Here is a 115,343-nt window from a genome sequence, read left to right on the forward strand (position 1 = left end):
CGGTTCCCGCGCCGACCATGTCGTAGTCGTCGACCAGCACGAACAGGCGTGGTCCCGACCACCAGTCGGCCAGCCTCATCCGTGCGGGGGTGATGGCGCCCCCTCCCGCGAGGGGGCGCGCCGCTGTCGTCGTGTCAGGGCCTACGTGCCACGGCTCACCGGGAGCCCTGGAACCCGTCGCCCTCCACGATCAGCCCGGCGACCAGGGCGCCCGACATCCCCGCGTGCGCCAGGCCGCCGCCCGGGTGCGACCAGCCGCCCGCCAGGTAGAGCCCCGGCAGCCGGGTGCGGTTGGCCGCGTGCAGCCGGGCCCCCGCCGCCCCCGCCAGCGCGGGCGGCGGCACCGAACCGCCGGGCGCCCCCGTCTGCGCCTCCGTCTCGGCGGGGGTGCGCACCTCGGTGTCGACGACCCGCTCGCGCAGGCCCGGGACCGCCTTTCCGGCGGCGGTGACCACCGCCCCGGCGCACCGCTCGCGCAGCGCGGGGTCGTTCCAGTCCACCGGGCCGTGCGGGGCGACCGTGGCCACCAGCGTCACCGCCTCGTGGTCCTCGTCCGGCCGGGTCGCCGGGTCGTCCGGCCGCAGCACGGTGACCGTGGGCACCTCGGCGAGCCGCCCCGCGAAGAGCGCCGCCTGCTCCGCCGCACCGTCCGGAGCGTGCACCACCGTCCGGTGCGGGGCACCGGCCTCCCGGCCGCCGCGCAGCGAGAGCATCACCACGAAACGGCCCGGCAGCGGACCCGCCCCGGGGCGCGGCTGCACCGGCACGTCCCCGTCGGCCGACGCCCCCGGCACCAGGCCGGGCCTGGGCCGTACGCCCAGCACCACGTGGTCGGCCCCGGCCGGCGTGCCGTCCGCCAGTTCCACCCCGGCCGCCCGGCCGTCCTTCTCCACGACCCGGACCACCTCCGCGCCGAACACGAACTCCACCCGCCGCGCCAGGCACCGTTCGTACAGCGCGTCGGCCAGCGCCCGCATCCCGCCCGCCACGTACCAGGTACCGAAGGTCTCCTCCATGTACGGCAGCAGCGCGGCGCTCGCCGGGGCCTCGCGCGGGTCGAGGCCGTACGCCAGGGCGTATCCGTCCAGCAGCGCGGCCAGCCGGGGATCGGCCAGCTCCCACGCGCCGACCTCGGCCAGGGTGGCGGCCTGCCGCGCACCGCGCAGCAGCCGGCGGGTCCGCACGGCCGGGTACGGGTCACGGCCGAGCACCTGCCAGTCGGGCCGCAGCGGCTCCTCCAGCAGCGGCCGGCGCGAGCGGTCCCAGGCATCCCGGGCCCGGTCGAGGAACGCGCCCCACCGGGCCCCCGCACCCCCGCCGAGCGCCCCCTCCAGGGCGGCGACCACCCCGGCCCGGGAGGCGTTGGGCAGCGAGACCCGGGTGCCGTCCGCGAAGACGTGACGGCTCGCCGGATCGACCTGCGTCAGCGTCACCCGCTGCTCCAGGGACTCCTTGCCGGTCTTGACGAAGAGGTCGCGCTGCACGGCCGGCAGATGCAGCAGGGCCGGACCGGTGTCGAAGACGAAGCCGTCCCGCTCGTGCCGCCCGAGGGAGCCGCCGTACGTGTCCGACCGCTCGTACACCGTCACCCGGTGGCCTGCCACCGCGAGCCGGGCAGCCGCCGCCATGGCGCCCGTCCCGGCGCCGATCACCGCAATTCGTGCCATGCCGGTGACTTTATCGACCCCTCCCGCGAGGGAACCCACCCCCTGCGGGCCGGACGGCCCGTCAGCCCTGGGCCGTCAGCCGTACGGCCAGTGCCGGCCGGCCCCGGCCATCGCCCGCTCTTCGCGCCGCTGCGCCCGGCGGCGGCGGAAGCGGCGGATGCGGGAGGCGAGCAGCCAGAGCGCCAGCAGGCCGAGCACCAGCAGCACCGCCGCGACGGAGGCCGCCGCCACCGGATGGAACATCGCGAACGTGATGATCCCGGCCACCCCCAGGTCCTCCGCCGTGCTGACCGCGACGTTGGAGAACGGCTCGGGGGAGGAGTTGACCGCCATCCGCGTACCGGCCTTGACCAGGTGGCTCACCAGCGCCGTCGAACCACCGAGCGCGCCCGCCGCCAGCTCGGGCAGCGAACCGGAGCCGCCCGCGAGCAGCGCGGCGACGACCGCCCCGGAGACCGGCCTGACCACCGTGTGCACCGTGTCCCAGGCGGTGTCCAGGTACGGGATCTTGTCCGCCACCGCCTCCAGGAGGAAGAACAGCGCGGCCACCACGATCACGTCGGTGCGCTGGAGGGGCGCGGGGACCTCGTCGGAGAGGCCGGTCGCGCCGAAGACGCCGAGGAGCAGGACCACCGCGTAGGCGTTGATCCCGCTCGCCCAGCCACTGGTGAAGACCAAGGGGAGTACGGACACGGAGGCGATCGTAGCCAGCCCACGGCGGCGGCGGATGGGCTCTCGCACACAGACCTGAGTACGTGTACCTAGTGCCGCGGATGAGTAGGTACGCGGATGGGCTGCCACCTGCCCGGACGGAAGAGTGGGGGCACGGAAGGGGCACGGTGCCCGGATCGCCGGCACGGGGCGGCGGACGGTCCGTGCCTCCGACGCAACGGGGGCGCACGACGGAGGAGCCAGGGGCCACGGGGGACCGGGGCCACGGGGGAGGGCTCCTCCGGCAGTACGCGGGACGCCGGTCCGGCGGGGTTCGAGGGGGATCGAACTCCACCGGACCGGCGTCTTTTTCCGTGGCGGCCGACGCGCTGGAACCGCGGCCCGTCAGCGCCCGCTGACCCGGCCGTGCAGCAGCAGCGAAAGCGCCGAGTGCACCTCGTCGAGCGACCGCTCGGGCTGGAACGCCTGCCAGTCCAGCGCCGCCACCAGCACCATCCCGACCAGCGCGGCGGCGGTCAGCGGGATGTCGATCTCCGAGCTCAGCTCGCCGTTCTCCACCCCCGCCCGCAGCTCGTCCTCCACCACGGCGACCGCCTCCTGGCGCACCACCAGGAGGGTCGACTGCCAGGCCCGGTTGGTGCGCCAGAGCTCGGCCACGTACAGCTGGGTGAAGGCCGGATAGCGGTCGATGAAGGCCAGACCGGCCCGGATCATCGCGTCCAGCGCGCCCACCCGGGTCCCGCCGCGTGCGGCGGTCTCCTCGGCCGCCGACCGCAGCGCCGCCGTCAGCAGGCCGACGCCGTGCCGCAGCAGCTCCTCGAAGAGCTCGGTCTTGCTCTTGAAGTTGTAGTACACCGTGCCCTTGGCCACGCCGGCCCGCTCGGCGATCTCGTCCACCGTGGTCGCCGAGAAACCCTTCTCGGCGATGAGGGTCACGGCCGCCTCGTAGAGCTTCTGCCGGGTCGCCTGGCGGCGCGTGGTGCCACTGCTTTCCATGGGACCGATTCTCACAGGTCCCCCGGTGCTCCGAGCCCGTTCGCCCCGGGCCCGCTCACAGGCTCAGCTCCGGGTGGAGCCGTTCGAGGGTCCACACCTGCCTGCGCCGGGCGGCGACGGCGGTCAGCGCGAGGGCCCCCGCCGTGAAGACCGCCAGGACCGCGCAGCCCTGCCAGACGGGCCCGGACCCGCCGCCGGTGATCAGCCGGCGCAGCGCCTCGACGACCCAGCTCATCGGCAGCCAGGGGTGGACCGCCTCGAAGAAGCCGGGGCTGGTCCGCACGGGGTAGGTACCGCCGGCCGAGGTCAGCTGGAGCATCAGCAGCGCCAGCACCAGGATCCGTCCCGCCGCGCCGAAGCGGGCGTTCAGCCACTGCACGATCGCCGCGAAGCAGCAGGTCACCAGAGCGAGGAAGCCGACCGTGGCCACCGGGTGCGCCATCTCCAGGCCCAGACCCCAGTGCAGTACGGACATCAGCGCGGCGACCTGCACCAGGCCGGTCGCGGCCACCGGCAGCCAGCCCGCGAACGCGGTCCTGCGGGCGGAGGCACCGGCCGCGAGGGCGCGCCGGTTCAGCGGCTGCATCAGCATGTACGCCACCATCGCGCCGACCCAGAGGGAGAGCGGGATGAAGTACGGGGCGAAGCCGGTGCCGTAGTTCGGAGCCGCGTGCAGCGACGAGGAGGCGAGGCGGACCGGGTCGGCCATGACCCCGGTCCGCGCGTCGCGGTCGTCCTCGTCGTAGTCCGGGATCTCGCCGACGCCGTCGTTCAGCCCGTCCGCCAGGGTGGTGGACCCGTCGCTCAGGCGGTGCAGCCCGCTGTCCAGGCCCAGGGCGCCCGTCTTCAGCTCGCCGACACCGGTGTCCAGCGCCGAGGCCCCGGACTTCGCCGTGGACAGCCCGGAGTGCAGGGTCCCGGCGCCCTCGGCGACCTGCTGCGCGCCCGCGTTGAGGGCGTCGACCTTCGCCACGGCCGACTCCAGGTCGTCGTCGAGCGCCGGCGCGTGCTCCGCGAGATCCTCCGCCCGCTGCTGCAGGACCGTCAGCCGGGTGCGCAGCACGGCGAGATCGCCGTCCTCGTCCTTCACCAGGGCGCTGACGTCGTCGGCGACGGCAGCGACTCCGGCCGCCGCCGTCACCGCCTTCGCCAGCGGATCGCAGACGGCCGGGTCGGGCAGCGGCGCCTCCTCGCACCGCTGCGCGTGGACGGCGGCGAGGTCGTCGGAGGCGGTGTGCGCGGCGGTGGCCGCGACGGGTGCGGCCTTCACCAGCTCACCGAGGTTCTCCCGCACGGTCCGCGAGGCGTCGGCGACCAGCCGGGCGGTGTCGCCGATGGACTTGCCGTCGTCCTCCAGGAACGGCCGGAGTCCGTTCGCGATCCGGTCGACCTGGTCGGCGAGGAGCTGGGTGCCGTCCGCCACCTGCCGCGATCCGGTCCGCAGGTCGGCGGAGCCCCGGTCGAGCGCGGTGATGCCGTCGGAGAGCCGTTCGCTGCCGGACTTGCTCTCCTTGAGCCCCTCGGCGAGATCCTTCGACCCGTGCTCGGCCTTGGTGATGCCGCTGTGCAGGTCGTCGGCGCCGGCGGCGGCCTTCGCCGTCGCGTCGTGGATGTCGGAGAAGCCGATGAAGATCCGGTCGAGGAAGCCGCGCGAGGCCTCGGCCGAGGCCGCCGCGCGGATCTCGGAGAACACCGTCTTCGAGATCTGGCCGACGATGTAGTTGTTGGCGTCGTTGGTGCGCACCTGGAGCGCGCCCGTCTCGGGGGAGTCGCCGCCGCTCGACGCGATCCGCCGGCTGAGGTCGGCGGGCAGGGTGAGCGAGAGGTAGTACGTACCGTTCTCGACGCCCCGCCGGGCCTCGGCGGCGTCCACCCGGTGCCACTCGAAGGTCTTGGAGTCCAGCAGCTTCCCGGTGAGCTCGTCGCCGACGGCGAGCCGGTCCCCGGCCGCCGTCTCGCCCTTGCCCTTCCCCTCCGCGGCCTTGCCTTCTCCGTCCGGGACCGCCGCCCCCTTGTCCTCGTTGACCAGGGCGACGGGAATCCGGTCCAGATGCCCGTACGGGTCCCAGAAGGACCAGAGGTAGAGGGCCCCGTACAGCAGGGGCAGCAGCAGGAGGGCGGCGAGCGCGGCGCGCGGAAGCTTCCCCCTGCCGAAGCGCTTCAGCTCAAGCCTGGCCAGACCCGTCGCGCGCATCGCCGGCCTCCTTCTCGTCGGTGTCGCCTTCGGCGGTGGTGGTGGCGCCGGCGGTGGCAGCGCTCAGGCCGGTACCGGGACCCGGGCCGGTGGCGGGTCCGGCGGCGGTCCCGCCCGTCACCGGGTCGGTGCGTACGGCCGGTACGCCCTCGGGGGCCTCGGCGCACACCGCGAGCACGGTCGTACCCCGGGCGGCGACGGTGCGCAGCAGCTCCCAGGCCGCCGCCAGGTCCGCCGCGTCGAGCCCGAGGCCGGTGTCGTCGACCGCGAGCAGCCGGGGTTCGTCCAGCAGGGCGAGGGCCACGGAGAGCCTCAGGGCGTCCAGCCGTCCCAGGTCCCGGGCCTGGGTCCGCCCGGCCTTCGGCAGGGCGGTGAGATCGAGCCCGGCGGTCTCCACCGCCTCGGCGATCCGCTCGCCCACCGCCGCGCGCTCCCGGCGCGGACGGAGCAGCGCCCTGACGGGGCCGGTGTACCGGCTCCGGAGCAGGGCGCGCTCCCGCAGGTGTTCGGCGACGGTCAGGGCGCCTTCGAGCTCGCTGACGCCGGGGACCGGCCCGAGCGCGGTGATCCGGCGGACCGCCGCGAGTCTGCCCGGGAGCGGGTAACCGCCGGTGCTCGCCCGGCCCTCCGTCGTCCGCATCCGGCCGGTGAGCGCCAGCAGCAGCGAGGTGCGGCCCGAGCCCGATGGGCCGGCCAGGGCGGTGAGGGTGCCGGGCGCGGCATCGAACTCCACACCCCGGAACGCCCACCCGCGCGGACCCCGCAGCCCGAGGCCCCGCACCTCCACGGCGGCGCCGCGCGGTGTACCCGCCGGCTCTTCGTCTGCCATCGCTCCCCCTCTTCGCACTGTTTCGCGCCGCCTGGGGCTCTTCGAGCCGCCCGGCACAGCTTTTGAACTGACTGGTCAGTGCAAAAACGTAGCCGGAACGCGCACCGGAAGCAAAAGGCCGTAGGAACCTCGTGCGGCCGGGCGGCACCGTCGCGCTGATCGACAACGTGTGTGATCCGTGTCCGACGCCGCCGCGCAAGGCCTGCACCCGCCCCCGCCAGGCCGGAGGAGAACCAACTGACCAGGTCAACGGGGGCTTGAACCGGATTGTCAGTGGTACCCGCCACCATGGACACATACGGCCACCGAGCCGTCACGGACGACAGGAGGATCGTCATGGTCAGCTCGTCCGCAGCTGCCGCCCCGGGGCGCCGCGCAGGCAGCCCTGCCCCCTCACCCACCGGTCCGCCCGACGACGTCCACCCCGTGTCGCGCCGCGCCGGGGCCCCGCCTGCCGCCCTCGACCTCCTCGCCAAGGCCCACGCGGGCCTGACCGAGGCCGCCGTCCTCGACGTCCCCAACGAGCGGTATGCCACCGCGCATCTCGCCGCCCTGCGCGCCGCCGCCGCGGTACTCGCCGCCCGCGGCCGCCCCGAGACCAGCAAGCGCCATCGCGAGCGCATCCGCAGCGCGTGGGAGGTGCTCCCGGAGACAGCGCCGGAGCTCACCGAGTGGAGCGCCCTCTTCGCCTCCGGGGCCGGGCGCCGGGCCCGTGCCGAGGCGGGCCTCCCCGGCGCGGCGAGCCGGCGCGACGCCGACGACCTGCTGCGTGACGTGGCGATGTTCCTGCGGCTGGTGGAGCGGCTGCTCAGCCTCCACCCCACCCTCCCGCAGCCGAGGAAGGGCCGCCCCGGCGCGGGGTGACGGCGCTCCCGGCGGACGGTGCGCGGGGCGGCGGAGCGGAAGGGGGAGGTGGGAAGCGGGAGGCAATAGGGTAGGAGCGCACCCGCACCACCTGCACCGTTCACGCTCCGCCGCCCGCAGCGGCATTGTGCCGAGGAGTCATCTGCCGTGTCGGACCAGCCGCGCCCCCGCGCCTCCCTCCGTACCGCCGTGGTCTGGGAGGTCCTCAAAGGCGCCCTCGACCGCCAGGTGAAGGCGACCGGCAGCGACACCCTGGAAGTTCTGGACACCGGGGGCGGCACCGGCAACTTCGCCGTGCCCGTCGCCCGGCTGGGCCATCGCGTCACCGTGGTCGACCCCAGCCCCGACGCCCTCTTCGCCCTGAAGCGCCGGGCCGACGAGGCGGGCGTCGCCGACCGGGTCCGCGGGGTCCAGGGGGACATCCTCGGGCTGTTCGACGTGGTGGAGCGCGCCACCTTCGACGCGGTGCTCTGCCACGGCGTCCTGGAGTACGTGGACGACCCGGCCGAAGGCGTACGGAGCGCGGTCGGGGCGCTCCGCCCGTCCGGCGCGCTCAGCCTGCTCACCGCGGGTTCGGGCGGCGCCGTACTGGCCCGCGCCCTCGCCGGTCACTTCGTGGAGGCCCGCCGGGCGCTCACCGACCCGGCGGGCCGCTGGGGGGACGCCGACCCGGTGCCCCGCAGGTTCACCGCCGACCAGCTCTCCGGCCTGATCCATGACGCGGGGCTCGACGTCGCCTCGGTGCACGGTGTGCGGGTCTTCGCCGACCTGGTCCCCGGTGTGCTGGTGGACACCGAACCGGGCGCGATGGAGGCCCTGCTGAAGCTGGAGGCGGCCGCCGCCGAGCTCCCGGCCTTCCACTCCGTCGCCACCCAGCTGCACGTCCTGGGCGAGCGCCGGGCCTGACGGCGGCCCGCCGGGGAACACCGGGTGACGGCGGAGCGGCCGGCGGCTCCGCGAAGGCGGGCGCACTCGGCGCATCCCCTCCCGCTCCGGGCCCCCGATCCGGGCCCGGGCCCCGTATGATCGGGTGACAGGATCCGGCATGACGGATCGGCCGCCGGGGAATCAACGCCTCAAGGGCCGAACCGACATGGCGGTACGGACTGGCTGGCTGGTGGGCGCGGGTTTCCCGGGGGCGAATCCCTGCCTATCCTGGAAGGGCCGCATACCGGTCGCCCCCGCGGCCGACGACGAGGAGGACTCCGTGCCGCTCTCGGAGCACGAGCAGCGCATGCTCGAGCAGATGGAGCGAGCGCTGTACGCCGAAGATCCCAAGTTCGCGACAGCGCTTGAGGGAAGCGGGCTGCGTACGTACACCCGGCGACGGGTCTACCAGGCGGTCGCTGGGTTTCTGGTGGGTATCGCGCTCCTCATGGCCGGAATGGTCGCCCAGCAGATCTGGATCAGTGTGGTCGGGTTCCTCGTCATGCTCGGCTGCGCCGTTCTCGCGGTCACCGGCTGGCGCAGGGCGCCCAAGCCCGGAGAACAGCCGCAGCGCGGCACCCCGGCCGCCGGGCGTGGGCCCAGGCAGCGCCGGTCCGTGATGAACCGCATCGAGCAACGGTGGCAGCGCCGCCGCGACGAACAGGGCCAGTGAGTCTTCCCCCGCCGGTGGGCCGGGTGGGGCCGGTACGACGTAGGGCCGGTACGACGTACGAACGTACGACGTAAGAACGTACGACGGAGGGGCGGGACGCGCACGACGCGTCCCGCCCCTCCGCCATGTGCACCCGCACCGCCGGCGGCCGACGTGAGGCGACGGGTACGGCAGGGCGGGCCGTGCGCCAGGGGTGCACGGCCCGCCCGGTCCTCCCCGGGATCAGCCCCGGGAGCGGGACGGGCGGAGGGAGCGGCCGGCCGCCGCCACCCGCTCCGCGAACCGTCCCGCCAGTGCCGTCCGGCCTTCCGAGACCGCCCACACCACCCGGACGGCCGAGCGGGGAGCGAACGCCGCCCGGAGCCGGGCGAACCGGCCCGCGTGGCCGGCCAGTCCGGCACGTACCAGCGCCGCGTCGTCGGACAGCCCGGCCGGCTGCTGCGCCCGGGGCGCGTACAGCACCTGCTCCACGGCTCCCGCCACCCGGTGCAGGGCGGCCGCCGCCTCACCCTCCAGCCCGCCCAGCCGTACGACGCGGTCGGCTGCCCGGCGCGGGGTCAGCGCCTCGTCCGGGACGATCCCGTGGTCCCAGGCCGTGTCCGTGATCTCCCGCCACACCGCCAGCGTTCTCGCCGCCGCGTCCGCCGGTGTCCGCCCGCCCGACCCGTACAGCCGGCGACGCCGTTGCCGGGTCCGCCACAGCAACGGCGACAGCGGGACCAGTACGACCAGCACCACGCCGAGCGCCACCAGGGCCACCGTGCCGAGCGGGAACCCCGGCCCGGCCGTGTCCGCGGCGACCGGAGCCGCCGAGGGCCCGCAGGCACCCTCCTTGCGCATCAGCGCCGAGCAGCTCTCCGAGGCCGACGGGGCGGCCGAGGGCTGCGCCGAGGCCGAAGCGGTCGGAGCGGCCGACGCGTCGGAGGAACCGGTGGGTGCCTGGGGCACCGTGTACGAGGGCACCGAGCCCCGTGTGGGTGTCGGCTCGAACCGGGTCCAACCCACGCCCTCGAAGTACAGCTCCGGCCAGGCGTGGGCGTCCCGCAGCCCCACCGAGACCGACCCGTCCGCCTGCGCCGTCCCCGGCGCGAAGCCCACCGCGACCCGGGCCGGGATGCCCAGCGTCCGGGCCATCGCAGCCATGGCGAACGAGAAGTGCACGCAGAAGCCGCGCCGGTTCTTGAGGAACCGCCCGATCGCCGCCGTGCCGGTGCCCGAGTTCACCGAGGTGTCGTACGTGAATCCGCCGTTCTGCGCGAACCAGTCCTGCAGCGCCACGGCCTGCTCGTAGTGGTTGGCCGAGCCCTGCGTGACCTGCGCGGCGGTCTCCGCCACCACGTCCGGCAGGGACGCCGGCACCTCGGTGTACTCCAGGGTCAGGTCCGCCGGGGGCAGCCCGGCCGAGGCGAGCTGCGCCGCCGTCGGCTCCACCACCAGGCTGCTGACCTGGTACTGCGCTCCGCGCGTCGTCTGGCCGCCGTCGCCGATGAGGGTGCGCCCCACCGGCTCGTACCGCCAGCGGCCGTCGATGCGGACCCTGGTCGCCGGATACGGCATCGGCAGATAGTCCTGCCGGTAGTCGTCGGAGGTGGTGATCCGGGAGGTGACCTCGGTGGCGAGGACGTCCTGCCCGAGACCCGCAGGCCGCGGGAACCGGTCCGGTACGTTCCGCAGCGCCCGCTTGGACGGCAGCCACTCGGCCCCGGTGAACCGGTCGAGGGAGAGGATGCGCAGATAGGAGCCCTGCGCGGCGCCGTCCTCGGAGCGGTACCTCAGCACCTCCCGGTTCTCCGACTGGTTGAGGTTGTCCTGGAGGGAGACCAGCGGGTTCACCGCCGAGATCGTGCCCCCGCCGCCACCCCGCCCGTTGCCGGCGCCCAGGCCGCCCAGCAGACCGCCGCCGAGCGCCGGCAGCGCGGCCGGAACCACCAGCGCGACGCCCAGCGCCAGCGCGCCGATCCGCCGCCCGGTCCGCACCGGGGACTTCACCCGGGCCCCGGGCGGCGGCCCGCCGCGCGCGGGGCCGGCGAAGAGCCGCCCCCACTGGGCGGTACGGTCCCGGCCCTCGGCCAGCAGGAGCAGCAGATAGCCCGAGGCCGCCAGCACGAACCACAGCCGGCTAGCCCCGCCGTCGGAGAGCCCCGCCGCCACCGAGTAGAGGGCCAGCAACGGGAGCCCGGCCGGTGCGGCGGCGCGCAGCGACACCGCCAGCACGTCGACCAGCAGCCCGATCAGCAGGACCCCGCCGACCAGCAGCAGCTTGATGCCGTCCGTCATGGGCGCGGGGATCGCGTACCTGCCGACGTCGTCCGTGCCCGCCGTCAGCAGGTCGCCCAGCCACTGGACGGCCTGCGGGCCGGGCAGCACCCCGAGCAGCGCCCGGTCACCGGCGAACGCCGCCGTCAGCAGCACCAGCGCGACCACCACCTGCACCCCGACGGCCACCGCGCGCGCCGGCGCGAACCGGCGCGCCAGTGCCCCCGCCGTACTCTGCACGGCGAGCAGCAGCGCGGCCTCGAGGATCCACGTCCAGGGGTCCACCAGGGGCAGCAGCGCCCCCGCCGCCAGCAGCGTCGCCGCGTAGGCGCACAGGGCGAGCCGGACGGGACCGCTCATGACCATCCTCCGGAGAAACCTGTCGCAGCTCCGCCACCGGCGGGCTGGGTGTCACCGGGCTGCCCGGCCCGCTGCCACACCTGGGCGAGGTCCGCCCCGGGCGGCACCGGAACCGCGGTCCAGCCCGCCTCGCGCAGCAGCCGCAGCCGCTCCGTGAACGGGGTCGCCGACGCCCAGCCCGCGCCGGGCGCCCACTCCTCGCCGTCCAGTACGAACGCGACGGCCGCGCCGCTGCGCCGCCGCATGGCCGCCGCGACGGCCACCTGCGCCTCGTCCAGGTCGCCCAGGAAGGCGAGCAGCAGGCCCTCGTGGCCGCCGCGCAGCACCTCGTGCGCGCCGTCCAGGCCGCTCGCGTCGGAGTGCTCGACGACCGCGAGGGTGTCCAGCATCAGTCCGGCCGCCTCGGCGGACGCGTGCTCGGAACCGGAGGAACCAGAAGCACCCGAGGAACCAAAAGATCCGGAAGAACTGGACGTATTGGAGGAGCCGGAGAAGCCGCCCTTGCCGTCACCGGGCATCGCACCACCCTCGTCCGTCAGCAGCCGCACCGCGAAGCCCCGCTCCACCAGGTGCGCCAGCGCGGAGGCCGCCGCGGCCACCGCCCACTCGAACGCCGACTCCGGCCCGGAGCCCCGGAAGGCGTTCCGCCGGGTGTCCAGCAGCACCGAGGCCCGTGCCCGCTGGGGCTGCTCCTCCCGGCGCACCATCAGCTCGCCGTAGCGCGCGGTGGAGCGCCAGTGGACCCGGCGGAGGTCGTCGCCGTGCCGGTAACCGCGCGGCAGCACGTCGTCCTCGCCCGCCTGGGCGAGCGAGCGCTGACGCCCGTCGCCGTAGCCGGAGGCCGCGCCGGTGAGCCGGAGCGGGGGGAGCGCCTGGGTGCGGGGGATCACCACGAGGGTGTCGTGGGCGTTGAAGGAGCGGGTCAGTTCGCACATCCCGAACGGGTCGGCGAGCCGCATCTGGAGCGGCCCCAGCGGGTACCGGCCGCGCAGGTCGGAGCGGACCCGGTAGGAGACCTCCCGCCGCCCGCCCGGCTCCACCCGGTCCAGCACGAAGCGGGGCCTCGGCCCGAGCACGTACGGAACCCGGTCCTGCAGCATCAGCAGCCCGGAGGGGAGCCGGGCGGCGTTGTCCACCCGCAGGTGCACCCGCGCCTCCGAACCGGCGGGCACCCGCGAGGGCGACAGCCGCCGCGTGCCGACGACCCGGTAGCGGGTGCGGTGGAGCGCGGCGACGCAGACGAGCGGCAGCACGGCGAGCAGCAGGCCGACCCGGAGCAGGTCGGCCTGGCCCAGTACGTAGGCGCAGACCGCGGCGGCGATGCCGGCGGCCAGGAAGGAGCGCCCCCGGGTGGTCAGCCCGCCCAGGGCCGCCCGCAGGGTTCCTCCGTCACCGTCCGCCTCGTCGCCGGCCACGCCGCCTCGGGGGGCCGGCCCCCGGTGCGCGTCCGCCATCACGGCCGCCGCGTGCCGGGCGCGTACGCCGGACCGCCCTGCGGGTACGGGGGTACGCGCCGGGCGGCGGTCCGGTCGTCCGGCGAGGTGGGTACGGGCGTGCGCTGCAGGATCTCCGCCACCACCTGCTCCGCCGTGCGGCGGTTCAGCTGGGCCTGCGCAGTGGGCAGCAGACGGTGGGCGAGGACCGGCACCGCGAGCGCCTGGACGTCGTCGGGGAGTGCGTAGTCCCGGCCGCCGAGGGCCGCCGACGCCTTCGCCGCGCGCAGCAGGTGGAGGCTTGCCCGGGGAGAGGCACCGAGCCGGAGGTCGGGGTGGCTGCGGGTGGCCTGGACCAGCTCGACGGTGTACCGCCGCACCGACTCGGCCACGTACACCGAGCGGACCGCGTCGATCAGCTTCACGATGTCCTGGGCGTGGGCCACCGGCTGGAGGTCGTCCAGCGGCGGGACCCCGCCGTGCACGTCGAGCATCCGCAGCTCGGCTTCGAGGCTGGGGTAGCCCATCGACACCCGGGCCATGAACCGGTCGCGCTGGGCCTCCGGCAGCGGGTAGGTGCCCTCCATCTCGACCGGGTTCTGGGTCGCGACGACCATGAAGGGGTCGGGCAGCGCGTAGGTCTGCCCGTCGGTCGTGACCTGCCGCTCCTCCATCGATTCGAGGAGGGCGGACTGCGTCTTGGGCGACGCGCGGTTGATCTCGTCGCCGATCACGATCTGGGCGAAGATGGCGCCCGGCTTGAACTCGAAGTCCTTGCGCTGCTGGTCGAAGACGGAGACCCCGGTGATGTCCGAGGGCAGCAGGTCCGGGGTGAACTGGATGCGGCGCACCGAGCAGTCGATGGACCGGGCCAGCGCCTTGGCCAGCATGGTCTTGCCGACTCCGGGTACGTCCTCGATCAGCAGGTGACCCTCGGCGAGCAGCACGGTCAGCGCGATCCGCACGACCTCGGGCTTGCCCTCGATCACGCGCTCCACCGACCCGCGCACCCGCTCCGTCGTGGTGGTCAGATCAGTGAGGTTCGTTCGCTCGTCATAGGTGGTCACCCGGTCCTCCTCGGCCCTTCACGCACGGGCCCGCGCCGACGAACGGCCTGGCCCACCCCGATTGCGGACGCCCCTCCGGAAGCCCCGGAGCGCGTCACCCCCGCATTCTTGTTGCCGTTACCGCTTCGTGTCACTCGCGTCCGGACAACCCAGGCCGATATGTCGGGTGTTGTCGATATTCGGATGCCGGTACGAGGCGGAAAAGGTGGGGCGGGCCGTGTGGAGGGCGGATCAAGGATGCTGGTGAAAGGGGGTCCGGAGGGTACCCCGCGACAACGACGGCGACCCCGCGGCGCGGTGCGCGGGGTCGCCGGGGAGCTGGGGCGGGTCTTCGGACCGCTGTCTCCCGGCCTCCGGCCGGACGACGGCACTTCGACGACCTGCCCAGCGGGTCAGGAGGCCGGCGAGATCTCGCGCAGCAGACCGGTCGTGACGTCGAAGACGAAGCCCCGGACGTCGTCCGTGTGCAGGAGGAACGGCGAGGTGCGGACCCGCTGGATCGACTGGCGCACATCCTGGTCGACGTCGGAGAAGGACTCGACCGCCCACACCGGCCGCTGGCCGACCTCCAGCTCCAGCTCGTGGCGGAAGCCCTCGGTCAGCGACTCGAGACCGCAGTTGGTGTGGTGGATGAGTATGACGCTGCGGGTGCCCAGCGCCCGCTGGCTGATGGTGAGCGACCGGATCACGTCGTCGGTGACCACGCCGCCCGCGTTGCGGATGGTGTGGCAGTCGCCGAGCTCCAGGCCCAGGGCGGCGTGCAGGTCGATGCGGGCGTCCATGCAGGCGACCACGGCCACCTTCCGGACCGGGCGGGCGTCCATGCCCGGGTCCGTGAACGCGCTCGCGTACTGGGCGTTCGCCGCCACCAGGAGGTCCGTGACGGTGTCGCCCGGGCGGGGCGCGTCCGGGGTGGCGGGGGCGGCGGCGGAAGGAGACTGTGCGGAAGTCGACATGGCTACGACGTTAGCCGCCCCACCCGCCCGGAGCTGCTCGGGGAAAAGGACAAAGAACGTCAACGAGGCTTGTTGTGAGCTAACCCACAGGACTTGCCCGGGCTCACCCGTCCGGGTGAGGACCGGGGGCCACCGGAGCGGGGCGACGCGCTGAGCGGTTCGTTGATCCGGAATCGATCGAATGGCAGGGTGGACTAAAGTGACGCGAAGTTACCGACCGGCCGCAAGGCCGGTTCCGTTCCTCGGCTCCACGCGTTCGTACCGCACGTTCCGGTCACTTCCGCAACTCGTGCGGTTCCGGTGGCTCCCGCGGTCCTCGTTGGGCCCAGCGGTTTTCAGCGGTGAGCGGCAGTTCCGGCAATGCACCGCGGAAGTCCGTACAACTCCATACATTTCTCCACCCCCGTATTTCTCCGCATTTCCGATGTCCCCGTGATGTGCGGCGAACGTGCGGCCCGGCCCTCTCCCGCTCATGGCAGGCCGGCGCCTCTTCCCCGGCGCCGGCAGGCCTCCCCTTCTGAGCGGGCGGGGACCAGGCCGCACGTCCCGCCTCACGGACCTGAGCCTGAGAGGGCGCATTGAGCCAGACCCGACACGTCCCGGTGATGCTCCAGCGATGCCTGGACCTGTTGGCCCCGGCTCTGGAGCGGGCGGGCGGCACCCCACCGGTGGTCGTCGACTGCACCCTCGGCCTCGGCGGACACAGCGAGGCACTGCTCACCGCCTTCCCCGAGGTGCGGCTCATCGCCCTCGACCGGGACAAGGAGGCGCTCCGGCTCTCCGGCGAGCGCCTCGCCCCGTACGGCGACCGCGCCACCCTGGTGCACGCGGTCTACGACGAACTGCCCGAGGTGCTGGACCGGCTCGGCGTCCCCAAGGTCCAGGGCATCCTCTTCGACCTCGGCGTCTCCTCCATGCAGCTGGACGAGGCCGACCGGGGATTCGCCTACGCCCAGGACGCGCCGCTCGACATGCGCATGGACCAGACGACCGGGATCGGCGCGGCCGAGGTCCTCAACACCTACCCGCCGGGCGAACTGGTCCGCATCCTGCGCGCGTACGGCGAGGAGAAGCAGGCCAAGCGGATCGTCTCGGCCGTCGTGCGCGAGCGCGAGAAGGAACCGTTCACCAACAGCGCCCGGCTGGTCGAGCTGATCCGTGACTCCCTGCCGCAGGCCGCCAAGCGCACCGGCGGCAACCCGGCCAAGCGCACCTTCCAGGCGCTGCGCATCGAGGTGAACGGCGAACTCACCGTCCTGGAGAACGCCATCCCCGCCGCCGTCGCCTCCCTCGCGGTCGGCGGGCGGATCGCCGTGCTGTCCTACCACTCGCTGGAGGACCGGCTGGTCAAGCAGGTGTTCGCGGCCGGCGCGGCGAACACCGCGCCGCCGGGACTGCCCGTCGTCCCCGAGCGCTACCAGCCCCGCCTCAAGCTCCTCACCCGGGGCGCGGAGCTGCCCACCGAGGAAGAGGTCGCCGAGAACCGGCGGGCCGCCCCGGCCCGGCTGCGCGGCGCCGAACGCATCCGCGAGGACGAGCGGTGACCGCGCTCCGGGGGCGTACGCCCGGTGACCGCACCGGGGAGCGGGAGGCGACGCGGTGAACCGGCCGGCCGCGCCGCTGAAGGGACGCGCCGCCCGCCTCGCCCGGCTGATGCCGTCGGGGCCGAGCAACGCGGCCCGCACCCCCTTCATGCTGCTGGTCGTGGTCCTTCTCGGCGGCGGTCTGATCAGCCTCCTGCTGCTGAACTCCGCGCTCAACGAGGGCTCGTTCCGCCTCAGTGAGCTGCGCAAGCAGACGACCGACCTCACCGACGAGGAGCAGGCCCTCCAGCGGGACGTGGACGGCTACTCGCAGCCCGACGCGCTGGAGCGGCGGGCCAGGGAGCTGGGGATGGTCCCCGGCGGAAGCCCCGCCTTCCTCAACCCGGACGGCACGGTCCGGGGCGTCCCCGCCGAGGTCACCGCCGAGCCCGACCCGGAGCCCGTGCCCACCCCGGCCGCGACGGACGGCACCGCGCCCGACGAAGAACCCCGGGCCGCCGGTGCCGAGGAGTCCGCGAGTCCCGCGGAGAGCGCCCCGCCCGCCCCCGTAGCCATCCCCGCACCGTCCGCCGCGTCCTCCTCGCCGGCCGCTTCCGCGGAACCGCCGGAGCCCACCGCGGCAACCACGACCCCGACGAGCCCCGGCAGGTGACGCAGTGCCGTCCAAGGAACCGCCGCGCCGCCGTGTGCCCGGCCCCGCCCGCCCCCGGGGGGCCGCCGGCGGTACGGGACGCCCCCGGTCCGCCGCCCGCCCCGAAGCCGGACGCCCCTCGTCCGGCCGGCCGGGCCGCCCCGCGCCGCGCTCCCTGCGCCTGGGCAACCCGCGCCCCCGGCTGCGCCTGGTCAGCCTCGGGCTGACGCTCGTCATGCTGGTGTTCACGGCCCGGCTCCTCCAGGTCCAGGCCGTCGACGCGCACGCGTACTCGGCGAAGGCCAAGGAGAACCGGTACCTCGAGTACACCGTCGCCGCCGAGCGCGGCGAGATCACCGACCGCAACGGGATCGCGCTGGCCACCAGCGTCGACGCGTACGACATCACGGCCGACCCCAAGATGTTCACCCCGGCCGAGAGCAAGGTCCCGGACGCCCCCGAGCAGGCGGCGGCCCTCCTCGCCCCCATCCTCGGCAAGGACGCGGCCACCCTCACCGCGCAGCTCTCGAAGGCCGGGAGCCGCTACACCGTGCTGGCCCGCCGGCAGACCCCGCAGGTCTGGAAGCAGATCAAGGACCTGAAGTCGGTCCTCGCGGACAAGGCGGCCGAGGACGGCGGGGAGGCGACCGGTGTGCTGGCGGGCGTCTTCCAGGAGCCGACGACCAAGCGCGTCTACCCGAACGGCGATCTCGCCGCCGGGATACTGGGCTTCGTCAACGCCGACGGCAAGGGCGGCGGCGGCCTGGAGTCCCAGCTGAACGAGGAGCTCTCCGGTCAGGACGGGAAGATCCGGTACGCCCAGTCGGGCGGCCGCCGGGTGCCGACCGCCGGCGCCAAGGAGATCCCGGCCGTCGAGGGCACGGACGTCGAGCTCACCATCGACCGGGACATCCAGTGGGCCGCCCAGCGTGCCATCAGCGACCAGGTCGAGGAGTCCAAGGCGGACGGCGGGTACGTCGTCGTGCAGAACACCCGGACCGGCGAGCTGCTGGCCCTGGCCAACGCCCCTGGCTTCGACCCGAACGACCTCTCCACCGCCGGAGCGGGCTCGCTGGGCAACGCGGCGCTCCAGGACGTCTACGAACCCGGCTCCACCGCCAAGGTCATGTCCATGGCCGCAGTGCTGGAGGAGGGCGCGGCCACCCCCCTCACGCACGTCACCGTGCCCAACCGGCTGCACCGCGGGGACCGGCTCTTCAAGGACGACATCGACCACAAGACCTGGTACCTCACGCTCAACGGCGTCCTCGCCAAGTCCAGCAACATCGGCACCATCCTGGCGACCGGTCAGCTCGGGAAGACCCAGCCCGAGGCGAACAAGGTCCTCTACTCCTACCTCCACAAGTTCGGCATCGGCAGCCCCACCGGCCTCGGCTACCCCGGCGAGTCGCCGGGAATCCTCGCCAAGCCCCAGGACTGGTCGACCTCCCAGCAGTACACGATCCCCTTCGGCCAGGGCCTCTCGCTCAACGCCGTCCAGGCGGCCTCGGTCTACTCGACGATCGCCAACGGCGGGGTACGGATCGCCCCCACGCTCGTACGCGGCACCAAGGGCCCCGACGGCCGCTACACGGACGCCACCAAGCCCGAGGAGACCCGGGTGGTCAGCGAGAAGACCGCCAAGGAGGTCTCCACCATGCTGGAGTCCGTCGTCAGCGACGAGGAGGGCACCGGCACCAAGGCGCGCATCCCCGGCTACCGCGTTGCGGGCAAGACCGGTACCGCCAACCGGGTGGACCCGGTCAGCGGCGTGTACGACGGCTACACCGCCTCCTTCGCCGGCTTCGCACCGGCCGACGATCCGCAGATCACCGTCTACTGCGCGATCCAGAACCCCACCAAGGGCAACTACTTCGGCGGCCAGATCTGCGGGCCGATCTACAAGAAGGTCATGGAGTTCGCCCTCAAGACCCTCCAGACCCCGCCGAGCGGCAGCAAGGCGCCCGCACTGCCGGTCTCCTTCGGACCGGGCGGCTGACCGGACAGGCTCCGCACGACCGCGGTGCGCGCCGGGCGGACGGAGACGTTCCTGCCGAGCGCACCGAGGGGCGGGCCGCACCACGCGCCGGACCAGGCCGTGACCTCGTACGTTCCCAGGGGAGCACCAGTGACAACCATCACCCCCGATCCGGGGAACCGGAACGACAACTTCCGCAACCCCGGCCCCTCGCTTCGCGGGAGGCCGGGTCAGCCCGGTACGCTCACCGCCGTGCCCCACGCTGATCAGTACCGAATCACCCCGAAGGACGCGCCCGTGAACTACCCGGGAGCGCCCCGACCGGAACGGCTCCGGCCGACACCCCTCGGCGAGCAGGCCGCCCGCCTCGGCCTCGAACTGCCCGCGGCGGTGGAGGTAACCGGCATCACCCACGACTCCCGGGCGGTCCGCCCGGGAGACGTGTACGCGGCCCTGCCGGGCGCCAGGCTGCACGGCGCCGACTTCGCGGCCCAGGCGGCCGGCCTGGGCGCCGCCGCGGTCCTCACCGACCCCGCGGGCGCGGATCGCGCTGCCGCCACCGGCCTCCCGGTGCTGGTCGCCGAGGACCCGCGGGCCGTCATGGGCGACCTCGCCGCCGAGATCTACGGCCGCCCCGGCACCGACCTGCTCCAGATCGGCATCACCGGGACCTCCGGCAAGACCACCACCGCCTACCTCGTCGAAGGCGGGCTGCGCGGCGCCGGCCACGCCACCGGGCTCATCGGCACGGTCGAGACCCGCATCGGCGACGAGCGCATCAAGTCCGAGCGCACCACCCCCGAGGCCACCGACCTCCAGGCCCTCTTCGCGGTCATGCGCGAACGCGGCGTCGAGTCGGTCGCCATGGAGGTCTCCAGCCACGCGCTGGTGCTGGGCCGGGTCGACGGCTGCGTCTTCGACGTCGCCGTCTTCAACAACCTCAGCCCGGAGCACATGGAGTTCCACTCCGGCATGGAGGACTACTTCCAGGCCAAGGCGCAGCTCTTCACCCCGGAGCGCAGCAGGCGAGGGGTCGTCAACTACGACGACAGCTACGGCCGCAGGCTCGTCACCGAGGCCGGCGTCCCCGTCACCACCTTCTCCGCCGAGGGCCACCCCGACGCCGACTGGCGTGCCGAGGACGTCGAAGTCGGGCCGCAGGACAGCACGTTCACCGTCGTCGGCCCCGACGGCGAGCGCATCGCCGCCCGGGCCCCGCTGCCCGGCCCGTTCAACGTGGCCAACAGCCTCGCCGCGATCGTCACCCTGGCCGTCGCCGGGATCGACCCGCAGACCGCCGCCGACGGCGTCGCGGCCGTCCCCGGTGTCCCCGGCCGGCTGGAGCGCGTCGACGCGGGACAGCCGTACCTCGCCGTCGTCGACTACGCGCACAAGACGGACGCCGTCGAATCGGTGCTCCGCTCCCTGCGCAAGGTCACCCAGGGCCGGGTGCACATCGTGCTCGGCTGCGGCGGCGACCGCGACACCACCAAGCGGGGCCCGATGGGCGCCGCCGCGGCGCGTCTCGCCGACACCGCCGTACTGACCTCCGACAACCCACGCTCCGAGGACCCGCTGCGGATTCTCTCCGCGATGCTCGCGGGGGCCGCCGAAGTGCCCGTCCACGAACGCGGCGACGTCCTGGTCGACGCGGACCGGGCCGCGGCCGTCGCGGCGGCCGTCGCCCGCGCGCGGCCCGGCGACACCGTCCTCGTCGCCGGCAAGGGCCACGAGCAGGGCCAGGACGTCCACGGGGTGGTACGCCCCTTCGACGACCGCCAGGTCCTCCGCGCGGCCATCGCACGGTCCCTGGGGCGCCCCGGCGCCGCACCCGTCCAGCAGTACGAAGCCCACCACGAGAACAACAGTCAGGGATGACCAAGTGATCGCCCTTTCCCTCGCCGAGATCGCCGAAATCGTCGGCGGGCAGCCGCACGACATACCGGACACCTCGGCCGTCGTCGACGGCCCGGTCGTCATCGACTCCCGGAAGGTGGAGCGGGGCAGCCTGTTCGCCGCCTTCGTCGGTGAACAGGTCGACGGCCACGACTACGCCACCGGCGCCGTGGCGGCCGGAGCCGCCGCGGTGCTGGCCACCCGCCCCGTCGGGGTGCCCGCGATCGTCGTCGACGACGTGGTGGCGGCGCTCGGCGCCCTCGCCCGCCACGTCGTCGTCGATCGCCTCGGGCTGCCCGTCGTCGCCCTCACCGGCTCCGCGGGCAAGACCTCCACCAAGGACCTCATCGCCCAGCTCATGGAGCGCATGGGGCCGACCGTCTACCCGGTGGGCAACCTCAACAACGAGATCGGCCTGCCGGTCACGGCACTCCGCGCCACCGAGGGGACCCAGCACCTCGTGCTGGAGATGGGTGCCCGCTACATCGGCGACATCCGCTACCTCACCGGACTCGTCCCGCCCCGGATCGGACTCGTCCTGAACGTCGGCACCGCCCACATCGGCGAGTTCGGCGGCCGGGAGCAGATCGCCCAGGCCAAGGGCGAGATGGTCGAGTCGCTCCCCGAGGACGGCGTGGCCGTCCTCAACGCCGACGATCCGCTCGTGCGCGCCATGTCCTCCCGTACGAAAGCACGGGTCCTTCTCTTCGGAGAGTCGCCCGAATCGGACGTACGCGGAGAGAACGTCCGTCTCACAGCGGACGGACACCCCGCTTTCAGCCTCCACACACCCACCGGGTGCAGCGAGGTGACCATGCGCCTGTACGGTGAGCACCACGTGTCGAACGCGCTCGCCGCAGCCGCCGTCGCCCATGAGTTGGGCATGCCCGTACACGAGATCGCCGAGGCGCTCTCCGAGGCGGGCACCCTCTCCCGCTGGCGCATGGAGGTCACCGAGCGTCCGGACGGTGTGACGGTCGTCAACGACGCCTACAACGCGAACCCCGAATCCATGAGAGCCGCACTCCGTGCGCTGGCCGCCATGGGCAGGGGCCGGCGGACCTGGGCGGTGCTCGGTCAGATGGCCGAGCTCGGTGACGAGTCGCTCTCCGAGCACGACGCGGTCGGACGGCTTGCCGTCCGGCTCAACGTCAGCAAGCTCGTCGCGGTCGGGGGGATTGAAGCCTCCTGGCTGCAACTGGGCGCTTACAACGAGGGTTCGTGGGGTGAGGAGTCGGTGCACGTGTCCGACGCACAGGCGGCCGTCGACCTGTTGCGCAGTGAACTGCGCCCGGGAGACGTCGTGCTGGTGAAGGCGTCCCGGTCGGTCGGCCTGGAGATGGTTGCCCAGGCACTGCTGGAGAACTCGACCGAGGGCGAGGTCACCGGCCGATGAGGCAGATCCTCTTCGCGGGGGCCATCGGGCTCTTCCTGACCCTGGTCGGTACCCCGCTGCTCATCAAGCTGCTGGCCCGCAAGGGATACGGGCAGTTCATCCGGGACGACGGCCCGCGCACGCACGGCAGCAAGAAGGGCACGCCCACCATGGGCGGCATCGCCTTCATCCTGGCGACGATCATCGCGTACGTCCTGGCGAAGGTGATCACCGGCGAGGAGATGCGGTTCTCCGGCGTCCTCGTGCTCTTCCTGATGGCGGGGATGGGGCTCGTCGGCTTCCTGGACGACTACATCAAGATCGTCAAGCAGCGTTCGCTCGGCCTGCGGGCCAAGGCGAAGATGGCCGGCCAGCTGATCGTCGGCATCGCGTTCGCGGTGCTCTCGCTCCAGTTCGCCGACATCCACGGCAACACCCCGGCGTCCACCCGGCTCTCGTTCGTCGAGGACTTCGGGTGGTCGATCGGACCGGTGCTGTTCGTCGTCTGGGCCCTGTTCATGATTCTCGCCATGTCCAACGGCGTGAACCTGACGGACGGTCTGGACGGCCTGGCCACCGGCGCGTCGGTGATGGTCTTCGGCGCGTACACCTTCATCGGCCTCTGGCAGTTCCAGGAGTCGTGCGCCAACGCGATGGAACTCACCAACCCGAGTGCCTGTTTCGAGGTCCGCGACCCACTCGACCTGGCGGTCGTCGCCTCCGCGCTGATGGGTTCCTGCTTCGGCTTCCTCTGGTGGAACACCTCGCCGGCCAAGATCTTCATGGGTGACACCGGTTCGCTCGCGCTCGGCGGCGCCCTCGCGGGCCTCGCCATCTGCTCGCGCACCGAGTTCCTGATGGCCGTCCTCGGCGGCCTCTTCGTGATGATCACCATGTCCGTGGTCATCCAGGTCGGTTCCTTCAAGATGACCGGCAAGCGGGTCTTCCGGATGGCGCCGCTCCAGCACCACTTCGAACTCAAGGGGTGGTCGGAGGTCCTCGTGGTGGTCCGGTTCTGGATCATCCAGGGCATGTGCGTGATCGTCGGTCTCGGACTCTTCTACGCGGGATGGGCAGCCAAGAAGTGAGCACCACCAACTCGGCGGACCGGGCGGACTGGCGGGGGAAGCACGTCACGGTCGCCGGACTCGGGGTCAGCGGAATTCCCGCTGCCCGGGCCCTGCACGGACTCGGGGCGCTGGTGACCGTCGTCAACGACGGCGACGACGAGCGCTCCCGCACCCAGGCCGCCGGCCTGGAGGCGGAGGGGATCACCGTGCGCCTCGGCGACGGCGACACCCTGCCCGATTCCACCGAACTGATCGTCACCGCCCCGGGCTGGAAGCCCGACAAGCCGCTCTTCCTCGCGGCCGCGGCGGCCGGCGTCCCCGTCTGGGGCGACGTCGAACTCGCCTGGCGGCTGCGGGGGGCCAAGGGCGGCGAACCCGCCCCCTGGCTCGCGGTGACCGGCACCAACGGCAAGACCACCACCGTACGGATGCTCGCCTCCATCCTGGAGGCCGCCGGGCTGCGCACCGCGGCCGTCGGCAACATCGGCGTCTCCCTGCTGGACGCCGTGCTCGGCGAGGAGACGTACGACGTGCTCGCCGTCGAGCTCTCCAGCTACCAGCTGCACTGGGCGCCCTCGGTGCGCGCCCACTCCGCCTCGGTGCTCAACCTGGCCCCGGACCACCTCGACTGGCACGGCTCCATGGAGGCGTACGCCGCCGACAAGGGCCGGATCTACGAGGGCAACACCGTGGCCTGCGTGTACAACGCGGCCGACCCCGCCACCGAGGAACTGGTGCGCGAGGCCGACGTGGAGGAGGGCTGCCGGGCGATCGGCTTCACCCTCGGCACTCCCGGCCCCTCCCAGCTCGGCGTCGTCGACGGCATCCTGGTGGACCGGGCCTTCGTCACCAACCGCCAGAAGCAGGCCCAGGAGCTGGCCGAGGTCGCGGACGTCGACCCGCCCGCCCCGCACAACATCGCCAACGCCCTCGCCGCCGCCGCACTGGCCCGCGCCTTCGGCGTGAAGCCCGCCGCGGTCCGCGACGGACTGCGCGCCTTCCGCCCCGACCCGCACCGCATCGAGCACGTGGCGGACGTCGACGGGGTCCGGTACGTGGACGACTCCAAGGCCACCAACACCCACGCCGCCGAAGCCTCCCTCGCCGCCTATGAGCCGATCGTCTGGATCGCCGGCGGCCTCGCCAAGGGAGCGACCTTCGACGAACTGGTGAGCGGCGCCGCGAAGCGCCTGCGGGGCGTGGTGCTCATCGGCCGCGACCGGGCCCTCATCCGCGAAGCCCTGACGCGACACGCCCCCGAGGTACCCGTGGTCGACCTGGACCGGACCGACACTGGGGCCATGTCCGAGGCGGTCGCCGAGGCCGCACGTCTCGCCCGCCCGGGCGACACCGTGCTGCTGGCCCCGGCCTGCGCCTCGATGGACATGTTCGCCAACTACAACGTACGGGGCGAGGCGTTCGCGGACGCGGTCCGCGCACGCGCCGACGACAGCGCCTGACAGGCCCGGCCCCCGGGCCGTACCGTCCCTGGAGAGAATGTGACCCGGGGACGAGTACGGCCCGGTCCGGGCCGCCGGGCCGTCGCCGCCCCGGGACGACCAGCGGAGGGGACAGCGACTATGCCGGCCGATGAGGGTCCCGACGCCCGGGGACGGGTCCGCGCGCGGGCGCACGCGACGAGGACCGGTGCCTTCCGTACCCGGCCGTTCGCCCCGGCCGGCCCGTACGGCCCGCCCGGAGACGGTGTGCCGACCCACCCCGGCCTGGCCCTGCGCGGACGGCTCGCCGCGGGGACCGGACGCGGCCCCCGGCCCGCCCGCCCCCCGGCCCGTTCCGCTCCCGCCCCCCGCAGCCCGCGCGGCGGCGGGGTGCGCCGCGCCTACGAACAGGCACGGCGGGCCTGGGACCGCCCCCTGACGGCGTACTACGTCATCCTCGGCTCCAGCCTGCTGATCATCGTGCTGGGCCTCGTGATGGTCTACAGCGCCTCCATGATCAAGGCGCTGGAACTCGCCAAGCCGAGCACCTACTTCTTCCGCAAGCAGTTCCTGGCCGCCGTCATCGGAGCCGGACTGATGCTGCTGGCCGCCCGCATGCCGGTCAAACTCCACCGCGGGCTCGCCTACCCGATGCTGCTCGGCACGGTCTTCCTGATGGCCCTGGTCCAGGTCCCCGGCATAGGGATGTCGGTCAACGGCAACCGGAACTGGCTCTACGTCGGCGGACCGTTCCAGCTCCAGCCCAGCGAGTTCGGCAAACTGGCCCTCGTGCTGTGGGGGGCCGACCTGCTCGCCCGCAAACAGGACAAGCGGCTGCTCACCCAGTGGAAGCACATGCTGGTCCCGATGGTGCCCGTCGCCTTCATGCTGCTCGGTCTGATCATGCTCGGCGGCGACATGGGCACCGCGATCATCCTCACCGCGATCCTCTTCGGCCTGCTCTGGCTCGCCGGGGCGCCCACCCGGCTCTTCGTGGGGGTGCTCGGCTTCGCCGGGGCCATCGCCGTCCTGCTGATCAAGACCAACCCGAACCGCATGTCCCGGCTCGCCTGCGTCGGTGTCAGCGAGCCGGACGCCGCGGGCGGCTGCTGGCAGGCCGCGCACGGAATCTACGCCCTCGCGTCCGGCGGCTGGTTCGGATCGGGGCTCGGTGCGAGCGTGGAAAAATGGGGACAACTGCCCGAACCCCACACCGACTTCATCTTCGCCATCACCGGCGAGGAACTGGGGCTGGCGGGGACTCTGTCGGTGCTCGCCCTCTTCGCGGCTCTAGGCTATGCGGGTATCCGCGTGGCCGGACGCACGGAGGACCCCTTCGTGAGGTACGCCGCGGGAGGTGTGACGACCTGGATCACCGCGCAGGCTGTGATCAACATCGGTGCGGTGCTCGGCCTGCTGCCGATCGCCGGAGTCCCGCTCCCGCTGTTCTCCTACGGGGGGTCGGCCCTGCTGCCGACCATGTTCGCGGTCGGGCTGATGATCGCCTTCGCGCGTGAGCAGCCCGGTGCGCAAGCGGCCCTGGCCATGCGGAGGCCCGGGGTGAGATGGAAGACGATGAGACGGCGCGTCAAGAAGCGTCCGTCCGGAGAGCGGTGAATTTCGGTGCATGTCGTACTCGCCGGCGGGGGGACCGCCGGCCACATCGAGCCCGCGCTTGCCCTCGCAGACGCCCTGCGCAGGCAGGACCCGACCGTGGGCATCACCGCCCTCGGCACGGAACGCGGCCTGGAGACCAGGCTCGTACCCGAGCGGGGGTACGACCTGGCGCTCATCCCGGCCGTACCGCTGCCCCGTAAGCCCACACCGGAGCTGATCACCGTCCCGGGCCGGCTGCGCGGCACCATCAAGGCCGCCGAGCAGATCCTGGAGCGCACCAAGGCCGACTGCGTGGTCGGCTTCGGCGGTTACGTCGCGCTGCCCGGCTACCTCGCCGCCAAGCGCGCCGGAGTACCGATCGTCGTCCACGAGGCCAACGCGCGTCCCGGCCTGGCCAACAAGATCGGCTCCCGGTACGCCCACGGCGTCGCCGTCTCCACCCCCGACAGCAAGCTGCGCGGCGCCCGCTACATCGGCATCCCGCTGCGCCGCACCATCGCCACCCTGGACCGGGCCCGGGTCCGCCCGGAGGCGCGCGCCGCCTTCCAGCTCGACCCGAACCTGCCCACGCTGCTGGTCTCCGGCGGTTCGCAGGGCGCCCGCCACCTCAACGAGGTGGTCCAGCGGGTCGCGCCGCTGCTCCAGCGCTCAGGCATCCAGATCCTGCACGTCGTCGGCCCGAAGAACGAATTGCCGCGTATCGACAACATGCCCGGTATGCCGCCCTACATCCCGGTACCGTACGTGGACCGGATGGACCTCGCGTACGCGGCGGCCGACATGATGCTCTGCCGCGCGGGCGCGATGACCGTGGCCGAACTCTCCGCCGTCGGGCTGCCCGCCGCGTACGTCCCGCTGCCGATCGGCAACGGCGAACAGCGGCTCAACGCTCAGCCGGTGGTCAACGCCGGCGGCGGCCTGCTGGTCGACGACGCGGCCCTCACCCCCGAGTGGGTACAGGCCAACGTCCTTCCGGTGCTGTCCGATCCGCACCGACTGTACGAAATGTCGCGTGCTGCCGCCGAGTTCGGCCGCCGCGACGCCGACGACCTGCTCGTCGGCATGGTGTACGAGGCGATTGCCGCACGCCGCCAGGCGTGAGGCGGGGCGGGCCCGGGGCGTGCGCCCCGGGCCCGGCGAAGGAGCGAGCGTGGCCGGACCGACGACCGCCCAGCGCGGTTCAGGGCAGCAGGCGGACACTCCGGCGCGCGCGCCGCACGCCGGACCTGGAAGAGGCGGGTCCGCCCGCCGCCGGAACCTGGTCCTCGGCGCGGCCGGGGCCGCCCTGCTCGCCGGTGGCCTGGCATGGGCGCTCTGGGGCTCCTCCTGGCTCCGGCTGGAGCAGGTCGGGGTCGGCGGGACCGAGGTCCTCTCCCCGGCGGAGGTGGAAGCGGCGGCGGCGGCTCCGGTCGGCTCGCCGCTGATCGGTGTGGACACCGATGCCCTGGAGCGGCGGTTGCGGCAGAAGCTCCCCCGTATCGACACCGTGAACGTCACGCGTTCCTGGCCGCACGGAATCGAAATCGAGGTGACCGAGCGAAAGCCGGTCCTCCTGGTGAAAAAGGGCGCAAAGTTCACCGAAGTGGACTCCGGGGGTGTGCGGTTCGCAATCGTGGGCAAAGCACCCAAGGGTGTTCCGTTGCTGGAATTGAAACCCGATCGCTCCGCCAGTCTGCGCCGTTTCGGCGGTGACCGTCTGTTGCGGGAGGCGGTCGGCGTCGCCGGCGACCTCCCCGCCGCCGTCGCCCGGGACACCGAGGTCGTGCGGGTGACCTCGTACGATGCGATCTCGCTGGAGCTGACGGGGGGGCGGGAAGTGGTCTGGGGCAGTGGTGAACAGGGCGCGGTGAAGGCGAAAGTCCTCACCGCCCTGATGAAAGCGGCACCCAAAGCAGGACACTTCGACGTGAGTGCGCCCACCGCTCCTGCGGCTTTGGACAGTTGACGAGTATTTGGCCTGACCAGCACCCTGGTTGGTCATCGCTACGGGTGATCACATAGGGTGAAAAGAAAAACGGGAGGTTCGGCGTGTTCGTTGAACGTGCGCCACTTGTCGACTTAGTGTCCTGTTCGGAAGAGTCCAAGAAGCAGACACACTGGTAACCCTAAACTTCAGCGTTAGGGTTTGGGTCGGCGTTCGGACCGTCCCCATCGACATCCGTCGTCGCGGCGGGCCACCGCAGAGCGACGACACGTAAATCGAGGCGAGAGGCCTTCGACGTGGCAGCACCGCAGAACTACCTCGCAGTCATCAAGGTCATCGGTGTCGGCGGCGGTGGTGTCAATGCCATCAACCGAATGATCGAGGTCGGTCTCAAAGGCGTCGAGTTCATCGCGATCAACACGGACGCGCAAGCCCTGTTGATGAGCGACGCCGACGTCAAGCTCGACGTCGGCCGTGAACTCACCCGGGGACTCGGCGCCGGGGCCAACCCGGCAGTCGGTCGCAAGGCGGCAGAGGACCACCGTGAAGAGATCGAGGAGGTCCTCAAGGGGGCCGACATGGTCTTCGTCACCGCAGGAGAGGGCGGCGGCACCGGCACCGGCGGCGCACCCGTCGTCGCCAACATCGCCCGCTCGCTGGGTGCCCTGACGATCGGTGTGGTCACCCGCCCGTTCACCTTCGAGGGCCGCCGGCGCGCGAATCAGGCGGAGGACGGCATCGCCGAGCTCCGCGAAGAGGTCGACACCCTCATCGTCATTCCCAACGACCGGCTGCTGTCCATCTCGGACCGCCAGGTGAGCGTGCTCGACGCGTTCAAGTCGGCCGACCAGGTACTGCTCTCGGGTGTCCAGGGCATCACCGACCTCATCACCACCCCCGGGCTCATCAACCTCGACTTCGCCGACGTCAAGTCGGTCATGTCCGAGGCGGGTTCGGCGCTCATGGGCATCGGTTCGGCCCGCGGCGACGACCGCGCGGTGGCGGCGGCCGAGATGGCGATCTCCTCGCCGCTCCTGGAGGCGTCCATCGACGGCGCCCGCGGCGTGCTGCTCTCCATCTCCGGCGGCAGCGACCTCGGTCTCTTCGAGATCAACGAGGCCGCCCAGCTGGTGAGCGAGGCGGCGCACCCGGAGGCGAACATCATCTTCGGCGCGGTCATCGACGACGCGCTCGGCGACGAGGTGCGGGTCACCGTGATCGCCGCGGGCTTCGACGGCGGCCAGCCGCCGGCCCGTCGCGAGAACGTGATCGGCGCCGGCGCCTCCAAGCGCGAGGAGCCCGCCCCGCCGGCCCGGCCCGAGCCGGTCCGCCACTCGGCCGGACTGGGTTCCGTCCCGCCGCGTGAGGAAGCCCCGGCCCCGGTCGAGGCCGTGCCGGCCGCGAACGACATCTCGCTGCCGCCGGTCTCCCCGCCGCACGTGCCCCCGGCCCGTCCCTACCAGGACACCCAGGCCGAAGAGCTGGACGTACCGGACTTCCTGAAGTGATAGACCGGCACGACGTGGTCCCCGCGCACCTCGCGGGGACCACTAAGACAGCAGGACCCGCAGCGGACATGTCCGGCGGCGCCGGCGCTCACTTCGCCTTCACCGACCGGTGGGGCGGAGTGAGCGCCGCCCCGTACGCGTCCCTGAACCTCGGCGGCGCGGTCGGAGACGACCCCGCCGCCGTGGTCGCGAACAGGGCGCGCGCGGCCGGATCCCTCGGACTCGACCCGGAGCGGGTCGTGTGGATGAACCAGGTGCACGGCCGCGAGGTCGCCGTGGTCGACGGGCCATGGGGCCCCGACCGCGAGATCCCCGCGGTGGACGCGCTGGTGACCGCCCGTCGGGCGCTGCCGCTCGCGGTGCTCACCGCCGACTGCGTCCCGGTCCTGATGGCCGACCCGGTCGCCGGGGTCGTCGCGGCGGCACACGCCGGCCGCCCCGGTCTCGTCGCCGGAGTCGTCCCCGCCGCCGTGGAGGCGATGCTCGCCCTCGGCGCCGAAGCCTCCCGGATCGTCGCCCGTACCGGACCGGCGGTCTGCGGCGGATGCTACGAAGTCCCCGCCGCGATGCGGGACGAGGTCGCCGCGGCCGTCCCCGCCGCCCGGGCCGAGACCCGGTGGGGCACACCGGCGGTCGACGTCGTCGCCGGAGTCCACTCCCAGCTCGACGCCCTCGGCGTGCGTGACGTACGGCGTTCGCCGTTCTGCACGCGGGAGTCGGACGACCACTTCTCGTACCGGCGCGACCGCACCACCGGAAGGCTCGCCGGATACGTCTGGCTGGACGAGCACCTCGATGGGGGAAACCAGGGCAGTCGAGGCAACCAGGGCGGCCAGGGCGATCAGGACGACGAGGACACGGCATGACGGACCGCAGCACGGAACTCGCCGACAACCTGGCGCGCGTGGAGGAACGTATCGTCTCCGCCTGCGCCGCGGCCGGCCGGTCGCGGGACGAGGTCACCCTCATCGTGGTCACCAAGACCTACCCCGCGAGCGACGTGCGGATCCTGCACGGACTCGGTGTGCGGCAGGTGGCCGAGAACCGCGACCAGGACGCCGCCCCCAAGGCCGCGGACTGCTCCGATCTGTCGCTCACTTGGCACTTTGTCGGTCAGCTTCAGACCAACAAGGTTCGTTCGGTGACGCGTTATGCCGATGTGGTGCAGTCGATCGACCGCATCAAGCTCGTCTCCGCACTCTCCACGGCTGCGGCCGGAGAGCGGGAGGCCGAACTCGGCTGTCTGATCCAGGTCGCCCTCGACGCCGGGAGCGGCGAGCGCGGCGACCGGGGCGGAGTCGCGCCCGACGGTGTGGAGGCGCTGGCCGACGCGGTGGCGGCGGCACCCGGGCTCCGGCTCGACGGCCTGATGACGGTCGCGCCGCTCGCCGGTCCCTACGCGGGACGGCAACGAGCCGCTTTCGAGCGGCTGATGGAAATCTCATCCCGGCTGCGCGCGGACCATCCGGCTGCGAACATGGTCTCCGCGGGGATGAGTTCGGATCTTGAGGACGCCGTGGCGGCCGGAGCGACACATGTGCGCGTCGGTACTGCGGTACTCGGAGTCCGACCCCGGCTCGGGTAACGTCGCGAAGCAGGTCGGACCACAGCAGAAAATATGGTCATTCCCGCTCATTACGGGGCAGACCACCGTGGATCGCTGGCACTTGGTGACGATTGCCGATCCACCACAGAGCGGAGGACTCGGAGCATGGCCGGCGCGATGCGCAAGATGGCGGTCTACCTCGGCCTCGTGGAGGACGATGGGTACGACGGTCCGGGGTTCGACCCCGACGATGAATTCGAACCCGAGCCGGAGCCCGAGCGGGACCGGCGCAGGCATCAGCCCGCGCATCAGGTGGAGCGGGAGCGCGAACGGGACGAACCGGTACGAGTGGTGCAACCCCCCGCGCCGCGCGAGCCAGTTCAGCTCCCCGCGGACAGCGTGCGACCCGCCCGGATCGCACCCGTGGCATCCATCACACCTGAGCGCCCCAACCTGGAGAAGAACGCACCCGTGATCATGCCCAAGGTCGTCTCCGAGCGGGAGCCGTACCGCATCACCACGCTGCACCCCCGGACCTACAACGAGGCCCGTACCATCGGGGAACACTTCCGCGAGGGCACTCCGGTGATCATGAACCTCACGGAGATGGACGACACGGATGCAAAGCGACTTGTCGACTTTGCCGCGGGACTCGTCTTCGGACTTCATGGCAGCATTGAGCGCGTGACGCAGAAGGTGTTCCTGTTGTCGCCTGCTAACGTCGATGTCACGGCGGAGGACAAGGCCCGCATTGCAGAGGGCGGGTTCTTCAACCAGAGCTGAGAACGCGACACGGGAACAACCCGGCCGAGAGGCCGGAGCTTACGAGAGCCAGGGGAGAGGGAAGCGCGGTCATGGGCGTCGCACTCGATGTGGTCTACATCGCGCTGATGTGTTTCCTCATCGTGCTGATCTTCCGGCTGGTCATGGACTACGTCTTCCAGTTCGCGCGTTCATGGCAGCCGGGCAAGCCGATGGTGGTCGTTCTTGAGGCCACCTACACTGTCACCGATCCACCGCTCAAGCTCCTGCGGCGGTTGATTCCGCCGCTGCGTCTCGGGGGCGTGGCACTCGACCTGTCCTTCTTCGTTCTGATGATCATCGTCTACATCCTGCTCACCCTCTTGGGCAACATTGCGAGCAGCGTGTGAACGATACGGTCTTGCCGACTGCCGACGACTACGTAGAGGTGAAGAAGAGATGCCGCTGACCCCCGAGGACGTGCGGAACAAGCAGTTCACGACCGTCCGCCTCCGAGAAGGCTATGACGAGGACGAGGTCGATGCCTTCCTCGACGAGGTCGAATCCGAGCTGACGCGACTGCTCCGCGAGAACGAGGACCTGCGCGCCAAGCTGGCCGCCGCGACGCGTGCCGCCGCGCAGAACCAGCAGCAGCAGGCCATGCGCAAGCCCCCGGAGCAGCAGCAGGAGAGGCCCGGGGCTCCCGTGCCCGCCGCCATATCGGGTCCGCCGGTCCAGCAGCAGCCCCCGCAGATGGGTCCGCCGCAGCTGCCCGCCGGTCCCAGTGGCCATGGCCCCCAGCAGGGTCAGCACGGTCCCGGTCCGCAGGGTCAGCACGGCCCCGGCCCGATGCAGGGCGGCCCGATGGGCGGTCCCATGGGCGGCACGATGGGTGGCCCCATGGGTCACGCCCCGCAGCAGATGCAGCAGCAGATGCAGCCCATGCAGCAGATGCAGCAGCCGATGCAGCAGATGCAGCAGCCCGGTCAGGGCCCCGGTGGCGACAGCGCCGCCCGTGTCCTGTCGCTGGCGCAGCAGACCGCCGACCAGGCGATCGCGGAGGCCCGTTCCGAGGCCAACAAGATCGTCGGCGAGGCGCGCAGCCGCGCCGAGGGCCTGGAGCGCGACGCGCGGGCGAAGGCCGACGCGCTGGAGCGGGACGCGCAGGAGAAGCACCGCGTGGCGATGGGCTCGCTGGAGTCGGCCCGCGCGACGCTGGAGCGCAAGGTCGAGGACCTGCGCGGCTTCGAGCGCGAGTACCGCACCCGCCTGAAGTCGTACCTGGAGAGCCAGCTGCGTCAGCTGGAGACCCAGGCGGACGACTCGCTGGCCCCGCCGCGTACCCCGGCCGCCGCATCGCTGCCGCCGTCGCCCTCGCTGGCTCCGGCCGGTGCCGGTGCGATGGGCCACGGCATGGGCTCCGGCAACCACGGCGGCCCGTCCATGGGCGGCAACCCGTCCATGGGTCCCGGACCGTCGTTCGGCGGGCAGCAGCAGATGTCGCCCGCGATGACGCAGCCGATGGCACCGGTACGGCCGCAGGCGCCGCAGCCGATGCAGCAGGCTCCGTCGCCGATGCGCGGCTTCCTCATCGACGAGGACGACAACTGACCGGCTCGCGCTCGCTGAGCGCGTAGCCGTCGGCAGGCTGAGGGCCGGGCCCCGGGGATCTCCCCGGGGCCCGGCCCTTTTTCGCGTACCGGTGGCGGGGCGGTTTCCGGCCGGTGTTCCGGAAACGGCTGCAATGCGCCCGGAGTCGTGTAAATCAACTCGGATACGTGCGAATCACCCTGTAGTGGGACAGGAGTTACCGGAGTTCCCGGGGGAACGCCGAAGGCCCGGCGGGGAGATCCGCCGGGCCTTCGGAGGGGTCGTGCCAATCAGTGCTTGCGGAGGCGGAAGCTCAGCCCCAGGCCCTCGTCCTCGAACGGGGTGCCGTACGAGTCGTCCGCGTCGCCCCGGGCGTAGTCCAGGGCGAGCACCTCGTCCGCGATCAGCGGGGCGTGCTCGGTGAGCGCCTCCACCGTGGCGGCCGCGTCGGAGTTCCAGCGCACCGCGATCCTGTCCGCCACGTCCAGGCCGCTGTTCTTGCGGGCCTCCTGGATCAGCCGGATCGCGTCACGGGCGAGGCCCGCGCGGCGCAGCTCCGGGGTGATCTCCAGGTCCAGGGCGACCGTGGCGCCCGAGTCGGACGCCACCGACCAGCCCTCGCGCGGGGTCTCCGTGATGATGACCTCGTCCGGCGTCAGTGACACCGTCTCGCCGTCCACCTCGACCGACGCGGTGCCCTCGCGCAGCGCCTGCGACAGCGCGGCGGCGTCGGCGTTCGCGACGGCCTTGGCGACCGCCTGCACGCCCTTGCCGAAACGCTTGCCCAGTGCACGGAAGTTGGCCTTCGCCGTGGTGTCCACCAGCGAGCCGCCCACCTCGGAGAGGGAGGCCAGCGAGGAGACGTTCAGCTCCTCGGTGATCTGCTCGTGCAGTTCGGCGGAGAGCGTCTCGAAGCCGGCCGCCGCGACCAGCGCGCGGGAGAGCGGCTGACGGGTCTTCACGCCCGACTCGGCGCGGGTGGCCCGGCCGAGCTCCACCAGCCGACGCACCAGCGCCATCCGGGTGGAGAGCTCGGGGTCGACCGCCGAGGCGTCGGCCACCGGCCACGAGGAGAGGTGCACCGACTCGGGGGCGTCCGGTGTCACCGGGACCACCAGGTCCTGCCAGACCCGCTCGGTGATGAACGGGGTCAGCGGGGCCATCAGACGGGTCACCGTCTCGACGACCTCGTGCAGTGTGCGCAGCGCGGCCTTGTCGCCCTGCCAGAAGCGGCGGCGCGAGCGGCGGACGTACCAGTTGGACAGGTCGTCGACGAACGAGGAGAGCAGCTTGCCCGCCCGCTGGGTGTCGAAGCCGTCCAGCGCGGTGGTCACCTGGCCCACCAGGGCGTTGAGTTCACTCAGCAGCCAGCGGTCCAGGACCGTGCGGTCCGCCGGTGCCGGGTCGGCCGCAGAGGGGGCCCACCCTGACGTACGGGCGTACAGCGCCTGGAAGGCGACCGTGTTCCAGTACGTCAGGAGGGTCTTGCGGACGACCTCCTGGATCGTGCCGTGGCCGACGCGCCGGGCCGCCCAGGGCGAACCGCCCGCGGCCATGAACCAGCGCACCGCGTCGGCGCCGTGCTGGTCCATCAACGGGATCGGGTCGAGGGTGTTGCCCAGGTGCTTGGACATCTTCCGGCCGTCCTCGGCGAGGATGTGGCCGAGGCAGACGACGTTCTCGTAGGAGGACTGGTCGAAGACGAGGGTGCCGACCGCCATCAGCGTGTAGAACCAGCCACGCGTCTGGTCGATGGCCTCCGAGATGAACTGCGCCGGGTAGCGGCTCTCGAAGACTTCCTTGTTCTTGTACGGGTAGCCCCACTGCGCGAACGGCATCGAACCCGAGTCGTACCAGGCGTCGATGACCTCGGGGACGCGGTACGCCTCCAGCCGGCAGTTCGCCTCGGTGCAGGTGAACGTGATCGCGTCGACGAACGGCCGGTGCGGGTCGAGGCCCGACTGGTCGCTGCCGGTCAGCTCGGACAGCTCGGCGCGCGAACCGACGCAGGTCAGGTGGCCGTCCTCGCAGCGCCAGATCGGCAGCGGGGTGCCCCAGTAGCGGTTGCGGGAGAGCGCCCAGTCGACGTTGTTGTGCAGCCAGTCGCCGAAGCGGCCGTTCTTCACCGAGTCCGGGAACCAGTTGGTCTTCTCGTTCTCGGCGAGGAGACGGTCCTTGACGGCGGTGGTGCGGATGTACCAGGACGGCTGCGCGTAGTAGAGCAGCGCGGTGTGGCAGCGCCAGCAGTGCGGGTAGCTGTGCTCGTACGGGACGTGGCGGAAGAGCTTGCCGCGGGCGGCCAGGTCCTCGGTGAGGGTCTCGTCGGCCTTCTTGAAGAAGACCCCGCCGACCAGCGGCAGGTCCTCCTCGAACGTGCCGTCCGGGCGCACCGGGTTGACCACCGGCAGACCGTACGCCTTGCAGACCAGGAGGTCGTCGGCGCCGAACGCGGGGGACTGGTGGACCAGACCCGTACCGTCCTCGGTGGTGACGTACTCGGCGTTGACGACGAAGTGCGCCTCGGCCGGGAACTCGATCAGGTCGAAGGGGCGCTCGTAGGTCCAGCGCTCCATCTCCCGGCCGGTGAAGGACTGGCCGGTGAGCTCCCAGCCCTCGCCGAGCGCCTTCCCGACCAGCGGACGCGCCACGACGAGACGCTCCTCGCCGTTCGTCGCCACGACGTACTCGACCTCGGGGTGGGCGGCGACGGCGGTGTTGGAGACCAGCGTCCACGGGGTGGTCGTCCAGACCAGCAGCGCCGCCTGGCCGGCCAGCGGGCCGGAGGTCAGCGGGAAGCGGACGAAGACCGACGGGTCGACGACCGTCTCGTACCCCTGCGCCAGCTCGTGGTCGGAGAGGCCGGTGCCGCAGCGCGGGCACCACGGGGCGACGCGGTGCGACTGGACCAGCAGGTCCTTGTCGAAGATCTTCTTCAGCGACCACCAGACGGAGTCGACGTACTCCGGGTCCATGGTCCGGTACGCGTCGTCCATGTCGACCCAGTACCCCATGCGGGTCGTCAGGTCGGAGAAGGCGTCGGTGTGGCGGGTCACGGACTCACGGCACTTGGCGTTGAACTCGGCGATGCCGTACGCCTCGATGTCCTTCTTGCCGCTGAAGCCCAGCTCCTTCTCGACCGCGAGCTCGACCGGCAGGCCGTGGCAGTCCCAGCCGGCCTTCCGGCCGACGTGGTAGCCCTGCATCGTGCGGAAGCGCGGAAAGACGTCCTTGAAGACGCGGGCTTCGATGTGGTGGGCGCCGGGCATGCCGTTGGCGGTCGGCGGGCCCTCGTAGAAGACCCACTCGGGGCGGCCCTCGGACTGTTCGAGGCTCTTGGCGAAGACCTTGCCCTCGCGCCAGAAATCGAGCACGGAGTGCTCCAGCGCGGGCAGGTCGACCTGAGCGGGGACCGGGCGGTACTGCGGCGATGTCATGTTCGGGTTTCCTCCGGCGGACGTCTTCCCACTTCCGTCGGAGGGACGAGAGCACTGGGCTCCCGCGGTACCACCCTCCTTGGCCCGGGCGCATGCCCGTGGCCCCCTCATTGGGGTGCGATGCCGGGTCTACTTGCCTGCCTGCGGCGTTCTTCCGACGGCTCCGGGGTGATCTTCACGACGCGCTCGCCCCCGGGCTTCCACCGACCCCGGGTCGCTCTCGGCTGCGTACGACGCTACTCGTCCCATCCATGCCTCTCGCTGCGCCCAGTGTACGGGGCCGGGGGCGAGGAGTCCGACCGGTTTTGCGTCCGCACCCCCGGGACGCGGACCGGCCCGGCGCTGACCCGAATGGCGTGTCGGGCGCCCGCGGAGGGCGCGGCTTGGCCGCGCGGCGGAATACCCGGCGGGGAGCTGGGCACAACGGATGCAGGCGGGCCGTCGGCGGGTGCGGGGAGGGGTGGCAGGGCGGCGTGCCCCGTTGCCGCGGGTCATGGGTCGATTTATCGTCCCAGCACGATCCGCGAGCAGGATCACCCTAGGTGAAGGGGCCGCGCCCATGGTGGCGAAGAAGACCGTCGAACGGACGACCGCGTCAGCGACTTCCGAGGACGCGGCGGACGACTGGACGGGCGAGGGGAGCGGCGCGGAAGCCGGGAGCGGCCACGGCGCGACGGAGGCGAAGGCGGCCGCCGAGAAGGCTGCGGCGGCGAAGGCGGCGGCCGGAAAGGCTGCGGCCGGAAAGGCTGCGGCCGGGAAGAAGCCGGCGAAGAAGGCCGCCGCCAAGAAGGCCGTCGCGAAGAAGACCGCGGCCGGGAAGACCCCCGCGAAGAAGAGCGCGGCCCGCACGAGCACGGCGAGGAAGGCCGTACCAGCGGCCACGGAGGCGGCCGACGCCGCCCGGCAGACAGGAGAGCAGACGGTGGCAGCCAAGAAGACCGCGGCCAGGGCGGCGTCCGGCGGACCGAGCGCGACCGCGGTGCCCCCGGCACGCGTGGCGACCGCACCCGGGGAACTGGCCGTCCGGCCGGGGGAGGACCCCTGGACGCCGGAGGAGGTCGCCGAGGCGCGGGCCGAACTCACCGGCGAGGCCACCCGGCTCCGAACCGAGCTGGAGGCCTCCGGTGCGGCCCTCGCGGGACTGATGCGCGACTCCGGCGACGGGGCCGGCGACGACGAGGCCGACACCGGTACGAAGAACATCACCCGCGAGCACGAGCTGTCGCTCGCCGCCCACGCCCAGGAGACGCTGGAGCAGACCGAGCGCGCACTGGCCCGCATGGACGCCGGGACCTACGGCCTCTGCGAGGTCTGCGGCAAGCCCATCGGCAAGGCCCGCATGCAGGCGTTCCCCCGCGCCACCCTCTGCGTGGAGGACAAGCAGAAGCAGGAGAGACGCGGCTGACCCTCCGGGGCGCTCCGTGTCGTACCCTCGTCCTCAATCGGCACCAAGGCCGTGTCTGGCCGCCCCCGCCGGGCGGCCGGGCGTGCGGTACCGGACACGACCAGGTTGAGGATTCACGTGGCAGAGGCGGAGCGCACCATCGAAACGCCGGACATCCCCGACGCCGGAGGGGCCGGGGAGACCGGACCCCTCACGCCCGCCGAGGGCACCGCGCCCGCCGAAGGCACCGCGGCGGCCGAGGACACCGGGGCGCCGGAGGGCGGCGCCACCGCCGTCACGGGCAAGGGCAGGCGACGGCTCGTCGCGCTCTTCACCGTGGCCGTCGTGGCGTACCTCCTCGACCTGATCAGCAAGACGCTCGTCGTCGCGAAGCTGGAGCACCACGACCCCGTCGAGATCTTCGGCGACTGGCTGAAGCTGGAGGCGGTCCGCAACCCCGGCGCCGCCTTCTCCATGGGAGAGGCGTTCACGGTGGTCTTCACCGTCATCGCCGCGGCTGTGATCGTCGTCATCATCCGGCTCGCCCGCAAGCTCCGCAGCCTGCCCTGGGCGATCGCCCTCGGCCTGCTGCTCGGAGGGGCGCTCGGCAACCTCACCGACCGCCTCTTCCGCGCGCCTGGCGTCTTCAAGGGCGCGGTGGTGGACTTCATCTCACCGGCGCACTTCGCGGTCTTCAACCTGGCCGACTCCGCGATCGTCTGCGGAGGCATCCTCATCGTGATCCTCTCCTTCCGGGGGCTGGACCCGGACGGCACCGTCCACAAGGACTGAACCCTCCCCCCGGCGCGGTCCACCGGAGCGGGGAGACGGCCGGGGAAGATCGCCGGTCACAGCACCGGTGGCCGCAAGGCATACTCGACCAGGTGAGTACGCACCCCGAGATCCGAACCCTGCCCGTGCCCGACGGCCTGGAGGGCGAGCGCGTCGACGCCGCCATCTCCCGGATGTTCGGGTTCTCCCGCACCAAGGCCGCCGAGCTGGCCGCCGCCGGAAAGGTGCAGGTGGACGGTTCGGTGGCCGGGAAGTCCGACCGGGTCCAGGGCGGTGCCTGGATGGAGGTCGAGATGCCGCAGGCGGCTCCCCCGGTCCAGATCGTCGCCGAGCCCGTCGAGGGCATGGAGATCGTGCACGACGACGACGACATCGTCGTCATCGTGAAGCCGGTCGGCGTCGCCGCCCACCCCAGCCCCGGCTGGACCGGCACCACCGTCATCGGCGGCCTCGCCGCGGCCGGGTACCGCATCTCCACCTCGGGGGCGGCCGAGCGCCAGGGCATCGTGCACCGGCTCGACGTGGGCACCTCCGGGCTGATGGTGGTGGCCAAGTCGGAGCGCGCGTACACCCTGCTGAAGGCGCAGTTCCGCGACCGCGTCGTGGAGAAGAAGTACCACGCGCTGGTGCAGGGCCACCCGGACCCGATGAGCGGCACCATCGACGCCCCCATCGGCCGCCACCCGAACCACGACTACAAGTGGGCCGTGATCCAGGAGGGCAAGCCCTCCGTGACGCACTACGACCTCATCGAGGCGTACCGTGCCGCGAGCCTGCTCGACATCAAGCTGGAGACGGGCCGTACGCACCAGATCCGCGTGCACATGTCCGCCCACCGCCACCCCTGCGTCGGCGACCTCACCTACGGCGCGGACCCCACCATGGCCAAGCGCCTCGGCCTGACCCGGCAGTGGCTGCACGCCGTCCGGCTCGGCTTCGAACACCCCTCGGACGGCAGCTGGGTCGAGTTCGCCAGCTCCTACCCGGCCGACCTGCAGAAGGCCCTCGACACGATCGCCGCGGAGAGCGAATGACCACCGGCACCACCCCGTACACCGCCCGGCGGACGCGCGACGAGGCGGACCGCGCGGCCTGCTTCCAGGTCCGCAAGGAGGTCTTCGTCGGCGAGCAGGGGGTGCCCGAAGACCTGGAGTACGACGCGTACGACCGGCCCGAAGCCACCACGGTGCACGTCATAGCGGTCACCGAGGACGGCACGGCGCTCGGCACCGGCCGGCTGCTGCACGGCGAGGCGGCGGCCGGGAAGACCGGCGGCGACCTCACCGTCGGCTCGCTGGGCCGGCTCGCCGTCGCCAGGCAGGCCCGCGGCCTCGGCGTCGGGGCCGCACTGGTCCGTGCCGTCGAGGACGAGGCACGGGCGCTCGGCCTGGCCGCCGTCGACCTGCACGCCCAGACCCACGCCCTCGGGTTCTACGAGCGCCTCGGCTACCAGGTGTACGGCCCCGAGTTCCTGGACGCCGGGATAGCGCACCGCGCCATGCGCCGCACGCTCGCGGAGCGGTAGCCCCCGTTCGCCCGGTGCCCCGCAGGGGTGTCACCGCACCTCGCCGACCCGGCGTGACAGGGTGGAGCTCCCGCCCGGCCAGGTGCCGGGCGGGAGCTCCTGCATCCTGCGGAAGGCGCTCCACGTGGACCAGATGGCACTGCTCCTGCTGCTCCTGCTGGGAGCCGTGATCACGGTGCCGGTGGGCGAGCGGCTGGGGCTGCCGGCCCCGGTGCTGATGACGCTCATCGGGGTGGGGCTGGCCTTCCTCCCCTTCGTGCCCAACGTCGACATCCCGCCGGAGATCATCCTCCCCGCGCTGCTGCCGCCGCTGCTCTACGCCTCCGTGCAGCGCACCTCCTGGCGGCAGTTCGCGGCCAACAGACGGCCGATCTTCCTGCTCGCGGTCGCCCTCGTCTTCGTGACGACGGCGGCGGTCGCGGCCGTCGCCGACGCCGTCGTGCCCGGACTGCCCCTCGCCGCCGCCGTGGCGCTCGGCGCGCTCGTCGCGCCGCCCGACCCGGTGGCCGCGACGGCCGTCGCCGGCTCGCTCGGGCTGCCCCGGAGGCTGATCTCCATCCTGGAGGGCGAGGGCCTGTTCAACGACGTGACCGCGATCGTGCTCTACCACGTGGCCATCGCGGCGGCGGTGTCCGGCACCTTCTCGCTTCCGGAGGCCTTCGGGCTGCTGGTCCTGTCGGCCGTGGTGGCGGTGGCGGTCGGGCTCGCGCTGGGCTGGCTCACCCTCAAGCTGATGGGGCTCCTCGGGGACGCCACGCTCCAGGTCGGCCTCACCCTGCTCGTCCCGTTCATCGCCTACGTCCTGTCCGAGGAGCTGAGGGGCTCCGGCGTCCTCGCCGTCCTCACCGTCGCGCTCTTCCTCGCCGAGCACACCGCGGACGCCGACGACGTGCTCGGCCGGCTCACCGGGCGCACCTTCTGGAACATCGTCGACACCCTGGTCACCGGGATCGCCTTCGGGCTCATCGGGCTGGAACTCAGCAGCGTCTTCGGCACGGGCGACGGGCGGGAGTGGCGGATGGCGGGCTGGGGGCTCGCGATCGTCCTCGTGGTCATCGGCGTGCGGCTGCTCTGGCTGCTGCCCGCGACCTGGCTCGCCAAGAAGCTGCACACCCTGCGCGACGTGAGCGAGGAGATCCCTACCAGCTGGCGGGAGACGGTCGTCATGTGGTGGGCGGGGATGCGCGGGGTGGCCTCCGTGGCGCTGGCCCTCGCCGTACCGTTGAAGACCGACGACGGCGAGCCGTTCCCGGGCCGCGACGAGATCGTCTTCATCGCCTTCGCGGTCATCATGGCGACCCTCGTCTTCCAGGGGCTCACCCTGCCCTGGCTGGTGCGCCGGCTCGGCGTCCGGGCCGACACCGACGCCGAGCGGGAGCTGGAGAGGCGCCTCGCGATCCGTGCCGCGAAGGCGGCCAAGGCGCGGCTGAAGGAGATCCAGCAGGTGGAGGAGTTCCCCGAGGACGTGCTGGAGCGGCTCCAGCGCGCCGCCTACGACATCGGGGCGCGGATCAGCCCCGACATGGTGGACGACGAGCGGCGCGACGCGTACGCCCAGCGGGCGAAGCGGTTCAAGGAGGTCACCCGCATCCAGCGGGAGCTGCTGTCGGCCGCCCGCCACGAGGTCCTGTCGGCCCGCAGCGAGGCCGGTTCCAACCCGGAGGTGGTCGACCGGGTGCTGCGGTTCCTGGACGTGCGCAGCCTGCGCTGAGCGTGCCCGGCGGATGGGCCGGGCGCGGGTGAGGCCATCCGCGCCCGGTCATCCGCGGCCTGTCATCCGCGCCCGGTGTGCGGGGCCGGCTCCTTGCCGTTGCGGCGGACGGACGCGGCCGTACGGGAGGTCAGCTCCGGCCACTGGTCGGCCGCCACGAGCGTGGCGGGGGCCGTGGCGACGCGGGGCAGGGCGTACGGATGGTGGTCCCGGAGCCAGGCGATCAGCTGCTCGCGCACCGCGCACCGGACCGTCCAGATGTCGTCGGCGTCCTTCGCCGTCACCACGGCCCGTACCTGGATCGTGGTCGGGGTGGTGTCGGTCACCGCCAGGGACCAGGTCCGGCCGTCCCAGGCGCCGCACTCGCCGAGGATGTCGCGCACCTTCTCCCGCATCGCGGCCATCGGCGCCGCGTGGTCCAGGTGGAAGTAGACGGTGCCGGTCATCTGGACCCCGCCGCGCGACCAGTTCTCGAACGGGCGGCTCGTGAAGTACGACACCGGCATGGTGATCCGGCGCTCGTCCCAGGTGCGTACGGCGAGGAAGGTCAGGGTGATCTCCTCCACGGTGCCCCACTCGCCGTCCACCACCACGGTGTCGCCGAGGCGCACCATGTCGCCGAAGGCGATCTGGAACCCGGCGAAGACGTTGCCGAGGGTGGACTGGGCGGCGACACCGGCGACGATGCCGAGCACACCGGCCGAGGCCAGCATCGAGGTGCCGACGGTCTGCATCGCCGGGAAGGTGAGCAGCATCGCGGCGACCGCCACCGTGGTCACCACGGCGATGACCACCCGCTGGATCAGCGTCACCTGGGTGCGCACGCGGCGGACCCGGGCGGGATCGCGGGTGGAGGTGGCGTACCGGGCGTAACTGGACTCCACGACGGTGGCCGCCACCCGGACCACCAGCCAGGCCGAGGCGCCGATCAGCACCAGGCTCAGCACCTGGCCGATCGCCTCCCGGTGGTCGCGCACCAGCTCCAGGCGCAAGTGGGCGAAGGTGCCGCGCAGCAGGGCCGCGCAGATCACCACCTGGAGGGGTGGCCGGCAGCGGCGCAGCAGCCCCCACAGCGGCGTGTCCGGGTGCCGGACGTCGGCCCGCCGCAGAGCGAAGTCCACCAGGTATCCGGCCAGCAGCGTGATCGCCACCGAACCGCCGACGATCAGCAGCGGGCGCAGCACGTTCTCCATCCTCGTGTCCTCCGGGGTCGGGGTGGCAGCTGGCACCATGGGCGGCATGAACATCATGCTTTTCCACTCGACCTACGGGCTCCGGCCCGCGGTGCACGCCGCTGCCGACCGGCTCCGAGCAGCCGGCCATGAGGTGCGCGTGCCCGATCTGTTCGAGGGGCACACCTTTGAAACGCAGGCGGAGGCGCAGGCGTACCGGGAGGAGCTGGGCAAGGACGAGCTGCTCAGGCGGGCGGTCCTGGCCGCCGCGCCCTACTCGGAGCAGGGCCTGGTCTACGCGGGCTTCTCACTGGGCGCGGCCGTCGCGCAGACGCTCGCCCTCGGCGACGAGAAGGCGCGCGGGCTGCTGCTCTTCCACGGCACCTCGGACCTCGCCGAGAACGCGAGCACCGACGAGCTCCCGGTCCAGCTGCACGTCGCCGACCCGGACGCCTCCGAGACGCACGACTGGCTGAACAGCTGGTACCTGGAGATGCGGCGGGCCGGGGCGGACGTGGAGATCTACCGCTACCCCGGCGCCGGACACCTCTTCACCGACGACGGGCTGCCCGACTACGACGAGAAAGCGACCGAGCTGGCGTGGAAGGTCGCGCTGGGCTTCCTGGCGACCCTCTGACGCGCCGCGCCCCCGGGCCACGGACGCGGCCCGGGGCCCGGGGGCGGGCGGACCGGTGAACCAGGGCTTTTCGTCGAGACCGTGCCGGGCTCGCGGGATCCGGACGGAAGACCCTAGCCGCGGTAGGCGGTCCAGCTGTCGCTCATGCGCTGCACCTGGCCGGGGGTGAACTGGTACATGCAGGAGTCGTACGTGTAGTCCATGAAGTTGTGGATCGGGTCGACCCCGGTCTTGTTGGTGCAGGTGTCCCGCCCGGTCGGGCACTCGTACGCCTCGGTCTTCTCGGCCGGGGTGTCGGCGACGTAGTCCCCGTTTCCGTTGCAGCCGCCCTGGAAGGTGTGGTAGAGCCCCATCCAGTGGCCGACCTCGTGGGTGGCGGTGTCGCCCTCGTCGTAGTGGGTGGCGGCGCCGCCCGGCAGCGAGGTGTCGAGGATCACCACACCGTCCATGCTCGGGCTGGACGTGTAGGAGCTCGGGAAGGTCGCCCAGCCGAGGAGGCCGCCGCCGAGGTTGGCGGTGTAGATGTTGAGGGCGTTGGCCCCGCCCTTGCGCAGGGCGCTCTTCATCGCCTTCTCGGCGCTGGAACCGGAGCCCACGTTGTACCAGGTGGCGTTGTCGGTGTAGTCCGTTCCCGCCAGGGTGAAGCTGAAGCCGGTGGCGGTGTTGCCCGTACCGGCTCCGGCGTACGCGCTGTTGAGCACGCTCATCTGGGAGCTGATGGCGCTCGCCGACAGTTTCCCGGTGGTGCCCGAGTGGATGACGTGGAAGTACACCGGTATCGAGGCCCCGGCCGCCAGTGGGGCGACCCCGGCCGAGCGGCGCTGCGCGAGTCTGGTGCGCAGGTCCGCGTCCATCGTCTCCGCCGCGGCGGTGCTGACGGCGTTGGGCTCGTGCGCCGTGGCGCCCGCCCCGGGGCGGGCCTGGCGTGCGAGGGCGGACGCCGTGTCGTCGGCGCAGGCGGTGGCCCCCGGAGTGGCGGAGGCGTTGACCGGGGAGGCGGACACCGGGGTCAGGGCCAGGGTTCCGGCCAGGGCGGCGGTGGCGAGCAGGCGGCGACGCACGTGGGGGGAGGTCGGGAAGAGAGCGCGCACAGGGACTCCTCGAGGACGCGCGGGCGAGGGATTTCCCCACCCGCTCCGCCGGAAGATTACGTGTGCATGTCATGTCTGGGGAGTGTTCTTCCGGCCTGTTCCCCATGGGACGGGCGGGTTTCCCGGGCGGCCGTCGCCCTCTTCGCGTACGTCCTCGAAGCGTCTTGGTAACCCGGCCGTCGTCGCCGCGGGCGGTGTGTCCGCAAAGCGGCGCCCCGGCCGTGACCTCCGGGACACATGGCCGCCGCGCCAGTGGTGGCCAAAACCCGCCCGGGCGGGCACCCGGAGGTGTCCGCCCCGCCCGGGCGGGGGAGCCGCGAGCCGGTGCGTCAGCCCTTGAGCGCCGCGTCGATCGCCGTGGTGTAGTCGGCGACCGTCATGGGCGCGCTGTCGCTGCCTTCGGCGGTCACGTTCTTGCCGTTCATCTTCAGGGTCGGCGTGCCGGTGACCCCGCTGGAGTCGAAGGTCTTGGACATCTTCATGGCCCAGGCGTCGTAGGTGCCGTCGTTGACGTCCTTCTGGAACGCCTTGTTGCCCTTGAGCGCGTCCACCGAGTCCGCGACCTCGATGAGGTAGCTGTCCTTGGCGAACTTGTCCTCGGTCTCGTCGGGGTGGTACTTCGCCGAGTACAACGCCGTCTTGTACTGGAGGAACGCCTCGGGGCTGACGTTGAGGGCCGCGCCGAGGGCGCTGAGGGCGTTCTTGGAGCCCTCGCCGTTGTCGCTGTTGTCGATGAAGGTGGCGCCGACGTACTTGATCTTGTACTTGCCGTCCGCGACGTCCTTGGTGACCGTCGAGCCGACGGTCTGCTCGAACTGGGCACAGATCGGGCAGCGGGAGTCCTCGTACATCTCCAGCGTCTTCTTCGCGGAGGACTCACCGATCACGACGGTCGTGCCGTTGGTGCCGGTGGTGTTCTTCGGGGCGGTGACCTTCGCGTCGCCCGCCGCCTCCCAGGCGTCCGGCTTGTTCAGCTCGTTGACGCCGTAGGCGACACCGCCGGCTATCGCCAGCACCGCGACGATCGAGACGCCGACGATGACCTGCTTGCGGGCCTTGTCCTTCTTCGCCTGGCGCTCGCGCTCCGCGCGCAGCCGCTCGCGGGCCGCTGCCTTGTTCGCCTGGTTGTTGCGGTTGCTCATGATCGTTCTCCGTGGAATGCACGTACGAGACGTGAGGAAGGGGGAGGAGTGCCGTACCGGGATCAGGCCGGCAGCGGCGGTCCTCTCCGGCCCACGGAGTGCGTGAAGAGCGGACGGGCGGCGACCGGCGGGCGCCGGCCCACCGGGCGTACGGTGTCGCGCACCGGCCGCCGGGAAGCGCCGGCCACCGCCGCCGCGACCAGCAGCGGCCGGAACGCGAAGGCGGCCGCTGCCCGCAGCAGGGCGGCGAGGGCGGACTCGCCGCGCCGCAGCCAGGCCGCGGCGAGCAGCCCCACCGTCACGTGCGCGGCGAGCAGCAGCCAGGGGACCGTCGGCCCCGGGGAGAGCGGCAGCTCCAGGACGGACGCGGCGGCGGGGCGGCCCACTCCGGCCACCCGCGCCAGCGGGGCACCCACCCCGTGGCCGCCGCAGAGCACGTCGAACCCGAGGGAGCGCAGCGGACCGGCCACCGGGCCGCCCGCCGCGCCGTAGCAGAGCTGCTGCCCAGTGGTGAAGACGGTGTCCGCGGCGAGCTCCAGCGGGACCAGCAGCCCCGCTATCGCCCCGAAGCCGCGCTCCCGTCCCGCCAGCGCGTAGGCGGCGGCGAACACCAGGCCCGCCACCAGCGCCAGCGCGGTCACCGGCAGGGCTTCTCGGGAGAGCAGGACATGGGACGCCGAGGACAGCGTGACGACGAGCGCGGTGAAGAGCGCCGCGCGCGCGGTCCGAAGATGCGTCCTCGATATGTCCATCGCCGGAGAGTCTCGCACGCGTCCCTGTAAGCGACCCCTAAAGGTCCGGGAGAAGGGCTCTCACGGTCCCGTCGCGGGCCCGGTCAGAGGCCCGGGATGCGGCCGTTGCGGAAGAGGTCCACGAAGATCCGGTGGTCCCGGCGGGCCCGGGCGCCGTAACTGTGGGCGAAGTCGACGAGCAGGTCGCCGAAGCCGTCCTCGTCGGCCGCGATGGCGGCGTCGATCGCCCGCTCGGTGGAGAACGGCACCAGCGAGTGGCCGCTCTCGTCGTCGGCCGCCGCGTGCATGGTGGCCGTCGCCCGGCCGAGGTCGGCGACGACCGCCGCGATCTCGTCCGGCTCGTCGATGTCGGACCAGTCCAGGTCCACGGCGTACGGCGAGACCTCGGCGACCAGCTGTCCGGCGCCGTCCAGCTCGGTCCAGCCCAGCCACGGGTCGGCGTGGGCCTGGAGCGCCCGCTGCGAGATCACCGTGCGGTGGCCCTCGTGCTGGAAGTAGTCGCGCACCGCGGAGTCCGTGATGTACCGGGAGACGGCCGGGGTCTGCGCCTGCTTGAGGTAGATCACGACGTCGTTCTCCAGGGCGTCGCTGTTCCCCTCCAGCAGGATGTTGTACGAGGGCAGCCCGGCCGAGCCGATGCCGATGCCCCGGCGGCCCACCACGTCCTTCACCCGGTACGAGTCCGGGCGGGTCAGGCTCGACTCGGGGAGGGTCTCCAGATAGCCGTCGAACGCCGCGAGGACCTTGTAGCGGGTCGCCGCGTCCAGGTCGATGGCGCCGCCGCCCGCGGCGAACCGGCGCTCGAAGTCGCGGATCTCCGTCATCGAGTCCAGCAGCGAGAAGCGGGTGAGCGACCGGGCCGTGCGGAGCGCGCCGAGCAGCGGGCCGTCGGCGGTGTCCAGGGTGAAGGGCGGCACCTCGTCGTTCTTCGCGCCGGTCGCGAGGGCGTGGATACGCTCACGGTACGCGGCGGCGTAGACCCGGACCAGCTCGGTGATCTGGTCGTCGCTGAGGGCCTTGGCGTACCCGATCAGGGCGACGGAGGCGGCGAAGCGCTTGAGGTCCCAGGTGAACGGGCCGACGTACGCCTCGTCGAAGTCGTTGACGTTGAAGACCAGGCGGCCGTTGGCGTCCATGTAGGTGCCGAAGTTCTCCGCGTGGAGGTCCCCGTGGATCCAGACGCGGCCGGTGCGCTCGTCCAGGAACGGGCCGCCGTGCCGCTCCCGGGCCAGGTCGTCGTAGAACAGGCAGGCGGTGCCCCGGTAGAAGGCGAAGGCCGAGCCCGCCATCTTCCGGAACTTGACCTGGAAGGCGGCCGGGTCGGCCGCCAGCAGCTCACCGAAGGCCGTCTCGAAGACGGCGAGAATGCGCTCCCCGCGGTCTTCCGCGCCGCTCAGCTGTTCCGACATCGCTGGGTGCCTCCTGGTACAGGGCCTCGACCTGCGTCGAGCGCCGTCGAACATGGCGTTCATGACAAATGGGACAGGCGTCTCCGCCCCTCCAACGCGCGACCGTACTCCCAAGTGCCCGACGTTCGTCAGCGCGGAGACGTAGACTTCCACGCTGTCCCCTCGACACCCCCCAGCCGTCGGTTGTCCGTCGCCCGCCCGTCATCCCGGGCCGAGTGCGGCGTGCCACATCTGTCATCCCCGGAGGCACAGCGCCGTGACCAAGCCGCCCTTCACGCACCTGCACGTCCACACCCAGTACTCCCTGCTCGACGGTGCCGCGCGGCTCAAGGACATGTTCGAGGCGGCCAACACCATGGGGATGTCGCACGTCGCCATGACGGACCACGGCAACCTCCACGGGGCCTACGACTTCTTCCACACGGCGAAGAAGGCCGGTGTGACGCCGATCATCGGCATCGAGGCGTACGTCGCCCCGGAGTCGCGCAAGCACAAGCGGAAGATCCAGTGGGGACAGCCGCACCAGAAGCGCGACGACGTCTCCGGTTCCGGTGGTTACACCCACAAGACGATCTGGGCGGCGAACAGCACCGGGCTGCACAACCTCTTCAAGCTCTCCTCGGACGCGTACGCCGAGGGCTGGCTGCAGAAGTGGCCCCGCATGGACAAGGAGACCATCGCCCAGTGGTCCGAGGGCCTGATCGCCTCCACCGGGTGCCCCTCCGGCGAGGTGCAGACCCGGCTGCGGCTCGGCCAGTTCGACGAGGCCGTCCAGGCGGCCTCCGACTACAAGGACATCTTCGGCGAGGGCAAGTACTTCCTGGAGCTGATGGACCACGGCATCGAGATCGAGCGCCGGGTCCGCGACGGGCTGCTCGAAATCGGCAAGAAGCTGAACATCCCGCCGCTGGTCACCAACGACTCGCACTACACCTACGCGCACGAGGCGACCGCCCACGACGCCCTGCTCTGCATCCAGACCGGCAAGAACCTCTCCGACCCCGACCGCTTCCGCTTCGACGGCACCGGCTACTACCTCAAGACGACGGACGAGATGTACGCCGTCGACTCCTCCGACGCCTGGCAGCAGGGGTGCGCCAACACCCTGCTGGTCGCGCAGCAGATCGACACCGCGGGGATGTTCGAGAAGCGCGACCTGATGCCGAAGTTCGACATCCCGGAGGGCTACACGGAGGTCACCTGGTTCCGGGAGGAGGTCCGGGTCGGCATGAACCGCCGTTTCCCGAACGGCATCCCGGACGACCGGCAGAAGCAGGTCGAGTACGAGATGGACATCATCATCCAGATGGGGTTCCCGGGGTACTTCCTCGTCGTCGCCGACTTCATCATGTGGGCCAAGAACAACGGCATCGCGGTCGGCCCCGGCCGGGGCTCCGCGGCCGGCTCGATCGTCTCGTACGCCATGGGCATCACCGACCTCGACCCGATCGAGCACGGACTGATCTTCGAGCGGTTCCTCAACCCCGAGCGCGTCTCCATGCCCGACGTCGACATCGACTTCGACGAACGCCGGCGCGTCGAGGTGATCCGCTACGTCACCGAGAAGTACGGCGCCGACAAGGTCGCCATGATCGGCACCTACGGCAAGATCAAGGCGAAGAACGCCATCAAGGACTCCGCCCGCGTCCTCGGCTACCCGTACGCCATGGGCGACCGCCTCACCAAGGCCATGCCCGCCGACGTCCTCGGCAAGGGCATCGACCTCAACGGCATCACCGACCCCAAGCACCCGCGCTACAGCGAGGCCGGCGAGATCCGGGGGATGTACGAGAACGAGCCGGACGTCAAGAAGGTCATCGACACCGCCAAGGGCGTCGAAGGACTGGTCCGGCAGATGGGCGTGCACGCCGCCGGCGTGATCATGTCCAGCGAACCGATCGTGGACCACGCCCCGGTCTGGGTCCGGCACACCGACGGCGTCACCATCACGCAGTGGGACTACCCCCAGTGCGAGTCGCTGGGCCTGCTCAAGATGGACTTCCTGGGCCTGCGAAACCTCACCATCATGGACGACGCCGTCAAGATGGTGAAGGCGAACAAGGGCGTCGAGCTGGAGATGCTCTCCCTGCCGCTGAACGACCCCAAGACGTACGAACTCCTCTGCCGGGGTGACACGCTCGGCGTCTTCCAGTTCGACGGCGGACCGATGCGTTCGCTGCTGCGCCAGATGCAGCCCGACAACTTCGAGGACATCTCCGCCGTCTCGGCCCTCTACCGCCCGGGCCCGATGGGCATGAACTCGCACACGAACTACGCCGAGCGCAAGAACGCCCGCCAGGAGATCACCCCGATCCACCCGGAGCTGGAGGAGCCCCTCAAGGAGGTCCTCGGCCTCACCTACGGCCTGATCGTCTACCAGGAGCAGGTGCAGAAGGCGGCCCAGATCGTCGCCGGCTACTCCCTCGGCGAAGCCGACATCCTGCGCCGCGTGATGGGCAAGAAGAAGGCCGACGAGCTGGCGAAGAACTTCGTCCTCTTCGAGGCCGGTGCCAAGAAGAACGGCTTCTCCGACGCCGCGATCAAGGCGCTCTGGGACGTCCTGGTGCCGTTCGCCGGATACGCGTTCAACAAGGCGCACTCCTCCGCGTACGGGCTCGTCACCTACTGGACCGCCTACCTCAAGGCGAACTACCCCGCCGAGTACATGGCCGCCCTGCTGACCTCGGTCAAGGACGACAAGGACAAGTCGGCGATCTACCTCAACGAGTGCCGGCGCATGGGCATCAAGGTGCTCCCGCCGAACGTCAACGAGTCCGAGGCCAACTTCGCCGCCCAGGGTGACGACGTGATCCTCTTCGGCCTCACCGCGGTGCGCAACGTCGGTACGAACGTCGTGGACTCGATCATCCGGTGCCGCAAGGCGAAGGGGAAGTACAGCACCTTCCCCGACTTCCTCGACAAGGTCGAAGCGGTCGTCTGCAACAAGCGCACCGTGGAATCGCTCATCAAGGCCGGCGCCTTCGACGAGATGGGGCACACCCGCAAGGGACTCGTCGCCCACCACGAACCGATGATCGACAACGTGGTCCAGGTCAAGCGCAAGGAGGCCGAGGGGCAGTTCGACCTCTTCGGTGGCATGGGCGAGGAGGAGAGCGACGAGCCGGGCTTCGGCCTGGACGTCGAGTTCTCCGACATCGAGTGGGAGAAGTCCTACCTGCTCGCCCAGGAACGCGAGATGCTCGGCCTGTACGTCTCCGACCACCCGCTCTTCGGCCTTGAGCACGTGCTCTCCGACAAGGCGGACGCCGCGATCTCCCAACTCACCGGCGGAGAGCACAGCGACGGTGCCGTCGTCACCGTCGGCGGCATCATCTCCGGCCTCCAGCGGAAGATGACCAAGCAGGGCAACGCCTGGGCCATCGCCACCGTCGAGGACCTCGCGGGCGCCATCGAGTGCATGTTCTTCCCGGCCACCTACCAACTGGTCTCCACGCAGCTGGTGGAGGACACCGTCGTCTTCGTCAAGGGACGGCTCGACAAGCGCGAGGACGTGCCCCGGCTCGTCGCCATGGAGATGCAGGTCCCCGACATCTCCAACGCGGGGACCAACGCGCCGGTCATCCTCACCATCCCCACCGTGAAGATCACGCCCCCGATGGTCAGCCGCCTCGGTGAAGTGCTTTCCAGCCACCGGGGCGACACCGAAGTCCGCATCAAGCTCCAGGGCCCGCGCAAGACCACCGTTCTGCGGCTCGACCGGCACCGGGTGAAGCCCGACCCGGCGCTCTTCGGTGACCTCAAGGTGCTGCTCGGCCCGTCCTGCCTGGCCGGCTGACGGGGCCGGCCGCGGTCGCGTACATAACGTAACCGGGCGGTCGCGGAAGGTGTCCGGGCCGGTGCGCGCGTACGGCACCGGGCCCGCGCGCTGATGGCAACCGGCCGGTACGCCTGTACGGCAACCGGCCGGTACGCCCGTACGACAAGTGAAGGGGCGCCCCCGTCGACGACGGCGGGGGCGCCCCTTACTGCGGTGTCACGGCCGTCAGTTGTGGCCGAAACGCCGCTGGTGCTTGCGGGCCACGTCCGAGGGGCTGCCCTGGGCCTGCGACTGCGACGCGCTCCGGTCCTCGAAGGACGTCGACTTCGCCTGCTCGGCGCCGCGCTCCGCCGCGGACGCGCGGTCCTGGGGGCTGCCCTGCTTGCGGTTCTTGTTCTTGGCCATGGTGATTGCCTCCTGTGGGGAATCCTGGTTGCCAGGACCGATGTCAGACTCACATAGCCCCACAGAGCACGCATGTTGGATCATTACCTTCCGTAGTGGACATCACGGTGGGCCCCCCGGCGGGCAACTCCCACCGCATCCGCCACGCCGAAGATCGAGTTCCGGCCGTCTACTTCCGCGCGGTCGGGCAGACTCGACGGAAACCCTGAACGGCCGCTCGCCGAATTCCGGAAGAGGGTGGAACGCGTGGACCGTTGCGTCGTCCTGGTGGACGCCGGCTACCTGCTGGGCGCAGCCGCGAGTCTGCTGGCGGGCGAACCAGCCCGTTCGCGCATCACCGTCGACCACACCGCCCTGATCCAGGGCCTGCGCGAACGCGCCGAGGCCGACACCGAGCAACCCCTGCTGCGCATCTACTGGTTCGACGGCGCCCCCGACCGCGTACCGCAGCCCGAGCACCGCCGGCTGCGCGTCATGCCGCGGGTCACCGTCCGGCTCGGCGCGCTCACCCGGAGCGACGGGCGCTGGGCGCAGAAGGGCGTCGACGCGGCCATGCACGCCGAACTGACCGAACTGGCCCGCAACCGCGCCTGTTCCGACGTGGTCCTGGTGACCGGCGACGGCGACCTGCTGCCCGGTCTGATGTCCGCCAAGGAACACGGCGTCGCCGTCCACCTCTGGGCCGTCCAGGCCGCCGACGGCGACTACAACCAGTCCGAGGACCTGGTGGCCGAGGCCGACGAGCGCCGCGTGCTCGACCGCGCCTGGATCACCAAGGCCGTCCGCGCCAAGGAGACCGGCGGGATCTGCGCCCCGCAGCCCGCCCCGCGCCCCGAGATCGCCGCGATCCTCTCCGCGCCCCTGCCCGAGGCGGCCCTCGCGGCCTCCGCCGAACGCGCCTCCGAGGCCCAGGCGGCAGCCCGCGCCGGCGCCCCTCCGGCGCCCCGCCCGGAGACCGGCCCGCCCGGACCCGCGCCCGCCCACAACCACAAGGGCGTCCCCACGCCGAAGGACCTGGCCGCCCTCCGGGCGTCCGCCGGCGCCCCGGCGGCCCCGGCTCAGGCCCAGCCCGTCCCGGTGCCGAGCGCCACACTGCGCTGGTCCTCGGACCGGGGGTGGGCCGACCGCGGCTCCCTCGGCGAACCTCCGGAGACCGCCTCGCTGCCCACCCTCGCCCAGGTCACCACCGCCGAACAGCGCTGGGCCGACCGCGAGGAGGACATCACCACCGTGGGCGGTGACCCCTTCGAGGTCGGCCAGGTCTTCGCCCGCCGCTGGATGGAGCGGCTCCCGGAGACCGTCCACCTCCAGAAGCTCTCCACCATGTACCCGCGCATCCCGCACCGGATCGACGGCGAGCTCCTGCGGTACGCGGCACGCTTCGGGCTCCTCGCGCACAAGGACGACCAGATCGACGAGCACGACCGCTACGCCATCCGGGCCGGATTCTGGCGCGAGATCGACATCACGGCCGCCGCGGACCACGTCCCCGCCCCGGACTGACCCGGCGGGCGTCCGCAGGCCTCCTCGGGCGCCCGCCGGGCTCCGCGCGTCGCCCGGGACCGGGCCCCCGGCGCAATCCGGACCATCCGACCCCGTACTCTCGTACCTCGTGAGTACGGGCACAGCACAGGCGCAGAGGGCCACCGGGACCGTGTGCGCGGTGCGTGATCTGGTGAAGACCTACCCGGCCGTCCGGGGGCGCCGCGGCACGCCCGCCGTGCCCGAGGTACGGGCCACCGACGGCATCACCCTGGAGGTGCGCGGCGGCGAGATCTTCGGGCTGCTCGGCCCCAACGGCGCCGGCAAGTCCACCCTGGTGCGCCAGCTCACCGGGCTGATGCGCCCCGACTCCGGCAGTGTCGAGGTGCTCGGCCACGACCTCGTGCGCCACCCCGAACGCGCCTCCCGGCTCATCGGTTACCTCGGCCAGGAGTCCACCGCCCTCGACGAGCTCACCGTCGCCCTCGCCGCCGAGACCACCGGGCGGCTGCGCGGCCTCGCGGTCCGCGACGCCCGCGCCGAGCGCGACGCCGTCCTGGAGGAGCTCGGCCTCACCGAACTGGCCGGGCGGCCCCTGAAGAAGCTCTCCGGCGGTCAGCGCAGGCTCGCCTGCTTCGCCGCCGCTCTCGTCGGACAGCGCCCGGTGCTGATTCTGGACGAGCCGACCACCGGCATGGACCCCGTCGCCCGCCGCTCCGTCTGGGCCGCCGTGGACCGGCGCCGGGCCGAGCACGGCGCGACCGTGCTGCTGGTCACCCACAACGTCATCGAGGCCGAGACGGTCCTCGACCGGGTCGCCGTCGTCGAACGCGGCAAGGTCATCGCCTGCGACACCCCGCAGGGCCTCAAGGAGCAGGTGGCAGGCGAGGTCAGGGTCGAGCTGATGTGGCGCGAGCGCGCCCCGCTGGACGTCCCCGAGGTCGCCGCCCTGCGCGCCTCGGCCAACCAGGAGTCCGGGCGCCGCTGGGTGCTGCGCCTGAAACCGGACGAGGCACGGGCCGCCGTCGCCGCGGTGACCGGCGGCGCGGCCTTCGCGGCCCTGGACGACTTCACCCTGGCGACCCCCAGCCTGGAGGACGTCTACCTCGCCCTCGGCGGGGACGCGGCGGACGCGCGCAAGGGACTGGTGAAGGGATGAGGCCGACGGAGACGGCGACGGCCCCGGCCGGCCGGGGCCCCGGGGACGGACGGGACGTGTGCGGAAGAACAGCGGCAGTGAACGGGAGCAGCGCCAGGTGACGAGCATCGTTCCCACCGAGGCGGTGTCCCCGCTCGGCCGCCCGGCCGGCGGCCCCACCGGCCCCGCCGTGTCCCCCGGCTCCACCGGGGCGGCCCGCGGCTCCTGGGCCGGGGAACCGGCCCCGCTGGCGCCGCGCGCCCGGCTGCTGCCCGCGCTGGCCGCCGTCTACCGGGCCCAGCTCTCCCGGGCCCGGGTGGCCCGCATCCCGCTGCTCTTCGTGGCGACCTTCCAGTCCGTCGGCATCATGATCATGATGCGCGGGGTCGTCGACGGCGGCACCGAGGCGCGGGCCGTGGTCGCGGGCTCCAGCGTGCTGGTGGTCGCCTTCGTCGCGCTGAACCTGCTCGCCCAGTACTTCGGCCAGCTGAGGGCCAACGGCGGCCTCGACCACTACGCGACCCTGCCGGTGCCGCCCGCGGCCGTGGTGCTGGGCGCGGCGGGCGCGTACGCCTCCTTCACCGTGCCGGGTGCCGTGTTCACCGCGGTCGCCGGGAGCGCGCTCTTCCAGCTGCCGATGGCGCACCTGTGGGTGCTGGTCGCCGTGGTCCCGCTGGCCGGGGCCGCGCTGTCCGGGCTGGGCGCCGCGCTCGGCCTGCTGGCGCCGCGCCAGGAGCTGGCCACCCTGCTGGGGCAGCTCGGCATGTCCGCCGCGCTGCTGCTGGGCGTGCTGCCCGCCGAGCGGCTGCCGGAGGTGGTGCGCTGGGCGCGCGACCTGCTGCCGTCCACGTACGGGGTGGAGGCGCTGGCCCGTTCCTTCGACGCCGACCCGGACTGGGCGGTCGTCGCGCTGGACCTCGGGGTCTGCGCGGCGGTGGGAGTGCTCTCGCTGGCCGTGGCGACCTGGGCGTACCGCCGGGCGGCCGTGCGCTGACGGACCGGGGCGCCGCCGTGCCGCGGTGCGGTGGCGCGCTTCGACGGGTGCGGGCGGCGTCCGGTGATCAGGTCCGGTGCGGCGCCGCCGGGGGCCGCCTGGCACGATGGCACGGTGACCGCACCCTTGACGCCGCCCGACCCGCCGACGCCCTACGATCCCTGGCCGGCTGCTCCGGCGGGTTCGCACCTCGCCCCAGGTCAGTCACCGCCCGACCGCGCCGAGACGCGGGCCGAGGCCGGCCGGGCCGCGGTCGTCACCGTGCTGGTGGCCGTCGCGGGCGTCGCGCTCGGCCTGCTCTGGCTCTGGCTCTCCCCGCGCATCCCGCTGATCTCGGACGACACCGCCGTCTACCTCAAGGACAGCGAGGGCGAGGAGGCCATCGGAGCGGACGGGACGTTCGCCCTGCTCGCCGCCGGATTCGGCGTCGTCTCGGCCGTCGTGGTCTACCTGCTCCGGCGCACCGGCGGCATCCCGACCGTGGTCGGCCTCGCGCTCGGCGGGCTGCTCGGAGCGCTGCTCGCCTGGTGGCTGGGCACCTCCTTCGGCCCGACCTCGGACGTGGTCGCGCACGCCAAGGAGGCCGGGAAGGGGGTGACCTTCGACGCGCCGCTGGAGCTGAACGCGAAGGGCGCGCTGCTCGCCTGGCCGGTGGCCGCGATGGTGGTGCACCTGATCCTCACGGCGGCCTTCACGCCCCGGGACCCCGACCCCGACATGCAGTGGCAGCACCCGGGGTGGGCGACGGGCGGCGCCGGGGAGCCGTACGGCACGGCCGGGCAGCCGGTCCAGGGGCAGCCGTTCCACGGACAGCCGGTCCAGGGCGCGCCCGACGCACCGGGCACGGCGGACGGTCCGGTGCAGGACGGTCCGGTGCCGGACGGGGCCGGACCGGACGCCGGTTCGCGGGCACGGGCGCAGAGCGACCCGAAGGGGCCCGAGGGACCGCAGCCGCCCGCCTGAGGGCCCGCCGCGCGGCACCGGCCCCGCCCTTGCGGCACCGGCCTCCCGCCGGGCCCGACCCGGCCGGCCGTTACGCGCGCCCGATCGGCGCGAACACCGCGCCGGTGAGCCGTGCCAGGTCGGCCGCCGCCAGTTCGACCTCCAGGCCGCGGCGCCCGGCCGAGACGCAGATGGTCGGATGCGAACCGGCCGAGGCGTCGACGACCGTACGCAGCCGCTTGCGCTGGCCCAGCGGCGAGATGCCGCCGCGTACGTACCCCGTGGTGCGCTCGGCCGCCGCCGGGTCGGCCATGGCGGCCCGCTTGCCACCGACCGCCGAGGCGAGCGCCTTCAGGTCGAGCGAGCCCGCGACCGGGACCACCGCCACCGTCAGCTCGCCGTCCACGTCGGCGACCAGGGTCTTGAAGACCCGGTCGGGGGAGACGCCCAGGGCTTCGGCCGCCTCCTCGCCGTAACTGGGCGCCGCCGGGTCGTGCTCGTAGGCGTGGACCGTGAAGTCGGCCCCGGCCGCGGTCAGCGCGACGGTGGCCGGGGTACCGCCCTGCTGCTGCTTCGTCTTCTTCTTCGCCACGGGCGAGAGGTCCTCCGGAGGAGATCGGGTCAGTTCAGGTGCGTGGGGGCGCGGGTGATGTCCACGGCCGGGAGCGACGGCAGATGGCGGATGACAGCCGTCTCCTTGCGGAGCAGGGTGAGTTCCTCGCGCAGCCGGGTCGCGGTGTCCGGGGCCTGGAGCAGCCGCTGCTTCGTGGCCACGTCCAGCACGGTGGCGGCGGCCACCAGGTAGGAGACGACGGACGGCTCGTCCGGCAGGTCGCCGCCGGTGGTCAGCGACCGCTCGTTCGCCCCGGCCAGCCGCTTCTGGTACGTGCGGAAGGCGCGCATCACGCCCTCGGCGAGGGTCCGGGCCTCGCCGGCCTCCTCGTCCTCGGCGAGGTACTCCACCTCGGCCGTCAGATACGGGCCGCTCGCGTCCACCGAGAGCAGCCGGACCCGGGTGGTGCCGGTGGCCAGCACCTCGAAGGTGCCGTCGGCGCGCTCGCGGATCTTGGCGGCGTCGGCCACGCAGCCGACCCGGTGGAACGACTGGACCGGGTCGGCGCCGAAGCCGTCCGCGGGGGCGCGCTCGGTCTGGACCGCCGTGCCCTCCGGCATCCCGGTACCGGTCACGGCCGTCTCCCGGCCGTCCCGTACCGCCACCACCACGAAGCGGCGGGGTTCGTCGTCGTCGGTCTTCAGCAGCTCGCGCATGATGGCGCGATATCGCTCCTCGAAGACGTTCAACGGCAGCACGAGGCCGGGGAACAGAACCGCGTTGAGCGGGAAGAGGGGCAGGTGCGCTGTGGTCACAACGCTCAAGCGTAATGGCCGAGGGCCCTGCCGTGGGCGGCCCGGTTCCACAGCGGGGTCGCCGAGGCCACCTGGAGCCGTGCCGCGTCCCTGGCGTCCAGGAAGCGGGCCAGCGCGTCCTCGGCCACCGACGACCACGGGAGGGACGGGGACCGGGGGAAGGACGGGGGCCACGGGAACGGCTGGGACCACGGGAACGAGTGGGCGTACGGCCCGATCAGGCGGAACTGCTCCAGCGCCTCGCGCCAGCGGCCCCGCGCCACCAGGACGTACGCCAGGAGGTTGCGGATCTCCGCGGGCCACGGGTCGCCGGGGCCGTACGCGGCGGAGAGGCCGATCGCCAGGTCGGCCGCCACGTCGATCCGGCGCTCCGGCACCGGGGCGCGCCGCCCGGCGGCGTCCGGGTCGAGCAGCAGCGCGGCGGCGGCGCGCACCGGCAGCCCCTGCACCAGGGAGGTCGGGGCGGCGTCCTCGGCGGCCCGCTCGGCGAAGTCGAAGCACGCGCGGTGCGACCCGTGCCGGGCGGCGGAGAGGTAGCGCAGCGCGGCCAGGTGGCAGCCGTAGTGGTGCGGGGAGCGGCGGACCGCCTCCGTCCACACCGACTCGAAGACGGTGTGCGTGGCGCGGGTTCCCCGCGCGTGGTCCAGGGCGAGGTGCCAGGGGACCGGGTCGCGCGGGTCGGCCTCGGCCGCCGCGGCGATCAGCGGGGCGACCTCGTGCAGCCGTTCCGCCGCCGCGGGCGACTCCCACGCCCGGCGCACGGCGAGCCCGGCGTGGACGAGCAGCGCGTCGGGGTCGCCGGGGGCGGCGTCCAGCCAGTCGTCCAGCCAGCCGTCCCGGCTGCGGGCGAAGGTGACCAGCCGTCCGAGGTACCGGTCGCGCAGCTCCCACTCGGCGGTGTCGCGGGTGGTGGCGAGGAGCTTCGCGGCGGGCCCGTACGCGCCCTCGGCCGCGGCCACCAGCGCGGGGGAGAGACGGCTGTCGGGGGCGTCGAGCATGACCGCGTCGGCCGGGGGGAGTCCGGCCGACAGCCGGGGGCTGTGCCGGACCCTGCGCGCGGTACGGAGCAGAGCGCGAAGCGAGGGCATGGTGCGGACCATTGAAAAACGCTGGTGGGGGCGGCGCCAGGGGGCTGCTGTGAAGCTTTGGTGCCGAGTCGGGTGGATCCGTAGGGGTTGCCCCCGGAAAGGTCAAGAGTGGGTAAAGGAGGTGAACCTGAATGGCTGAAACTCGACCCCCTGTGCGGGATCTGTTCGAACATGCCCCGCTCTCGGTCCCGCCCCGGCCACCCCGGTTCCGGGCGCCGGAAAACGGTCCCGCGCCGGCGCGGGACCACCTCCGCCCTCACCCCCGGGTCAGCAGCCGGGAGGCCCCGGCGGCCACCGTGGTGGCCAGAACCCACCCCACCAGCACCAGTCCGGCGGACACCCACTGCCAGCCGCCCGTCATCCGCCAGTAGCCGTCCTGGCCGAGACCGATCACCGGGATCAGCAGATCGAGCGCGTACAGCGCCGGATTCCACTCCGGGTGCTCGTCCCCCTTGATCGACGCCGGCTGGTGCCGGGAGAAGACCAGGGTGCTCGCCGCCCAGAGCACCGCCATCCACACCGCGGCCCGGCCCGGCCGGTAGCCGTACGCCACCGTCCAGTCCTGGAGGAACCCCCACAGCTTCCCGGCGAGCGGCAGCGTCTCCCGGCGGCGGCGCTGCTTGGCGAGCAGCACCTCCCGGGCGTCCGCGTCCTCGCCGCAGCTGCGCAGTACGGTCGCCAGCCGCTCGTACGGCTCGGGGACGTACTCCGGGGTGGCGGCGAGGACCCACTCCAGCCGCCGGGAGAGCGGGAAGTGGCCGTACGGGACGAGGTTCTCGTAGACGAACCCGCCCATCGCCAGCCCGCCGGGGCCCGGCCAGCTGGTCGACAGGTCGATGAGGGTGACCACCCGGGCGCCGTTCAGCACCACCCGGCCCTCCTCGGGGCGCTCCAGGCTGAACCGCAGCTCGGGCACGACGATCCGGCGCATCGACAGCTCCTCCTGCGGCTCCAGCACGAACCGCGCCAGGTGCAGGTCGAGCACGTCCCCGAACCGCCCGTCGTCGAGGCGGACCCCGCCACGGCACTCGAAGATCTGCGAGCGCGAACCCCGGGCGGGCGTCAGGTCCGAGGTCGGCCCGTGCACGATGCCGTACGGAGGAGTGGTGCCCTGGTTCCCCGTCTCGGTGCTCACCCACGCCTCGGTCAGATAGAGCGTCCGCTCCACCCTCAACTGCGGCGCGTTCAGTGCCTTGCGCCCCTCCGCCGCCCGCAGCCGGCTGCCGCGCAGGCTCAGCGAACCGCCCACCGTCGCCCCGCGCAGGCTGACTTCGCCGTACGTCTCGATCATCTCCGCCTGGAGGTCCTGCGCCACGGTCAGCCCGTCGGCGGCGATCGCCCGGCCCCGCCGGTCGCAGCCGACGCTGATCTGGTTGATCAGCAGGTCCGTGCCGATCTGGGCGTCCGTCAGCCGCACGCCCCGGTCGACCCGGCAGCGCGGCAGATGGAGATCGCCCTCGGTGCGCAGCCGGGCCGCCTCCAGCCGGGGCATCGCGCAGCCGACCATCCGCAGCGTCGTGAAGTGGCACTCGGGGAACATCACCTCCTGCTCGAACCGGCAGCCGGTCAGCTCCACGTACGGCGAGACCCGGCCACCGGCCAGGTCGAGCTTGCCGGTGATGCGTACGCCCCTGAGTTTCAGCGCCGCCACCCGTCCCGGCCGGGCCGGCGGGCCGCTCAGCAGCAGCCGTGCCACGACCCGGGCGCCGACGCTCCGCCCGGGCCCCCACATGTGCGGGCCGAACGGATCGTCGCGTTCGGGGTCGTGGGTGCGCAGATCGAAGGTGCTCCCGTTCCGGAAGGACTGCCACATGCCCAGTTCCGCGGCGCTGAGTCCTTCCGGGATGTCGCTCTCGTGCGGCTCCGTCACTCCCGGCCTCCTTGTGCACACCCCTGGGGTTCCGTCCGGATCCGGCCGGGCCCTGTCCCGGCCCGGTCCGGGCGAAAGGCCCTAGAGCCGTTCTTCCCCCTGTGTGACCGTATGAACGGAAAACGGCACACAGGGTGACGGAGATATGTATCAGCCACTGATACGGCCGACCGGACGGCTCGGGCGGTCTGAGAGAATTGGGGGTGTGATCTCTCGAATCGATCTGCGCGGCGACGTCCTCCCCGAGGGCGCCCCCCTGCGCGACCTGCTGCCCCGTGCCGAGTTCGACGTGGAAGCCGCCCTGGAGACGGTGCGGCCCATCTGCGAGGACGTACGCCATCGCGGCTCGGCAGCGGTGATCGAATGGGGGGAGAAATTCGACGGCGTCCGGCCGGAATCGCTCCGTGTGCCCGCATCCGCCCTCGCGGACGCGCTGGCGGAGCTCGACCCCGCCGTCCGCGCCGCCCTCGAGGAGTCGATCCGCCGCGCCCGCCTCGTCCACCGCGAGCAGCGCCGCACCACCCACACCACCCAGGTCGTGCCCGGCGGCACGGTCACCGAGAAGTGGGTCCCCGTCGAGCGCGTCGGGCTCTACGTCCCCGGCGGGCGCTCGGTCTACCCGTCCTCCGTCGTCATGAACGTCGTCCCGGCCCAGGAGGCCGGCGTCGAGGGCATCGCCGTGTCCTCCCCGCCGCAGAAGGAGTTCGGCGGCCTGCCGCACCCCACCATCCTGGCCGCCTGCGCCCTGCTCGGCGTGGACGAGGTGTACGCCGCCGGCGGCGCCCAGGCCATCGCCCTCTTCGCCTACGGCACCGAGGGCGAGGACGGCTGCCGCCCCGTGAACCTCGTCACGGGCCCCGGCAACATCTACGTCGCCGCCGCCAAGCGCCTCCTCAAGGGCCGCATCGGCATCGACGCCGAGGCCGGACCCACCGAGATCGCGATCCTCGCCGACTCGACCGCCGACCCGGTGCACATCGCCGCCGACCTGATCAGCCAGGCCGAGCACGACCCGATGGCCGCCGCCGTCCTCGTCACCGACTCCGAGGAGCTCGCCGCCGCCACCGAGGCCGAACTCGCCCCCCAGGTCGCCGCCTCCAAGCACGTCACCGACCGCATCGCACCCGCGCTCGCCGGCCGGCAGTCCGCGATCGTCCTCGTCCGCGACCTCGCGGACGGCCTGAAGGTGGTCGACGCGTACGGCGCCGAACACCTGGAGATCCAGACCGCCGACGCCGCCGCCGTCGCCGACCGCGTCCGCAACGCCGGCGCGATCTTCGTCGGCCCCTGGTCGCCGGTCTCCCTCGGCGACTACTGCGCCGGCTCCAACCACGTACTGCCCACCGGCGGTTGCGCCTGCCACTCCTCGGGGCTCTCCGTGCAGTCCTTCCTGCGCGGCATCCACATCGTCGACTACACCCGCGACGCGCTGGCCGAGGTCACCCACCACGTGGTCACTCTCGCCGAGGCGGAGGACCTCCCCGCCCACGGCGCCGCACTCAAGGCACGGTTCGACTGGAAGGTACCGCAGGCGTGACGAACGAGAACGGCCCCCGCACGAACGGCGGCCCCGTCCGCATCGACGACCTCCCGATCCGGGAGGAGCTGCGCGGCCAGTCCCCGTACGGTGCCCCCCAGCTCGACGTACCCGTCCGGCTGAACACCAACGAGAACCCCTACCCGCTGCCCGACGCCCTCGTCGACCGGATCGCCGAACGCGTCCGCGAGGCCGCCCGCGAGCTCAACCGCTACCCCGACCGGGACGCCGTCGAACTCCGTACCGGACTCGCCGCCTACCTCAGCCGCACCGCCGGCCACGAGGTCACCACCGCCCAGGTCTGGGCGGCCAACGGCTCCAACGAGGTCATCCAGCAGCTGATGCAGGCGTTCGGCGGCCCCGGCCGCACCGCCATCGGCTTCGAGCCCTCGTACTCGATGCACGCCCTCATCGCGCGCGGCACCGGCACCGGCTGGATCTCCGGCCCGCGCAACGAGGACTTCACCATCGACGTGGAGGCGGCGAAGAAGGCCATCGCCGAACACCGCCCCAACGTCGTCTTCATCACCTCCCCCAACAACCCCACCGGCACCGCCGTCGACGCCGGGACCGTCCTCGCGCTCCACGACGCGGCGCAGGCGGCCCGGCCGTCCCTCGTCGTCGTCGACGAGGCGTACGGCGAGTTCAGTCACCGCCCCTCGCTGCTCCCGCTGATCGAGGGCCGGCCGAACCTGGTGCTCTCCCGCACCATGTCGAAGGCGTTCGGCGCCGCCGGGCTGCGCCTCGGCTACCTCGCCGCCGACGCCGCCGTGGTCGACGCCGTCCAGCTGGTACGCCTGCCGTACCACCTGTCCTCCGTCACCCAGGCCACCGCGCTGGCCGCCCTGGAGCACACCGATACGCTCCTCGGGTACGTCGAGCGGCTCAAGAGCGAGCGGGACCGGATCGTCGCCGAACTCCGCGCCATGGAGTACGAGGTCACCGAGTCGGACGCCAACTTCGTCCAGTTCGGCCGCTTCGAGGACAGCCGTGCCGTCTGGCGGGCGATCCTCGACCGGGGCGTCCTGGTCCGGGACAACGGCGTACCGGGATGGCTGCGGGTCACCGCGGGGACCCCGGCAGAGAACGACGCGTTCCTCGATGCGGTTCGCGAAATCAAGAAGGAGCACGACGCATGACGGGCGAGAGCCGCGTGGGCCGCGTGGAGCGCACCACCAAGGAAACCTCCGTACTCGTCGAGATCAACCTCGACGGCAGCGGGAAGGTCGACGTCTCCACCGGCGTCGGCTTCTACGACCACATGCTCGACCAGCTCGGCCGCCACGGCCTCTTCGACCTCACGGTCAAGACCGAGGGCGACCTCCACATCGACTCCCACCACACCATCGAGGACACCGCCCTCGCGCTCGGCGCCGCCTTCAAACAGGCGCTCGGCGACAAGGTCGGCATCTACCGCTTCGGCAACTGCACCGTCCCGCTGGACGAGTCGCTCGCCCAGGTCACCGTCGACCTCTCCGGCCGCCCGTACCTGGTGCACACCGAGCCGGAGAAGATGGCGCCGATGATCGGCGAGTACGACACCACGATGACCCGGCACATCCTGGAGTCCTTCGTCGCGCAGGCCCAGATCGCCCTGCACGTCCACGTCCCGTACGGCCGCAACGCCCACCACATCGTGGAGTGCCAGTTCAAGGCCCTCGCGCGGGCCCTGCGCTACGCCAGCGAGCGCGACCCGCGCGCGGCCGGAATCCTGCCTTCCACGAAGGGCGCCCTGTGACCGGCCTCAACACCATCCTGATCGTCGTCGGCCTCTTCCTGGCCGGCGGCGTCTACTCCTTCGCCAAGCAGGGCATGCCCAAGGGCGTCATCGTGCTGCTCTGCATCGCATCCGCGCTCTGCCTGGTGGCGGGCGTGCTGCGGATCCAGGGACTGTGGGACTGAGGGGCCGGGAGCACACGATGAGCGACAAGAAGAAGGTCGTCGTCTTCGACTACGGCTTCGGCAACGTCCGCTCCGCCGAGCGGGCGCTCGCCCGGGTCGGCGCGGACGTCGAGATAACGCGTGACTACGACAAGGCGATGAACGCCGAGGGACTCCTCGTCCCCGGCGTCGGCGCCTTCTCCGCCTGCATGGGCGGACTCAGGGCCGCCCGCGGCGACTGGATCATCGGCCGCAGGCTCTCCGGCGGCCGCCCGGTGATGGGCATCTGCGTCGGGATGCAGGTCCTCTTCGAACGGGGCATCGAGCACGGCGTGGAGACCGAGGGCCTGGACGAGTGGCCCGGCACCGTCGGCCCGCTCAAGGCGGACGTCGTCCCGCACATGGGCTGGAACACCGTCGAGGCACCCGAGGACAGCCGGCTCTTCGCCGGACTCGACCCCGAGGCCCGGTACTACTTCGTGCACTCCTACGCGGCGCACGACTGGAGCCTCGAAGTCACCAACGCCAAGATCCGTGCCCCCCGCGTCACCTGGGCCACGCACGGAGAGCGGTTCGTGGCCGCCGTGGAGAACGGCGCGCTGTGGGCCACCCAGTTCCACCCCGAGAAGTCCGGCGACGCCGGTGCCGAGCTGCTGACCAACTGGATCGAGACGCTGTAATGCCGAAGCTTGAACTCCTTCCCGCCGTAGACGTCCGCGACGGACAGGCCGTCCGCCTCGTGCACGGCGAGTCCGGTTCCGAGACCTCCTACGGCTCCCCGCTGGAGGCGGCCCTCGCCTGGCAGGCCGCCGGCGCCGAGTGGCTCCACCTCGTCGACCTCGACGCCGCCTTCGGCACCGGCGACAACCGCGCCCTGATCGCCGAGGTCGCCGGAGCCATGGACATCAAGGTCGAGCTCTCCGGCGGCATCCGCGACGACGCCTCGCTGGAGGCCGCGCTCGCCACCGGCTGCCGCCGCGTCAACCTCGGCACCGCCGCCCTGGAGACCCCCGAGTGGGTCGCCAAGGTCATCGCCCAGTACGGCGACAAGATCGCGGTCGGCCTCGACGTCCGCGGCACCACCCTGCGCGGCCGCGGCTGGACCCGCGACGGCGGCGACCTCTACGAGACGCTCGCCCGCCTCGACTCCGAGGGCTGCGCCCGCTACGTCGTCACCGACATCGCCAAGGACGGCACCCTCCAGGGCCCCAACCTCGGCCTGCTGCGCGACGTCTGCGCCGCCACCGACCGCCCGGTCGTCGCCTCCGGCGGCGTCTCCTCGCTGGACGACCTGCGCGCGATCTCGCTGCTGGTGCCGGAAGGCGTCGAGGGCGCGATCGTCGGCAAGGCGCTCTACGCCAAGGCGTTCACCCTGGAAGAGGCGCTCAAGGCGGTCGCCGCATGACGGACTCCGTACCCACGGCTTCCGGGGCGGCCTCCGGCGTGCGCCGGATCCAGTCCGGGGCCCCCTGGGAGGAGAAGTTCGGCTACGCCCGCGCCGTCGAACTCCCCGGCGGCCTCGTCCTGGTGGCCGGCTGCACCTCCGTCGTCAACGGCGAGATCTCGGCCGGTTCGCCGTACGAGCAGGCCGTCGCCTCCTTCGAGGTGGCCTTCGCGGCCCTGGAGAAGGCCGGCCTCGGCCGCGAGGACGTCGTACGCACCCGCATGTACCTCACGCACGCCCGGGACGTCGACGACGTGGGCCGCGCCCACAAGGAGCTCTTCGACGACGTGCGGCCGGTCGCCACGATGGTCATCGTCTCCGGTTTCGTCGACCCCAGCCTCGTCGTCGAGGTCGAGGTAGAGGCCTTCCGCGGAGGCGACCGATGAGCCTCGCCGTACGCGTGATCCCCTGCCTGGACGTCGACAAGGGCCGGGTCGTCAAGGGCGTCAACTTCCAGAACCTGCGCGACGCGGGCGACCCCGTCGAGATGGCCAAGCTGTACGACGCCGAGGGCGCCGACGAGCTGACCTTCCTCGACATCACCGCCTCCAGCGGTGACCGCGAGACCACCTACGACGTGGTCCGCCGCACCGCCGAGCAGGTCTTCATCCCGCTCACCGTCGGCGGCGGCGTCCGCGCCCCCGAGGACGTCGACAAGCTGCTGCGGGCCGGCGCGGACAAGGTCGGCGTCAACACCGCCGCCATCGCCCGCCCGGAGCTGATCCGCGAGATCGCCGAACGCTTCGGCAGCCAGGTCCTGGTGCTCTCCGTCGACGCCCGCCGTACCCCGGAGGGCACCTTCGAGGTCACCACGCACGGCGGCCGCCGGGGCACCGGCATCGACGCCGTCGAATGGGCGCACCGGGCCGCGGAGCTGGGCGCGGGCGAGATCCTGCTCAACTCGATGGACGCCGACGGCACCAAGGACGGCTACGACACCGAGATGATCCGGGCCGTACGCGCCCACGTCTCCGTCCCCGTCATCGCCTCCGGAGGCGCGGGCCGGCTCGCCGACTTCGCCCCCGCCGTCGGGGCCGGCGCCGACGCGGTCCTCGCCGCGTCCGTCTTCCACTTCGGCGACCTGCGGATCTCCGAGGTCAAGGACGCCCTGCGCGAGGCCGGGCACCCGGTTCGCTGAGACACCGCGGGCCGGGCACACGGTCCGCTGAGACACCGCCAGGGGGCGGTCGGGGAACAGCTGTTTCCCGACCGCCCCCTGGCGCGTGTGCGGAAGCGGACGGTTCCGGTGGGGGCGGGCCGCCGGAGACCGGCGATCTCGCCGATGCGTGACTCCGGGGAGGCGTCCAGAGTGGCCATCGCCAGCGAATGACGCGGCGGTACCACGCGGTGCGACCGAGGGCCCCGGACACGGGGGCCCCGGGACGTCTCCGGCAGGGTACGCCCCCCCCCACCGAGAGGACCCGCACGTGCAGCAGCACCTCCGCACCTTTGCCGACACCGCTCCGCACCACCGGACGCGCACGAGCCGACTCCGAGCCGTCAAGGGCCTGTTCGCCGCCGCGGCGGTCACCGCCGGCCTGCTCACCGCGTTCAGCCCCGCCGGCGCGCAGGCCGCCACCAACCCCTACGAGCGCGGTCCCGCCCCGACCACCGCGAGCATCGAGGCACTGCGCGGCTCCTACGCCACCTCGCAGACCTCCGTCTCCTCGCTCGGCGTCACCGGCTTCGGCGGCGGCACGATCTACTACCCGACCTCCACGGCGGACGGAACCTTCGGGGCGGTGGTCATCGCGCCCGGGTTCACCGCCTACCAGTCGAGCATCGCGTGGCTCGGCCCGCGCCTCGCCTCCCAGGGGTTCGTGGTCTTCACCATCGACACCAACACCACGCTCGACCAGCCCGACAGCCGGGGCCGACAGCTCCTCGCCGCGCTGGACTACCTCACGCAGAGCAGCTCGGTCCGCACCCGGATCGACGCCTCACGTCTCGGCGTGATGGGCCACTCCATGGGCGGCGGTGGCACCCTGGAGGCCGCGAAGAGCCGTACCTCGCTCAAGGCGGCGATTCCGCTGACCGGCTGGAACCTCGACACCACCTGGCCCGAGGTCCGCACGCCCACCCTGGTGATCGGCGCGGACGGCGACACCATCGCCCCGGTGCTCACCCACTCCGAGCCCTTCTACAACTCGCTGCCCAGCACCCTGGACAAGGCGTACCTGGAGCTGCGGGGAGCCACCCACTTCACCCCGAACACCTCGAACACGACGATCGCGAAGTACAGCGTGTCGTGGCTGAAGCGCTTCATCGACAATGACACCCGCTATGAGCAGTTCCTCTGCCCGATCCCCTCGGCGAGCCTGAGCATCGCCGAGTACCGGGGTACCTGCCCGCACACCTCGTAACCCGCCGTGCGCACCAGAGCCGGACCGCCCGACACGGCGGTCCGGCTCCTCGTGCTCGCGGGTCGCGGGTACCCGGGCTCAGGCGGCCACCGGCACGGCCGCGGCTATCGCGTTCCGGTCCTTCCGGCCGATCAGCGGGAAGACGATCCGCATCCCCTGCTCGCTGTCGGGCGAGGAGACGACGAAGGAGGAGTTGAGCACGCGCTCCTTGACCTCGGTGCGTACGAGACCGGCCCGCGCGAACGTCATCAGGTGCTCCCCGGTCCGGGCGATGTTCGGGTTGGCCCGGAAGACGAAGAAGTGACGGTCGGTCATGACTAGATACATGGGCACCGGTACGGGGATCACGGTCATCGCGCCCGCGCTGAGGACCGCCGAGGCCACCGCGAAGGCCGCCGTCCTGCGGACCGAGACCGTCCTCAGGTTCACGATGGTCGCCACCTCGACCCGCTCCCCGGGTGCGAGCAGCGGGGTGACGGCGGCGAGCAGCAGGCGGTGGCGCTTGGCGTTCATGACGTACTCCTGGAAGGGGTGGTGCGGAAGGTGTGGCGGAGGGCCGGGGGACGTCCACGGTCCGAGCGGCCGGGAGTCGTCCACGGCCCCCGCGCCGCCGCCGGTCGTCCGCGTCCCCCGCCCGTCCTGGGCTTCGCGGGCGTGGTTCCTCCTGCGGCAGCCGGGCCACTCTGCCACACGCTCCTTGCGGGTTGCCGAGGAGCCCTCGGGTACGGTCCGGGGAATCCGGGACCCGTACCGTGCGCCTTCCCCTATCCTGCGGCCATGACGGAGCGGGAAGACGTGCGGCGGGCCATCGAATCGCTTTCCGCGGCACCGCGGTCGCTTCCCGGTGCGGTGGCGGGGCTGCCGAACTCCGCCGGTGTGTACGCCTGGTGGGCGCCGCCGGACGTGCTGCCGCCGTTCCCGGGGCCGGCCAACTCCGAGGACCCAGGGCGGCGACTGCTCTACCTGGGCAAGGCCTCGGCTCTACGGAGCCGCATCGGCAGCAACCATCTCCGGCGGTCGGGGAGTTCGACCCTGCGGCGGACCCTGGCGGGGCTGCTGATGGCCTCCGAGGGCTACCGCACCAGCTGGACCGACCGGGTGGTACTCGTACCGGAGGACGAGCGGCGGCTCACCGGGTGGATGCACGAGCACCTCTCGCTCACCTGGGCCGAACACCCCGAACCACGCTCGTTGAAGAATGAGTTGATTGTCCGTTGGGGGCCGCCGCTCAACGTCCGGGGTGCCGTGCGGGGGAGTGCCCGGGAAGCGGTCGAGGAGGCGCGGGTGCGGTACCGGGGGAGCGCGGGGCCCCGGCCCGCGGAGGGGACGGAAGCCGGATGAGCGCGGCCGACGAGCTGTTCGGCGGCCCGCCCTCGGATCGGGAGTCGTACGTACTGGGACAGGCCGTTCCGTTCAACCCCGACCGGTGGATCGCCGGGCTGCCGGTCGGCGAGCGGTGGCCGGACCGCCTGAACGGCCTGCCGCGGGCGGGCCGATGGCCCACGGTGGACCGCCAGACGGTGTTCGAGGCGGCGAGGAGGGACGCCGCCGCGCCGGAAGGCGGCCGGGACCTGCTGCTCTCCGCACTGGTGTGCGGTACCGGCATCAACGCCTGGGGCGTCTCCCGCCGTACGAGGATCTTCCGCGAGAACGACCCGTCCCGGCTGGACGAGCGGATGGACCTCGCCCGGGCCGAAGTCGATCGCGGAGACCCCGTCGCCGCGTACCGGGTGCTGAACGACCCGCACGGGCGGGTGAAGTACCTGGGCCCGGCGTTCTTCACCAAGTTCCTCTACTTCGCCACGGCCGGCCGTCCTGCGGGCGGGCGCTGGCCCCTGATCATCGACCGCAACGTCGTGCGGGCCCTCGGGGACCTTCTGGGGGGCGAGGAATGGGTGGTCGGCCGGCGGTGGGACCCGGCCACCTGCGCGAGGTATCTCGACCGTGCCCACGCATGGGCCGAACGCTGGGGGATCGCGCCGGACGTGGTGGAACGCAAGCTCTTCGACCACGGCCGGCGCCTCGGGTCCGGTAAGGCATGAGCGCCACGGGGTGCGGGTTCCGGTGCCCGTTCCGGCGAGGGCAAGCCGTCGCCGGGCGCCGCCTCACCCCGCCGCCAGGAACTCCGTGATCGCGGCGGAGAATCCGGGCTCGCGCACCACCGAGAGGTGGTCGCCCGGGAGGACCGTGACCCGGGCACCCCGGATCGCGCCCGCCAGCACCTCGGGGCGTACCGCCAGCGGGTCGGCGTCCCCGGCGAGTACGAGCGTGGGCACCGCGATCCGGCCCAGCGGCACCGGCCCCCGGAACGCCGCGCGTATCTGGGCGGCCAGCGCGTACCGGTCGGAGCCGGTGGCGTCGGCCAGCGCGCGGAAGCCGCGTGCCTGTTCGGGGACGGTGGTCAGGTCGTCGGCGGTCAGCGCGGCCGACACCAGCTCGGGCGGCATCGCCCGGGTGTCCAGGCCGCCGACCTCCACCACGCCCGCGCCCACGCCCCCGGCCACCAGCCGGGTGACCCGGGGGTCTTCCGCCGCCGTCAGCAGCGCGACGACCGCACCCATGGAGTACCCGGCGAGGTGGTACGCGTCCACGGACAGGTGGTCGGCCAGGTGTCGGACGTCGGCGGCCATCAACTCCTCGCCGTAGAAGGACTCGTCGTGCGGCCTGTCGGAGGTGCCGTGGCCCCGGGCGTCGAGGGCGAACACCCGGCGGCGGGCCGCGAGAAGGGCCTCCACCACCCCGGGGCCCTCCCAGTTCAGCCGGGCGTGCGCGGCGAACCCGTGCAGCAGCACCACGGGGGGCAGGGCCGGGTCGGGATCGCGGGACCAGGACCAGTACCGCAGGGTCAGTCCGTCCTCGGTGCCGAGTTCGGCGGGGTGTCCGGTGTCCAGTGGGGTCGTCATGGCACGAAAGTACGTCGGGGGCCGGCAGGCGCACCGGAAGGTGTGCGCGCGCACAACCGGGCGGCCGTTCTCCTGGGACGGCGCACCGCACCCGGCCGTTCGGACCGAAGGAGCGGACGCGCGTCTTCCGGCCCTGTTTACGCGGAAGTAACGTGCCGGTGTGACTCACTCGACGACCGTGCACAGTCCGCTCCGGCTGTACGGCCGCAGCGGTGAACTCGCCATCGTGGAAACGCTCCTGGGGCGCCTCGCGCAGGGTGACGGCGGCGCGCTCGTGGTGACCGCGCCGCCCGGCCTCGGCCGCAGCGCCCTGCTGGACGCGGCGGCCGACGCGCACCGCACCCGGAGCCGGGGGCCCGTGCTGCGGGTGACGGCCGTTCCCGCCGAGCGCCACCTCCCGCACAGCGGGCTGCACGCCCTGCTCTGCTCGGCCCCCGGCCCGCTCTCCGTACCGCCCGAGCGGGTGCTGCGCTCCGGCATCACCCCCGACGCGCTGCTCGCCCTGCTGCGGGAGACCGGCGCGGAGCGGCCGGTGCTGGTCTGCGTGGACGACGCGCACGCCTGGGACCCCCGGTCCCGGGAGGCCCTCGGCTTCGCGGCCCGCCGGCTCGGGGCGGGCAGCCGGGCCGCCGTGCTGATCGCCTCGGCCGACGAGACCAGCTTCGCCGGGCTGCCCGCGCTGCGCCTCGGCCCGCTCGACGACGAGGCGGCCGCCTGCCTGCTGGAGCGGTTCACCGGCCAGACCCCCGACATCGACCCGGTGGTCCGCGGCGAGCTGCTGCGGGAGGCGGCGGGCAACCCGCGGCTGCTCGCCGGGCTCGCCGGCCACCTCACCGCGGACCAGCTGGCCGGCCGTACGGTGCTGCCCTTTCCGCTGCCCGGCGGTGAGAGCGTGCTCGACGCCCACGCCGCCCAGCTCGACGGGCTTCCCGCCGGGACCCGGACGCTCCTGCTGCTGGCCGCCGCCGCCCAGGAACACGAGCCGGAGGGCACCGGAGCGGACGCCGGCCTCCTGCTGCGGGCCGGCAACCGGGCAGGGCTCGGCGCCGCCCTGCTCGACCGCGCGCTCTTCGGACCCGGAGGCATCCCCGGAATCCTCGAACGCACCGGCAGCCGCGTCCACTTCAGCCACCCCCTGCTGGGCCGGGCGGTGCTGCGGCACGCCCCGCCCGCGCACCGCCGGGCCGCCCACGAACTCCTCGCCGCGCTCCTCGGGCAGGTCTCCGCGCACCCGCTGCCGGCCCTGGTGCAGCGCGCCTGCGCGGCACCGGCGCCGGACGCCGTCCTCGCGAGCGCGCTGGAGCGGGCGGCCACCGCGCCCCGGCCGCACGCCGAACGCGCGGCCGCCCTCACCCGCGCCGCCCTGCTCTCCACGGACGAGGCGCACCGCGCCCACCGGTTCGCCGAGGCCGCCGAGCACGCCCGCCTCGCCGGGGACACCGGCCGCGCCCGCGCCCTCCTCGCCCGGGTCGCCCAGGACCCCGGCGGCGGACCCCGGCCCGTACCGGCGAGCGGGCCCGCGCCCTACACGTACGGGATGCTCGCCCTGCGCGACGGCCCGGCCACCGACGCCCGCGAGGCGCTGCTCGCCGCCGCGGCCGGCCTCGCGCCCCACGACCCGGCGCGCGCCCTCGCCGCCCTGCTCGCCGCCGCCGAGGCCGCCTGGGCGAGCGGCGACGCCATCGCCTACCTCGACGCCCTGAACCGGGTCCCCGACCGCCCGCACGACCCGGCCGTCACGCCCTATCTCGCGGGCGTACGGGCGGTGTTCGCGGGACGGATGACCGAGGGCCACGAGCTGCTGGCACAGTGCCTGCGCCACGCGGAGGCCGACGACGAACCCCACGCACTGCTCCGGGCCGGCGCCTGCGCGCTGGTCGTCGGCGAGGCGGAGAGCGCCTGCCGGGCCGGGGCCCGCGCGCTCGCCGCCGTACGGAGCAGGGGCCCCGAGGTCCTCCTCGCGCACGCCCTCGAACAGCTCGCCTACGCCGAACTCCGGGCCGGCCGGCACGCCAGGGCGCGGGCGCACGCGCTGGAGGGCCTGCACGCCGCCCGCCGCACCGGGCAGTCCAACGCCACCACCCACCTGCACGCGGTGCTCGCGCTCACCGCGTCGGTGGAGGGACCCGCCGAGGCGTGCGCGGCCCACGCGGACACCGCGCTGGCGGGGGCCGGACCGCACGGACTCGCCCAGGCCGCCACCCTCGCCACCTGGGCGGTCGCCCGCGCCGACCTGGCGGCCGGCCGTACCGGCGAGGCCGCCGCCCGGCTCGCCCCGCTGGTACGCCCCGGTCCGCGCCACGGCCACTTCGGCATCCGGATGCTCGCCCTGCCGTGCTACGTCGAAGCCGCCGTGCTGGGCGGCCGCGGTACCGAGTGGGCGGACGAACTCGCCGACGCGGTGCGCGAGTTCGCCATCTGGACCGGCCGCACCGTCGATCCGCACGCCCTCGCCCAACTCGCCCGCTGCCGCGCGCTGCTGGCCCCCGCCGACGAGGCCGAGGCGCGGTACGCCGAAGCGCTCGCCCATCACGACCGGGCCGGCGGCGACTTCGAGCGCGCCCGCACCCAACTCCTGTACGGCCAGTGGCTGCGCAGGCGGCGCCGCACCAGGGAAGCGCGCGGTCCGCTGCGCGACGCGCTCGTCGGCTTCGAACGCTGCTCCGCCCGCGCCTGGGTGGACCGGGCCACCGGCGAACTGCGCGCCGCCGGCGAGGCGGTGGACGCCCCTGCCGCCGACACGGGGCCGGCGGACGCGCTCACCCCCCAGCAGCAGCGCGTCGCCCGCTGTGTCGCGGAGGGGGCCACCAACCGCGAGATCGCCCGGCGGCTCTCGGTCAGCCCGCGCACGGTCGACCACCACCTGCGCAACATCTTCGCCGCCCTGGGCGTCCGCTCCCGCACCGAACTGGCCCGGGTGATGGGGAGTTGAGCGGTGTCCGGCGGATCATGGCCGGACATCGCCCAGCCCCCTCCTCCTGTGGCCGAATGTGTCCGGCAGGTTGCCGGACCGTGATGATAAGAACCACGCACGCCCCTAGGTACCGACTGGCCGGTATGCCATTCTGCGGTCGTCAGGATCGTTCGGTTGCGCTCGCGCCCCCGCCGGGGCCGGGTGCCCGGGCCGGCGCCCCCCGGGCCCGGCCGATTCCCGGTGGAGGCCCCCATGCCACAGGTCGTACGTCCTCGGATCAGGGCGCTGCACACGACGCCCCCCGTAGCGCCGCTGCCCAAACGCTTCCGCTCCCTCGCCGACCGGGAATCGGTCGAGGTGCTGCACCGCTCGGCCCGGGTGCTCCTCGACGAGCTGCCCGAGCTGACGGAACGTCTGGTCGAGGCGCTGTACGAGCAGGAGCCCGGCTACCGTACGGCGATCGAGTCCTCGCGTGCCGACATCTGGCAGGAGGTCCACCACTCGCTGCGTCACAACGTCGGCTCGCTGATCCAGCCCCGCGAGTTCCGCGAGGCCGCCCACCGCACCACCCGCTGGATCGGCGAGATCAGGGCCGAGCAGGGCGTACCGCTCGACGCCGTCCTGCACGCGTTCCGCCTCGGCGGCGCGATGGTGTGGCAGGGCCTCGTGGACGAGACGGCCCGCCGCGACCCCGAGGACGTCCGGCTCCTCGTCCATGTCGCCGCCGACGTCTGGAACTTCGTGGACGAACACTGCGGAGTCCTCACCGACGCCTACCGGCAGGCGGAGCGGCGCATCGACTGGCGCCGGGAGAACCGGCAGCGGCTCATGACCGCCGCACTGCTCGACGGCACCGCCCGCATCGCCGACCTGCCCGACGCCGCGGCCATGCTCGGGCTGCCGGAGGACGGCCGGTACGCGGTCCTCGCGGTACGCACGGCCCACCGCGCCCCGCACGCCGCGACCTCCCCGCCCGTGGTCCTCCCGGACGGGGCCCTGGCGCTCTGGCACACCGGCCCCGACGCCGAACTGGCCGTCGTGGCACTGGAATCCGCGGACCGGGCGAAGGGGAGCGCCGCCGGATCCGGCACGGGAGAGGCGCTGGCCCGCCTGGCGGCGGAGACCGCCGTCCCGGCCGGTACGGGCGTCGGGGTCAGCTCCGCGGTCGAGGGCCTCGCCGCGCTCGGCGAGGCCCGCCGGCTCGCCGAGACCGCCCTGCGGGCCTGCCCCGCCTCCGGCGGGCTCGTCCTGCTCGACGAACACCTGCCCACCGCGCTGGTCGTCTCCTCACCCACGCTCGGGACCGCGCTCGCCGACCGGGTGCTCGGCCCCCTCGACGACATCGACCCCGCCGACCGGGACGTCCTCGTCGAGACCCTCACCGCCTGGCTCGAAGCCGACGGTTCGGCCCAGCGCGCCGCGGCACGGCTCTACTGCCACCGCAACACCGTGCTGAACCGGCTGCGGCGGTTCGAGCAGCTCTCGGGACGCTGCCTGACCCGCCCGGCGGACGCCGTGGAAGTCTGCCTGGCACTCGCGGCCCGGCGCCTGCTCGCCGGCTGACACCGCGGCCGGCCCCGGCACCGGTCTCGGCGGGGCGGGTGTGACCGCGCACAAGGTGCGGGCCCGCCCCCTGTACCGGCGCATCCCCGAACGCCCGCGCCCTGTACGGAGTCCGGGCGCTCTGGTGGCGTACCCGCCATGTCCCTCTTTGCCGACGCGCGGTCCCTCGCAGTGGTGATCTTCCTCGGGTTCGTCGCACTCTCCCTGCTGCTCTGCGGCCTCGCCGCCGCCGACCAGGACGACCCGGAACACTTCTACGCCGGCGGCGGCGCCGCCCTCGGGCCGGCCGGCGGGGGGCTCGCCGTCGCCGGGGACTACATCTCCGCCGCCACCCTGCTCTCCACCACCGGCTCCGTGGCACTCGCCGGGTTCGACGGGATCACCTTCGCCGTGGCGACCGTCGCCTCGCTGGTGCTCGTCCTGCGCGTCCTCTCCGAACGGCTGCGCGCCGCAGGGGTGTTCACCCTCGGCGACTTCCTCGCGAAACAGCTGCGGGACCCCTCGGTCCGCAGGGCACTGGGCATCGCCACCCTGGCCGTTCTCGTCCCGCTCCTGCTCGTGCAGCTCACCACCGCGGGCAAGGTGATGGCGGCCATGTTCGGACTCCCCGAGGGCGCCGTGACCGGCTGCACCGTCGCCAGCGGGGCCCTGATGGTCTGCTACTCCGCCTTCGGCGGGATGCGCGGCACCGGATACGTCCAGATCCTCAAGGTCGGCGTGGTGGTGGCCGCCGTCACGCTCCTCGCCGGACTCGTCCTCGCCCGGTACGGCTGGTCCCCCTTCGCCCTCTTCGAAGCCGCCCGCGAACGCAGCGGCGCCGGTCCCCACTACGCCTCGCCCGGCGCCCAGTTCGGCCGCACCGGCACCGGGGCGCTGGACCTGATCGGCTTCCAGGTCACCCTGCTCCTCGGGGCCGCCTGCATGCCGCACCTCACGATGCGGCTGCACCCGCTGCGCGACGCGCGCACCGCCCGCAAGGTGCGGATCTGGGCCGTCGCCCCGGTCGCCGTGCTCTGCGCCGGGATCGTCGTCGTGGGACTCGGCGCCGCGGCCCTGCTCGGCGCGGACGCCCTGCGCGCCGGGGACCCGGGCGGCAACACCGCCCTGCTGATGGTGACGGGCGCGCTCGACCCCGGCGCGGCCGGCCCCCGCCAGAGCCTGCTCTTCGCCCTCGTCGCCTGCGCCGCGTTCGCGACCACCCTCGCCGCGGTGGCCGGCATCACCCTCGCCGCCGCCTCCAGCGTCGCCCGGGACTTCGCCGCGCACGCGGGCGCCCACGGGGAGGGCCGGGCGTCCGTACGGGAGATCCGCCGGGCCCGCTGGGCCGTCGTCGCGATCGGTGCGCTCGCCGTCCTCGTCTCCGCGTACACCCACGAGCGCAACCCGCAGGTCCTGCTCTCGCTCTCCTTCGCCGCCGCCGCGTCCGTGCTGCCGCCGGTCCTGCTGAACGCCCTCTTCCGGCCCGGCTTCACCGCACGCGGGGTGCGCTGGACCGTCTACGGAACCCTGCCGCTGATCGTGCTGCTGATGGCGTTCTCACCGGCCGTCTCCGGAACCCCGGTCGCGCTCTTCCCGGACCGCGACTTCCACTGGTTCCCGCTGCAGACCCCGGGGCTCGTCACGATCCCGGCCGGCTTCCTGCTCGCCCGCCTCGGCTCCCGCCGCCCCGCCCGCACCCGCGGGAGCGCCCGTACCCGCGAGACCGGCCGCCCGGACGTCACCACCGGAACCCGCAGGCACGCGGCCGGCGCACCGCCCCTCCACGACACTCCCCGGGCCTGACGGTCACGGGCTCCCAGGAAGTGCGGGCCGGGGCCGGGCCGGGGCGTGCCCGGGGCCGGGGCCGGGCCGGGGCTCACATCCCCAGCTGCGACAGCTGGAGCCGCTCCACCGCGTCCTCCTCGCCCTCCAGGCCCACCGTCGTCGCCGACTGCCGCCCGAACGCGAAGAGCAGCAGCTCGCCCGGCTCCCCGGTCACCGTCACCACCGGGGTGCCCTTCCGCGCCACCGCCGTCCGCCCGTCCGGGCGGCGCAGCACCAGCCCCACCGGGGAGCGGTGCCCCAGCATCCGGGCGGTCCGCTCCATCCGCGACCACAGCACGTCCGAGAAGACCGGGTCCAGCTCCCGCCGCGACCAGTCGGGCTGCGCCCGGCGGACGTCCTCGGCGTGCACGTAGAACTCCACCGTGTTGGCCGCCTCGTCCACCTGCTTCAGGCCGAACGGGGAGAAACGCGGCGGACCCGTGCGGATGAGCTGGATCAGCTCCTCGTACGGCTTCTCCGCGTACTCCTGCCGCACCCGCTCCATCCGGCCCTTCAGCGGCCCGACCACGATCCCGGCCGCCGCGTCCGCCCGGCGCTCGCGCACCACCACGTGCGCGGCCAGATCGCGGGTGAGCCAGCCCTCGCACAGGGTCGGCGCCCCGGGGCCCGCCGCCTCCAACAGGTCGGCGAGCAGAAGACGTTCACGCTTCGCATGGGTCGACATGCCAGCCAGCCTACGACCGCGGCACACGGTCCGCCCAGTGGACCGGGCACCGTCCGGCACCGGTACGCGCGGCACAATGGGGCGCATGAGCAGCACGCCCCCGTCCGGTACGCCCGGTACCCCGCCCGCAGGAAGCCTCGATCCCACCGTGGCCGCGCGCCTCAAGCGCGGCGCGGACGGGCTCGTCCCCGCCATCGCCCAGCAGTACGACACCGGTGAGGTGCTCATGCTCGGCTGGATGGACGACGAGGCCCTGCACCGCACCCTCACCACCGGCCGCTGCACCTACTGGTCGCGCAGCCGCCAGGAGTACTGGGTCAAGGGCGACACCTCGGGCCACATCCAGCGCGTCGTCTCCGTAGCCCTCGACTGCGACGCCGACACCGTCCTCGTCAAGGTCGACCAGACGGGCGCCGCCTGCCACACCGGCGCGCGCACCTGTTTCGACCGCGACGTCCTGCTCGACACCGACACCCCGTGAGGCCGGCCGACATGGATCTCGACACCTTCCGCAAGCTGGCCGTGGACCGCCGCGTCATCCCCGTCGTCCGGCGGCTCCTGGCGGACGGCGACACCCCGGTCGGCCTCTACCGGAAACTCGCCGCCGAACGCCCCGGCACCTTCCTGCTGGAATCCGCTGAGAACGGCCGCACCTGGTCGCGGTACTCCTTCATCGGCGTCCGCAGCCACGCCACCCTCACCTCCCGCGACGGCCAGGCCCACTGGATCGGCACCCCGCCCGTCGGCGTCCCCCGGGACGGCGACCCGCTCCAGGCGCTCCGCGCCACCACCGAGGCGCTGCACACCCCCCGCGACCTCGCGGGCACCGAGGGCCTGCCGCCCTTCACCGGCGGCATGGTCGGCTATCTCGGTTACGACATCGTGCGCCGCCTGGAACGCATCGGCGACCACGGCGGCGACGACCTCGGCCTCCCCGAGCTCACCATGATGCTCACCTCCGACCTCGCCGTCCTCGACCACTGGGACGGCACCGTCCTCCTGATCGCCAACGCGATCAACCACAACGACCTGGAGAGCGGCGTCGAGGAGGCGTACGACGACGCCGTCGCCCGGCTCGACGCCATGGAACGCGACCTGCGCCGCCCCGTCGAGAACGCCCCCGCCGTGCTGCCCCCCTCCGAGCTGCCGCCGTACACCGCCCTCTGGGGCGGCCCGGCCTACCAGCAGGCCGTCGAGGACATCAAGGAGCGCATCCGGGCCGGCGAGGCCTTCCAGGTCGTGCCCTCCCAGCGCTTCGAGACGCCCTGCACCGCGAGCGCGCTCGACGTCTACCGGGTGCTGCGGGCCACCAACCCGTCCCCGTACATGTACCTCTTCCGGTTCGACGGTTTCGACGTCGTCGGCTCCAGCCCCGAAGCCCTCGTCAAGGTCGAGGACGGCCGCGCCATGGTCCACCCCATCGCCGGTACCCGGCACCGGGGCGCCACCCCGCAGGAGGACCAGGCCCTCGCCGAGGAACTCCTCGCCGACCCCAAGGAGCGCGCCGAGCACCTCATGCTCGTCGACCTCGGCCGCAACGACCTCGGACGCGTCTGCGAACCCGGCAGCGTGGAAGTGGTCGACTTCATGTCCGTCGAGAAGTACTCCCACGTGATGCACATCGTCTCGACCGTCACCGGCCGCGTCGCCGAGGACCGCACCGCCTTCGACGTCCTCACCGCCTGCTTCCCCGCCGGCACCCTCTCCGGGGCGCCCAAGCCGCGCGCCATGCAGATCATCGAGGAGCTCGAACCCAACCGCAGGGGGCTGTACGGGGGCTGCGTCGGCTACCTCGACTTCGCCGGCGACTCCGACACCGCCATCGCCATCCGCACCGCCCTGCTCCGCGACGGCACCGCCTACGTCCAGGCCGGAGCCGGTGTGGTCGCCGACTCCGACCCGGTGGCCGAGGACAACGAGTGCCGCAACAAGGCGGCCGCCGTGCTCCGCGCCGTCCACACGGCCAACCGGCTCCGCGACCACGGAGCGCCCCTCGGGTGACCCCCGGCGGATCAGGGGCGGCCCGATCAGGGGGCACCCGACGGGCCGCGGGGCGGTAGGGGATAGTGGAAGGCGTGAGCGCCGTCCCCGTACCCCAGCCCCGTGCCCGTACCACCGCGTCCGACGCCCCCGGCAGCCGCCGGAGCCTGGCCCTCGGGCTGTTCCTCGGCGCCGCCGGGTCCGCCGTCGTCCTGCTCGCCTCCGGGCAGACCTGGGCCCGGGGCGAGGCAGCCATCGCCGGCGGCAGCCTCCCGCTGACCGCCGACGGCCAGGACGTCACCGGCGTCCCCGCCGCGCTGGCGATCGTCGGGCTCGCCGCGCTCGTCGCGGTCTTCGCCGTCCGGGGTGCCGGGCGTTACGTCGTCGCGGGACTGCTGGCCGTCAGCGGCCTCGGCGCCGGCCTCAGCGCCTGGACCGGTGCCTCGGACAGCGCCGCCCTGGACGAGAAGGCCGCCGCGACCACCGGCGACACCGCCTCCACCATCGACGCCCTCAGCCACACCGCGTGGCCCTTCGTCACCGCCCTGGGCGGTCTGTTCATCCTGGTCGCCGGGGTGCTCGCGCTGCGCTTCGGCAGCCGCTGGCCCACCATGTCCGGCCGGTACGAGCGCGACGGCACCCCCCGCGCCCGCAAGGCCCCCGCCACCCCCCGGGACCCCGAGCGGCCCGAGGAGCTGTGGAAGGCCCTGGACCGGGGCGAGGACCCGACAGGCTAGAGCGCGTCTCCGGACTGCCGCCGCCCGGCGGACGGCAGCCGGAGGACGCGCCCCGGCACACCGGACCGGTCCACCGCCCGGAAGGCCCCGGACACGACGGGGAACACCGGCACCCCCAGCTCACCTCCCGCCGCCGCGTACGGGACAATGGGGGCGGGCCTCACCACCGCAAGCCCCGGTACACACCGCGCAACACCAACGAGGAGCAACTCATGGCGGGCAGCAGCCACGGACACACCCCGGCCGCCTGGACCGGTGTCATCATCTCGTTCATCGGCTTCTGCGTCGCAGGCGTCTTCATGGTCGCGGCCAACCCGGCCGGATTCTGGGTCGGCATCGGCGTGACCCTCCTGGGCGCCGTCGTGGGCCTGGCGATGAAGATGGCCGGACTCGGCATGCCGAAGGAGACCCCGGAGTACGCCGCCGCCCGCGCCCGCGCCGGCGAGGCCCAGCTCAGCCACTGACACCGCCCCGGAGCAGGGGCCACGCCCGTACGGGCGTGACCCCGCCCCGCAGGTGCGGCCAGGCGACACGCGAGGCGCAGCCCACCCGGGCTGCGCCTTCGCGCGTACGGAGGGCACAATCGTGCGCGTGGACGCCTCGCCCCTCCCCGCCGCGACCCCGCCGCCCCCGGACCCGTCCCCGCCCCCCTCCCCGGGCGGCGGGAGCCCCTCCGGGCACGCCCCGGCCGGGCCCGGCCACACGCCCCCGTACGCGTACGCGCCCCCACACACGCCCCCGTACGCCCGGCGCCACCCGGCGCACGGCCTGCGGCGGTTCGCGGCACCGGCCGCCACCCTGGCCGCCGTCGCCGGCGCCTTCGGGTACGTCGCCACCGTCGACCCCAACGAACCCGGCCACTACCCGGTCTGCCCGCTCTTCCGGCTGACCGGCCTGCTCTGCCCCGGCTGCGGCGGACTGCGCAGCGCCCACGCCTTCGCCACCGGCGACTTCGCGACCGCCCTCGGCGACAACGCCCTCGCCGTCACCGGCTACGTCCTCTTCGCCGCGTTCTGGTCGCTCTGGCTCGTGCGCACGGCCCGCAGGCAGCCCCTGCGGATGAGCGTCCCGCCCCGCTGGTGGTGGGGGATCGGCGCGGCACTGGTGGTCTTCAGCGTCGTACGGAACCTCCCGTTCGGCTCCGCGCTGGCACCCTGATCGACCACCTGCTGGGACGCCGACCGGCCGGATGCGAGTCCTCCGCCCTCCTGCGGATACCATCGAAAGGGCTGAACCTGCTCCACCATTCGTTCGTTCCGGAAGGGGGCCGCTCGCGTGAGTGTGCTCGACGAGATCATTGACGGCGTCCGTGCGGACCTTGCGGAGCGGCAGGCACGCGTCAGCCTCGACGAGCTCAAGGACCGCGCGGCACGCGCCCCCCGGGCCAAGGACGGAGTCGCCGCACTGCGCGGCGAGGGCGTCAGCGTCATCTGCGAGGTCAAGCGCTCCAGCCCCTCCAAGGGAGCCCTGGCAGCCATCGCCGACCCGGCCGCGCTCGCCGCGGACTACGAGGCCGGCGGCGCTTCCGTCATCTCGGTCCTCACCGAGCAGCGCCGCTTCGGCGGCTCGCTCGCGGACCTGGAAGCCGTCCGCGCCAAGGTCGACATTCCCGTCCTGCGCAAGGACTTCATCGTCACCTCCTACCAGCTGTGGGAGGCCCGCGCCTACGGCGCCGACCTCGCCCTGCTGATCGTCGCCGCCCTCGACCAGGAGGCCCTCGTCTCCCTGATCGAGCGGGCCGAGTCCATCGGCCTCACCCCGCTCGTCGAGGCCCACGACGAGGAGGAGGCCGAGCGCGCGGTCGCCGCCGGCGCCCGCATCATCGGCGTCAACGCCCGCAACCTCAAGGACCTCAAGGTCGACCGCTCCACCTTCGAGCGCGTCGCCCCCGAGATCCCCGACCACATCGTCAAGATCGCCGAATCCGGCGTCCGGGGCCCGCACGACCTGATCGCGTACGCCAACGCCGGCGCGGACGCCGTGCTCGTCGGCGAGTCGCTCGTCACCGGCCGCGACCCGCGCGCCGCCGTCGCCGACCTGGTCGCCGCCGGCACCCACCCCGCGCTCCGGCACGGACGGGGCTGACCCCGGCCGTGACCGTCTCCGTGCCGCCGGGGCCCCCGCGCTCCGCACCGCCGTCCCCGCAGGGCACCCGCCCCGCCGGGTCGCCGGTGCGTGAGGTGCGGGTGCCCCCGGCGCACGGCGGCGGCAGGCCCCCGCTCCTCCCGCTCGACCACCCGCAGCCCCGCCGCTGCGCCCCGCCGTTCTGGCACCGGGGCTGCCGCGCGCCCGCCCGCCGGGTGCACGGCCGCCGGGTCCGCTACGTCATCGGCGACGAGCCGGGACAGGTCAACGGCATGCGATGGCGCACCGGCTGAGCGCCGCAGCGAGCCCGGCCGGCCGCGTTCCGCGCACCCACCCGTAAGGGTCCGTGCCACATCGACGCACCGCGCCGTACCCGTCCCGACCGAACCCGGTCGCGGCGGCCTTCCGCTCCGCCCCGGCGCATCCGGTGAACCCACCCGTTGCCATCCCCAGGAGCATGTCGGATGTCCTCTGACTTCTTCGTTCCGGACCCCGAGGGTCTGATCCCCAGCGCCGAAGGCTACTTCGGCGCCTACGGCGGCAAGTTCATCCCGGAGGCGCTCGTCGCCGCCGTGGACGAGGTCGCCGTCGAGTACGACAAGGCCAAGGCCGACCCCGCCTTCGCCGCCGAGCTCAACGAGCTCATGGTCAACTACACCGGCCGCCCCAGCGCCCTGACCGAGGTCTCCCGCTTCGCCGAGCACGCGGGCGGCGCCCGTGTCTTCCTCAAGCGCGAGGACCTCAACCACACCGGCTCGCACAAGATCAACAACGTGCTGGGCCAGGCGCTCCTCACCAAGCGCATGGGCAAGACCCGGGTCATCGCCGAGACCGGAGCCGGCCAGCACGGCGTCGCCACCGCGACCGCCTGCGCACTGTTCGGCCTGGAGTGCACCATCTACATGGGCGAGATCGACACCGAGCGCCAGGCGCTCAACGTCGCCCGCATGCGGATGCTCGGTGCCGAGGTCATCGCGGTGAAGTCCGGCTCCCGCACCCTCAAGGACGCCATCAACGAGGCGTTCCGCGACTGGGTCGCCAACGTGGACCACACCCACTACCTCTTCGGTACGGTCGCCGGCCCGCACCCCTTCCCGGCCATGGTCCGCGACTTCCACCGGGTCATCGGGGTGGAGGCCCGCCGCCAGATCCTGGAACGCGCGGGCCGGCTGCCGGACGCCGCCGTCGCCTGCGTCGGCGGCGGCTCCAACGCCATCGGCCTCTTCCACGCCTTCCTCCAGGACGCCTCCGTCCGCCTCATCGGCTGCGAGCCCGCCGGGCACGGCGTCGAGACCGGCGAACACGCGGCGACCCTCACCGCGGGCGAACCGGGCATCCTGCACGGCTCGCGCAGCTACGTCCTCCAGGACGACGAGGGCCAGATCACCGAGCCGTACTCCATCTCGGCCGGCCTGGACTACCCGGGCATCGGCCCGGAGCACTCGTACCTCAAGGACGTCGGCCGCGGCGAGTACATCGCGGTGACCGACGCCGCCGCGATGTCGGCCCTGCGGCTGCTCTCGCGTACCGAGGGCATCATCCCGGCCATCGAGAGCGCCCACGCGCTCGCCGGTGCCCTGGAGATCGGCAAGCAGCTGGGCGGGGAGGGGCTGATCGTCATCAACCTCTCCGGGCGCGGCGACAAGGACATGGACACGGCGGCCCGCTACTTCGGGCTGTACGACACGGACGCGGCCGTCGAGGCGGACGCGGCCGGCACCGGCGCGGAGATCGAGGGGGACGTCAAGTGAGCGACACCACCGGGACCACCGGCCACACCGGCACCATCGAACTGCTGAACAGCACCCTCGCCGCCGCGAAGGCCGAGGACCGCGCGGCCCTCATCGCCTACCTGCCGGCCGGCTTCCCGACCGTGGACGGCGGCATCGAGGCCGTCAAGGCCGCCATCGCCGGCGGCGCGGACGTCGTCGAGGTGGGCCTGCCGCACAGCGACCCGGTGCTCGACGGCCCGGTCATCCAGACCGCCGACGACATCGCGCTGCGCGGCGGCGTGCGGATCGCCGACGTGATGCGCACGGTCCGCGAGGCGTACGAGGCGACCGGCGCCCCGATCCTCGTGATGACCTACTGGAACCCCATCGACCGCTACGGCATCGAGCGGTTCACCGCCGAGCTGGCCGCGGCGGGCGGCGCCGGCTGCATCCTGCCCGACCTGCCGGTCCAGGAGTCGGCGGTGTGGCGCGAGAACGCGGAGAAGCACGGTCTCGCGACCGTCTTCGTCGTCGCCCCCAGCAGCCGCGACGAGCGCCTCGCCACCATCACGGCGGCCGGCTCCGGCTTCGTCTACGCCGCCTCCCTCATGGGTGTCACGGGCACCCGCGCCTCCGTCGGCGACCAGGCCCAGAACCTGGTGGCCCGCACCCGCGCCACCACCACCCTCCCGGTCTGCGTCGGCCTCGGCGTCTCCAACGCGGCGCAGGCCGCCGAGGTCGCCGGGTTCGCGGACGGCGTCATCGTCGGATCGGCCTTCGTCAAGGCCATCCTGGACGCCCCCGACGCGGCGGCCGGCACCGCCGCCGTGAAGGCGCTCGCGGGCGAACTCGCCGAGGGTGTTCGAAAGCGCTGACGCATGACGTCACCCGTACGGGTGGAGTGGGACCGGGGAGGCACGCGAGTGCCTCCCCGGTTCGTTGCTGCGGGTGTGAGCGAGAACCATGAAGGAAGAAGGGCCGCGCGTGACCGGCTCGTCCAGCAGCGTGAGCAGGAGAAGGCGCGCGAGCGCCGCCGCCGCACCCTGATCGTCGCCGGTGCGGTGGTCGGCGTGCTGGCGCTGGCCGCCGTGATCGGCCTGATCGCGGCCAACGCCGGGGACGACGACGACAGCACCGCCACCCCCGTCGTCGCCCCGTCCGGAGCCACCGGGAAGGACGATCTCGCCATCCCGGTGGGAGCGAGCGACGCCCCGTCCACGCTCACCATCTGGGAGGACTTCCGCTGCCCCGTCTGCGCCCAGTTCGAGAGCGCGTTCCGCTCCACGATCGGGGAGCTCACGGAGAGCGGACAGCTCCGGGTGGAGTACCACCTGGCCACGATCATCGACGGCAACATGGGCGGCACGGGCTCGGTGCGCGCCGCGAACGCCGCCGCCTGCTCCCAGGACGCGGGCAAGTTCAAGGCGTACCACGACGTCCTCTACAGCAACCAGCCCGCCGAGACCGACGACGCCTTCGGCAAGGACAGCACCCTGATCGACCTGTCCAAGAAGGTCCCCGGGCTGGACACCCCGACCTTCCGCAGCTGTGTGGAGGACGGCAAGCACAACGCCTGGGTCGCGAAGTCGAACACCGCGTTCAGCGAGGGCGGCTTCCAGGGCACCCCGACCGCCCTGCTGAACGGCGAGTCCATCTTCCCGAAGAAGGGCGACGAGCAGATCTCGGTCGCCAACCTCAAGAAGTGGGTGGAAGAGGCGAACAAGGGCAAGCCGGCCGGCACCCTCACTCCGACGCCTCCGGCCTCCTGATCACGGTGGAGCGGAGGACGGTGGATTCCGCCCCTGTTACCCAGACGTTGCCGGGTGACGTGCCGTCCGCGCGGCCCGGCAGGGTAGCGTCGGTTCCGTCATGAACCTTGCCTTCATTCCCAGCCCGTCGACCGGCGTGATCGATCTCGGCCCGATCCCGCTCCGCGGCTACGCGTTCTGCATCATCATCGGTGTCTTCGTCGCCGTCTGGTTCGGCAACAAGCGCTGGATCGCCCGGGGAGGCAGAGCCGGCACCGTGGCCGACATCGCCGTCTGGGCGGTGCCCTTCGGCCTCGTGGGCGGCCGGCTCTACCACGTCATCACCGACTACGAGCTGTACTTCGGTGACGGCCAGAACTGGGTGGACGCCTTCAAGGTGTGGGAGGGCGGCCTCGGCATCTGGGGCGCCATCTCCCTCGGTGCGGTCGGTGCCTGGATCGGCTGCCGCCGCCGGGGCATCCCGCTGCCGGCCTGGGCCGACGCCCTCGCGCCCGGTATCGCCTTCGCCCAGGCCATCGGCCGCTGGGGCAACTGGTTCAACCAGGAGCTCTACGGGCGCAAGACGGACCTGCCGTGGGGCCTGAAGATCAGCGAGGCCCCGAACCGGGTCGCCGGCATCTACCACCCGACGTTCCTCTACGAGTCGCTCTGGTGCGTCGGCGTCGCCCTGCTGGTCATCTGGGCCGACCGCCGCTTCCGCCTCGGACACGGCCGGGCCTTCGCCCTGTACGTCGCCGCGTACTGCACCGGCCGGGCCTGGATCGAGTACATGCGGGTCGACGAGGCCCACCACGTGCTCGGCCTGCGGCTCAACGTGTGGACCGCGATCATCGTCTTCGTCCTGGCCGTCACCTACCTGGTGATCTCGGCCAAGGTCCGTCCCGGCCGCGAGGAGATCGTGGAACCCCGGGAGGAGGACGCGGACGGCGACGCGGACACGGACACCGGAACCGAGGCCGCCACCGACGCGGACGCGAAGGCCGACGGCACGACCGACGCGACCGAGGCCGATCCGGAGAAGGCCGACACGACGAAGGCCGACACGACGGACGACGGAGTCGTGACCGACGCGGCGGACGAGCCGGAGACCGACGGCGCCGCCCGTACCGCCGGTACGAGCTGAGCCCCCAGGACACCACGAGGCCGCCGCACCCCCACCGGGTGCGGCGGCCTTCCTCGTGTCCGGGCTCCGTATCCGGGACCGGAGCCGGGCAGCGGCCCGTCAGCCGACGGGCGCCCCCGACCCCGCCGACGCGGCCGTCCGCCGGCCGAGGGCCAGGGTGCGGTGCGCGGCGGCGGCGACCGCCGCGTCCACGAACCGGCCGTCCGGCAGTGCCAGTGCGCCCGCGTCCGTACGGGCCGCCGCCGCGATCTCCTCGGCGGCCTCCAGCTCCTGGTCGGTCGGCCGGAAGGCACGCTCGATCACCGGCAGCTGGCGCGGGTGGATCGCCGCCCGCCCCAGCATCCCCAGCGCCCGCCCCCGGCCGCACGAGGCCCAGAGCCCGTCCAGATCACGCACGTCGGGGAAGACCGACTGCGTCGGCGGCTCCAGCCCGGCCGCCCGCGCCGCCACCACGATCCGGCTGCGCGACCAGTCGAGCCCGACGTCGTCCCGTACCCCCAGATCGGCGCGGAGATCCGACTCCCCGAGCGCGATGCCCCGCACGTCGTGGTGGGCCGAGGCGATCGAGTACGCGTGCTCGATCGCGAGCGCCGATTCGAGCAGCGGATAGAGCGGAACGCCCGGGGCGAGCGCCGCCACATGGTGCACGGACGCCGCGTGCGTGACCTTGGGGAGCCGTATCCCGGAGAGCCCGGGCAGCCCCGCGAGTGCCCGCACGTCGTCCTCCCCGTGCACCCGCACATGGACCGGTACGGCGTCCTCGGCGCAGGTCACCGGATCGGTGAGCAGCTCGGCGGTCGCCGACCGGGCGTACTCCTTGCGGCCCGGGGCGACCGCGTCCTCCAGGTCCACGATCACCACGTCCGCCCCCGCGCCCAGCGCCTTGAGCACCACCTCCGGCCGGTCCCCGGGGACGTACAGCCAGGTCAACGGCACCGGAGTCGTGTCGTACGTGTCGCGCGCGGAGGTGCCGCCCGGCGGGACGGGTGCGGCGGGACGCGCCTCGGCCGCCCTCACAGCGCTCCCTCCGACCGCAGCGCCGCGATCCGCTCGCCGGAGAGGCCGAGCTCGGTGAGGATCTCCTCGGTGTCGGCCCCGTGCGGGCGGCCCGCCCACCGGATGCCGCCCGGGGTCTCGGAGAGCCGGAAGAGGACGTTCTGCATCCGCAGCGGCCCCAGCTCCGGGTCGTCCACCTCCGTCACACTGTCCAGTGCCCGGTACTGCGGGTCCTCCATCACGTCCCGCACGTCGTAGACCGGGGCGATGGCCGCCTCCGCCTTCTCGAACTCGGCGAGCGCGTCGTCCCGGGTGTGCCGGGCGATCCACGACCCGACCGCCCCGTCCAGCTCGTCCGCGTGCTCCGCGCGGGTCGCCCCCGAGGCGAACCACGGCTCCTCGATCAGCTCGGGGCGCCCGACCAGCCGCATGACCCGCTCGGCGATCGACTGCGCCGAGGTGGAGACCGCGACCCACTGGCCGTCCGAGGTGCGGTAGGTGTTGCGCGGGGCGTTGTTCCGCGAGCGGTTGCCGGTGCGCTGCTGTACATGGCCGAGCTGGTCGAACCAGAGCGGCTGCGGGCCCAGCACCGTGAGGATCGGCTCGATGATCGCCATGTCGACCACCTGTCCCCGCCCGGTGCGGTCGCGCCCGGCGAGCGCGGTCATCACGGCGTACGCGGTGGCGAGTGCCGCGATCGAGTCGGCGAGGCCGAACGGCGGCAGCGTCGGCGGCCCCTCCGGCTCACCGGTGATCGACGCGAAGCCGCTCATCGCCTCGGCGAGCGTCCCGAACCCCGGCCGGTGCGAGTAGGGGCCGAACTGGCCGAAGGCCGTCACCCGGGCCAGTACCAGCCGGGGGTTGACCGCCTCCAGCTCCTCCCAGCCGAGACCCCAGCGCTCCAGGGTCCCGGGCCGGAAGTTCTCGATGATCACATCGGTCCCGGCGGCCAGCCGCAGCAGCACCTCGCGCCCGCCGGGGCTCGACAGGTCCAGGGTGAGGTTGCGCTTGTTGCGGCCCAGCAGCTTCCACCAGAGGCCGATCCCGTCCTTCGCGGGACCGTGACCGCGCGAAGGATCGGGTTTGCGCGGATGCTCGACCTTGATCACATCGGCGCCGAAGTCACCGAGCATGGTCGCCGCGAGCGGACCGGCGAAGAGGGTGGCGAGGTCCAGGACCCGCAGGCCCGACAGAGGAGTGTGCGTGGAGGTGGTCCCGGGTTCGGTCATGAGGCATCGATCTCGCTTCGGTAGGGCATGGACGTGGACGCGCCGGGCTTCTGGACGCAGAGGGCGGCGGCCGAGGAAGCCCAGGCGACCGCCTCGGCCACCGGGCGCCCCTCACCGAGGGCCACGGCCAGCGTCCCGACGAAGGTGTCGCCCGCGCCGGTCGTGTCGACCGTGGTCACCTCGGGGGCGGGGAAGCGCACCGGCTCGCCGCCCCGGGCCGCGTACAGGCACCCCTTCGAACCGAGGGTGATGACCACCTCCGGCACCCGGCGGAGCAGGACCTGCGCGGCGGCCTCCGGGTCCTCGTGGCCGGAGAGCTGCGCGGCCTCGTGCTCGTTGGGAACCAGCAGGTCGACGTGGTCCAGGAGCTCGTCCGGGAGCGGCTGGACGGGGGCCGGGGTGAGGATGGTGCGCACGCCCCGGGCCCGCGCGGCCCGCGCCCCCTCGGTCACCGCGCAGAGCGGCAGCTCCAGCTGGAGCAGCAGCAGACCGGCCGAGGCCGCCGCCTCCCTCTCGGCGGGGCCGAGCGCGGTGACCGTGCCGTTCGCGCCGGGCACCACGACGATCGCGTTGGCACCGGAGTCGTCGACCACGATGTGCGCCGTGCCGCTCGCGCCCTGGGCCGTACGCACGAGACCGGTGTCGATCCCCGCACTCTCCAGGCAGCCCCGCAACTGCGAGCCGTACGCGTCGGCGCCGACCGCGCCGATCATCGTGACCTCCCCGCCCGCCCGCGCGGCGGCGACCGCCTGGTTGGCGCCCTTGCCGCCGGGTACCGTACGGAACTCCCGCCCGGCGACGGTCTCGCCGAGCGCGGGCGCCCGTGCGACGTAGGCGACGAGATCCATGTTGATGCTGCCGAGCACCGCGATACGGGTCATGGGCGCAGAGCCTCCTGATAGGTCTGTTCGGCGAGGGCGTCGAAGCCGATGCCGTCGAATCCCGGCACCGAGGTGGCGAGCCGGTTCTTCAGCGGGGCGGTCCAGCGGTCCGGCAGGGCGCCCGGACCGCCCGCCAGCAGCCCGGCGAGCGACCCGGCGGTCGCCCCGTTCGAGTCGGTGTCCCAGCCGCCCATCACGGCGTTGCCGACCGAGCGCGTGAAGTCGCCGTCGGCGTGGGTGAGGGCGGCGGCCAGCAGGGCCGCGTTGGGCAGCACGTGCACCCAGTGGTGCGTGGCGGCGTAGGCCTCGTGCAGCCGGTCGACGACGGCGTCGAAGCCGCCCGCCGCCGTCCCCGGCGCCCCGTGCGGCCCCGAGGCCCTCGCCGCCTCGGCCGTCCCGATACCGAGCCGCACCGCGCGCGCGTACCGGGACCCGGGCGGCACCACCCGCAGCCCGGCGGCCAGGCAGCCGTGCACGTCGCTCGCCCCGCCCGCCGCCTCCGCCAGCGCCGCCGCCGTGAACATCGCCCCGTACACGCCGTTCGCCGTGTGGGTGAGGACCGCGTCCCGGTGCGCCTGCTCCGCCGCCGCCCCCGGGTCACCCGGGCAGGTCCAGCCGTGCACGTCGGCACGGATCTGCGCCCCGATCCACTCCCGGAACGGGTTGCGGTACCGGGCCGTGCCGGGCGGCTCCACCCCGTCCAGCAGATTGCGGTACGCGATCCGCTCGGCGGTGAACACCCGGCCGGCCGGCAGCTCGTCCAGCCAGAGCCGGGCGAGGTCCTCCGTGGTGAAGCCGCGCCCGTGACGCCGGAGCAGCAGCACGGTCAGCAGCGGGAAGTTGAGGTCGTCGTCCTCCGGCATCCCGTCGATGTTCTCCGCCAGCGAGGTCGGCCCCGAGCGACGGTTCCACGGGTACGCGGCGAGCAGCCCGGCCGGCACGCCCCGGGCGGTGAACCAGTCCGACAGCGGCCAGTTGCCGGTGGCCCGGGCGAGCGCCCGGATGCCCTCCAACGGGAGTTTCTCCACCGGCTTGCCGAGCAGGCAGCCCGCCGCCCGGCCCAGCCACCCGGCGTGCAGCCGGGCCCGGTCGGGGGCGGGCCGGGTGGCCGGCGGGGCGGGCCACCGGGGGCAGAGCGCCCGGATCTCCGCCAGGCCGCTGGGCTCCTCGGCTGCCAACGGGTTCTCCAGCACGGCGAGTTCGTCGAGCAGCCGCTCGGCGAGCGCGCGCAGCCGGGGCGGTGCGGGCGGCTCGGAGGCCCCGGCCCGCTCCGGCGCGGGCGGGCCCCCTGCCGCGTACCACCGCGCCGCGATCTCCGAGGCGTCCCGCCCGTCCTGCTCGGCCTGGCGCAGTTCGTGCCCGAGCAGGTCCTCGGGCTGGACCCAGGTCAGCCGTACGTTCACCGCTCACCCGCCAGGACGGCGAAGGCGGCCTCGTGGGCGCGGCGGCGGGCGGTGTCGGCGGCGAACACCTCGCGCGCCACCGCCGCCAGGGTCCGCGCAGGGGCGTGCAGGTCGAGCCGGCTCGCCTCGGCGACCGTCTTCGCCCACTCCCCGGGCACCGCCGCCTCCCCGTACAGCGCGCCGACGATCGCCCCGCTCATGGTGGCGATCGAATCGCAGTCGCGGCCGTAGTTCACCGAACCCAGCACCGTACGGCGGTAGTCGCCGCCGCCGGCCAGCAGCATGCCCAGGGCGACGGGCAGTTCCTCGATCGAGTGCAGCCGGGACGGCCGGCGGGCGCCCAGCGAGGGGGAGCGGTAGTCCGGGCCGACCGTGTCGAAGGGGGCGACCGCCTCCCGCAGCGGCACCAGCGCCGACTCGGGGTCGGCGTGCCGGGCCGCCTCCTCGCACACCGCCTCGATCGCCGCGCGGGTACCGTCCTTGGCGAGCGCCAGGCACGCCTCCACCACGGAGACGGGTGTGGCGCCCGGCGTGCACGCCGCGGCGACCGCCGCCGCGAACACCCCGGCCGCCTCCCGGCCGTACGAGGACTGGTGCGGCGCCGCGACCTCCAGCGCCTCGGCGTAAGCCGCCTCCGGATGCGCCGCGTTGACCAGTCCGACCGGCGCCATGTACATCGCCGCACCGCAGTTGACGATGTTTCCGCTGCCCGCCTCGCGCGGGTCGACGTGCCCGTAGTGCACCCGCGCCACGAGCCACTTCTCCGCGAGGAAGATCCGCTGCAACGGCAGCGCCTCCGCCTCCAGCTCCGGGATCCAGCGCGGGGTGGAGATCAGGTCCGGGACCAGGTGCGTGGCGACGGAGTACGCGTCCAGGTGGCCGCGGACCGCGTCGTAGACCCGCACCAGCGCGTGGGTCATCAAGGTGTCGTCGGTGACGTGCCCATCGCCCTTGTGGTACGGGGCGATCGGGCGGGCGGTGCGCCAGTCGTCGCCGTACCAGGGGCCGACGATCCCGTGCACCCGGCCGCCGTGCCGTTCCGCGATCTGCTCGGAGGTCCAGCCTTCGACCGGACCCCCGAGTGCGTCGCCGACGGCGGCACCGACGAGGGCACCGCTCACTCGTTCATCGAGGGAAAGCGTGTCCGATACGGGGTGTTGAGTACTCACTGCGTGCATCATGGCTGAATTGTCCACCCGGGGCGGCCTGTTCCGTGGCTGCGAGCAGCCCGGCGAGTTCGATCAGATCCATGCCCGCGAGCCGGGGCAGCGCGCATCCGGCGAGGGTGCGGCACGCCTCCCGCCACCCGGACGGTACGGTCCGGATGCCGCCGAGCGTCCCGGTCAGCGCCCCGGCGAGCGCGGGCGCCGAATCCGCGACCCGGGAGAGGCACGCGGCGGCCGGGACCGCCTGGGCGATCTGGCCGCGCGCCGCGGTGGTCAGCGCCAGCGCCACCGGCACCGTCTCGGCTGCCGCGATCCCGTAGCTGTAGACGTGGTCGACGATTTGATGCTCCAGCACCGGGACGAGCGAGAACGCACCCGCGGGCTCGTCCGCGAACTCCCGTGCCAGGCGCACCGCGTGCACCGCGTTGCGAGCGATCTCGGTGCCCTCGGGCAGCTGCGCGAGCGCCGCGTCCACCACCGTCGTCACGTCCGCCCCGGCGAGCGCCTCCGCGATGGCGGCCGCGATGGCCCGCGCGCCGTGCACCCCGTCGCCGTCCTGCGTGTAGCGGGCGTCGAACTCGGCGAGTGCCGCCGCGGCGGCCGGATCGCCCGGGTGCACCACCGCGAGCACCGCGGCCCGCACACAGGCGGCGTCGTCGAAGTAGTGCGGGTTGTCGTGGCCGGTGGCCGGGGGCCGCAGCCCGGCGGCGAGGTTGCCGAGCCCGGCGCGCACCGAGATCCGGGCGCGCAGCGGCAGCACCGCCGACTCCACCTCCGGCGCCCGCTCGCTGGCCGCCGCGACCTTGGCGGCCAGTGCGTTCCAGGCGCGGTCCACCGCGTCGCGCATCCGGCGGGAGGGGGCGAGCCCGTGCGCCTCGTCGGCCGCCGCCGCGAGCACCGTACCGGCGGCGAACGCGGCCCACTCGGCGTCGTCGGAGGGGCCCAGCCGCAGCGGCTCCGGCGGCTGGTTCAGCGCGATCGGCACCGGCAGCGTGGTCGTCGCGTTCTGCTCGGCGAAGGTGTCCAGCTCCCGGGTGAGCCGCCGGGTCCACTCGGGCATCCGGGCCGCACGGTGCCGGGCGGCGGGCCAGCCGGCCGCGTCCCCGGCGGCGAGCCCCAGCAACAGGCCCTCGATCCGTGCCCGCCGGGTCATCTCCCGCTGCTCCGCCCCCGGGAGCGCGGCCGCCGTACCGGCGGTGGTCATCGGAGCGCCCCTTCCGCGTGCAGCAGGGATACCGGCGCCGGCTCGCCCGCCCGCTCCCGGCCGGGCGCCCCCCGGTCCGGCGCCTCCGGGTTCACCCGTTCCCGGTCCGCCTGCTCCGGGCCTGCGGCCTCCCGGTCCGGCAGCGGTGGGGGAGCGGCTGCCGGCCGCGTCTCCTCCGGCATACCCGCGGGGTCGCCCGCCGTCAGCAGATCCGCCACGTCCAGCACGTGGTAGCCCCGCATCGAGGGCAGACAGCTGCCGCGCACCGGGCCGATCGCGGCGGCCCACTCCGGGGGGATCGCCGCCGTCCCCTGCCAGGCCCCGGCCAGCGCACCCGCCACGGCCGCGGTGGTGTCCGCGTCCCGCCCCATGTTGACCGCCATCAGCACCGCCGTGCGGAAATCGCCCCGCGCGGCCGTGAAGGCGCCGAACGCCAGCCCCACCGCCTCCGGCGCCAGGTCCGTCCACGGGTAGCCGCCGATCACCACCGCCGACCGCACCGCGCGCTCGGCCGTCAGCCGGTCCGGGTAACCGCGCTGGGCGGCAGTCACCGCCCGGCGCAGGGAGCGCGCGGTCCACGAGTCCATCGGCACCACCGAAAGCGCCGCCGCGATCACCGAGGCAGGGCCCGCCCCGACCATCGCCGCCGCCACCCCGGCCGCGACCGCCTGGCCGCCGTAGATCCCCTCGCCGTCGTGGCTGACCTGCCCGTCGATCGCCACCAGCCGGGCCGCCTCGGCGGGCCGCCCGGCCGCGAACACCCCGAACGGGGCCGCGCGCATCGCCAGCCCGTCGCTCCACGCGTGCCGGTGCTGCGCGGAGATCGGCGCGGCCAGCCCCCGGCGCAGGTTCTCCAGCGTGCCGCGCTCGCTGAACCCGGCGCCCCGGAAGGGCCCTTCGTCCAGATCGGCGATCCAGTGGTGCCAGGCCCGGTCCACGTCGGCGACGGTGAGGGCCGAACCGTGGCGGGCCAGCAGCAGCCCGGAGAAGATCGCGTACTCGGTGTCGTCCGTACCGGCCGGGTCCTCGCTGACGAAACCCTCGATCCGGCCCCAGCGGGCGCGGATCTCCGACGGTCTCAGGTTCTCCGCCGGGGCACCCAGCGCGTCCCCGACGGCCAGCCCGAGCAATGCGCCCCGGGCCCGGTCCTTGCCCGTGATCGGTTCCATCGGTCGACCCTTCGTCCGTACACGATTTCCCTCTGTCCGATCTGTGCCACGCCCGACGGCCGGGAAGGCTGACAACCGGAATAAAAGGGCCATGCGGATGAAGCTAGACGAAACGAAGCGCAGTGCTGGACGGAGGAACGGGAAAACCAGGCAGGGACGGGGATCCGCCTTCCGAAGCTCTACCCGAAAGGATGACGGGTTCCGTCGGCGGGACAGCCGGACGGGTGAACGGGCACGCACCCGCCCCAAAGGGCGTCGGCCAGACCCCGCCAAGGCCCCCAAGGAAGGTGAGCCATACCTGTCTTGCCTGGTCAGAGCGGTGGTAAGTACGGCCTGCCTTGCTGGCGGGCGCCGATTTTCGTGCGTACTTTCGAGGATGTCGGGCGGTGGCGGAGGGGCTGCGGAGCCGCCGGCGGATAGGGGAGCACTGTGTCCATCATCGAGACCGACGCCGCACTGCACGAGGCGCACCGCGACAACCACACCCACCGGGACGTCAACGGCGGCTGGCTGCGCCCGGCCGTGTTCGGCGCCATGGACGGCCTGGTCTCGAACCTCGCCCTGATGACCGGGGTCGCGGGCGGCGACGTCTCGCACCGCACCATCGTCATCACCGGGCTGGCCGGTCTCGCCGCGGGTGCCTTCTCCATGGCGGCCGGCGAGTACACCTCCGTCGCCTCGCAGCGGGAGCTGGTGGAGGCCGAACTCGACGTCGAGCGGCGCGAGTTGCGCAAGCACCCGTACGACGAGATGCGGGAGCTGGCGGAGCTCTACGTCTCCCGGGGCGTCGAGCCGCACCTGGCCGCCGAGGTGGCCCGCCAGCTCTCCGAGGACCCGGAGCAGGCCCTGGAGATCCATGCCCGCGAGGAGCTCGGCATCGACCCCGGCGACCTGCCCTCGCCGCTCCTCGCCGCCGGTTCCTCGTTCATGGCCTTCGCGCTCGGCGCTCTGCTGCCGCTGCTGCCGTACCTGCTCGGTGCCACCGCGCTCTGGCCCGCCGTCCTGCTCGCACTGTTCGGCCTCTTCGGCTGCGGCGCGGTGGTGGCCCGGGTGACGGCGCGCAGCTGGTGGTTCAGCGGGCTGCGGCAGCTCGCGCTGGGCGGCGCGGCCGCCGCGCTCACGTACGGCCTCGGCGGGCTCTTCGGGGTGGCGGTCGGCGGCTGACCCGCCGGTTCGCCGGGCGGCGTCCTCCGGGCGGCTGTCCTCCGGGCGGCTGTCCTCCGGACGGCCGGGACTCCCCGACGGGGCGGCCGCCTGCCGGGCGTACGGACCGCGACGGATCGTTCACCCGTACGGTCCACTCATACAACGCCCTGGAAAGCAACCCGCAACACCCCGGAAATACGTGTGACGTACGTCCCGGTTTCCGCCCCTGGGCGGATGTGGTCCACGCAACGTAAAATGAGAGCCTATGCGCGACTCCACATAAGTAATCGTTACTTCCTGGTTTCGAACGCATGGCTGCCGGGCATGAGCCTCAGACACCGCAGGCAACGGCGCCTGCTCTCTGTGGCTCCCCGGGCGTTGATCTCTCCGACTGCGACCCCATCCTCAGCGATGCAATGTCCGCATGTTGGAACGGGCCTTCCGCTTATCGAGAAGCACCCCATCATGTAACCTGCACGAAATTTCGCAGAGGGCCAACGTCGTCCCTCGGCAATGCATATGCCACGACGACGACGGGAGAGCCGATGCGCATCCACGCCTGGTCGCCCATGGACGGTCGCCCCGCCCAGCAGGGGATGTACGACCCCCGTAACGAACACGACGCCTGCGGTGTCGGGTTCGTCGCCACCCTGACCGGTGTGGCCAGCCACGCGCTGGTCGAGCAGGCGCTGACCGTACTGCGCAACCTCGAACACCGCGGCGCCACCGGCTCCGAGCCCGACTCGGGCGACGGCGCCGGAATCCTCCTCCAGGTCCCGGACGCCTTCCTCCGCGAAGAGGCCGGTTTCGACCTCCCGGAAGCCGGCGCGTACGCGGTCGGCATCGCCTTCCTCCCCGCCGACGGCTCCACGGACGCCGTCGCGGAGATCGAGAAGATCGCCGGCGAGGAGGGCCTCACCGTCCTCGGCTGGCGCGAGGTCCCGGTCGCCCCGGCCCTCCTCGGCAACGGCGCCCGCGCCACCATGCCCGAGTTCCGCCAGATCTTCGTCGCCGACGGCACCAGCACCGGCATCGCCCTCGACCGCAAGGCCTTCGTCCTGCGCAAGCGTGCCGAGCGGGAGGCCGGTGTCTACTTCCCGTCGCTCTCCGCCCGCACCCTCGTCTACAAGGGCATGCTCACCACCGGGCAGCTGGAGCCGTTCTTCCCCGACCTGTCCGACCGCCGGTTCGCCACCGCCGTCGCGCTCGTCCACTCCCGCTTCTCCACCAACACCTTCCCCAGCTGGCCCCTGGCACACCCGTACCGCTTCGTCGCGCACAACGGCGAGATCAACACGGTCAAGGGCAACCGCAACTGGATGAAGGCCCGCGAGTCGCAGCTCGCCTCCGGACTCTTCGGAGAAGCCGCGCTCGACCGCATCTTCCCCGTCTGCACCCCGGACGCCTCCGACTCGGCCTCCTTCGACGAGGTCCTGGAGCTCCTCCACCTCGGCGGCCGCTCGCTGCCGCACTCGGTGCTGATGATGGTCCCCGAGGCGTGGGAGAACCACGACTCCATGGACCCGGCCCGCCGCGCGTTCTACCAGTACCACTCCACGATGATGGAGCCCTGGGACGGACCCGCCTGCGTCACCTTCACCGACGGCACCCAGGTCGGCGCGGTCCTCGACCGCAACGGACTGCGCCCCGGCCGCTACTGGGTCACCGACGAGGGCCTCGTCGTCCTCTCCTCCGAGGTCGGCGTCCTCGACATCGACCCCGCCAAGGTCGTCCGCAAGGGCCGCCTCCAGCCCGGCAAGATGTTCCTCGTCGACACCGCCGAGCACCGCATCATCGAGGACGACGAGATCAAGGCCGGCCTCGCGGGCGAGCAGCCCTACGAGGAGTGGCTGGAGACCGGCGAGATCGAACTCGGCGACCTCCCCGAGCGCGAGCACATCGTGCACACCCACGCCTCGGTCACCCGCCGCCAGCAGACCTTCGGCTACACCGAGGAAGAGCTCCGCGTCCTCCTCGCCCCGATGGCCCGCACCGCCGGCGAACCGCTCGGCTCCATGGGCACCGACTCGCCCATCGCCGCGCTCTCCGCCCGCCCCCGGCTCCTCTTCGACTACTTCACCCAGCTCTTCGCCCAGGTCACCAACCCGCCGCTGGACGCCATCCGCGAGGAGCTCGTCACCTCGCTGCGCTCCTCGCTCGGCCCCCAGGGCAACATCCTGGAGCCGACCGCCGCGACGTGCCGCAGCGTCACGCTGCCCTTCCCGGTGATCGACAACGACGAGCTCGCCAAGCTGATACACATCAACGCCGACGGCGACATGCCGGGCATGAAGGCCGCCACCCTGGCCGGCCTCTACCGCGTCAGCGGCGGCGGCGACGCCCTCGCCGCCCGTATCGAGGCCATCTGCACCGAGGTCGACACCGCCATCGAGGACGGCGCCCGCCTCATCGTCCTCTCCGACCGGCACTCCGACGCCGAGCACGCGCCGATCCCGTCGCTGCTGCTCACCTCCGCCGTCCACCACCACCTCATCCGCACCAAGCAGCGCACCCAGGTGGGCCTGCTGGTCGAGGCCGGTGACGTCCGCGAGGTCCACCACGTCGCGCTGCTGATCGGTTACGGCGCCGCCGCGGTCAACCCGTACCTCGCCATGGAGTCCGTCGAGGACCTCGTCCGCGCCGGTACGTTCATCGAAGGCATCGAGCCCGAGCAGGCCATCCGGAACCTGATCTACGCCCTCGGCAAGGGCGTCCTCAAGGTCATGTCGAAGATGGGCATCTCCACCGTCGCCTCCTACCGCGGCGCCCAGGTCTTCGAGGCCGTCGGCCTCGACGAGGCCTTCGTCGCGACGTACTTCAACGGCACCGCCACCAAGATCGGCGGCGCCGGCCTCGACGTCGTCGCCAAGGAGGTCGCCGCCCGGCACACCAAGGCGTACCCCGCCTCCGGCATCGCGGCCTCGCACCGCGCACTGGAGATCGGCGGCGAGTACCAGTGGCGCCGCGAGGGCGAGCCGCACCTGTTCGACCCGGAGACGGTCTTCCGCCTCCAGCACGCCACCCGCAACCGCCGGTACGACATCTTCAAGAAGTACACGGACCGGGTGAACGAGCAGTCCGAGCGGCTGATGACGCTCCGCGGCCTGTTCGGCTTCAAGTCCGACCGCGCCCCGATCTCCGTCGACGAGGTCGAGTCGGTCGCCGACATCGTCAAGCGGTTCTCCACCGGCGCCATGTCGTACGGCTCGATCTCCCTCGAGGCGCACGAGACGCTCGCCATCGCGATGAACCAGCTCGGCGCCAAGTCGAACACCGGCGAGGGCGGCGAGGACGCCGACCGCCTGTACGACCCGGCGCGCCGCTCGTCCATCAAGCAGGTCGCCTCCGGCCGCTTCGGTGTCACCAGCGAGTACCTCGTCAACGCCGACGACATCCAGATCAAGATGGCGCAGGGCGCCAAGCCCGGCGAGGGCGGCCAGCTGCCCGGCCACAAGGTCTACCCCTGGGTCGCCAAGACCCGGCACTCCACGCCGGGCGTCGGCCTCATCTCGCCGCCGCCGCACCACGACATCTACTCCATCGAGGACCTGGCTCAGCTGATCCACGACCTCAAGAACGCCAACCCGGCGGCCCGCATCCACGTGAAGCTGGTCTCCGAGGTCGGCGTCGGCACGGTCGCGGCCGGTGTGTCCAAGGCCCACGCGGACGTCGTCCTGATCTCCGGCCACGACGGCGGAACGGGCGCCTCCCCGCTCACCTCGCTCAAGCACGCGGGCGGCCCCTGGGAGCTCGGCCTCGCCGAGACCCAGCAGACCCTGCTCCTCAACGGCCTGCGCGACCGCATCGTCGTGCAGACCGACGGCCAGCTCAAGACCGGCCGCGACGTCGTCATCGCCGCGCTGCTGGGCGCCGAGGAGTTCGGTTTCGCGACCGCACCGCTCGTCGTCTCCGGCTGCGTCATGATGCGCGTCTGCCACCTCGACACCTGCCCGGTCGGCATCGCCACGCAGAACCCCGTGCTGCGCGAGCGCTTCTCCGGCAAGGCCGAGTACGTCGTGAACTTCTTCCAGTTCATCGCCGAGGAGGTCCGCGAGATCCTCGCCGAGCTGGGCTTCCGCACGATCGAAGAGGCGGTCGGCCACGCCGAACTCCTCGACACCGACCGGGCGATCACCCACTGGAAGGCCCAGGGCCTCGACCTGGCGCCGCTGTTCCACGTGCCCGAGCTCCCCGAGGGCGCGGTCCGCCACCGGATCCACGAGCAGGACCACGGCCTCGCCAAGGCGCTCGACAACCAGCTGATCAAGCTCGCCGCCGACGCGCTCGGCGCCGACAGCGCGGAAGCCGCCCAGCCGGTCCGCGCCCAGGTCCCCATCCGCAACGTCAACCGCACCGTCGGTACGATGCTCGGCCACGAGATCACGAAGAAGTTCGGCGGCGCGGGCCTGCCCGAGAACACCGTCGACATCACCTTCACGGGCTCGGCCGGCCAGTCCTTCGGCGCCTTCCTCCCCGCCGGAGTCACCCTCCGCCTGGAGGGCGACGCCAACGACTACGTCGGCAAGGGCCTCTCCGGCGGCCGGATCGTCATCCGCCCGGACCGCGGTGCCGACCACCTCGCCGAGTACTCCACCATCGCGGGCAACACCATCGGCTACGGCGCCACCGGCGGCGAGCTGTTCCTGCGGGGCCGTACCGGCGAACGCTTCTGCGTCCGCAACTCCGGTGCCACCGTCGTCTCCGAAGGCGTGGGCGACCACGGCTGCGAGTACATGACCGGCGGCCACGCCGTCGTCCTCGGCGAGACCGGCCGCAACTTCGCCGCCGGCATGTCCGGCGGGGTCGCGTACGTCATCGACCTCGACCGCGACAACGTCAACTCGGGTAATCTCGGCGCGATCGAGGAGCTCTCCGAGGCAGACGCCCAGTGGCTGCACGACGTCGTGCGCCGCCACCAGGAGGAGACCGGCTCGACCGTCGCCGAAAAGCTCCTGGCCGAGTGGGCCACCGCCGTGACCCGCTTCAGCAAGATCATCCCGTCCACCTACAAGGCAGTGCTCGCCGCCAAGGACGCCGCTGAGCTCGCCGGTCTCTCCGAGCAGGAGACCACCGAGAAGATGATGGAGGCGGCGACCAATGGCTGACCCCAAGGGCTTCCTGACCACCGGGCGCGAGGTCGCGCAGACCCGCCCCGTGGGTGAGCGCGTCAAGGACTGGAACGAGGTCTACGTTCCGGGCTCCCTGCTCCCCATCATCAGCAAGCAGGCCGGCCGCTGCATGGACTGCGGCATCCCGTTCTGCCACAACGGCTGCCCGCTCGGAAACCTCATTCCCGAGTGGAACGACTACGCCTACCGCGAGGACTGGACGGCCGCGTCCGAGCGCCTGCACGCCACGAACAACTTCCCGGAGTTCACCGGGCGGCTGTGCCCGGCTCCCTGCGAGTCGGCGTGCGTGCTCGGCATCAACCAGCCGGCCGTCACCATCAAGAACGTCGAAGTCTCCATCATCGACAAGGCGTGGGACAGCGGCGACGTCACCCCGCAGCCGCCCGAGCGCCTCTCCGGCAAGACCGTCGCCGTCATCGGCTCCGGCCCCGCCGGACTCGCCGCCGCCCAGCAGCTGACCCGGGCCGGCCACACGGTGGTCGTGTACGAGCGCGCCGACCGCATCGGCGGCCTGCTGCGCTACGGCATCCCCGAGTTCAAGATGGAGAAGTCGCACATCAACCGCCGCATCGAGCAGATGCGCGCGGAGGGCACCAAGTTCCGCACCGAGGTGGAGATCGGCGCCGACATGCCGGCCGACGCGCTTCGCCGCCGCTACGACGCGGTCGTCGTCGCGGCCGGTGCCACGGTCTCCCGCGACCTCCCCGTCCCGGGCCGTGAGCTGGGCGGCGTGCACTACGCCATGGAGTACCTCCCGCTCGCCAACAAGGTGCAGGAGGGCGACCTGACGGTCTCCCCGATCAGCGCCGAGGGCAAGCACGTGGTGGTCATCGGCGGCGGCGACACCGGAGCCGACTGCGTGGGCACCGCCCACCGCCAGGGCGCGCTCTCCGTCACCCAGCTGGAGATCATGCCGCGGCCCGGCGAGGACCGGAACGCCAACCAGCCCTGGCCGACCTTCCCCATGCTCTACAAGGTCACCTCGGCGCACGAGGAGGGCGGCGAGCGGCTCTACTCCGTCTCCACCACCCACTTCGAGGGCGACGAGGACGGCAACGTCCAGTCACTGCACCTCATCGAGGTGCAGTTCAAGGACGGCAAGCTGGAGCAGAAGTCCGGCACCGAGCGTGTCATCCCGGCCCAGCTCGTCACCCTCGCCATGGGCTTCACCGGCACCGACCAGGCCAACGGCCTCGTCGAGCAGTTCGGTCTCGGCCTCGACGAGCGCGGCAACATCGCCCGCGACGCCGACTACGCCACCAACGTCGAAGGCGTCTTCGTCGCCGGTGACGCCGGCCGCGGCCAGTCGCTCATCGTGTGGGCCATCGCCGAGGGCCGCTCCGCGGCACGCGGCGTGGACCGCTTCCTGACCGGGACCAGCGCCCTGCCGGCCCCGATCCGCCCGACGGACCGCTCCCTGATGGTCTGACCCCCGATCGCCGGAGCCGGCCGTGCTTTCACGGCCGGGCCCCGGAGCAGACGTCCCGTACAACGGCGTACGGAACTGAACGCGGCGCCTACCTCGTCCCCGACCGGACTTGGGTGGGCGCCGTGGCGCGTCCGGGGCGGGCCACCGGAACACGGCAATGCCCGGCACGGACGTCTCCGTGCCGGGCATTGCCGTGTTCTGGGCTCTCAGCCGCCCGTCAGCGCGTTCGTCCTCAGCACCACCACGAGCGCCAGCAGCCCCAGCAGCACCACGGCGGCGACGCTCTGCGCCAGACCGTTGCGGAGCTTCGCGGGGGCGTACGCCAGCCCGGACATCACCAGGCCACCGGTGAGCAGGCCGCCGAGGTGGCCCTGCCAGGAGGTGAAGAAGGCGGAGATCACCATCCACACCAGGAACCCGGCCATGAAGCGGTTCAGCTGGCTCACGTCGCGGCCCAGCCGCCGGCCGATGACGTAGAGGGCGGCGGCCAGGCCGAAGATCGCACCGGAGGCCCCCACGGTGTTGCTGTCGGGCGCCAGTGCGTACACCAGCACCGAACTGCCCACCGCGGAGAGCAGGTACAGCGCCGCGTACCGGACCTTGCCGAGCTGGCCCTCCACGTCCCGGCCGAGGTTCCAGAGCGCCAGCATGTTGAAGACCAGGTGCATCACGCCGATCGACGAGTCCGGCGGCAGATGCAGGAACGAGCCGGTGAGCAGCCGGTACCACTCGCCGCCGACCACGCCGGTCGTCTCGTAACCGGGCGGCGTCCAGCCGTCGTACACGTACAGGGCTCCGTCGGGGCCGGTGAGCGCGGCTCCCAGCATCCCGAACCGGTCCAGGATCTCCGGCTTCACGACCTCGGCGACGTAGGCGAGGACGTTCAGGGCGATGAGCACGTACGTGACCAGGGGCTTCGTACGGGGCGGGACCCGGCCGCCGAAGAGGCTCCGCGCCTGACGGACCGTGCGGTTGCCCTCCCGTACGCACTCCGGACACTGGTGGCCGACCGCGGCCTCACGCATGCAGTCCGGGCATATCCGGCGGTCGCAGCGGGTGCAGCGGACATGCGTCTCGAAGGACGGATGGCGGTAACAGGTGGGGGTGTCGGCGGGGGTGTCGGCCTCCATGACCGGCTCCTTCACTGGGCGAGGTGGTGCGCGGTGCCGAGGTGACGGCGGCGATCAAGATAGCGAACCTAGAATTCGGACCATATGCCCGGGTGTCGGATGGCAGCCCGGGGGTGGTGCCGGGACCGCCAACCCGCTTGCCCGGCAGGCGTGGAGCGGTAGTGGCTCGGCGCCCGGCAAAGCCGGATCGGATCGCTCGGGATCGGACCGGATCGGAACGGAGACAGGCATGATCGGATCACCCCCGGCCGCGGGCCCCGCGCTCTCCCTCGACAAGGTGGAGGCGCGTGCGCCCGGCCTCGTCAGCCTCTACAAGAGGGCGGGCGTCTCCCTGCGCAAGCGCGGTATGGACGGCGCCAGGGCCGCGGTCTACCTGGTCCTCGACTACTCGGGCTCGATGAAGGACTACTACAAGGACGGCAGCGTTCAGGCCCTCGCGGACCAGGTCCTCGGGCTGTCGGCCCATCTCGACGACGACGGACGCGTCCCCGTCGTCTTCTTCTCCACCGACATCGACGCCGTTACCGACATCGCGCTCGACAACCACCGCGGGCGCGTCGACGCGATCGCGGCGGGCCTCGGGCACATGGGGAAGACCAGCTACCACCTGGCGATGGACGCGGTCATCGACCACTACCTCGACAGCGGCTCCACCGCCCCCGCTCTCGTCGTCTTCCAGACCGACGGCGGCCCGATCAACAAACTCGCGGCCGAACGCTACCTCTGCAAGGCCGCCGAACTCCCCCTGTTCTGGCAGTTCGTCGGTTTCGGCAACACCCGCAGCACGCAGTTCGACTTCCTGCGCAAGCTCGACGAACTCGCCGTCCCCGCCAAGCGCGTGGTCGACAACGCCGGGTACTTCCACGCCGGACCCGACCCCCGCACCGTCCCCGACGAGGAGCTCTACGACCGGCTCGTGGCGGAGTTCCCGCTCTGGCTCGCGGCGGCCCGGGAACGCGGCATCGTGGGGTGACTCGGGGGAGAGGGCCGTCGAGGGGGCGTGGCGGGGCGCGCGGTACCGGGCTCACCGGTCGCGCGGCCCGGCGTCGGGCACCCGTTGCGGTGACCCGCCGGAAATCCTGACAGAAGGTGTCGGGATGAGGCGGTTCGATGGGAGCCATGACACCGAACACCCCCGCCCCCGCCACCACGACCCCCACCACCTGGGCGGACTTCCACGCGGCCGAACCCGGGTTCGCCACCACCGCCGAGAAGCGCTTCCGCCTCTACCGCCACCAGGTCCTGGCCACCCTCCGCAAGGACGGCTCGCCCCGGGTCTCCGGGCTGGAGGCCGACTTCCGCTTCGGCGAGATGCTGCTCGGCATGATGCCCCACTCCCGCAAGGCCCTCGACCTGTTCCGCGACCCCCGCTTCGCGATCCAGGCGAACCCCGGACCGGACGCCGAGATGGCCGACGGCGACGTACGCGTCGCCGGCCGCGCGACCGAGGTCACCGACCCCGCCCTGCTGGCCCGCTTCATCGAGGAGGCCACACCCCCCGAGCCGTTCCACCTCTTCCGCGTCGACCTCACCGAGGTGGTCCACACCGGCATGGACGGCGAGGAACTCGTCGTCCGCTCCTGGACCCCGGGCCGCGGACTGCGCACGGTGCGCCGGGGGAACGAGGGGCCGGTGGTGTGAGGGCGTGCCCGGGAGCCGCTCGCCGACCATCCCCGGCGCCTCGCGTCGCTCGACCTCGTCGCCGGGGCCGGGAGGCTCACCCCGACCGGGGCCGCGAGCCGTCCCGGCCACAGGCCCGGCCCCTGCCCGAGGGCGGCGCGGACGACGTCCGACGCCGAGGAGACGCGCGGTACCCGGGTGAGCCGCGCCTCCCCGCGACCCGCCAGAACTCCCTGGTGGCGGGCGTGCGGGCCCCTGGTGGGCAAGTTTCCAAGATCCGGAGCCTCAAGATCCACCACTCGCCGGGAGGACGTGCTACGGTGTTCCAGTTGCAGTTTTGGTACCCATGAACTTTATGTGCGCCTGACGGGAATGCTTCCTCAGGCGCATTATTGTTTTCCGGCTTTCTCCGGATGGGGCTCAATGCGGCGACTTGGAATTCGTAAAGTGCGGATTCTCGGCACTGCACCTCTTTTAGGAGAATGACATGGCTACTGGAACCGTGAAGTGGTTCAACTCGGAAAAGGGCTTCGGCTTCATCGAGCAGGACGGCGGCGGCGCCGACGTCTTCGCCCACTACTCCAACATCGCCACCTCGGGCTTCCGTGAGCTCCAGGAGGGCCAGAAGGTCTCCTTCGACGTCACGCAGGGCCAGAAGGGCCCGCAGGCGGAGAACATCGTCCCCGCCTAATTCGGCCGGACGCGTACCTCGCAGCCGGGGCTCGCACCTTCACGGTGCGGGCCCCGGTTTGTGCTGTCTCCGGGACGTCCTGTCACCGGAGCACCCGCCATGTGCCGCATCCTGGGGCGCACATGAAAGCGGTCCGAAGAGCATGTCGCAGCGACCCAGGAATCCCCCAGGAGGGAAATTCCGTATGACCCGCTTCGAACGCCAGGACCGACCGGCCGGCAACCGTCAGCCGAGTGGACGGGGCCGCGCCCAGTCCCAGGCCGCCCCCGCCCGCCGTGGAGCCTCCAAGGCTCCCGCGCGCCGTCGTCCCGCCGCTCCGCAGGGCGGCGAGTTCGCCCTGCCGGAGACCCTCACCCCCGCTCTGCCCGCCGTCGAGGCGTTCGCCGAGCTGGACATGCCCGCCGCGCTGCTGAAGACGCTGGCCGCGCAGGGTGTCACCGACCCCTTCCCGATCCAGGGCGCCACCCTGCCGAACTCGCTCGCCGGCCGGGACATCCTCGGCCGCGGCCGTACCGGCTCCGGCAAGACGCTCGCCTTCGGCCTCGCGCTGCTGGCCCGTACCGCCGGACGCCGCAGCGAGCCCCGCGCCCCGCTGGCCCTCGTGCTGGTCCCGACCCGCGAGCTCGCCCAGCAGGTGACCGACGCGCTCACGCCGTACGCCACCTCCGTGAACCTGCGCCTGGCGACCGTGGTCGGCGGGATGTCGCTCACCAAGCAGGCCGCCACGCTCCGGCGCGGCGCCGAGGTGCTCGTCGCCACTCCGGGCCGCCTGAAGGACCTCATCGAGCGCGGCGACTGCCGCCTGGACGAGGTCTCCATCACGGTCCTCGACGAGGCCGACCAGATGGCCGACATGGGCTTCATGCCGCAGGTCACCGCCCTGCTCAAGCAGGTCGAGGCGGACGGCCAGCGGATGCTGTTCTCCGCCACCCTGGACAAGAACATCGACCGGCTGGTCAAGATGTTCCTGACCGACCCGGTCGTGCACTCCGTCGACCCGTCGGCCGGCGCCGTCACCACGATGGAGCACCACGTGCTGCACGTGCTGGACGACACCGACAAGAAGGCCGTCGCCACGAAGATCGCCGCCCGCGAGGGCCGCGTGATCATGTTCGTCGACACCAAGCGTGCCGCCGACCGCTTCGCCAAGCGCCTGCTCGCCGCCGGTGTCCGCGCCGCCGCCCTGCACGGCGGCCGGTCCCAGCCGCAGCGCAACCGCACCCTGGACCAGTTCAAGGACGGCCAGGTCACGGCGCTCGTCGCGACCAACGTGGCGGCCCGCGGCATCCACGTCGACGACCTCGACCTCGTCGTCAACGTGGACCCGCCCACCGACCACAAGGACTACCTCCACCGGGGCGGCCGTACCGCGCGCGCCGGCGAGTCCGGCAGCGTCGTCACGCTGGTGCTGCCCGAGGAGAAGCGGGACATGACCCGCCTCATGCAGGACGCGGGCATCGCCCCGCAGACCACCCGCATCACCTCCAGCGACCCGGAGCTCAGCCGGATCACCGGCGCCCGCGAGCCCTCCGGCATCGCGGTCGTCATCGAGGTGCCGCAGCCGACCCCGCCGAAGCAGCGCACCCGCTCCGGCGGCCAGCCGGGCACCGGCACCACCACCCGCTCGGGCAGCCGCGGCCGCGGCCGCCGGGGCGGCGCGGGTGGCGCGGGCGGCACCGGATCCGCGGGCACCACCGGGACCACCGGCGGCGCACGCGGCACGGGCAACGGCGGCGGTCGCGGCGGAGCCTCCGCCGGGGCGCAGCGCGGCGAGGCCCGCGGTGCGGGCGCCGGGCGTACGGGCGCGAGCGCCGGGCGCACCGGTTCCGGCCGTACGGGCTCGGGCTCGGGCCGCACCGGCACCGGCTCCGGCCGTCCCGCCGGGGCGGGCCGGGGCAACGGCGGCAACGGCGGGGGAGCACCCCGCAGCCGCCGCGCCGCGTAAGGCTCGGCAGCCCAGTAGCGTAGGGCGACGCCCGGTCCGGTTCTCCGGACCGGGCGTCGTGCTGTGCGGGGGAGCACGGGCGGGTACGGGGGAGTGCCCGGGGGCGGGCGCCGGGCCCGGAGTAGTACGGGCGAACGAACGATCATCACATGGGGTGGCCGGTGCTTCCGCCGCCCTCCACCGGGGCAGCCTGCCCACCGAAGCGGCGCCGGAGCGGCGGCGCGCCGTACGGGAGGGGCGGGCGCACATGACATCGGAGACCCGGGAGGACGGCGGGAGCGGGCCGGTCCTGCTCGCCGCCGGTCTGGCCGATCTGGCCCTGACCACCTGCGGCGCGGCCTGGACCGCCGCGCGCGGTCTGATCGGCCGCTCCGACCTGGGAGACCTCGCCCAGCAGGGGGAGCAGGACCTCCGGGCGCGCGGCCGCCTGGCGCTCGACCGGGTGGGCACCGGCCCCGCACACCTGGAGATCCTCGCGCGCCACGCCCGTACCCGGGGCGCGGGCGGGCCCGGTGCCTGAACCCGCACGCCTCGCCCCAGGGCCGGTCACGCACCCCGCACCGGGGCCCGCACACGCCGTACCCCTGCCCGGGCCCCGGCGGCCCGCCGTCGCGCCACCGGCGGCCCGACCCGCTCCCGCGCCCGCCGTGCCCGAGCCGTCGGAACTCGCCGCGCTGCGGGCCCGGGTGGACCGGGAGCTGCGGCGGTTCGTCGACGCGGAGACCGACGCGCTGCTCGCCGTCGACGAGGACCTCGCCCCGCTCGCGGCCGTCCTCTCCGACGCCACCGCCCACGGCAAACGGCTGCGGTCGGCGTTCTGCTACTGGGGCTGGCGGGCGGCGCGGCAGCCGGACAGCGAGGCCATGGTCCGGGCGGCGGCCGCCATGGAACTCGTCCACGCGGCGGCCGTCGTCCACGACGACATCATCGACGACAGCCGGCTGCGGCACGGCCTGCCGACCGCCCACGTCGCCCTGCGCTCCGCCGTCACCCGCGGCACCCGGCGCACCCCGCGCGCCGCCTCGCTCGCGATGCTCGCCGGAGACCTGCTGATGTCCTGGGCCGGACAGCTCTTCACCGGCTGCGGCCTGCCCGGCGCCTACCTGGCCCGGGCCCGCCCCCTCTGGGGCGTACTGGCCCGCGAACTCGTCGCCGGGGAGGCCCTGGAGATCCTGCGCACCGCCGGACCGCCCGACGTACGGCAGTCGCTGAAGGTGATCCGGTACAAGACCGCCAAGTACACCGTGGAACACCCCCTGCACATCGGTGCCGCGCTCGGCGGCGGCGACGCGGCCCTGCGCGACACCTTCACCGACTACGGACTGCCGCTCGGCGAGGCGTTCCAGCTCCGCGACGACCTCCTCGGCCTGTTCGGCGAACCGGAGCACACCGGCAAGGCCAACACCGACGACATCACGGGCGCCCGCCCCACCGCGCTGATCGCCCTCGCCCTCGCGGCGGCCGCCCCCGCCGAGCGCCGCGAACTCGCCGCCCTCCTCGGGCGGTCCGGTCCCACCGCCGCCCAACTCGGCCTGGTACGCGCCGTCGTGGAGTCCACCGGCGCCCGCGCCCGCGTCGAACGCATGATCGGCGAGCGGGTCTCCCTCGCCACCCGGGCGCTCGACGGCGCCGGCCTCCCCGCACCCGCGCACGCCGCCCTCACCCACCTGGCCACGGCGGTCACCGCCCGCCCCGCCTGACACCCCGCCGACCCGCCCCACCCCGAGGAGCCACCCGTGTACCCGACCGAGCAGTCCATGGACGCGCTGCGCCAGTGCGGCGACGAACTCGCCGACGCCACGGTCGCCACCCTCTTCGAGCGCGGCGAGACGGGGAAGTTCAACACCCTGATGCGGTACGTCTCCGTGGCCGGGCAGCCCCTCCCGGACGGACTGCCGGACGTCGCCCGCGCCTACCTCCACGAGACCAGCAGCCCGCCCTCCTGGGTCGACTGGGAGGAGATGGAGAGAGCGCGGCTCTTCTTCATCGACAACAACGTGCACATCTCCACCGCCCTCTCCTTCGCCGCCATGCCCGCCTGCTACGTCGTCCCGCACATCGCGAAGCTCCTGTCGGCGACGCACTCGCTGAACTACCCCTCCAAACGCATGGCGGAGACCGGGCAGTTCACCGTCCACCTCATGCAGCCCGACGCCTTCGAAGCCGGCGGACGCTTCCTCCCGGCCGCCCAGAAAGTCCGCCTGCTGCACGCCTCCATCCGCTACCACCTGCGGCGCGAGGGCCGCTGGGACACGGCGGCCCTCGGCACGCCGATCTGCCAGGAGGACATGATCGGCGGGCAGATGATGTTCTCGATGCAGGTACTGGACGCCCTGCACCGGCTCGGCATCCACATGAGCGTCGAGGGCGCGGAGGCCTACCACTACGCCTGGCGTGTCGTCGGCGCGATGCTCGGCGTCGACCAGGAACACGCCCCCAAGGACCTCGACCAGGCCCGTGCCTTCTCCGACCTCTACATGACCCGCCACATGGGCCCGAGCGACGAAGGCGTCGTCCTCACCCGGCAGTTGATCGACCTGTACGAGGAAGTGGTCCCCGGAACCCTGCTCGACCCGGTCGTCTCCGCGCTGATCCGCCACCTGATCGGCGACACCTGCGCCGACTGGCTCGGCGTCGCCCGCACCCCCTGGGACACCGTCGTCAAGGCCGCCCCCGCCCTGATGAACGTACTGGAGACCATCGAGGACCGCTCGCCCCTGGGCGCGTGGGCCCTGGACCGCCTCGGCCACCTCACCACCCTGTTCGAGCTCTCCTCGCTCACCCGGGGCCGGGTCATGCACTACGCGATCCCCGAACACCTCAAGAAGGACTACGGCCTCTCCACCGCCGTCCCCCGCACCCGGCGCTGGACCCCGCCCGCCCCGGCCGTCTGACCGGCCGGTACGGCTCCTGGTTCACGTGTCGCACGCCCACTGCGTCCCGCACACCCCGCAGCGCGCCCGGACCGGGCCGCGCACCGGCACCCGGAGCCGCTGATGGCACGTCGGGCAGTCGAACAGCACCTGCCGCTCCGGACCGCCGCCCTCGAAGGCGTACGGAGCACCGGGCGCCGCCACCGCCCGGTGCCGGTCCCGGGCGTACCGCATCCGGCCCATCCCGCCCGCCGCCCGCAACGGCGGCACCCGCAGATCCCGCAGCGCCCTGGACCGGCCCTCGGTATACGCCTGGTACGCCCGCGGGCTGGTGAACCACGGCGAGGGATCCTCACCGAACGCCAGCGACCGCTTCGCCAGCACGTACCCGAACTCCTCCGGCGTCAGATAACCCAGCTTCTGCCGGGTCAGCGCATCCTCCCGGAACGCGTCCAGCAGCAGCCAGCCCGCGCCGAGATACACCGCCACCGTGTCGGTCAGTATCTCGTTCTCCCGGGTCCCCGGGAACTCCAACCCCAGCCGGTGCAAGAGCACATGGGTCACCTCGTGCACCAACGCGGCACCCACATCACGCCGGTTGGAGCGAAAACGGTCGTTCAGCTCCACGAAGTACTCCGGACCCGAAGCGAGTTCGACGGTCGCCGCATGGTCCATCCGGCGGAAACCGACGATCATCCGGGCATCGGGCAGCCGCAGGTGAGCCACCGCGGCCCGGGCCACCCGCTGCGCACCCCCGTACAGCTCCTCCGCGTCCGCGAACGCGACCTCGGCGGCCGGCAGGCTCCCCGCGTACGCACGCACACCCGCGCCGCCCATCCGCCGGTACAGCGCGGTGATCGAAGCCCTGACCGTGCCCAGATGCGGATAGCCGCGCACCACCGGGCCCCCGGGCCGACCGCTCTCCACCACGTCCCCACCCCCCGGCAGGCGGCCCGGCGCCGCTCCCCTTCCACCGTACGGGGCCAGGGGGCGTCCGGGCACGCGACGGCCGGCCCTCGCGGAGTGCCGTGCGGCGGCCCCGGGCCGGTACCGCCCACCGACGCCCACCCGCCGGCGCACTACGTCTAAGCTCGTCGACCATGAACGACATCGATCCGTCCGTACGCGCCGAACTCAACCGGCTGCGCGAGAGCATCGACAACATCGACGCCGCCGTCGTCCACATGCTCGCCGAACGGTTCAAGTGCACCCAGCAAGTGGGACACCTGAAGGCCGCTCACCAGCTCCCGCCCGCCGACCCGGCGCGCGAGGCGCGGCAGATCGAGCGGCTCCGCCAGCTCGCCGGCAACGCCAAGCTCGACCCGGCCTTCGCGGAGAAGCTCCTCAACTTCATCGTCGCCGAGGTGATCCGCCACCACGAGCGGATCGCGGAGGAGACGACCGGCGGCGACCGGGCGACCGGAAGCGCCGGCCCCCAGGAGGCGTGACCCGCCCCCGAAGCCCCCGGGGCTCCCGCCGGCCGGGTGTACGGGCGGACCGCCCGCACACCCGCCCGGCGGGAGAACCCCGTCGCACGCCCTCGGAGCGGTACGGCAGCATGGAGAAATGTCCGTACTGACGCGCGACGAAGCGCAGACCCGAGCCCGCACCATCGACGTCCAGCGATACACGGTGGACCTCGACCTCACCACCGGCGACGAGACCTTCACGTCCAGCACCGCCATCCGGTTCACCGCACGCACCGCCGGCGACACGTTCATCGAGGTCAAGCCCGCAGAACTGCACGCGCTCAGCCTCGACGGACACCCCCTCGACCCCGCCCTCCTCGCCGACGACCGCTACCCCCTCACCGGGCTGACCGCCGGCCCTCACGAGCTCCGCGCCGACGCCACCATGCGCTACTCCCGCACCGGCGAGGGCATGCACCGCTTCACCGACCCCACCGACGGCGAGAGCTACGTCTACACCCAGCTCTTCCTCGACGACGTGCAGCGCGTCTTCCCCGCCTTCGACCAGCCCGACCTCAAGTCCGTCTTCGAGATCACCGTCACCGCCCCCGACGGCTGGAACGTCCTCGGCAACGGCATCTCCACCCCCACCGGCGACGGCCGCTGGACCATCGCCCCCACCCCCCTCATCTCCACCTACCTCGTCGCCGTCGCCGCGGGCCCCTGGCACTCCGTGACCACCGAGCACGCCGGCATCCCCTTCGGCATCCACTGCCGCCGCTCCCTCGCCCCCTACCTCGACGCCGACGCCGACGAGATCCTCGACACCACCCGCGCCTGCTTCGACCGCTACCACGAGAAGTTCGACGAGCCCTACCCGTTCGACTCCTACGACCAGGCCTTCGTCCCCGAGTTCAACGCCGGCGCCATGGAGAACCCCGGACTCGTCACCTTCCGCGACGAGTTCGTCTACCGCTCCGCCGTCACCGACACCGAACGCCAGACCCGCGCCATGGTCATCTCCCACGAGATGGCCCACATGTGGTTCGGCGACCTCGTCACCCTCAGCTGGTGGGACGACATCTGGCTCAACGAGTCCTTCGCCGAGTACATGGGCTACCAGACCATCGCCGAAGCCACCCGCTTCACCGACACCTGGGTCGACTTCGGCGTCGCCCGCAAGGGCTGGGGATACGACGCCGACCAGCGCCCCTCCACCCACCCCGTCGCCCCCGACCCCGCCGCCGTGCCCGACACCGCCTCCGCACTCGTCAACTTCGACGGCATCTCCTACGCCAAGGGCGCCTCCGCGCTCCGCCAGCTCGTCACCTGGATCGGCGAGAAGGACTTCCTCGCCGGCATCAACGCCCACTTCGCGCGCCACAAGTTCGCCAACGCCGGCCTCGCCGACTTCATCGACAACCTCGCCTCCGCCACCGACCGCGACGTCCACGGCTGGGCCGACACCTGGCTGCGCACCACCGGCCCCGACACCCTCACCGCCCGCGTCGACGACCTCGGCAACGAGTGGACCCTCGCCGTCGACCACCTCGGCAG

The 115,343-nt window shown here is 72.9% G+C and carries 98 protein-coding genes and 1 pseudogene (1 of these 99 running past the window's edge); 67 read left to right on the forward strand and 32 right to left on the reverse strand.

Annotated features, from left to right (window positions below):
* Positions 1-155: 155 nt before the first annotated feature.
* The 5 genes from ACWCSV_RS02390 to ACWCSV_RS02410 form a co-directional block, all read right to left on the reverse strand.
* A complete protein-coding gene (locus tag ACWCSV_RS02390; RefSeq protein WP_451137985.1) occupies positions 156-1,667 on the reverse strand; it encodes a phytoene desaturase family protein in 1,512 nt (503 codons plus the stop codon).
* A gap of 75 nt (positions 1,668-1,742) precedes the next feature.
* Positions 1,743-2,360, reverse strand: coding sequence for a DUF4126 domain-containing protein (locus ACWCSV_RS02395; RefSeq protein WP_451137986.1), 618 nt, complete (start codon positions 2,358-2,360; stop codon positions 1,743-1,745).
* 363 nt (positions 2,361-2,723) lie between these two features.
* A complete protein-coding gene (locus ACWCSV_RS02400) occupies positions 2,724-3,335 on the reverse strand; it encodes a TetR/AcrR family transcriptional regulator (RefSeq protein ID WP_451137987.1) in 612 nt (203 codons plus the stop codon).
* 55 nt (positions 3,336-3,390) lie between these two features.
* Positions 3,391-5,529, reverse strand: coding sequence for a YhgE/Pip family protein (locus tag ACWCSV_RS02405; RefSeq protein ID WP_451137988.1), 2,139 nt, complete (start codon positions 5,527-5,529; stop codon positions 3,391-3,393).
* Entirely contained in the window at positions 5,501-6,358 is an 858-nt protein-coding gene (locus ACWCSV_RS02410) for an ATP-binding cassette domain-containing protein (RefSeq protein WP_451137989.1), read from the reverse strand. Before ACWCSV_RS02410 ends, ACWCSV_RS02405 begins: the two co-directional genes overlap by 29 nt.
* 336 nt (positions 6,359-6,694) lie before the next feature.
* Between ACWCSV_RS02410 and ACWCSV_RS02415 the strand changes: the two genes are divergently transcribed.
* From ACWCSV_RS02415 to ACWCSV_RS02425, 3 genes are all read left to right on the forward strand, one after another.
* A complete protein-coding gene (locus ACWCSV_RS02415; protein WP_451137990.1) occupies positions 6,695-7,222 on the forward strand; it encodes an SAV_6107 family HEPN domain-containing protein in 528 nt (175 codons plus the stop codon).
* Between the two features lie 147 nt (positions 7,223-7,369).
* Positions 7,370-8,128, forward strand: a complete 759-nt coding sequence (locus tag ACWCSV_RS02420; RefSeq protein ID WP_451137991.1) for a methyltransferase — start codon at positions 7,370-7,372, stop codon at positions 8,126-8,128.
* A 301-nt stretch (positions 8,129-8,429) separates the two neighbouring features.
* Positions 8,430-8,822, forward strand: coding sequence for a DUF3040 domain-containing protein (locus ACWCSV_RS02425; RefSeq protein ID WP_451138236.1), 393 nt, complete (start codon positions 8,430-8,432; stop codon positions 8,820-8,822).
* Between the two features lie 222 nt (positions 8,823-9,044).
* Here ACWCSV_RS02425 and ACWCSV_RS02430 read toward each other — a convergent pair whose 3' ends face one another.
* From ACWCSV_RS02430 to ACWCSV_RS02445, 4 genes are all read right to left on the reverse strand, one after another.
* A complete protein-coding gene (locus ACWCSV_RS02430) occupies positions 9,045-11,438 on the reverse strand; it encodes a transglutaminase TgpA family protein (protein WP_451137992.1) in 2,394 nt (797 codons plus the stop codon).
* On the reverse strand, positions 11,435-12,892 hold the full coding sequence (locus tag ACWCSV_RS02435) for a DUF58 domain-containing protein (protein WP_451137993.1): 1,458 nt from the start codon (positions 12,890-12,892) through the stop codon (positions 11,435-11,437). Before ACWCSV_RS02435 ends, ACWCSV_RS02430 begins: the two co-directional genes overlap by 4 nt.
* Entirely contained in the window at positions 12,892-13,938 is a 1,047-nt protein-coding gene (locus tag ACWCSV_RS02440; protein ID WP_451137994.1) for an AAA family ATPase, read from the reverse strand. The genes ACWCSV_RS02435 and ACWCSV_RS02440 overlap by 1 nt, the downstream gene beginning before the upstream one ends.
* A gap of 392 nt (positions 13,939-14,330) precedes the next feature.
* Entirely contained in the window at positions 14,331-14,894 is a 564-nt protein-coding gene (locus ACWCSV_RS02445; protein ID WP_451137995.1) for a beta-class carbonic anhydrase, read from the reverse strand.
* Between the two features lie 578 nt (positions 14,895-15,472).
* On the opposite strand from ACWCSV_RS02445, the gene rsmH reads away from it, so the two are divergent.
* The 16 genes and pseudogenes from rsmH to ACWCSV_RS02525 all read left to right on the forward strand — a co-directional run bounded on the left by rsmH (position 15,473) and on the right by ACWCSV_RS02525 (position 33,774).
* Entirely contained in the window at positions 15,473-16,438 is a 966-nt protein-coding gene (gene rsmH, locus ACWCSV_RS02450) for a 16S rRNA (cytosine(1402)-N(4))-methyltransferase RsmH (RefSeq protein WP_451137996.1), read from the forward strand.
* A 55-nt stretch (positions 16,439-16,493) separates the two neighbouring features.
* Complete coding sequence (locus tag ACWCSV_RS02455; RefSeq protein WP_451137997.1) at positions 16,494-17,090, forward strand: septum formation initiator; 597 nt, start codon at positions 16,494-16,496, stop codon at positions 17,088-17,090.
* A gap of 4 nt (positions 17,091-17,094) precedes the next feature.
* Entirely contained in the window at positions 17,095-19,068 is a 1,974-nt protein-coding gene (locus ACWCSV_RS02460) for a penicillin-binding transpeptidase domain-containing protein (protein ID WP_451137998.1), read from the forward strand.
* Positions 19,069-19,197: 129 nt separating this feature from the next.
* Positions 19,198-20,925: a UDP-N-acetylmuramoyl-L-alanyl-D-glutamate--2,6-diaminopimelate ligase gene (locus ACWCSV_RS02465; RefSeq protein ID WP_451137999.1), complete on the forward strand. Its 1,728-nt coding sequence runs from the start codon at positions 19,198-19,200 to the stop codon at positions 20,923-20,925.
* A gap of 4 nt (positions 20,926-20,929) precedes the next feature.
* A complete protein-coding gene (locus ACWCSV_RS02470; RefSeq protein ID WP_451138000.1) occupies positions 20,930-22,339 on the forward strand; it encodes a UDP-N-acetylmuramoyl-tripeptide--D-alanyl-D-alanine ligase in 1,410 nt (469 codons plus the stop codon).
* On the forward strand, positions 22,336-23,406 hold the full coding sequence (gene mraY / locus ACWCSV_RS02475) for a phospho-N-acetylmuramoyl-pentapeptide-transferase (protein ID WP_327175252.1): 1,071 nt from the start codon (positions 22,336-22,338) through the stop codon (positions 23,404-23,406). The genes ACWCSV_RS02470 and mraY overlap by 4 nt, the downstream gene beginning before the upstream one ends.
* A complete protein-coding gene (gene murD, locus ACWCSV_RS02480) occupies positions 23,388-24,848 on the forward strand; it encodes a UDP-N-acetylmuramoyl-L-alanine--D-glutamate ligase (protein WP_451138001.1) in 1,461 nt (486 codons plus the stop codon). The genes mraY and murD overlap by 19 nt, the downstream gene beginning before the upstream one ends.
* A 120-nt stretch (positions 24,849-24,968) precedes the next feature.
* Entirely contained in the window at positions 24,969-26,444 is a 1,476-nt protein-coding gene (ftsW, locus tag ACWCSV_RS02485; protein WP_451138002.1) for a putative lipid II flippase FtsW, read from the forward strand.
* A gap of 6 nt (positions 26,445-26,450) precedes the next feature.
* Positions 26,451-27,545 carry an undecaprenyldiphospho-muramoylpentapeptide beta-N-acetylglucosaminyltransferase gene (gene murG, locus ACWCSV_RS02490; RefSeq protein WP_451138003.1) on the forward strand — a complete coding sequence of 365 codons (1,095 nt, stop codon included), beginning with the start codon at positions 26,451-26,453 and terminating at the stop codon, positions 27,543-27,545.
* A 49-nt stretch (positions 27,546-27,594) separates the two neighbouring features.
* Positions 27,595-28,389, forward strand: coding sequence for a cell division protein FtsQ/DivIB (locus tag ACWCSV_RS02495; protein WP_451138004.1), 795 nt, complete (start codon positions 27,595-27,597; stop codon positions 28,387-28,389).
* Positions 28,390-28,664: 275 nt separating this feature from the next.
* A complete protein-coding gene (gene ftsZ, locus ACWCSV_RS02500) occupies positions 28,665-29,876 on the forward strand; it encodes a cell division protein FtsZ (protein WP_451138005.1) in 1,212 nt (403 codons plus the stop codon).
* 68 nt (positions 29,877-29,944) lie between these two features.
* Positions 29,945-30,661 (forward strand): annotated as a pseudogene (pgeF, locus tag ACWCSV_RS02505) (peptidoglycan editing factor PgeF); the annotation flags it as partial.
* A 77-nt stretch (positions 30,662-30,738) separates the two neighbouring features.
* Complete coding sequence (locus ACWCSV_RS02510) at positions 30,739-31,461, forward strand: YggS family pyridoxal phosphate-dependent enzyme (protein ID WP_451138006.1); 723 nt, start codon at positions 30,739-30,741, stop codon at positions 31,459-31,461.
* Positions 31,462-31,587: 126 nt separating this feature from the next.
* Positions 31,588-32,205, forward strand: coding sequence for a cell division protein SepF (locus ACWCSV_RS02515; protein WP_327175244.1), 618 nt, complete (start codon positions 31,588-31,590; stop codon positions 32,203-32,205).
* 71 nt (positions 32,206-32,276) lie between these two features.
* On the forward strand, positions 32,277-32,573 hold the full coding sequence (locus ACWCSV_RS02520) for a YggT family protein (protein ID WP_327175243.1): 297 nt from the start codon (positions 32,277-32,279) through the stop codon (positions 32,571-32,573).
* A gap of 49 nt (positions 32,574-32,622) precedes the next feature.
* Entirely contained in the window at positions 32,623-33,774 is a 1,152-nt protein-coding gene (locus tag ACWCSV_RS02525) for a DivIVA domain-containing protein (protein ID WP_327175242.1), read from the forward strand.
* A gap of 269 nt (positions 33,775-34,043) precedes the next feature.
* Here the strand turns inward: ACWCSV_RS02525 and ileS are convergent, their stop codons facing one another.
* Entirely contained in the window at positions 34,044-37,187 is a 3,144-nt protein-coding gene (gene ileS / locus ACWCSV_RS02530) for an isoleucine--tRNA ligase (RefSeq protein ID WP_451138007.1), read from the reverse strand.
* 559 nt (positions 37,188-37,746) lie between these two features.
* Between ileS and ACWCSV_RS02535 the strand changes: the two genes are divergently transcribed.
* From ACWCSV_RS02535 to ACWCSV_RS02555, 5 genes are all read left to right on the forward strand, one after another.
* Positions 37,747-38,592 (forward strand): TraR/DksA family transcriptional regulator, encoded by an 846-nt coding sequence (locus ACWCSV_RS02535; protein ID WP_451138008.1) that lies wholly within the window; start codon positions 37,747-37,749, stop codon positions 38,590-38,592.
* 117 nt (positions 38,593-38,709) lie between these two features.
* Positions 38,710-39,363 carry a signal peptidase II gene (gene lspA, locus ACWCSV_RS02540; RefSeq protein WP_451138009.1) on the forward strand — a complete coding sequence of 218 codons (654 nt, stop codon included), beginning with the start codon at positions 38,710-38,712 and terminating at the stop codon, positions 39,361-39,363.
* A gap of 92 nt (positions 39,364-39,455) precedes the next feature.
* Positions 39,456-40,397: an RluA family pseudouridine synthase gene (locus tag ACWCSV_RS02545; RefSeq protein WP_266703356.1), complete on the forward strand. Its 942-nt coding sequence runs from the start codon at positions 39,456-39,458 to the stop codon at positions 40,395-40,397.
* The gene (locus ACWCSV_RS02550) at positions 40,394-40,888 is read left to right on the forward strand and encodes a GNAT family N-acetyltransferase (RefSeq protein ID WP_451138010.1); all 495 of its coding nucleotides are present in this window, start codon (positions 40,394-40,396) and stop codon (positions 40,886-40,888) included. Before ACWCSV_RS02545 ends, ACWCSV_RS02550 begins: the two co-directional genes overlap by 4 nt.
* Before the next feature lie 124 nt (positions 40,889-41,012).
* Positions 41,013-42,599, forward strand: coding sequence for a Na+/H+ antiporter (locus ACWCSV_RS02555; RefSeq protein WP_451138011.1), 1,587 nt, complete (start codon positions 41,013-41,015; stop codon positions 42,597-42,599).
* Between the two features lie 62 nt (positions 42,600-42,661).
* Here the strand turns inward: ACWCSV_RS02555 and ACWCSV_RS02560 are convergent, their stop codons facing one another.
* Positions 42,662-43,792, reverse strand: coding sequence for a mechanosensitive ion channel family protein (locus ACWCSV_RS02560; RefSeq protein ID WP_451138012.1), 1,131 nt, complete (start codon positions 43,790-43,792; stop codon positions 42,662-42,664).
* Between the two features lie 37 nt (positions 43,793-43,829).
* Between ACWCSV_RS02560 and ACWCSV_RS02565 the strand changes: the two genes are divergently transcribed.
* Positions 43,830-44,408 (forward strand): dienelactone hydrolase family protein, encoded by a 579-nt coding sequence (locus ACWCSV_RS02565; RefSeq protein ID WP_451138237.1) that lies wholly within the window; start codon positions 43,830-43,832, stop codon positions 44,406-44,408.
* 113 nt (positions 44,409-44,521) lie between these two features.
* On the opposite strand, the gene ACWCSV_RS02570 is transcribed toward ACWCSV_RS02565, so the two are convergent.
* From ACWCSV_RS02570 to ACWCSV_RS02585, 4 genes are all read right to left on the reverse strand, one after another.
* Positions 44,522-45,499: a zinc metalloprotease gene (locus ACWCSV_RS02570; protein ID WP_451138013.1), complete on the reverse strand. Its 978-nt coding sequence runs from the start codon at positions 45,497-45,499 to the stop codon at positions 44,522-44,524.
* Positions 45,500-45,828: 329 nt separating this feature from the next.
* On the reverse strand, positions 45,829-46,641 hold the full coding sequence (locus tag ACWCSV_RS02575) for a thioredoxin domain-containing protein (protein ID WP_451138014.1): 813 nt from the start codon (positions 46,639-46,641) through the stop codon (positions 45,829-45,831).
* Positions 46,642-46,703: 62 nt separating this feature from the next.
* Positions 46,704-47,393 carry a hypothetical protein gene (locus ACWCSV_RS02580; protein WP_451138015.1) on the reverse strand — a complete coding sequence of 230 codons (690 nt, stop codon included), beginning with the start codon at positions 47,391-47,393 and terminating at the stop codon, positions 46,704-46,706.
* Between the two features lie 83 nt (positions 47,394-47,476).
* A complete protein-coding gene (locus tag ACWCSV_RS02585) occupies positions 47,477-48,802 on the reverse strand; it encodes a DUF2252 domain-containing protein (protein ID WP_451138016.1) in 1,326 nt (441 codons plus the stop codon).
* 256 nt (positions 48,803-49,058) lie between these two features.
* Here ACWCSV_RS02585 and dnaE point away from each other — a divergent pair, with 256 nt between their 5' ends.
* A complete protein-coding gene (gene dnaE / locus ACWCSV_RS02590) occupies positions 49,059-52,598 on the forward strand; it encodes a DNA polymerase III subunit alpha (RefSeq protein WP_451138017.1) in 3,540 nt (1,179 codons plus the stop codon).
* A gap of 207 nt (positions 52,599-52,805) precedes the next feature.
* Here the strand turns inward: dnaE and ACWCSV_RS02595 are convergent, their stop codons facing one another.
* The gene (locus ACWCSV_RS02595) at positions 52,806-52,985 is read right to left on the reverse strand and encodes a hypothetical protein (RefSeq protein ID WP_390962695.1); all 180 of its coding nucleotides are present in this window, start codon (positions 52,983-52,985) and stop codon (positions 52,806-52,808) included.
* Between the two features lie 237 nt (positions 52,986-53,222).
* Between ACWCSV_RS02595 and ACWCSV_RS02600 the strand changes: the two genes are divergently transcribed.
* The 4 genes from ACWCSV_RS02600 to ACWCSV_RS02615 all read left to right on the forward strand — a co-directional run bounded on the left by ACWCSV_RS02600 (position 53,223) and on the right by ACWCSV_RS02615 (position 57,562).
* Positions 53,223-54,488 carry an NYN domain-containing protein gene (locus ACWCSV_RS02600; protein WP_451138018.1) on the forward strand — a complete coding sequence of 422 codons (1,266 nt, stop codon included), beginning with the start codon at positions 53,223-53,225 and terminating at the stop codon, positions 54,486-54,488.
* 151 nt (positions 54,489-54,639) lie between these two features.
* Positions 54,640-55,626: an ABC transporter ATP-binding protein gene (locus ACWCSV_RS02605; RefSeq protein WP_451138238.1), complete on the forward strand. Its 987-nt coding sequence runs from the start codon at positions 54,640-54,642 to the stop codon at positions 55,624-55,626.
* Between the two features lie 97 nt (positions 55,627-55,723).
* Entirely contained in the window at positions 55,724-56,599 is an 876-nt protein-coding gene (locus tag ACWCSV_RS02610) for an ABC transporter permease (protein WP_451138239.1), read from the forward strand.
* Between the two features lie 114 nt (positions 56,600-56,713).
* A complete protein-coding gene (locus tag ACWCSV_RS02615) occupies positions 56,714-57,562 on the forward strand; it encodes an ABC transporter permease (RefSeq protein WP_451138019.1) in 849 nt (282 codons plus the stop codon).
* 70 nt (positions 57,563-57,632) lie between these two features.
* On the opposite strand, the gene ybaK is transcribed toward ACWCSV_RS02615, so the two are convergent.
* From ybaK to ACWCSV_RS02635, 4 genes are all read right to left on the reverse strand, one after another.
* Entirely contained in the window at positions 57,633-58,133 is a 501-nt protein-coding gene (gene ybaK, locus ACWCSV_RS02620; protein WP_450770451.1) for a Cys-tRNA(Pro) deacylase, read from the reverse strand.
* A gap of 29 nt (positions 58,134-58,162) precedes the next feature.
* Positions 58,163-58,909: an LON peptidase substrate-binding domain-containing protein gene (locus ACWCSV_RS02625; RefSeq protein ID WP_451138020.1), complete on the reverse strand. Its 747-nt coding sequence runs from the start codon at positions 58,907-58,909 to the stop codon at positions 58,163-58,165.
* 5 nt (positions 58,910-58,914) lie between these two features.
* Entirely contained in the window at positions 58,915-60,009 is a 1,095-nt protein-coding gene (locus ACWCSV_RS02630; RefSeq protein WP_451138021.1) for a hypothetical protein, read from the reverse strand.
* A 244-nt stretch (positions 60,010-60,253) separates the two neighbouring features.
* A complete protein-coding gene (locus ACWCSV_RS02635) occupies positions 60,254-61,867 on the reverse strand; it encodes an oxidoreductase (RefSeq protein ID WP_451138022.1) in 1,614 nt (537 codons plus the stop codon).
* Positions 61,868-62,072: 205 nt separating this feature from the next.
* Between ACWCSV_RS02635 and hisD the strand changes: the two genes are divergently transcribed.
* The 9 genes from hisD to bdeA all read left to right on the forward strand — a co-directional run bounded on the left by hisD (position 62,073) and on the right by bdeA (position 69,092).
* A complete protein-coding gene (gene hisD, locus ACWCSV_RS02640) occupies positions 62,073-63,404 on the forward strand; it encodes a histidinol dehydrogenase (RefSeq protein WP_451138023.1) in 1,332 nt (443 codons plus the stop codon).
* Positions 63,401-64,543 carry a histidinol-phosphate transaminase gene (locus ACWCSV_RS02645; protein ID WP_451138024.1) on the forward strand — a complete coding sequence of 381 codons (1,143 nt, stop codon included), beginning with the start codon at positions 63,401-63,403 and terminating at the stop codon, positions 64,541-64,543. The genes hisD and ACWCSV_RS02645 overlap by 4 nt, the downstream gene beginning before the upstream one ends.
* Complete coding sequence (gene hisB, locus ACWCSV_RS02650) at positions 64,540-65,142, forward strand: imidazoleglycerol-phosphate dehydratase HisB (protein ID WP_386890683.1); 603 nt, start codon at positions 64,540-64,542, stop codon at positions 65,140-65,142. Before ACWCSV_RS02645 ends, hisB begins: the two co-directional genes overlap by 4 nt.
* Positions 65,139-65,306 (forward strand): hypothetical protein, encoded by a 168-nt coding sequence (locus tag ACWCSV_RS02655; RefSeq protein WP_327175220.1) that lies wholly within the window; start codon positions 65,139-65,141, stop codon positions 65,304-65,306. The genes hisB and ACWCSV_RS02655 overlap by 4 nt, the downstream gene beginning before the upstream one ends.
* Positions 65,307-65,323: 17 nt before the next feature.
* Positions 65,324-65,965, forward strand: a complete 642-nt coding sequence (hisH, locus tag ACWCSV_RS02660; RefSeq protein ID WP_327175219.1) for an imidazole glycerol phosphate synthase subunit HisH — start codon at positions 65,324-65,326, stop codon at positions 65,963-65,965.
* Positions 65,965-66,690 (forward strand): bifunctional 1-(5-phosphoribosyl)-5-((5-phosphoribosylamino)methylideneamino)imidazole-4-carboxamide isomerase/phosphoribosylanthranilate isomerase PriA, encoded by a 726-nt coding sequence (gene priA / locus ACWCSV_RS02665; protein ID WP_327175218.1) that lies wholly within the window; start codon positions 65,965-65,967, stop codon positions 66,688-66,690. Before hisH ends, priA begins: the two co-directional genes overlap by 1 nt.
* Complete coding sequence (locus ACWCSV_RS02670) at positions 66,687-67,115, forward strand: RidA family protein (RefSeq protein ID WP_451138025.1); 429 nt, start codon at positions 66,687-66,689, stop codon at positions 67,113-67,115. Before priA ends, ACWCSV_RS02670 begins: the two co-directional genes overlap by 4 nt.
* On the forward strand, positions 67,112-67,867 hold the full coding sequence (gene hisF / locus ACWCSV_RS02675) for an imidazole glycerol phosphate synthase subunit HisF (protein WP_451138026.1): 756 nt from the start codon (positions 67,112-67,114) through the stop codon (positions 67,865-67,867). The genes ACWCSV_RS02670 and hisF overlap by 4 nt, the downstream gene beginning before the upstream one ends.
* 289 nt (positions 67,868-68,156) lie before the next feature.
* Positions 68,157-69,092, forward strand: a complete 936-nt coding sequence (gene bdeA / locus ACWCSV_RS02680; protein ID WP_451138027.1) for a bis(hydroxyethyl) terephthalate hydrolase — start codon at positions 68,157-68,159, stop codon at positions 69,090-69,092.
* Positions 69,093-69,170: 78 nt separating this feature from the next.
* On the opposite strand, the gene ACWCSV_RS02685 is transcribed toward bdeA, so the two are convergent.
* Positions 69,171-69,605 (reverse strand): hypothetical protein, encoded by a 435-nt coding sequence (locus tag ACWCSV_RS02685; protein WP_451138028.1) that lies wholly within the window; start codon positions 69,603-69,605, stop codon positions 69,171-69,173.
* 264 nt (positions 69,606-69,869) lie between these two features.
* Here ACWCSV_RS02685 and ACWCSV_RS02690 point away from each other — a divergent pair, with 264 nt between their 5' ends.
* Complete coding sequence (locus ACWCSV_RS02690) at positions 69,870-70,433, forward strand: GIY-YIG nuclease family protein (protein ID WP_451138029.1); 564 nt, start codon at positions 69,870-69,872, stop codon at positions 70,431-70,433.
* The gene (locus tag ACWCSV_RS02695) at positions 70,430-71,134 is read left to right on the forward strand and encodes an 8-oxoguanine DNA glycosylase OGG fold protein (protein WP_451138030.1); all 705 of its coding nucleotides are present in this window, start codon (positions 70,430-70,432) and stop codon (positions 71,132-71,134) included. The genes ACWCSV_RS02690 and ACWCSV_RS02695 overlap by 4 nt, the downstream gene beginning before the upstream one ends.
* A 63-nt stretch (positions 71,135-71,197) precedes the next feature.
* Here ACWCSV_RS02695 and ACWCSV_RS02700 read toward each other — a convergent pair whose 3' ends face one another.
* On the reverse strand, positions 71,198-71,995 hold the full coding sequence (locus ACWCSV_RS02700) for an alpha/beta fold hydrolase (RefSeq protein WP_451138031.1): 798 nt from the start codon (positions 71,993-71,995) through the stop codon (positions 71,198-71,200).
* Positions 71,996-72,155: 160 nt separating this feature from the next.
* Between ACWCSV_RS02700 and ACWCSV_RS02705 the strand changes: the two genes are divergently transcribed.
* The 3 genes from ACWCSV_RS02705 to ACWCSV_RS02715 all read left to right on the forward strand — a co-directional run bounded on the left by ACWCSV_RS02705 (position 72,156) and on the right by ACWCSV_RS02715 (position 78,254).
* Positions 72,156-74,927, forward strand: a complete 2,772-nt coding sequence (locus tag ACWCSV_RS02705; protein WP_451138032.1) for a LuxR C-terminal-related transcriptional regulator — start codon at positions 72,156-72,158, stop codon at positions 74,925-74,927.
* Between the two features lie 234 nt (positions 74,928-75,161).
* A complete protein-coding gene (locus ACWCSV_RS02710; protein WP_451138033.1) occupies positions 75,162-76,472 on the forward strand; it encodes a PucR family transcriptional regulator in 1,311 nt (436 codons plus the stop codon).
* 138 nt (positions 76,473-76,610) lie between these two features.
* Positions 76,611-78,254, forward strand: a complete 1,644-nt coding sequence (locus ACWCSV_RS02715; protein ID WP_451138034.1) for a sodium/solute symporter — start codon at positions 76,611-76,613, stop codon at positions 78,252-78,254.
* A gap of 73 nt (positions 78,255-78,327) precedes the next feature.
* On the opposite strand, the gene ACWCSV_RS02720 is transcribed toward ACWCSV_RS02715, so the two are convergent.
* The gene (locus ACWCSV_RS02720; protein WP_451138035.1) at positions 78,328-78,960 is read right to left on the reverse strand and encodes a TIGR03085 family metal-binding protein; all 633 of its coding nucleotides are present in this window, start codon (positions 78,958-78,960) and stop codon (positions 78,328-78,330) included.
* A gap of 85 nt (positions 78,961-79,045) precedes the next feature.
* Here ACWCSV_RS02720 and hisI point away from each other — a divergent pair, with 85 nt between their 5' ends.
* The 11 genes from hisI to lgt all read left to right on the forward strand — a co-directional run bounded on the left by hisI (position 79,046) and on the right by lgt (position 88,366).
* Positions 79,046-79,441 carry a phosphoribosyl-AMP cyclohydrolase gene (hisI, locus tag ACWCSV_RS02725; RefSeq protein ID WP_451138036.1) on the forward strand — a complete coding sequence of 132 codons (396 nt, stop codon included), beginning with the start codon at positions 79,046-79,048 and terminating at the stop codon, positions 79,439-79,441.
* A gap of 11 nt (positions 79,442-79,452) precedes the next feature.
* Positions 79,453-80,961, forward strand: coding sequence for an anthranilate synthase component I (locus ACWCSV_RS02730; protein ID WP_451138037.1), 1,509 nt, complete (start codon positions 79,453-79,455; stop codon positions 80,959-80,961).
* A gap of 65 nt (positions 80,962-81,026) precedes the next feature.
* Positions 81,027-81,677: a TIGR02234 family membrane protein gene (locus tag ACWCSV_RS02735; RefSeq protein WP_451138038.1), complete on the forward strand. Its 651-nt coding sequence runs from the start codon at positions 81,027-81,029 to the stop codon at positions 81,675-81,677.
* A 212-nt stretch (positions 81,678-81,889) separates the two neighbouring features.
* Positions 81,890-82,141 carry an HGxxPAAW family protein gene (locus ACWCSV_RS02740; RefSeq protein WP_451138039.1) on the forward strand — a complete coding sequence of 84 codons (252 nt, stop codon included), beginning with the start codon at positions 81,890-81,892 and terminating at the stop codon, positions 82,139-82,141.
* Positions 82,142-82,268: 127 nt separating this feature from the next.
* On the forward strand, positions 82,269-82,835 hold the full coding sequence (locus ACWCSV_RS02745; RefSeq protein ID WP_451138040.1) for a DUF2752 domain-containing protein: 567 nt from the start codon (positions 82,269-82,271) through the stop codon (positions 82,833-82,835).
* A 117-nt stretch (positions 82,836-82,952) separates the two neighbouring features.
* The gene (gene trpC / locus ACWCSV_RS02750; protein WP_451138041.1) at positions 82,953-83,762 is read left to right on the forward strand and encodes an indole-3-glycerol phosphate synthase TrpC; all 810 of its coding nucleotides are present in this window, start codon (positions 82,953-82,955) and stop codon (positions 83,760-83,762) included.
* Positions 83,763-83,770: 8 nt separating this feature from the next.
* Positions 83,771-84,055, forward strand: coding sequence for a tryptophan biosynthesis modulator TrpM (gene trpM / locus ACWCSV_RS02755; RefSeq protein ID WP_451138042.1), 285 nt, complete (start codon positions 83,771-83,773; stop codon positions 84,053-84,055).
* 171 nt (positions 84,056-84,226) lie between these two features.
* A complete protein-coding gene (gene trpB / locus ACWCSV_RS02760) occupies positions 84,227-85,513 on the forward strand; it encodes a tryptophan synthase subunit beta (RefSeq protein WP_451138043.1) in 1,287 nt (428 codons plus the stop codon).
* Entirely contained in the window at positions 85,510-86,349 is an 840-nt protein-coding gene (gene trpA, locus ACWCSV_RS02765; protein ID WP_451138044.1) for a tryptophan synthase subunit alpha, read from the forward strand. The genes trpB and trpA overlap by 4 nt, the downstream gene beginning before the upstream one ends.
* A gap of 75 nt (positions 86,350-86,424) precedes the next feature.
* Complete coding sequence (locus ACWCSV_RS02770) at positions 86,425-87,243, forward strand: DsbA family protein (protein ID WP_451138045.1); 819 nt, start codon at positions 86,425-86,427, stop codon at positions 87,241-87,243.
* 100 nt (positions 87,244-87,343) lie between these two features.
* A complete protein-coding gene (gene lgt, locus ACWCSV_RS02775; protein WP_451138046.1) occupies positions 87,344-88,366 on the forward strand; it encodes a prolipoprotein diacylglyceryl transferase in 1,023 nt (340 codons plus the stop codon).
* A gap of 99 nt (positions 88,367-88,465) precedes the next feature.
* Here lgt and ACWCSV_RS02780 read toward each other — a convergent pair whose 3' ends face one another.
* From ACWCSV_RS02780 to ACWCSV_RS02810, 7 genes are all read right to left on the reverse strand, one after another.
* Positions 88,466-89,302 carry an HpcH/HpaI aldolase/citrate lyase family protein gene (locus tag ACWCSV_RS02780; RefSeq protein WP_451138240.1) on the reverse strand — a complete coding sequence of 279 codons (837 nt, stop codon included), beginning with the start codon at positions 89,300-89,302 and terminating at the stop codon, positions 88,466-88,468.
* A 77-nt stretch (positions 89,303-89,379) separates the two neighbouring features.
* Positions 89,380-90,591: a CaiB/BaiF CoA transferase family protein gene (locus ACWCSV_RS02785; protein WP_451138047.1), complete on the reverse strand. Its 1,212-nt coding sequence runs from the start codon at positions 90,589-90,591 to the stop codon at positions 89,380-89,382.
* Positions 90,588-91,472, reverse strand: coding sequence for a ribokinase (rbsK, locus tag ACWCSV_RS02790; protein ID WP_451138048.1), 885 nt, complete (start codon positions 91,470-91,472; stop codon positions 90,588-90,590). Before rbsK ends, ACWCSV_RS02785 begins: the two co-directional genes overlap by 4 nt.
* On the reverse strand, positions 91,469-92,875 hold the full coding sequence (locus ACWCSV_RS02795) for an ADP-ribosylglycohydrolase family protein (RefSeq protein ID WP_451138049.1): 1,407 nt from the start codon (positions 92,873-92,875) through the stop codon (positions 91,469-91,471). Before ACWCSV_RS02795 ends, rbsK begins: the two co-directional genes overlap by 4 nt.
* Positions 92,872-94,056, reverse strand: a complete 1,185-nt coding sequence (locus tag ACWCSV_RS02800; protein WP_451138050.1) for an ADP-ribosylglycohydrolase family protein — start codon at positions 94,054-94,056, stop codon at positions 92,872-92,874. The genes ACWCSV_RS02795 and ACWCSV_RS02800 overlap by 4 nt, the downstream gene beginning before the upstream one ends.
* Positions 94,001-95,245 carry an ADP-ribosylglycohydrolase family protein gene (locus ACWCSV_RS02805; RefSeq protein WP_451138051.1) on the reverse strand — a complete coding sequence of 415 codons (1,245 nt, stop codon included), beginning with the start codon at positions 95,243-95,245 and terminating at the stop codon, positions 94,001-94,003. The genes ACWCSV_RS02800 and ACWCSV_RS02805 overlap by 56 nt, the downstream gene beginning before the upstream one ends.
* Complete coding sequence (locus ACWCSV_RS02810; protein ID WP_451138052.1) at positions 95,242-96,414, reverse strand: ADP-ribosylglycohydrolase family protein; 1,173 nt, start codon at positions 96,412-96,414, stop codon at positions 95,242-95,244. Before ACWCSV_RS02810 ends, ACWCSV_RS02805 begins: the two co-directional genes overlap by 4 nt.
* Positions 96,415-96,843: 429 nt before the next feature.
* On the opposite strand from ACWCSV_RS02810, the gene ACWCSV_RS02815 reads away from it, so the two are divergent.
* The 3 genes from ACWCSV_RS02815 to ACWCSV_RS02825 all read left to right on the forward strand — a co-directional run bounded on the left by ACWCSV_RS02815 (position 96,844) and on the right by ACWCSV_RS02825 (position 104,118).
* On the forward strand, positions 96,844-97,578 hold the full coding sequence (locus ACWCSV_RS02815) for a VIT1/CCC1 transporter family protein (protein ID WP_451138053.1): 735 nt from the start codon (positions 96,844-96,846) through the stop codon (positions 97,576-97,578).
* Between the two features lie 527 nt (positions 97,579-98,105).
* Positions 98,106-102,665 carry a glutamate synthase large subunit gene (gltB, locus tag ACWCSV_RS02820; RefSeq protein ID WP_451138054.1) on the forward strand — a complete coding sequence of 1,520 codons (4,560 nt, stop codon included), beginning with the start codon at positions 98,106-98,108 and terminating at the stop codon, positions 102,663-102,665.
* A complete protein-coding gene (locus ACWCSV_RS02825; RefSeq protein WP_451138055.1) occupies positions 102,658-104,118 on the forward strand; it encodes a glutamate synthase subunit beta in 1,461 nt (486 codons plus the stop codon). Before gltB ends, ACWCSV_RS02825 begins: the two co-directional genes overlap by 8 nt.
* 206 nt (positions 104,119-104,324) lie before the next feature.
* On the opposite strand, the gene ACWCSV_RS02830 is transcribed toward ACWCSV_RS02825, so the two are convergent.
* Positions 104,325-105,248 (reverse strand): rhomboid family intramembrane serine protease, encoded by a 924-nt coding sequence (locus tag ACWCSV_RS02830; RefSeq protein WP_451138056.1) that lies wholly within the window; start codon positions 105,246-105,248, stop codon positions 104,325-104,327.
* A gap of 229 nt (positions 105,249-105,477) precedes the next feature.
* Between ACWCSV_RS02830 and ACWCSV_RS02835 the strand changes: the two genes are divergently transcribed.
* From ACWCSV_RS02835 to ACWCSV_RS02865, 7 genes are all read left to right on the forward strand, one after another.
* Entirely contained in the window at positions 105,478-106,221 is a 744-nt protein-coding gene (locus tag ACWCSV_RS02835; RefSeq protein ID WP_451138057.1) for a VWA domain-containing protein, read from the forward strand.
* Between the two features lie 146 nt (positions 106,222-106,367).
* Positions 106,368-106,889, forward strand: coding sequence for a pyridoxamine 5'-phosphate oxidase family protein (locus ACWCSV_RS02840; RefSeq protein ID WP_451138058.1), 522 nt, complete (start codon positions 106,368-106,370; stop codon positions 106,887-106,889).
* Positions 106,890-107,355: 466 nt separating this feature from the next.
* Positions 107,356-107,559: a cold-shock protein gene (locus ACWCSV_RS02845; RefSeq protein ID WP_003969786.1), complete on the forward strand. Its 204-nt coding sequence runs from the start codon at positions 107,356-107,358 to the stop codon at positions 107,557-107,559.
* A 184-nt stretch (positions 107,560-107,743) separates the two neighbouring features.
* A complete protein-coding gene (locus ACWCSV_RS02850; RefSeq protein ID WP_451138059.1) occupies positions 107,744-109,504 on the forward strand; it encodes a DEAD/DEAH box helicase in 1,761 nt (586 codons plus the stop codon).
* A gap of 247 nt (positions 109,505-109,751) precedes the next feature.
* The gene (locus ACWCSV_RS02855; protein ID WP_451138060.1) at positions 109,752-110,024 is read left to right on the forward strand and encodes a polyprenyl synthetase; all 273 of its coding nucleotides are present in this window, start codon (positions 109,752-109,754) and stop codon (positions 110,022-110,024) included.
* 127 nt (positions 110,025-110,151) lie between these two features.
* Positions 110,152-111,204 (forward strand): polyprenyl synthetase family protein, encoded by a 1,053-nt coding sequence (locus ACWCSV_RS02860; RefSeq protein WP_451138061.1) that lies wholly within the window; start codon positions 110,152-110,154, stop codon positions 111,202-111,204.
* Positions 111,205-111,261: 57 nt separating this feature from the next.
* Complete coding sequence (locus tag ACWCSV_RS02865) at positions 111,262-112,398, forward strand: oxygenase MpaB family protein (RefSeq protein WP_451138241.1); 1,137 nt, start codon at positions 111,262-111,264, stop codon at positions 112,396-112,398.
* A gap of 21 nt (positions 112,399-112,419) precedes the next feature.
* Here ACWCSV_RS02865 and ACWCSV_RS02870 read toward each other — a convergent pair whose 3' ends face one another.
* The gene (locus ACWCSV_RS02870) at positions 112,420-113,304 is read right to left on the reverse strand and encodes a hypothetical protein (RefSeq protein ID WP_451138242.1); all 885 of its coding nucleotides are present in this window, start codon (positions 113,302-113,304) and stop codon (positions 112,420-112,422) included.
* A gap of 173 nt (positions 113,305-113,477) precedes the next feature.
* Between ACWCSV_RS02870 and ACWCSV_RS02875 the strand changes: the two genes are divergently transcribed.
* Both ACWCSV_RS02875 and pepN read left to right on the forward strand, forming a co-directional pair.
* Positions 113,478-113,825 (forward strand): chorismate mutase, encoded by a 348-nt coding sequence (locus ACWCSV_RS02875; RefSeq protein WP_451138062.1) that lies wholly within the window; start codon positions 113,478-113,480, stop codon positions 113,823-113,825.
* 118 nt (positions 113,826-113,943) lie between these two features.
* On the forward strand, positions 113,944-115,343 hold the 5' portion of the coding sequence (gene pepN / locus ACWCSV_RS02880) for an aminopeptidase N (RefSeq protein WP_451138063.1). 1,096 nt of this gene lie beyond the right edge of the window; 1,400 of the gene's 2,496 nt are visible here — the first part of the coding sequence; the start codon lies at positions 113,944-113,946; its stop codon lies beyond the right edge, outside the window.

This window comes from Streptomyces sp. NPDC001770, from assembly GCF_053596135.1.

Bases quoted from the DNA above. Each gene is read 5' to 3' on its own strand.
- ACWCSV_RS02390 (WP_451137985.1), bottom strand. From the start codon at position 1,667: ATGGCACGAATTGCGGTGATCGGCGCCGGGACGGGCGCCATGGCGGCG.
- ACWCSV_RS02400 (WP_451137987.1), bottom strand. From the start codon at position 3,335: ATGGAAAGCAGTGGCACCACGCGCCGCCAGGCGACCCGGCAGAAGCTC.
- ACWCSV_RS02405 (WP_451137988.1), bottom strand. From the start codon at position 5,529: ATGCGCGCGACGGGTCTGGCCAGGCTTGAGCTGAAGCGCTTCGGCAGG.
- ACWCSV_RS02410 (WP_451137989.1), bottom strand. From the start codon at position 6,358: ATGGCAGACGAAGAGCCGGCGGGTACACCGCGCGGCGCCGCCGTGGAG.
- ACWCSV_RS02415 (WP_451137990.1), top strand. From the start codon at position 6,695: ATGGTCAGCTCGTCCGCAGCTGCCGCCCCGGGGCGCCGCGCAGGCAGC.
- ACWCSV_RS02430 (WP_451137992.1), bottom strand. From the start codon at position 11,438: ATGAGCGGTCCCGTCCGGCTCGCCCTGTGCGCCTACGCGGCGACGCTG.
- ACWCSV_RS02435 (WP_451137993.1), bottom strand. From the start codon at position 12,892: ATGGCGGACGCGCACCGGGGGCCGGCCCCCCGAGGCGGCGTGGCCGGC.
- ACWCSV_RS02445 (WP_451137995.1), bottom strand. From the start codon at position 14,894: ATGTCGACTTCCGCACAGTCTCCTTCCGCCGCCGCCCCCGCCACCCCG.
- mraY (WP_327175252.1), top strand. From the start codon at position 22,336: ATGAGGCAGATCCTCTTCGCGGGGGCCATCGGGCTCTTCCTGACCCTG.
- murD (WP_451138001.1), top strand. From the start codon at position 23,388: ATGGGCAGCCAAGAAGTGAGCACCACCAACTCGGCGGACCGGGCGGAC.
- ftsW (WP_451138002.1), top strand. From the start codon at position 24,969: ATGCCGGCCGATGAGGGTCCCGACGCCCGGGGACGGGTCCGCGCGCGG.
- ACWCSV_RS02510 (WP_451138006.1), top strand. From the start codon at position 30,739: ATGACGGACCGCAGCACGGAACTCGCCGACAACCTGGCGCGCGTGGAG.
- ACWCSV_RS02515 (WP_327175244.1), top strand. From the start codon at position 31,588: ATGGCCGGCGCGATGCGCAAGATGGCGGTCTACCTCGGCCTCGTGGAG.
- ACWCSV_RS02520 (WP_327175243.1), top strand. From the start codon at position 32,277: ATGGGCGTCGCACTCGATGTGGTCTACATCGCGCTGATGTGTTTCCTC.
- ACWCSV_RS02525 (WP_327175242.1), top strand. From the start codon at position 32,623: ATGCCGCTGACCCCCGAGGACGTGCGGAACAAGCAGTTCACGACCGTC.
- ileS (WP_451138007.1), bottom strand. From the start codon at position 37,187: ATGACATCGCCGCAGTACCGCCCGGTCCCCGCTCAGGTCGACCTGCCC.
- ACWCSV_RS02535 (WP_451138008.1), top strand. From the start codon at position 37,747: ATGGTGGCGAAGAAGACCGTCGAACGGACGACCGCGTCAGCGACTTCC.
- ACWCSV_RS02550 (WP_451138010.1), top strand. From the start codon at position 40,394: ATGACCACCGGCACCACCCCGTACACCGCCCGGCGGACGCGCGACGAG.
- ACWCSV_RS02560 (WP_451138012.1), bottom strand. From the start codon at position 43,792: ATGGAGAACGTGCTGCGCCCGCTGCTGATCGTCGGCGGTTCGGTGGCG.
- ACWCSV_RS02565 (WP_451138237.1), top strand. From the start codon at position 43,830: ATGGGCGGCATGAACATCATGCTTTTCCACTCGACCTACGGGCTCCGG.
- ACWCSV_RS02575 (WP_451138014.1), bottom strand. From the start codon at position 46,641: ATGAGCAACCGCAACAACCAGGCGAACAAGGCAGCGGCCCGCGAGCGG.
- ACWCSV_RS02580 (WP_451138015.1), bottom strand. From the start codon at position 47,393: ATGGACATATCGAGGACGCATCTTCGGACCGCGCGCGCGGCGCTCTTC.
- ACWCSV_RS02585 (WP_451138016.1), bottom strand. From the start codon at position 48,802: ATGTCGGAACAGCTGAGCGGCGCGGAAGACCGCGGGGAGCGCATTCTC.
- ACWCSV_RS02595 (WP_390962695.1), bottom strand. From the start codon at position 52,985: ATGGCCAAGAACAAGAACCGCAAGCAGGGCAGCCCCCAGGACCGCGCG.
- ACWCSV_RS02630 (WP_451138021.1), bottom strand. From the start codon at position 60,009: ATGGTCCGCACCATGCCCTCGCTTCGCGCTCTGCTCCGTACCGCGCGC.
- hisB (WP_386890683.1), top strand. From the start codon at position 64,540: ATGACGGGCGAGAGCCGCGTGGGCCGCGTGGAGCGCACCACCAAGGAA.
- hisH (WP_327175219.1), top strand. From the start codon at position 65,324: ATGAGCGACAAGAAGAAGGTCGTCGTCTTCGACTACGGCTTCGGCAAC.
- priA (WP_327175218.1), top strand. From the start codon at position 65,965: ATGCCGAAGCTTGAACTCCTTCCCGCCGTAGACGTCCGCGACGGACAG.
- ACWCSV_RS02670 (WP_451138025.1), top strand. From the start codon at position 66,687: ATGACGGACTCCGTACCCACGGCTTCCGGGGCGGCCTCCGGCGTGCGC.
- hisF (WP_451138026.1), top strand. From the start codon at position 67,112: ATGAGCCTCGCCGTACGCGTGATCCCCTGCCTGGACGTCGACAAGGGC.
- ACWCSV_RS02685 (WP_451138028.1), bottom strand. From the start codon at position 69,605: ATGAACGCCAAGCGCCACCGCCTGCTGCTCGCCGCCGTCACCCCGCTG.
- ACWCSV_RS02690 (WP_451138029.1), top strand. From the start codon at position 69,870: ATGACGGAGCGGGAAGACGTGCGGCGGGCCATCGAATCGCTTTCCGCG.
- ACWCSV_RS02695 (WP_451138030.1), top strand. From the start codon at position 70,430: ATGAGCGCGGCCGACGAGCTGTTCGGCGGCCCGCCCTCGGATCGGGAG.
- ACWCSV_RS02700 (WP_451138031.1), bottom strand. From the start codon at position 71,995: ATGACGACCCCACTGGACACCGGACACCCCGCCGAACTCGGCACCGAG.
- ACWCSV_RS02710 (WP_451138033.1), top strand. From the start codon at position 75,162: ATGCCACAGGTCGTACGTCCTCGGATCAGGGCGCTGCACACGACGCCC.
- ACWCSV_RS02715 (WP_451138034.1), top strand. From the start codon at position 76,611: ATGTCCCTCTTTGCCGACGCGCGGTCCCTCGCAGTGGTGATCTTCCTC.
- ACWCSV_RS02720 (WP_451138035.1), bottom strand. From the start codon at position 78,960: ATGTCGACCCATGCGAAGCGTGAACGTCTTCTGCTCGCCGACCTGTTG.
- hisI (WP_451138036.1), top strand. From the start codon at position 79,046: ATGAGCAGCACGCCCCCGTCCGGTACGCCCGGTACCCCGCCCGCAGGA.
- ACWCSV_RS02730 (WP_451138037.1), top strand. From the start codon at position 79,453: ATGGATCTCGACACCTTCCGCAAGCTGGCCGTGGACCGCCGCGTCATC.
- ACWCSV_RS02740 (WP_451138039.1), top strand. From the start codon at position 81,890: ATGGCGGGCAGCAGCCACGGACACACCCCGGCCGCCTGGACCGGTGTC.
- trpB (WP_451138043.1), top strand. From the start codon at position 84,227: ATGTCCTCTGACTTCTTCGTTCCGGACCCCGAGGGTCTGATCCCCAGC.
- lgt (WP_451138046.1), top strand. From the start codon at position 87,344: ATGAACCTTGCCTTCATTCCCAGCCCGTCGACCGGCGTGATCGATCTC.
- ACWCSV_RS02785 (WP_451138047.1), bottom strand. From the start codon at position 90,591: ATGACCGAACCCGGGACCACCTCCACGCACACTCCTCTGTCGGGCCTG.
- rbsK (WP_451138048.1), bottom strand. From the start codon at position 91,472: ATGACCCGTATCGCGGTGCTCGGCAGCATCAACATGGATCTCGTCGCC.
- ACWCSV_RS02800 (WP_451138050.1), bottom strand. From the start codon at position 94,056: ATGATGCACGCAGTGAGTACTCAACACCCCGTATCGGACACGCTTTCC.
- ACWCSV_RS02805 (WP_451138051.1), bottom strand. From the start codon at position 95,245: ATGACCACCGCCGGTACGGCGGCCGCGCTCCCGGGGGCGGAGCAGCGG.
- ACWCSV_RS02810 (WP_451138052.1), bottom strand. From the start codon at position 96,414: ATGGAACCGATCACGGGCAAGGACCGGGCCCGGGGCGCATTGCTCGGG.
- gltB (WP_451138054.1), top strand. From the start codon at position 98,106: ATGCGCATCCACGCCTGGTCGCCCATGGACGGTCGCCCCGCCCAGCAG.
- ACWCSV_RS02825 (WP_451138055.1), top strand. From the start codon at position 102,658: ATGGCTGACCCCAAGGGCTTCCTGACCACCGGGCGCGAGGTCGCGCAG.
- ACWCSV_RS02830 (WP_451138056.1), bottom strand. From the start codon at position 105,248: ATGGAGGCCGACACCCCCGCCGACACCCCCACCTGTTACCGCCATCCG.
- ACWCSV_RS02835 (WP_451138057.1), top strand. From the start codon at position 105,478: ATGATCGGATCACCCCCGGCCGCGGGCCCCGCGCTCTCCCTCGACAAG.
- ACWCSV_RS02840 (WP_451138058.1), top strand. From the start codon at position 106,368: ATGACACCGAACACCCCCGCCCCCGCCACCACGACCCCCACCACCTGG.
- ACWCSV_RS02845 (WP_003969786.1), top strand. From the start codon at position 107,356: ATGGCTACTGGAACCGTGAAGTGGTTCAACTCGGAAAAGGGCTTCGGC.
- ACWCSV_RS02850 (WP_451138059.1), top strand. From the start codon at position 107,744: ATGACCCGCTTCGAACGCCAGGACCGACCGGCCGGCAACCGTCAGCCG.
- ACWCSV_RS02855 (WP_451138060.1), top strand. From the start codon at position 109,752: ATGACATCGGAGACCCGGGAGGACGGCGGGAGCGGGCCGGTCCTGCTC.
- ACWCSV_RS02865 (WP_451138241.1), top strand. From the start codon at position 111,262: ATGGACGCGCTGCGCCAGTGCGGCGACGAACTCGCCGACGCCACGGTC.
- ACWCSV_RS02875 (WP_451138062.1), top strand. From the start codon at position 113,478: ATGAACGACATCGATCCGTCCGTACGCGCCGAACTCAACCGGCTGCGC.